A 115,343-nucleotide genomic window follows, 5' to 3' on the forward strand; every position below is an offset into this window, starting at 1 on the left:
GCAATTACCATGACACGGGTAAACGGCGTGTATGAAAAAGACCTGGCTATCACGATGGTGTTCGTTGCCAATAACGACCAAATCATTTACCTTGATGCCGCTACCGACCCCTGGACGACGGAGTTCAACACCATGACGGCCCAGACCATCGATTCAGTGATCGGCGTTGCCAATTACGATATCGGGCACAATTTCAACACGACCGGCGGCGGTAATGCCGGTTGTATCGGATGCGTCTGCTCGGCTACCAACCAGACGAGTTTCCATAAAGGACGTGGCTACACCGGTCGTTCCAACCCCACGGGCGATGCTTTCGATATCGATTATGTGGCGCACGAAATGGGGCATCAGTTTGGTGGCTACCACACGCAGAGCAACAACTCCTGCCGTTCGGGCAATAATACAGAAGTCGAAACCGGAAGTGGCTCGAGTATCATGGGCTATGCCGGCATCTGCGCCGCCAACGTACAAAGCAACTCCGATGACTATTTCGCCTATGTCAATATCCGCGACATCTCCGCCAATGTGCAGTCGGGGGTGTCATCGTCTTGTGCGCAGATTACCAACTTCACCAATAACCCGCCGACTGCCAATGCCGGTGCGGATTATACCATCCCGAAATCAACGCCCTTCTTGCTGACCGCTACCGGATCGGATCCGGATGGCAACGCGATTACCTTTTGTTGGGAGCAGCGGGATCCCGAGGCTGTATTGCCGACCTCGCAGAACAACGCGGCTCCGACAGCAACGAGAACTGCCGGACCGATGTTCCGTACGTTGCCCGGCACCACCAGTCCGACGCGCTACTTCCCGTCCCTTTCCACTATATTGACCGGAGCGACCTCCAACACCTGGGAAGTACTGCCTTCTATCGCACGCACCTTTAATTTCTCGGTAACCGTTCGTGACAACGTTGCCGGCGGTGGTCAAACCGCTTCCGACCTGATGGTGGTGAATGTCAACGGCACCGCGGGTCCCTTTCTCGTAACCGCACCCAACACCGCCGTGTCGTGGGCGGGCGCCTCGAACCAGACCGTCACCTGGGATGTGGCGGGCACCACGGCGAACAACATCAACTGTGCGTATGTCGATATTTACCTGTCGACCGACGGAGGCCTGACATTCCCAACATTACTGGCCGCGAAAGTACCGAATGACGGGTCCGAACTCGTTACCCTTCCGGCCGCGACCGGCACCACCAACCGCATCATGGTAAGGGGCAACGGCAACATTTTCTTTGACATTTCCAACACCCCTTTTACGACCACAGCGCCGGGCTCGACGTTTGCGTTGTCGTTTGCGGGCGGCGCTGGCGGGCAGAACAAAGCTGCTTGTCAGGGAGTGGATACGTCGTTCAGCTTCGACTATTCTACTACCAGCGGGTTTTCCGGAACCACCACGCTTGCCGTAGCCGGCGTACCGACACCCGCCGTTGTGAATTTGTCGCAGTCGTCTGTTTCAACTTCCGGAAACGTCATTCTTACCGTAACAAACACCGGAGGCTGCACACCCGGAATCTACCCTATTACGGTCACGGGCACATCGGGAGCCGTTACCAAATCGGTACGCTTTTACATCGAGATCCTCAATGCCAATTTTGCTACACCAACCGTTGTCTCCCCTGCTAACGAGGCGTTCGGCCTGTCGCCGGCGCCCACATTGAGTTGGGCGTCCGACGCGGCTGCAACCTCCTACCTGATTACCCTGGCGACCGACGCCGACCTTTCGCAAAACGTGCAGGCGTTTGAGACGACCACCAACAGCTTGGCTTTATCCGGACTGGCAAACCACACCAACTACTTCTGGACGATACAACCCAAAAACAGCGGCTGTCAGGGAAGTGTCGGTGCCGTTAGCCGATTCACAACCGGCACCGTAAGCTGTACGACGACTGCTTCCGCAAATGTTCCAATCGCCATTAGTGCGGGTGCGGGATCTACCGTGAACTCGACACTGAATGTGACGTCTACCAGCCCCATCAGCGATGTGAACGTATCGGTGCAGCTCACGCATACGTGGGTCGCCGACCTTACGCTAACACTCATAAGTCCGACCGGCACACAAATACAATTAGTCTCCGGAAAATGCAGCTCGAACGACGACATCAACGCCGTTTTCGACGATGCAGGGGTCACGTTGGTCTGCGGGGCTACGCCCACCATTTCCGGATCCGTCAAACCCGCGCAATTGCTATCCGCATTGAACGGACAGTCTCCGGCGGGCACCTGGACGCTTCGGGTAGCGGATACCGCCAGTGGCGACGGGGGTTCCCTCAACGCCTGGAGCCTGAACATCTGCAGCCAGACCACCACGCAGGTAGCATGTGGGGAGATTACCACCAACTGGAACGGCGCTTCCTGGGACAACGGCGTTCCGCAAGACAACGTCGCTGCTACCATTTCCGGCGATTTCGTTTCCTCCAAAGACGTAAAGGCCTGCTCGCTGGATGTGGCAGGTACTTCCGCTGTTACCATACAATCCGGACATGACCTTATCATCGATGGGGCGGTTTCGGTGGCGCCTACGGCCAATTTGACGCTTGAAAACAATGCGAACCTGTTGCAGGTGAAAGATGTCGCCAATACCGGAAACATTAAAGTCAAACGCGATGCGACGATGCGACGCCTGGATTATGTATTCTGGAGTGCACCTGTCGGCGGCCAGGACCTGAAGGTGTTTTCACCCAAGACGGTGTCCCCTTCCGGTGGGCCGTATATCGGAGGATCACGGTTTTACGTACTCAATGAACCAACTAACAGTTTCGTGGCAATCGAACCGGTGGGCACTCCATTCGTCGAAGCAAAAGGATATATGATCCGGGCCCCCAATGATTTCCCGGCCAATGGCACCCAGCAAGTGTTCAACGGACTCTTTTCCGGCGTTCCGAACAACGGTACCGCCACTATTGCGACAACCCGAACACCCGGAACCGGCTATGGTTACAACCTCATCGGGAATCCGTATCCGTCAACGCTGAATGCCTCGTTGTTTCTCGCGCAAAACCCCGGATCGCTGTATTTCTGGACGCATGCGAGCCAGAATCCGGCTATGGGATCGAACTATGCCTCGTATACCAGCTTTGGCGTCGCTGCTGCGGCGGGAGGCGCCGTCCCCGACGGTACCATTGCCGTGGGGCAAGGCTTTATTCTGGAAACGGCTGCGTCAGGCACCGCCACGTTCACCAATGCTATGCGAACGTCGGCAAACCAGGCGATCTTCTTCAGGGAAGCCAACACCGATCGAAGCCGTTTGTGGCTGAACCTGTCGAACCAAGACGGTCTGCAGAACCAGATTTTGGTGGGATATGCCGACGGTGCCACAATGGACGTGGATGTATCCATGGATGCGCCGAGTATGGAAGAGAACATCAACTGCATCGCGTCGTTGATTAACGGGAAACGCTACAGCATCCAGGCGCGGCCTACACCTTTTGATACCAACGACGAAATTCCGTTAGGCTTCAGGGCAACGGCGGCGGGCACGTTCACGATTTCCCTTTTCGAAGCGGATGGTGTTTTTGCCGATGGGGAAGTCCTGGGCCAGGCCGTCTACCTAAAAGATACCGCAACCGGAACCGTGCATGAACTTACCGAAACGCCGTATACCTTCGGTTCGGCAGCGGGTGATTACGCTGATCGCTTTTCGATCGTATACCAGAATACAGCGCTCCCACTACCCGATCCCACGGCTACGCCGCGCGCAGTGGTGTTCAAACAGGAACAGCATCTACAGATCGAGACATCCGGACACATCGAGCACGTGATCGTTTATGACATACTGGGAAGGCGACTGTATGAAACCAGAGCGGATCACACGAATCGATTCGCAACAGACGATCTACGCATCGCGAACCAACCGATTGTGGTCAGGGTGACGATTGATGGGCGAACGCTTGTCAAGAAGATAGTGTTCTAAAAAAAAATCCGCCCCAAGAGGCGGATTCTTTTTTAAGGTCGTGACACTTACAGTGCCAGTACGCTGTTTTCAGCACCGGCAAACGCGTTGAATTGGAACGCATCGGCTTCTGCTTCGTTTACGTAAGCACCGTCGATCAGGTACTTGAACTCGTAAGAAGCACCGGTCGGAACTTCGAACGTACCTTTGAAGGTACCGTTTTTCAGTTTGCCCAGTTCACCTGCTTTCGGATCCCAGTTGTTGAAATCACCGATAACCGAAGCAACAGTGGCTTCTTTAGCTTCGAATGAAAACGTTACTTTCGCTACTGGCTTTGTTTTTATGAATTGTTTCTTGAGTGCCATAACTTATTAGTTTATAGATTTCTACGGGGCAAAGTAAAGGCGTTTTAGTTAAACTTCCACAGCATCTGTTTAGTTTTGAGGCTCTTGCATTTTCCTCCTTAAATTTTCAAGATATCCGTAACCGATAACGATGTATTATTTTGGATTTACAGACATACAACGTTTGCCCTTTGCCGGATTATCAGACACGAATTGTTAATTTCCGAAATTAATTTTACTTTTAAATGCCAAAAAACCGCCCGAAATGGCACAAATGAACCACGAACTTTACGAAAATGCCCGAAAACGCATCCGGCAGAAAAAAGTGCTGTGCTACCACTTCGTTCTCTTCCTCGTCGGCAGCCTGTTTATGTACGTGGCGAACGAACTCCTGGAAACAGCCGATGATCGGGTCGTTTGGTATCCGTGGACCATTACCATCTGGTTCTTCCTCATGATCCTCCACTTTATTAAGGTGTATATCATCGACCGCTTCATGAACAAGGAATGGGAGCGCGACCAGATCGAACGCCTCATCGCCCGGCAGGAAAAGAAAATCGAGCAACTGGAGGCAAGATTGAAACGGGAACAACAGGCTTAGGTGGTAAGGGTTGGGTGCGTACCGCTCCCCATCAACCATCAACCATCAACCATGAACTACGAACCATCAACTATCACCTCTCAACCCTCAACTCTCCTTCACCGTTTTGGGTTGTCACACGGCTTTACTACCTTAGTGCCCCACCAACTACCAACTACCAACTACCAACTACCAACTACCAACCACCAACCACCAACCACCGACTACTGACCACTGACCACTGACTACTGACTACTGACCACCACCTACTCCATGACCATCCTCATCGCCGCCGCCGCCGAAAACAACGCACTCGGAAAAGACAATCAACTGGTCTGGCACCTTCCGGATGATTTCAAACGGTTCAAGCAATTGACGCGCCACCATTATATTATTATGGGACGGAAGACCTTCGAAAGCTTCCCCCAACCCCTTCCCGACCGCCATCATATTATCATTACCCGGCAGGCATTTTATGAAGCACCTGGCTGCACTGTCGTCAAAAGTATCGAAGAGGCTTTGGAAGCCGCACCGAAAAACGAAGACGTATATGTCATCGGCGGCGGTGAAATCTACCATCTGGCGTTGCCCTTAGCCGACGCCATCGAACTGACCCGCGTGCACGGCACGTTCGAGGCCGACGCGTATTTCCCGAACATCGATCCCGATGAATGGCAACTCGTAACGTCCGAGTATCATCCGAAAGACGAAAAACACCGGGTCGACTTCACCTACGAAACCTACCACCGAAAAAGGTAAACGCCCCCTGACGGGCTTCCGCATCGAATCTTTCCCCCAAAACCAAATTTCCGTTACCTTTGCGCCACGGATGTCAGGAAGATGCCGTAGTGAAAAGAAGATGACATGTCAAAAACCGTAACACCGTATAAAGATTCGGGCCTCGGCAAGAAAGAACAGGTGACCCAGATGTTCGATACCATCTCAGGCAACTATGATGGATTGAACCGGGTGATCTCGTTTGGTGCCGACGTCAAATGGCGCCAGAAGATGTTGCGGATGGTAAGCGACATCCAACCGGATGCGATATTGGACGTGGCGACAGGCACCGGCGACATTGCGATCCTCATGGCGAAAACCGGGGCATCGAAGATCGTCGGACTCGACATTTCGACCGGTATGCTTGAGATTGGAAAACAGAAAGTAGATGTGAAAGGACTGTCGGGACAAATCCGGATGGTCGTCGGCGATTCAGAAAACCTGCCGTTCGAAGACGGAACCTTTGACGCCGTCACCGTGGGATTTGGCATCCGGAATTTTGAAACCCTTGAAAAAGGACTTTCCGAAATCCTCCGCGTGCTGCGCCCGGGCGGGTTGCTCGTCATCCTGGAAACATCGGTACCGGAAAAATTTCCGTGGAAACAAGGTTATCGCTTCCACTCGAAATACATACTGCCGCTGATCGGACGCCTCTTTTCAAAAGACAATTCTGCCTATCGTTACCTGTCAGAATCGGCTTCTGTCTTCCCGTATGGCGAGGCGCTTAACAATATTTTGCGAAAAACGGGGTTTATAGACGTCAAGGCGATGCCACAGACATTTGGTGTTGCAACCCTTTATTCCGCTACGAAGAAACGTCCGGACACGCTATGATGAAACGACTTGCGTTCGCTTTTTTGCTACTGGCCTCCTTTGCTGGAAAGGCGCAGGGCGGCATGTTTTCAAAAGACCCGATCATCAACCTCGAGAATTTTGACAAACAGCGCGTGCACTGGGGCTACTTCCTCGGCTTCAACTCCTATCATTTTAAATTCGACTATAAAACGGTCGGTCCCGATGTGCAGGTAGAAAATACCATCGGCTTCAACGTAGGCCTCGTCGGGAACCTACGCCTGCACGAATCCTTCGACCTTCGCTTCGAGCCGGGCCTTTACTTCAACCAGCGAAACCTGACGTTTCCGGGCTTTTCAAATGAGTTCGACGCGCTTCGCGAGGTCAAGTCCACCTATATCCATTTCCCGCTGTTGTTGAAGTTCTCGGCGAACCGTACCGGTAACGTACGTCCGTATCTCGTAGGGGGTGTGGGTACCGCGCTCAACCTCTCGAGTAATGAAAAGTCTAGAGACGACAACGCCAACAACCGTTTCCGGATGACGAAATGGACGAACTTTTATGAGATTGGATTTGGCGTGGACCTCTACCTGCAGTATTTCAAATTCTCGCCTTCGATTCGCGGTGTGTTCAGTTTAAACAACGAACTGGTGCCTGACAACGACCCGAATAGTCCGTGGACCTCCAACATCGGCAGCATGAAGACACGCGCACTCTTCATCAACTTTACCTTCCACTAAGAACCTCTGCGGAATTCACTCAGGAAAATCGCGGCGGCCATCGCCACGTTCAGGCTTTCTGTTTTCTGTTCGGCACCAAACCTGGGTATCGCAAGACGGTTTTGGCAATAGGATACTACCGCGTCTGAAATGCCGTTGGCTTCGTTCCCCAAAACCAAAATGCCTTCTTTCGGCAGCGCGGTGTGGTAGACATTCGCTCCATCCATAAACGTCCCAAAAACCGGAACCGAACGTGTCGTAAGTACCTCCTGTAAGGGCAGGTAGTGCACATTTACGCGTGCCAGCGACCCCATGGTAGCCTGCACGACCTTCGGATTATACACATCCGCCGATTCGGGTGAGCAGACCAGGTGTTTTACCCCAAACCAGTCGCACAGCCGGATGATCGTTCCAAGATTCCCCGGGTCGCGCACATCGTCGAGGGCCAGGATGAGTCCGGACAGCTCTAACCCCGCCACTTGTTTCATTTCGAAAACCGCCAGGCAATCGCTCGGGTTGGTGAGCGCCGTCATACGTGCCATTATATCTTCGGATACCGCCTGGCGAAGGGCAGGCGATACCTCGTTGAAGAGATCGGAAGTCACGTATAGCGCATCGAGTGCGAAGCCCGCCTCCAGCAGTTCGGAAATGACTTTTCGTCCTTCTGCGATGAAATAGCCCGACGACTTACGGAATTTTTTATGGTGCAGTGACGTTATTCGTTTTATTTGGTTTTTCCCAACCATCGAAATGATGTATTTTTGATTCAAATCCGCGTGCCCTTGGCAGCTTCCCGTACAAAAATAGCGTTATTTACCGTGATCACCCTGCTACTGGTCGCGTGTAATGCCATACAGAAGGTACCCGAGAACCGGACACTGCTAACCAAAAACACCATTGTGGTCGACGGCGAGAAGCAGGGGGACGATGTGCTCGAGAACCTGCTCTACCAAAAGCCGAACACTGCCTTCCTCGGATATAAACTGCGGTTGAACCTCTACAACCTGGCCAAGGAAAACCCCGATTCCGCCTACAAAGCCAAATTCAGGGACAATCCCCGTAAACTCGCACGCCAAAGCCGCTTGTTGTCAGCCAAACAAGTCGAACGCAAGGGGCAGTCGTTTCTCTACTCCGGCATCCATGCCTTCCTGAAAAAAGTAGGCGAACCACCTGCCATCATCGATACCAACCGGACCCGTCGTTCGGTGGCGCGGTTGGAATCGTGGTTCTTCAACAACGGCTATTTCAAGGCCAAAGGAAGTTATGCCATCGACTCGACCGGACGTCGACGGGCAGGCGTGACGTATTCCATCACCAAAGGCAACCTCTATCGTATCGATTCGATTACACGAAAGATCCGGACGCCGGCACTTGATTCGTTGTTTCGGACATCGAAGACCGCCTCTTTCCTGCAACCCGGCGCCCCGTTCAAAAGCGAGAACTTCGATGCGGAGCGGGCCCGGATTACGACCGATTTCCGGAACCGTGGGGCTTTTTATTTCCAACCGAGCAACATCCTCTTTACCATCGATACCGTCGGAACCGGCACACGGCCGAATGTTGAAATGGAAATCAGCGACCAGTCGGTTCGCGAAGGCGACTCCACCAGCACGCGTCCGTTCCGCCTGTACACCATCAGCCGGGTTGACATTTACACCGGTTCGCTTTCCGAAGACGCGCCACAGACCGTCACCGACAGCACTAGTTACAACGGCTTCACTATTTTCAGTTACGGACCACTGCGTTACAAACCGCGCGCCATCACCGATGCGGTATTCGTGGCGAAAGGCACCGTATATTCGGATCAGGCCGGCACCTTCACCAGTCGCGCCCTTAGCAACCTGAAGGTCTTCAACTATCCGACGATACAGTACCAGGTCGATCCGAAAAACCCGGATGCCCTTATTGCAAAAGTCCTGCTGACGCCCCGGAAGAAATACAACTTTGGGGCTTCCATCGACTTTACCCATTCGAATATCCAGGATTTTGGTATCGAAGCAACCGCCTCGGTGACGATCCGAAACGTATTCCGGCGGGCGGAAATACTGGAGATTGCGGCGCGTGGCAATATCGGTTCCTCGCGTACGTTCGCCGAACCCGACGGCCGCTTTTTCAATTTGTTGGAATACGGTATCGATACGCGCCTGGCCTTCCCGCGCATCCTGTTCCCATTGGGTACCGACCGCATCATCCCGAAACGGATGATTCCGTCGACCGTATTCAGTACGGGTTTCGCGAAGCAACAGAACATCGGACTTGACAAAGAGAACCTGACGGGCTCGTTTACGTATAACTGGACCCCGAAGCGGAACCATACCGCACGCTTTGACCTCATCAACATCCAGTATATCAACAACCTGCGAACCGACCGCTATTTCAACGTCTACCGTTCGTCGTTTTCGCGACTCAACGAGCTGGCGCAAGTGTACAACACCGACCAGACAAACTGGGAAGATGCCACGGGCGGTGACCTGCGTCTTCGCATTCCGGAAGGCACCTCGAACTTCATCAACCAGGTACTGTCGGGACAAACCTCGTTGAGCCCGCAGGACCCCGACTACAAACGCGTGGCCAGCATTGAAGAGCGTAGACAACGTCTGACGGAAAACAACCTCATCGTCGCGTCGAGTTTCAGTTTTTCAAAGACCACCAAGCAAGGCCTGACCGACAACAACTTCTATGTCTTCCGCACCAAACTGGAATCAGCCGGCAACCTGCTCTCGCTGTTTGCCTCGGCTTCACAGACGGCAGGTGCACAGAACAGTGCCAAGCAAATATTGGGCATTGCGTTTTCACAATACGCCAAAACAGAACTCGAGTACATTAAACACTGGGACCTGAACCACGAACGCGTCGTCGCTATCCGGGGGTTTGTGGGCATCGCGATTCCGTATGGTAATTCCGAAAGCGTGCCGTTCTCGCGCAGCTACTTTGCGGGCGGTTCGAACGACATTCGGGCGTGGCAACCCTATAGTCTCGGCCCGGGCCGCTCAGGTTCGGTGAACGACTTCAACGAAGCCAACCTGAAACTGACCCTCAACGCCGAATACCGCTTCAAGATCCTGAACAGTTTCAAAGGCGCCTTTTTTGTGGATGCGGGCAATATCTGGAACGTACTCGACAATGTCACCACCCCCGAAAACCAGTTTACCGGCCTGCGGTCACTCGACGATATTGCAGTGGGCTCGGGCTTTGGTTTCCGTTATGACCTGAGTTTCTTTGTAGTGCGTATCGACATGGGATTCAAAACATTTAACCCGGCTGTCGGGTACGGCCGCAAATGGTTCCGTGACTACAATTTCTCGAACGCCGTGCTTAACATTGGCATTAATTATCCGTTCTAAAATAATTCGTATTTTTACGCCCTTAATCCTAAACCTGAATACATGTCACACAACATAAAACCGGGCGTCGCAACAGGCGATGACGTACAGGCAATCTTCCGTTATGCAAAGGAAAAAGGATTCGCCCTTCCTGCCGTCAATGTCACGGGATCGAGCACTATCAACGGCACACTGGAAACGGCTGCGAAACTCAAAGCCCCTGTCATCATACAGTTTTCAAACGGAGGTTCGGCCTTCAACGCAGGTAAGGGATTGTCGAACGACAACCAACGTGCTTCCATTGCCGGAGCCATTGCCGGAGCCAAACATATCCACACCCTTGCGGAACTCTATGGTGCGACGGTGATCCTTCATACCGACCACTGCGCGAAAAACCTTCTTCCATGGATCGACGGTTTGCTGGATGCGTCGGAAAAACACTTCGCCGAAACAGGCAAACCGCTGTTTAGCTCGCACATGCTCGACCTGTCGGAAGAGCCGATGCACGAAAACATCGAAATCTGTAAAACCTATCTTGAGCGCATGAGCAAGATGGGAATGACACTCGAAATCGAACTTGGCATTACCGGTGGTGAAGAAGACGGTGTAGACAATTCAGGCGTTGACCATTCGGAACTCTATTCGACTCCGGAAGATGTCGACTACGCCTACAGCGAATTGTTGAAAGTGAGTCCGCGTTTCACCATCGCCGCTGCTTTTGGCAACGTACACGGTGTTTACAAACCCGGAAACGTGAAACTGACCCCGACCATCCTGCGCGATTCGCAAGAGTATATCCAGGCGAAGCACCAAACGGGGAAAAACCCGGTTGATTTCGTCTTCCACGGTGGTTCAGGATCGACAGTAGAAGAAATCAGGGAAGCGATCAGCTACGGCGTTATCAAGATGAACATCGACACCGACCTGCAGTTTGCGTTTACAGAAGGTATTCGTGATTATATGACGAAAAATATCGATTACCTCCGAACACAAATTGGAAATCCGGACGGACCAGACGCCCCGAACAAAAAGCACTATGATCCACGTAAGTGGGTACGCGAAGGCGAACTGACCTTCAACAAACGCCTCGAAGCGGCTTTTGCAGACCTTAACAACGTCAACACTTTATAAAAAAAACCATCAAAATTGCCGGTGATTCATGTCATCGGCATTTTTTATATACCTGATACAAAATGGCTTGGTTTAAAAGAACGCAAAAAGGAATCACGACGGCTACGGAAGACAAGAAAGATGTTCCGAAAGGCCTTTGGTACAAATCGCCTACGGGCAAAATCGTGGATGCCGATGAACTGGCCCGAAATCTGTATGTAAGTCCGGAAGACGGTTTCCACGTCCGCATCGGAAGCAAAGAGTATTTTGAAATTCTGTTCGACAACAACGAGTTTACCGAACTCGATGCCAAGATGACGGCGAAAGACCCCCTTCACTTCGTCGATACCAAAAAATATTCCGACCGTCTTAAAGAGGCGCAGGAAAAAACCAAACTGAAAGACGCCGTGCGCACCGCGGTGGGCAAATCAAAAGGAAAAGACCTGGTAGTGTGCTGTATGGACTTCGCCTTCATCGGCGGGTCAATGGGTGCGGTGGTCGGCGAGAAGATTGCGCGTGGCATAGACCATTCGATCAAAAACCGCATTCCGTTTGTGATGATTTCGAAATCAGGAGGCGCCCGTATGATGGAAGCCGCTTACTCCCTGATGCAGCTCGCCAAGACCTCGGCTAAATTGGCACAATTGGCGGATGCGAAAATCCCGTATATTTCACTTTGTACCGACCCCACCACAGGCGGAACAACGGCGTCGTATGCGATGCTGGGAGACGTAAACATTTCCGAACCCGGCGCGCTTATCGGTTTTGCCGGACCACGGGTTGTGAAGGATACGACAGGTAAAGAACTGCCGGAAGGATTCCAAACGGCAGAGTTTCTTCTCGAGCATGGTTTCCTGGATTTCATTGCCCAACGGAAAGAGTTGAAAGACAAAATCAACCTGTTCCTGGACTTGATCCAGAACCAACCGTTACGATAAAAGTAAAACGATTTAAATCCCGGGCTTCCGGGATTTTTTTTGACCTATATTCCCGTCCGGATGGCTTCTACCGGATCCAGACGCGAGGCCATCAACGCGGGCACAATACCCGATATAAGGCCGATGACAACCGCAAGGAAGGTACCGAAGAAGACATTGTAGAGACTAAGGATAAACTCGAATTCGAGCGCATCCGTCAGGATCACCGTCGTACCCCATACCATCAGCAAGCCAATCGCTCCACCGAAAAGACAGAGGACCACCGATTCGAAAAGAAACTGCATGAGGATGAACTTATTCTTGGCTCCAAGTGATTTCTGTATACCAATAAGGTGCGTACGTTCCTTAACCGATACGAACATGATGTTGGCAATGCCGAAGCCACCTACCAACAGGGAGAATCCGGCAATGATCCAACCTACCAAATTCAGCACCCCAATGACCTGGTCAAGTGCTTCGGTGAACCCCGCCAGGATATTGACGAAAAAATTGTCGACGTCGCCGGGTTTGATGCCCCGGTACAGCCGCATTTTCTGGCTCACTTCGCCTTTAAATTCCTGGGCTTCCACATCCGGCTTCGGCTTCATTAGGATCACAGGCGTGAACGAAGCGGCATTATCACCATAGCGGTGGCGGATGTAATTCACGGGAAGAAACGCAGACGTGTCGTTCGAATCACCGAACAGCCCCTTTCCTTGTTTCTTCAATACGCCGATGACCGTAAAACGCTGACCATACATACGGACTTGCTTTCCAATCGGACTGCTGCCCCCGAAGAGTTTCTGTACCACTTCGTACCCGAGTACCACAACGGGTGAACCCGAATTCGACTCAGCCTCATTGTAGAAACGTCCCTCTTCAAAATCGAGCTTTTGGATATTGGCAAACTCATACGAAATCGGAACCGTATTGATTTCCTTCGCCGTCTCCCCCTCGTATTTGATGGATTCGTGCGGCGCCCAAACCTGGAATGCCACGTCTTCCACAGTATTCAGCGACGATTTCAGGTAGACATATTCATCGTATTTCACGTCCGGAAACTGCTCAAGCTTCCATTGTGGGATGTCACTTGGCCCAAACGGGAAACGCAACAGGAACGCCGTGTTTTTGTCGAGCGCACTTAAGTCCTTCTTGAACTTCGCGTCAAGTGAGTCGACCGCCGAAAGCACGGCAATGATCGAGAAAATACCGATCGTGACCCCGAGAAGGGACAGGAACGTTCGAAGTTTGTTGTTTTTCAGCGCCTGAAGCGCGAAGTGGAAACTTTCCGATAAAAGCCTTAGGTATACCAGCATCCCGCCCTTTTTTGCGTTGGATAAAAGTCCGACATTTTCGCGACAAAACCTAATCATGCGGATCCTCTGGTTTAGTGTCGGTAATGGCAAAATTGTTACAGCCCTATCGTGCATCTTTGGTCGTAATCAAGTACTTTTGCAGCCTGGTTGCCCGTTCAGGGTTACTACTTTACCAAACACAACTACTTCATGAGCACGACAAAACCCATCCGGTCGGCGCTGGTTTCCGTTTTCTATAAAGACGGTCTCGAGCCGATCGCGCGCCTGTTGCACGAGCAGGGCGTCACATTTTATTCAACCGGAGGAACAGAAGAATTCCTTCGAAATCTGGGCATCCCGGTCATCCCGGTAGAAGATGTCACCTCCTACCCTTCGATTCTGGGCGGACGCGTCAAAACCCTGCACCCCAAGATTTTCGGCGGGATCCTGAACCGCCAGAACCATGAGGGTGACGTCGCACAGATGCAGGAATATGATATTCCCCAAATCGACCTCGTGATTGTCGACTTGTATCCGTTCGAACAAACGGTCGCGTCCGGCGCACCAGAGGCCGACATCATCGAAAAGATCGACATCGGCGGGATTTCCCTCATCCGCGCGGCAGCGAAGAACTTCAAAGACACCGTCATCATTGCGTCGGTAAACCAATACCCTGAATTTCTTGACATCCTGAAAAAGAACGGTGCCGCCACCAGTTGGGACGAGCGCAAGGACTTTGCCACCAAAGCCTTTCAGGTATCGTCACACTATGACACCGCTATTTTCAACTATTTCAACACGGACGAAACGGTGTATAAAGCCAGCATTTCAAACGGGGAAACCCTTCGGTATGGCGAAAACCCACACCAACGCGGCTGGTTTTTCGGCGACCTCTCCCGGATGTTCGACAAATTGCACGGAAAGGAACTCTCCTACAACAACCTCCTTGACGTAGACGCCGCCGTCAACCTCATTCTCGAGTTCAAAGGCGATGCCCCTACGTTTGCGATCCTGAAACACAACAATGCCTGCGGAATAGCTACACGCATGACTATGAAAGAAGCGTATTTGGCTGCTTTGGACGGCGATCCGACCTCGGCTTTCGGCGGTGTATTGATTGCTAATGGCCCGATCGATGCCGACACCGCCTCGGAAATCAACCAACTGTTCTGCGAAGTGGTGATTGCCCCTTCATTTGACGACGCAGCAGTTGCCATACTGAAAGAGAAAAAGAACCGTATCCTGTTGGTACAGAAAGACGTCGAGCTTCCGAAAAAGCAGGTCCGCACCGCCTTGAACGGCTTGCTCATACAAGACCGCAATGACGTTACGGACCGTGCCGACGGACTGACCACCGTCACGGCAAAAGCGCCGACCCAACAGGAAATCGACGACCTGCTTTTCGCGTCGAAAATTTGCAAAAACACCAAGTCGAATACCATCGTACTGGCGAAAAATAGCACCCTGCTCGCCTCCGGAACCGGACAAACCTCACGGGTCGATGCCCTGCGCCAGGCAATCGAAAAAGCCCAGGGATTTGGCTTTTCACTCGAGGGTGCGGTAATGGCAAGTGACGCCTTCTTTCCGTTTCCCGATTGCGTCGAAATTGCGCACCACGCAGGCATCACGGCGGTCATCCAGCCGGGTGGTTCGATCAAAGACGAATTGAGCATCACGTACTGCAATGAAAACGGGATGGCGATGGTGTTCACCGGCACCCGTCATTTCAAGCATTGACGCGGGTTACGACGCCCTTTCGGAAGCCTTTTCCAACGTTCGGCGGGGAAGGCTTCCGCGTTTTTAAAAATCTCCCTGAAAATAAAATAGCAGGGCGCGTTGGTACGCGAAATTATATACCTTTGCAAGGACTAAAACCGTAACCACAAACCCCCGCAGATTGTATGGGATTTTTTGATTTCATGACCGAGGATATTGCTATCGACCTCGGAACCGCGAATACGCTCATCATCCACAACGACAAGGTTGTGATCGACAGTCCGTCGATCGTAGCCCGTGACCGGGTTTCCGGCAAGATCATTGCCGTCGGTAAAGAAGCCAACCTGATGCAGGGTAAGACGCACGAGAACATCAAAACGATCCGCCCGCTGAAAGACGGGGTCATCGCCGACTTCGATGCGTCTGAAAAGATGATTAGCATGTTCATCAAGAGCATCCCGGCGCTGAAGAAAAAAATGTTTACACCGGCCCTTCGCATGGTGGTGTGTATCCCTTCAGGTATTACCGAAGTGGAAATGCGCGCGGTGAAGGAAAGCTGTGAGCGCGTGAACGGAAAAGAAGTCTACCTCATCCACGAACCAATGGCCGCTGCAATCGGTATCGGAGTGGATATCATGCAGCCAAAAGGGAACATGATTGTCGACATTGGAGGGGGAACGACGGAAATCGCAGTCATCGCATTGGGTGGCATCGTATGCGACAAATCGGTGAAGATCGCCGGTGACGTGTTTACGAACGACATCGTATATTACATGCGGACACAGCACAACCTCTTCGTTGGGGAAAGTACCGCGGAGAAAATCAAGATTGAAATCGGAGCGGCCATCGAGGAACTCGACACCCCGCCGGATGATATGTCGGTACAGGGACGCGATTTGCTGACCGGCAAACCAAAACAGGTAGAGGTTTCGTACCGCGAAATTGCCAAAGCACTCGACAAGTCGATACAGCGTATCGAAGATGCGGTGATGGAGACGCTGTCGCAGACACCGCCGGAACTCGCCGCCGACATCTACAATACCGGTATTTACCTGGCAGGTGGCGGTTCGATGCTTCGCGGACTCGACAAACGGATTTCCCTGAAGACCGATCTTCCCGTATACATTGCGGAAGACCCGCTTCGCGCCGTTGTTCGGGGTACCGGAATGGCGCTTAAGAACATCAACAAATTCAGAAGTATATTGATAAAATAAATTCCAAGGGACAAATTCCAAATTCCAATAAGGACTTGCGATTTGGAATTTGTTATTTGGGATTTCCAATCTCTCCCGGATGCAGCAGATACTCGCCTTCGTCATTAAAAACAGCCATAAGTTGCTGTTTTTGCTGCTTTTGGGCATATCCATTTCGCTGACCATACAGGCACACTCCTACCACCGCAGCCGGGTCATCAGTTCGGCCAATGCGTTCACGGGCGGAATCTATTCGCAGATGAACGAAATCGACGAATATTTCGGGCTCCGCTCACAGAACGAAGCACTCGCAAAAGAGAACGCACGCCTCAAAGCGTTGCTGTTCAACCGGGTCGATTCGACGGGCAAACCGGTGTTCGACAGCATCCGCGGCGTACGCAAAACGGAAGTTTTAGTGGCGAAAGTGGTACACAATACCTACAACACCCAACACAATTACATCACCATCGATGCCGGAAACCGCAAAGGCATCCGGACCGACATGGGGGTCATCAACGACCTGGGCATCGTCGGCATTGTAGAGACAACCTCGACGAACTACGCCACGGTGCAGAGCGTCCTGAACATCAAATCACAGATCAACGCCAAGATCAAAAAATCGAACCACTTCGGTACCCTTACCTGGAATGGAAAAAATGCCGGTGTCGTGCAGTTGAGAGAAGTGCCGCGCCTGGCTTCTATCCGCAAGGGCGATACCATCGTGACCGGCGGACAATCGCTGATTTTCCCTGAGAACATTGGCATCGGCACCATCGACAAATACTACACCGACGACGAGACGAACTACTACACCATCGACGTACGGTTGTTTAACGATATGACCAATCTCGGTTACGTCTACATCATCAAAAACAAAGACCGGGCAGAGGTACAACGCCTCGAAGCAGAAACAAAGGCCAAAAATGAATAGTACGATCCTATTCAATATCGTCCGTTTTGTGATGCTGCTCGCGGCACAGATCCTTATTTTTGATGCCTTTCATTTTTCGGGCTACCTCAACCCCTTTCCGTATGTGCTGTTCATCATCTTGTATCCGGTGAACGGAAATCGCTACGGACTTTTGTTGGCGGCGTTTCTGATGGGACTCATCATCGACCACTTCCTGAATTCCGGCGGTGTGCATGCCACGGCTTCGATCGTACTGGCCTATTTGCGACCGTCTTTCTTCCGGTTTTCATTCGGAGTCAGCTATGAATACCAGACCATTAAAATCAACGACCGGCTCACACCCGAACGTTTTTCCTTCATCCTGATTTGTGTGGCCATGCACCATTTGGTTCTGTTCGTGCTGGAAGCCTTCCGCGCGAGCCTGTTCCTGAAAGTCCTGGCCCAAACGTTCACCAGCACGATTTTTACCTTATTGATGTGCCTGTTGCTCATCCATTTGTTTAAACCCGCGCGGCGATGAGAAAAGTATTGCTTCCTACCGTTATCATTATCAGCACCCTGTTGATCGTGGTCCGACTGTTTTACCTCCAGATCATTGACCAGGAGCTCAAACTGAAGTCGGAAAATAATGCCCTCCGGATCGTATACGATTACCCCGAACGTGGTTATATCTACGACCGGAACGGCAAGTTACTGGTGGCCAACCAGCCCTCCTACGACATCATGGTGACCCCTAAGGACGTCAAGAATATCGACACCCTCGAATTCTGTCGCCTGCTCAACATCAGCAAAGACGACTTCCTTCGCATCATCAAAAAAGCACGGGATTACAGTCCAAGGCTCCCGTCCGTGTTCCTTTCCCAACTCAACAAAAGCGAATATGCCGCGCTGCAGGAAAAGATGCGGAAATTCGAACCCGGCTTTGAAGTCGTCAAACGTTCCCTCCGCGATTACCAGGTGAAGGTGGGGGCGAATATCTTCGGTTCGATCGCCCAGGTGAGTCCGGCCGAACTGGAAAAAAACCACTACTACCATGCCGGCGACCTCATCGGACGACAGGGCGTCGAGCAGAGTTATGAGAAGATCCTGCGGGGGATAAAAGGTGTGAAATACCGGCAGAAGGACAAATTCAACCGCGACATCGGCCCGTACCAACAAGGACGTTTCGACACCATCGCCAAACAGGGAGAAGACATCACCCTCACTATTGACGCCGTCCTGCAGGAATACGGCGAGAAACTCATGATCAACAAGCGCGGCGGTATCGTGGCCATCGAACCCAAAACGGGGGAAATCCTGGCGTTGGTAACGGCACCTTCCTACGACCCCTCCATTCTCGTGGGCCGTCAGCGTTCGCGGAATTACACCCAACTCTACAACGATTCTATCGCCAAACCGCTTTTTGACCGTGGATTGCTGTCGCAATACCCGCCCGGATCGCCTTTCAAGATCATCACAGGCCTGATCGCTTTGCAGGAAGGCGCCGTTGACGAACAAACCACCGTCATGTGTCACCACGGCTTTAGTTACGCGCCGGGCCGGTTCATGCGCTGTCACGGTTCCGGACCCCACCAACTGCACAACGGCATTTATAACTCGTGTAACGCCTACTTCGGAACGGCTTACATGCGGACCATCAACAAATACCGAAGCCCGGCTTATGCGGTCGACGTGTTCTCGAAACATGCCCGTAGTTTCGGGTTGGGCGAGTTCATGGGATACGACCTACCGACGGGCAAGCGCGGAAAAATTCCAACGTCGAAAACCTACAAACGCATGTATCCGAACGGCGGGTGGAAATCGACCACCATCGTATCGAATGCCATCGGACAGGGCGAAGTATTGGCAACGCCCATCCAATTGGCGAACATGATTTCGGCAGTGGCCAACAAAGGCTACTACTACACGCCCCACATCATCAAGAAAATCAAAGGCGAGAAAATCGATCCGAAGTATACGACCAAACACGTCACCACCATCGATAAAAAGTATTTCGACCCGATGATATCCGGCCTTTTCGACGTGTATAACTTCGGAACCGCGAGCCACCTGAAAGTCGAAGGCATCAACATCTGTGGTAAAACCGGAACGGCTGAGAACTTTACGAAGATTGGCGGCAAACGTATCCAGTTAAAAGACCACTCGATCTTCGTGGCGTTTGCCCCGATGGAGAACCCGAAGATTGCCATCGCCGTATTCGTGGAAAACGGGGGATTTGGCGCGACCATTGCCGGTCCGATTGCGAGTCTCATGATCGAAAAATACCTCCGGGGGAAAATCACCCAGCCGGCGCGCGAGAAATTCATCCTCGAGAAAAGCCTGCAGGCCGAATACGAGCGCTATACCCGAAAAGCCAAAGACACCCTATTGGGGGCCGAGCGCTTCCAGGAAGATTCCGATTCACTCGATCCGAAAAACTAGTGTGACATGAAGAATCAGAGTACGCGCAGCAATATGGACTGGGTTATGGTCACGATTTACATCGTGCTCGTGGTGCTGGGCTGGCTCAATATTTATTCGTCAACGATACCCGAGAGCGGCCAGACCGACCTCACAGATATCTCACAGTTTTACAGCAAGCAGCTCGTCAACATCTTCCTCGCCATTCCGCTCATCATTATTGTACTCTCCGTAGACGGGAAGTTTTATGAGAAGTTCACGAGTATCATTTACGTCGCGGGCCTCTTATTGGTGGCCGGTCTCTTTGTGTTCGGAAAGGAAGTAAAAGGCCAGACGAACTGGTATTCCTTTGGTTCGTTCAGCTTGCAACCGGCCGAATTTGCCAAAATTGCGACCGCTTTGGCGGTGGCGAAATACCTGAGCGACATCCAGATCAACCTAAAGGATACACAACGACAGGTGCAGGTGTTGGGTATCATCTTCCTGCCGATATTGCTCATCGTCCCCCACGACCCGGGAAGTGCGTTGATTTTCATGACGTTTTTCTTCGTGCTGTATCGGGAGGGCCTCCCTTCCTGGTACCTCTGGACAGGCTTTGCGGCCATCCTGCTTTTTGTCATGAGTCTTCTTTTTGAACCGATTTACATCATCGGGGGCGCCGCTTTACTGATCATTCTCAATTACTACCGATCGAAAATCGTCAACCGGAACATCATACTCAGTTCGGTGGTGTTAGTGGCCGTGGCCGTGTTCACACTGTCCGTTAGCTATGTCTTCAACAACGTCTTTGAACAACACCACCGCGATCGCTTCAACGTGTTGTTAGGCGAGGAAGTCGACGTAAAAGGCATCGGGTATAACACCAACCAGTCTAAGATTGCAGTGGGTTCGGGCGGTGTGTTCGGGAAGGGTTTTATGGAAGGAACCCAGACAAAAGGAGGCTTCGTTCCGGAACAGCACACCGATTACGCCTTCACCATCGTAGCAGAAGAATGGGGCTTTACCGGATCGATTGTCGTAATCGCGCTCTTTATGGGACTCATCGCCCGGATCTTGTATTTGGCGGAACGACAGAAAACGAAATTCAGTCGGGTATACGGCTATTGCGTGGCCTCCATCCTCTTCATTCACTTCTTCGTGAATGTGTCGATGGTATTGGGTATTTTCCCAACCGTGGGTGTTCCCCTACCCTTCTTTTCATACGGTGGCTCCGGACTCTGGGCCTTTACCGTCCTACTCTTCATCTTTATCAAGCTCGACGCCAACAAAGTCAACGAGTGGTAAGAATCGTTACAGGTTCTTGATGACGAATTCGCTTCGGCGGTTCAGCTCGTGTTGTTCTTCGTTGCACGCGTCATCGGGCACACAACGGATGATAGGCTGGCTTTCGCCGTATCCTTTAGCCGAAATACGCGTTGCCGGAATACCGTGCTCGATAATGTAATCAAGGGTAGACGCCGCACGCTTCGACGACAATTCCTCATTATAGCGATACGTGCCCCGCACGTCGGTGTGCGAGCCGATCTCGACGACCATCTCGGGGTATTTCTTCATCAGTTCGACGACGCGGTCGAGAATCGGTTTCGAGTCCTTCCGGATATACCACAAATCATAGTCGAAGTAAATCGGGTCGGTTTTGATTACCAGTCGGCCGCGCTCTTCCACCACGTCTTTTTCCTTCGCTTTGATATCGGCCACACGCTGCTGCTTTTCCTGCTCCGCTGCTTTCCGGGCCGCTTCTTCCGCCTGTTTTTTCTCCTGCTCAATAGCGGCATCAGACTTCAGCGCCATCGAGGCGTCGTTGACCTTTCCGCGCTCTTTCTTCAGTTTCAGGGTGCGGCTGTCACTGGAATACGCGGGTTTCGAAGCCGAGACTTTATACGTTGCTTCGCACGCCACGCGAAAGCGAAACGCCCCATCGGCAGCCGTCGTGACCACTTCTTCGCCAGCGGTGCCGCCCACCGTCTCCAACACCACCTTTGCACCTTCGAGCGGCAATTGGGTGTCCTTGTCGGAAATAATCCCTGTTATCTCCTGTTTGCAGCCTTCGACAATCAGCGGCTTGGTCTCGTGGAGGAAATAGATGTCATCGCTTCCCTTCCCGCCCGGACGGTTGCTGGAGAAGTAGCCGTCTTTCGTCGCCGGGTCAATGGAAAAAGCAAAGTCATCATAACCGGAATTCAACGGCAAGCCCACATTATAAACCGTTTTCCCGTCTGAAACATACACATCGAGCGCACCGTAGCCATAGTGGCCGTCGGAGGCGAAATAGAGCTTCCCGTCCTGCGCCACAAAAGGAAACTGCTCACGCTGGTCGGTATTGATTTCCGGACCGACGTTCACCGGCTCGGCATAAGTGCCATTATCGATGGCGACCGACCAGATGTCGAATGACCCGATTCCGCCGGGGCGATCAGACGAAAAATAGAGGGTCTTTTCATCCGGGCTCAACGCCGGGTGCTCGACCGAAAAATCAGGGCTATTGAAAGGAAGCGCCGTCACGCGGGTCCAACCGGCGTCGTATTCGGCTTTATAGAGTTGTACGACCGACACGCGTTTTCCGTTCTTGCCCCGCTTGCCATCCTTGAAATAGTTTCGGGTAAAATACATCGTGCGACCGTCCTTCGTAAAAACCGCACTCGCTTCGTGAAGATCGGTTTCCAGTTCCTTGGCATACGAGGTCGCCACAGAATCCTCGGGCGAGGTCACAGCAAGCAAATCCAGGTAGCGTTCGTCGTTCCATTTGAACTTCTTATCCAAAAGTCCTGACGACCGTTTGACGCCCGCAAATACGACTTTCTTGCCGTCGTTACTGCCGCCGAACTCGCTGAACGGCGTATTGAAGGGAAGGCCCCGGATATCAAACCGTGGCCCAATCGCGGTGATATTCTCGAGGGTCTCAATGTCTTTCTCCAGTCGTTGCAATGCATCGGTCTGCCCTGTCTTCGTCAAAAACTTCCGATAGACATCCGCCGCCAGTTTATAGTCGCCTGCTGTCTTCAAGGTATGGATGTACCGCCAGGTGTAGGAAGCATCCACAGCGTCCGGAAACTTCCACAGCAACTGTCTGTAGAGGGGCTGCGATTTGGCGAAATCACCCGTAAAATAGTACGCATCCGCCAGATTCCGGACCACCTCCAGCGAACCGTCCGTTTCAATCAGACGTTCGTAGATGGGAATAGCCTCCGAATAAAAGGTCCGTTCAAAATACCGCTTCGCCATCATCTTGTCCTGCGACTGTCCGAACACACCCATCGCCAACAGCCAGCAGCCTATCACCATCGTTATCTTCAAACGTCCCATATCAAAAAAATCTAGGTGATTTATCGTAACCACGTCCCATAAAGTTCAGATCAAACAGCAGGAATACTTCGTGGGTGCCCGAATTGAACTGCCCCAGGTTCGACAGCGTATGATCGTAGGCATAGCCAATCCGCACCTGCGGACTTACCTGCCACGCCATCAGTCCGCTAAACGAATCGTCGATCCGGTAGGCCGCGCCCAATTCAAAACGATCCCGCCACAAGGCGTTGAGCGTCACATCCACGGCCGCTGGTGTACCTTCCGCAAAACGGGTCATAAACGCCGGTTTCAGCTTTAGGTTCGGAGACACCGGCCATACATAGCCTCCGGTAAAAAACGTATGCATCTTTTCGCCTCCATACGACTGTATACCGTTTCGTTCGACGATATGGCGAGAGGAAAGGAAATTCGGAACCGATAGACCCACATAATAGCGGTCGGTGAAATAGTAAAGACCGGCCCCGACACCCAGCTTCGACATGTTGACATTCTCAGCGAAGGCCGCGTCGGAAGCGGGGTCGCCACTTTCAAAAACGAACCCATTGAAATTCGTCTGCAACGACGTCAGCCCGGCCTTTAATCCGAGTGACAGGCGGTGCTGCCCACGAAACTGCAACACATACGCAAAATCCGCATAGAGGTTGGTTTCCTTTTTGGCGCCATCGCCTATATCGTCAGAAATCGCCGAAAGACCCAGTTCCACCTGACGGTCGACCGGCATATGGGCAAAAAACGTCATGGTTTTCGGCGCGCCCACTGCCCCCACCCATTGTGAGCGGTAGAGTCCGCCCAGGTTCAGGATATTCGTCGTACCCGTAGCATAGGCCGGGTTTACCACGTTCATATTGTACATATAGTGGGTATACTCCGGATCCTGCTGGGAGAAAGCGGCCAGTGCTGCAAAGAGCGCGATACACGTGTAGAATGACTTCATCGGTTCAGGTATAGCCGCCCTTGTCGTGGGCTTTTGTCGTCACGGTTGAAATACAGAATATAGAAATACACCCCATTCGGCACGACGCCATCGATCACGGCACCCGATTGGGCCTGACCATCCCATTCGGGCTTATTGATGGCGCCTTTGAAAAGCAGATTCCCATAGCGATTATAAATTTCGAGTCGGAAATCAGGGTACAGGAACTCAATTTCCGGAATTCGGAACGTATCGTTGATGCCGTCGCCATTAGGCGAAAATCCGTCGGGCACCATAAAGGCATATTCCGTCGGGTCACAGTCCGTAAGGGTTACCGTTACGGCGATACCGTCGGGCGATACACAACCGGTAGCCGGATCAGAATCGTATCCGTAATAGGTGGCACCTTCCTGTAACAGCGTGGTGTTGGGCAATAAGACGCCATCGACGGCCGCATCGTACCACAACATCTCGCCCGTCGCCCCTACGTTATCCGACAGGCTCGCCAGCGTGGGGTTGTCGACACCACAAAATGCCGAACCACCGGGCAATAACACGGGTGCATCTACCGTAATGACCGTCACATTCGCCTGTGCCCTCGCCGACGTGCAGCCCGTCGCCGGATCGGTGACCGCTACAAAATAAGTCCCGTTGGTAAGAGACGTATCGGCGGGAAGTACATCATCCGACACATCGTCCACATACCAACTAAACGTAGCCCCCGTAGGCGTAAGTTGGCCGACAGTAGGCGTATCGGTGCCACAAAAGACCTGATCCGATGTCACCGGAACAGCGGGTAGCGGCTGGATCGTAAACGTGCGAGAGGCAGAAGCGGTCGCGACACCACAGGCATTAGCGTTGTTCTGGAGTCCGGTGATCGAAAGCGTCGTGGCACCCGTGTTCGTCAATGAAGTGGCCGGTACTACAAACGAAGCGTTGCCGCCGGAGGCCGATACTACAACTTGCTGGTCAGTGGCGGTATTGGCGCCCGAAAGCGAATAGGTTACCGTGACGTTCGAGAGCGAACCCAATCCCGACAAAAGCGCCGTAACGACATCCCCTTCACAGGAATTGGCAATTACGACCTGAAGGGCCGAGGTGTTCGGTTTGGTGTTGACCACGATGGTACGGGTAAACGTAGACGTCGTTTCGCAATCGGTTGCCACACTGCGGATGTAGGTAATCGACAAAACCGTCGCACCGGGATTCGGCAAAAGTGTTGAGGGAAGGATGAAAGTCGCCGATCCGCCCGACAGGGTAAGTTGTAACGCGGTCTCCGGAAGCGTACTGGCACCCGAAAGCGTGTATTTCATATCATAGACCCCATCCGCCAGTGCACTGCCGGATAGCGTCGCGACGGCATCTTCCCCCAAACAAATCGGAGGAATGGCCACGGTAGCCGGATCGATTTCGGGAAGAGGAAAAATGGAGAGTACGTCTGATACATCAATCGGGTTCGGACAATAGCCCGGACTTTCCTTATCCTTTATCTGGACAATCGTGATGGTGTAATCCCCGGCCTCCGGAAAGTTCGAAGGCGGAATCGGAAAGGTCATCACCCCTCCCGCAAAATCGGCTTCCCCCTGAAGGGTAGTATTCGCCGGACCGGAAATGGTATAAGTAAACGTATACGTTCCATCCGGAACCGGAAAAGCGCCCTGGGTCAGGGTTGCCTGATAGGTGGCAGTAGCGATTTCCGACTCACAGATATCCGAATTCACCACCAATGTCGCGCCCGTGAAGTCAATATGCGGTTCGATGACGAAGACAACTGTTGCCGTTTCGGGCGTACATACCGGATTCGCCGGATAAACCGTATAACTGTAGCTATATTTCCCCGGGCCATAGGTTTGGAAGACCTGCTGGAGGTTAATATGTGAGTCGAAGAAGCCGAAAATCTGGCCGGTACCGTCGACGTCGCTCCAGATACCAAAAGGATCTTCACCTGACAATATATCCTGAAGGTTGATATCGGTGTAAGCGGAGAAATCGTCGGTATCACAAAAGCCCTGTTCGGGGGCACTTCCCGGATTCGGCTTCCGGTGTACGGTTACAAATATCGTAGCCGATACCGGCGGACATGAACCGGCGGACGGCACGGTATACGTAAACTGAAAAGTACCCAATCCCGCCTGGGTTGCATCGAGAAAATTCCCGGATAACGCCCCGGTATTGCTGTCATCACTCCAGGTTCCGTTTTGTTGCGGGTCGGGATCAGAACCTTCAAAGAAACTGAAAAGATTCACCGACTCATCATCGCTGCAGGCCGAGCCGTTGGGCGCCGGAACACCTGCCCACGGACCAATGATGACGGTGGCAATAGCAACATTGTCCGCACAGGCGCCTGGTACGGTGTAGGCGAACTGGTAGACGCCGCTTAGGTGCAGTTGCCACGTATCAAGAAGTCCTGTAGAAGTATTCAACGCACCGCTCGGCAGTGGAAACGACCACGTGCCCCCGGGGGAAGGTGAACCACCCAAAACGGAAAACAAATCAAGGAACTGGTTAGACGGATTGGAATAGTCGCAAATTTCAATGGTGCCGTCGTCACCCGCGCACTGCGCATTGCTATGGAAGAGCCCGCCCAGGGTCACGAAAAATACCATCATCCACACCCTTCGCGAGCGCCGGGCAAAACCGTTTTCAATCATGTAGTTGGTTTATGTCGTAAACATAACAGTTGAAAACGGATTTCTCCCCGTCTGAAAACAAAAAAACGCCTCGGTGAGGCGTTTTTTGAGTATGCGAGACGTAGGGCGTTACGATTTCACCACCTTTTCTTTTTTCTTAAGGTTGAGGCCCGACGTACCCGCGCTATTTTGCTGCATATCGGAAAGCACGTTGAGCGCCTCTTCGATATAGGCATCCTTGGTCAGGGCCTCGTGCCAACGATCGCGTTTTTCTTTCAGCGTTTCGTCTTTCTTCACCAACTCATCTTCATACGGCAAAGACGCGAACGTGAGGTGGTTGTCATAATCGCTGATCGATTTGAAACGTTTGGCGTCATTATCGAGATCGTCCTGCTCTTTGCGGAATTTGACGAGGTTCAGGCTATACGTGTTCTCATCACGACGGCCGGCCAGCCATTTGGCGTTCTCATCGATCAGTTTGAACTGCGGATTCTCGGCCACCCGTTTGCGGCTGTTCGTGATGGCTTTTCCTAAATCGCCCCCTTTCCAGGATTGGTACTGAGCCGGATCGATTTTATCCCACGGCATGGCATTGTGAAGGTCGCGTTCGCCGATTTCGATATACGAATACCGATCCGGTACGACGACGTCACTGCTCACACCGCGAAGTTGGGTTGACCCTCCGTCGATACGATAGAATTTCTGTGTAGTGGTCTTAAGCGCACCCAAATCGCCGTAACTGCTGTTTCGGACAAATTGATTGAGGTCGATGATATTCTGCACGGTTCCTTTTCCGAACGACTGCTTGCTTCCGAGGATTACACCACGCTTATAATCTTGGATAGCGGCAGCGAGGATCTCAGACGCCGACGCAGAGAAATTGTTGATCATCACCACCAACGGACCGTCCCACTGCACACGGCTGTCGGTGTCGGCCAATACTTCTTTCTGTTTTCCCACCGTCTTCACCTGTACTACCGGCCCTTGGTCGATAAACATACCGGCAATATCCACTACCGTACGAAGCGAACCGCCGCCATTGTCGCGCAGGTCAAGAGCGATACCCTGCACACCCTGCTCTTTCAGGCGCGCGATTTCCTGTGCGATGTCTTTGGCAGCATCACGGCTGTCTTTATTTTCAAAATCGATGTAGAATTTCGGGAGGTAAATGATGCCATACAGTTTGTCTTTCATCTTGACAATACTGGATTTCGCATACGTCTCATCGATCTCCACGATGTCGCGGATCAGTGAGATAACCTTGATGGTACCGTCTACTTTCTTGACGGTAAGGCGCACTTCCGTGCCCTTTGGCCCTTTAATTTTCTTGACAACGTCGTCGATACGCATCCCAACGACATCCACAGGCTCTTTATCGCCTTGTCCGACTTTCAGCACCACATCACCCGGCTCCAGTTCTTTCTGTTTCCACGCAGGCCCGCCGGAAATCAACTCCGTAATTTCGGTGAAATCGTTCTTTTTCTGCAGACGCGCGCCGATTCCTTCCAATTTACCCGACATACTGATGTCGAACTTATCTTTATCCTCGGGCCCCATATAGGAAGTATGCGGATCAAACCGCTCAGCAATGGCGTTCACAAACACCGAGAACCAGTCGGCACGATCAAGGTCAGCCAGGAAGCTGAATTGCTCATCAAGCGATTTTAGAGCGGTTTCGCGTGTCTCTTTTTCGAGTTCTTCAAAGGTTTTGGGCGTATTATCCTGTTCGGTTTTCAGGCTCGTCTTGATAGGCACTCCGCCTTTTTTCTTATCTTTTTCCTCTTTGTTTTTGCCTTCCTGTATGTCAAGCCGGTCCGCCAGCGATGAAAGCGTCGACAGCTTGATTTGCTTACGCCATGTATCCTTTATCTCTTCTTTGGTTTTGGCATACGGCAGCTTCTCATAGTCGGTATTGATTTCCTCATTTACCGTGTAATCGAATGGCTTGGAGAGGATGTCTTTGTAATACGACTTACTTTCCGCAATACGCTCTTGCAGACGGTCGTAGGTGAGGTCGAAAAACGTAAGGTCCTTGTTCTTGATGGCATCGTCGATCTGGGTTTCATACTTGGAAAACTCGTCGATATCCGATTGCAGGAAGAAACGTTTGGACGGATCCAGCGCATCCAGATAATCCTTGTAGACCCCTTTCGAGAAGTCATCATCGATTTGCTTCGGTTGGTAGTGTCCCCGCTCGATGACAAACGTCAAAAGTTCCAGCAACATCTTGTCTTTTTCCGGATCCCCTTCCTTAGAACCCCTAAATGGAATGAAACTCAAAAGCGCAAGCGATACCAGGCCGACGACGGTCAGCAACTTATAATTCCTTTTCATAAATTGAAAAATAGCGTTCATTGGATTTAAGCGAACTAAATTAAGGAAAAACAAGGCGGAGCGTCCGCACCCCCGCATAATTTTTTGTTAAACGTATAATCGGACGACGTGCGTCCCCGCTCACCTGCAAAATACGTATTTTTGCGGAGCGAAACGTTACACTTATGGCGAAAAAACCTTTGATTCTCGTGACCAATGACGACGGAATTACCGCACCCGGTATCCGGATGCTCATCGCCTGCATGGCCGCCATCGGTGACGTGGTCGTCGTTGCCCCTGACAAACCACAAAGCGCTACAGGCCACGCGATTACCATAAACAATACGCTCTACCTCAACCACATCAGCAAAGAAGGCGATGCGATTCCCGAATACAGTTGTTCGGGCACGCCGGTCGATTGCGTCAAATTTGCCGTAAACGAAATCCTCCATCGCAAACCCGACCTCTGTGTGTCGGGCATCAACCACGGCTCGAATTCGTCGATCAATGTCATTTATTCCGGCACGCTTAGTGCGGCGGTTGAAGCGGGCATTGAAGGAATTCCGGCCATCGGCTTCTCGTTGCGCGACTACGACTGGAATGCCGACTTTTCTCCTACCCGTTCCTTCGTCGACACCATTGCCCGTAATGTGCTCGAAAACGGTTTGCCGCCCGGGGTCATCCTCAACGTCAATTTCCCAAAATTGCCCGAAAGCGCTATTAAAGGGATTCGTATCTGTCGGCAGGCCAAAGCATTCTGGCAGGAGAAATTCGACAAACGCACGAGTCCGATGGGACGTGATTACTACTGGCTGACAGGCGAATTCATCAACCTCGACAAGGGGGAAGACACCGATGAATGGGCGCTCGATAACGGATATGTATCGATCGTGCCGGTGCAGTTCGACCTGACCGCCCACCATGCGATCCAGGAACTCAATACGTGGAAATTCTGATATGAAATACTACATCATTGCAGGCGAAGCATCGGGCGATCTTCACGGATCCAACCTCATCAAGTCCCTCCGGCAGATCGATGCGGAGGCCGACATCCGTTGTTGGGGCGGCGACCTGATGCAGCAGGCAGGCGGCACACTCGTGAAACACTACCGCGACCTGGCCTTCATGGGGTTCGCGGAAGTGGTGTCGAATTTGTCCACCATCCTGAAAAACATCCGCTTCTGCAAAGACGATATCGCCGAATTTGCCCCCGATGCCCTCATCTTCATCGACTACCCGGGCTTCAACATGCGTATCGCTAAGTGGGCGAAAGAAAAAGGCATCCCCACCCATTACTATATTTCGCCCCAGATTTGGGCATGGAAGGAAAATCGTATCAAAGCCATCCGACGCGATGTCGACGAGATGTATGTCATCCTGCCGTTTGAAAAGGATTTTTACGAAGGAAAGCATGGCTATGATGTGACCTTCGTCGGGCATCCGCTGATCGATGCGATAAAAGACCGCCAACCCATCGCGCAGGCGGACTTCCTTGCGATGCATCAACTTGACGACAAGCCCATTGTAGCACTTTTGCCCGGAAGCCGGAAACAGGAGATCACGAAAATGCTCGAAGTGATGCTGTCGGTCGTTCCCGACTTCCCGACCCACCAGTTCGTCATTGCAGGCGCACCCGGCCAGGAACCCGCCTTTTACGAACGCTTCCTCGACGGGAAGAACGTACGGTTCATCTCCAACCGCACCTACGACCTCCTCGAACATGCCGATGCCGCCCTGGTGACCTCCGGCACGGCCACGCTCGAAACCGCGCTGTTCAAAGTGCCGGAAGTCGTATGCTACCGCGGGAGTTGGATCTCCTACCAAATCGCCAAACGCATCATTACCCTCAAGTATATTTCTCTGGTCAACCTCATCATGGACGCCCCCGTCGTAACCGAACTCATCCAGAACGAGCTCACAACTGACAACCTACGTCGGGAATTGGCAAAACTACTCGACCCCACACACCGGAAAAACCTGCTGTCGCAGTATGACGCACTCGAAGAAAAATTAGGCGGCGTCGGCGCCAGTAGCACCACGGCAAAGGCCATTTTTGAGAAGGTCAAAGCGGCGCAAACGAAACGTTAAAGTTTACATTTTTAGGTCCTTTTTTGCTATTTTAGCGACCTCTTTGATACGAAACGTGCTACGCTTCGCGTTTTGTTTTCCTGACACTAAACCCCGGTTCCCTTTTTTGGAAGCCATTTTATTAATAAAGCTAAGGCGTCATTGCCGAAAAATAAAAGATAAAATATGCAGACAAAAAGAACGCTTCGCCTTCTGTTCCTTTTGATACTACTGGTTCCGTTTATCGGACACGCTCAGATTGTGACATCCAAGAAGGAAGCGATCAAAAAGGGTATTTACCAGAAACCGTCTGACAAAAAGGTAGAGGTAGCCGCTGCGGAAAAGCCAAAACCAACGGTAGCGGTCGAGCCGCGTAAAGAGGTGCGCAAAACCCCAAAACCGGCCCCGGCAACCAAGCCCTCTATCCTCAACGACAAAGAGGATACCGACCTTGACCTTACCGACAACGGCGTTCCCTACACAGCCATCCAGATGATCAACAATGCCATGACCTTCATTGGCGTTCCGTATCATGGCGGCGGCACTACACCGGCGGGCATGGATTGCTCCGGAATGGTGACCGCGGTGTTCAGCCTGTTTGATAAGAAATTGCCCCGCAGTTCGTGGGAAATGGCCAAAGTGGGAGCGAAGGTCGACCTGAAAGACGTCCGCAAGGGCGATCTGGTGTTCTTCCGCACCAGCCGTCGAAACGGCATCAGCCACGTCGGAATGGTGGTGGAAGTAAACGGCGATGAAGTCAAGTTCATCCACTCCTCTACAAGCGAAGGCGTTATCATCTCGTCCACCAAAGAGCCCTACTACCAGCGCACCTTTGTGCAGGCCAACCGGGTGCTGTAAGTTTTAACATTTCATGCGGCAAAACCGTACTTTGCCGTCTTCCAATCGTACTACTTTTACCACATCGACCGCAGCGAAGCCCACTGCCAGGATGATTACACGCGCTGTGTGTCGCATATATATCCCAAAAGGAGCGGAGCAATTCGCTCCTTTTCAATTTAATCGATATGTGGCGATTTCCTTTAGTACGGGTACTCCCCTTCTTTATAACCGGTCTGCTCGCCGGACGTTTTCTACCCGACGGACTGCCGGCGCTTGTTGTGTTTCTACTACCCTTCGGACTGGCCCTGCTGTGGCGCCCGTACCGGACCTTGGCGGCGGTTGCCATCTGTGCCATCGTGTTGGGGTGGACCGACGCACGCCTACACGATGAGCGGCGTTTCGCCAGCCATTACCTACACTTCGATCAAAACGCACCGCATGCCTTTACCGCTACGGTAACCGAACGTTTGCGTCCCTCCCACTACTATAGCCGACTGGTCGTTACCGTTTCGGCTATCGACCGTAAGGAAGCCTGCGGCAAGCTATTGGTATGCCTGCCCAAAAAGCGAACGCCCACCCTTTTTCCGGGCGACCAATTGGTCGTACGTGGACGTATGCACCGCGCCCGTCCACCGGCCCAGCCCAGCGACTTTGATTATGGCGACTATCTGGCGAATAAATCAATCTATGCCACTTTGTATCCGAAATCGGGTGATTGGCGAGTCATGCCGTCTGCACCCCCCACCTTCGGACGCGCCATCGCCCTGATGCAACAACGCCTCGAAAATAGCTTCCGCCGTCAGGGGATGGGGGAAACGGAATTGCAGGTGTTGATGGCATTGGCGCTAGGGAAACAACTTGATATTCCGAAGGAAACACTGGCCGATTATCAGTATGCGGGTGCCGTGCACATTCTGAGCGTATCGGGTTTGCACGTCGGACTTCTGCTCGGATTCGTCTTGTTCTGCCTGCGCCCCCTTCCCCAATCGCGTAAATGGAACCTCCTGCGGTTTACGCTCGTACTGCTCTTCCTTTGGGGATTCGCCTGCGTGGCGGGTTTGTCGCCCTCGGTCATACGATCGGCCACCATGTTCAGCTTTGTGGCAGGTGGTACGCTGTTGCGGAAAGACGGCAACCTGCTCCATACGCTCTGTGTGTCAATGTTGGTCATCCTGGCCGTTTCGCCGGGTTTCCTTTACGACGCCGGGTTCCAACTTAGCTACCTGTCGCTGTTTTTCATCGTGTGGCTGCAGCCCTTCTTTGACCGCATCGCCCCCTTCGAAAACCGAATGTTGCGGTATATCTGGGGCCTGTTGACGGTTTCGTTCTCGGCCCAATTGGGGGTGTTACCCTTGAGTTTGTATTACTTCCACCAGTTTCCGGGCCTGTTTTTCCTGACCAACCTATTGATCGTGCCCGTACTCGGTATCATCATGGCAGCGGGCGTACTGTCGATGGTGGGCGCACTGCTGGGGTTTTTGCCTTCATGGTTCGTGTTGATCGTCGACCGGCTTCTGTGGGCGATGAATGAGGTCATACACCGGATAGCCACCATTGACGGAATGGTCATCCGAGACGTGTACTTCCCTTTTTCGATGCTTGTAATGGGATACATGGCCATTATTGCCTTCTCCGGCGCGTTGCGACATCCCTCCTACCGAACGATACGGCTGGCGGCAATCAGCGTGCTGTGCCTGCAAGCCACAGTGTTCTTCCAAAACCAACAGTATACAGGTCGGGATGCGTTTTACGTAATGCAACGGCCCAGAACTACCGAATACCTGTGCATACGCGGACGAGCCGGCTATCTCACCTCCACGGCTGCCCTACACCGTCAGGGCGGACTCAAATCGGCATTAGGATTGGATACGATTGGGGTGCGGCCTTTGCAAAACTGTCTGTATGCGGCCGGGAAACGCATTCTCGTCATCGACAGCAGTGGCTGCTTTGCAGGCAAACCCGACATCGTCATCATGACCGGTTCGCCCAAAATAAACCTCGAGCGAATGCTACGCCAACTTCACCCGCAGGAGGTGGTAGCGGATGGTTCCAATTATAAGAGTTATGTAAACCGATGGCGGACTACTTGCCATAAAATGAAAATCCCTTTTCATGCTACTGCCGAAAAGGGATTCTATTGTAGGGAATAAACCGTTACTTTTTATTGGCCAGGATGGCATTTGCGCCTTCCAGCCATTTTGCCGGTCCGCCTGCCACATAGCCGGTGCTACCCAGACGGTCAAAGCTCACTTTACCATCTTTGTTGGATGGCGTGACCAACCAAATGGTAGGATAGCCGCGGATACCGAACAATTGTTCCATATCGGCGTTCTGCTTCTTAATGTCATCTGGCAGTTGCTTACGGCGCGGGAAATCGAGTTCTACCAGCACGACATTGTCTTTCGCCCATTTGGCGAAATCCGGCGTGGTGAGTACTTCCTTCTGCAAACGCATACACCAGCCGCACCAGTCACTTCCAGTGAAGAACAACAGAAGGGGCTTTTTCGATTTGATCGCTAATTCAGAGGCCTTTGAAAGGTCGTTGTGCCAGGTCAGTTCCTGGGCTTGTGCGCTGTATCCTGCCATCAGGAAAAACGCTATGAGAACCATTTTTTTCATTTCAGAATGCTATTTATAGGATGGGTTACAAAAACAGTGCCTAAGATAGGATATTATCGCACGCCGTGCATCAATTTTTTCACCAACGGCGACAGCGCGATAAGCACCACGCCGAGAATCAGGGCATATAGTGCCAACTGCTCGTATCCTTTGGTGTAGGTCATCAGTTTCTCGTAGTTGTTGGCATTTTCGGATGCCTCGGCGATATTGGCACCCAATAAACCGGCGAAGTATTGCCCGTACGCGCTCGCCAGGAACCACATGCCCATAATCACCGCCTGTGTCTTTTGCGGCGATAAGCGCGTCATGGCCGACATACCGATAGGCGACAAACACAGTTCCCCGAAAGTGATGATAAACCAGCCAAAGGTGAAAAATTCCAATGACGTCACGCCTTCCGCGTTCGCGTAGTTCTTACAGAGGTAGAACACATAGAAACCCGCCGCCAGGAACAGGAAACCAAGGCCGAATTTCACCGTCGTGTCAGGTTCCAGCTTTCGTTTGCCCAGCGCAAGCCATCCCATACCGACCAATGCGGCAAAGAGAATCACGAACAACGAGTTAGCCGAATTGTTTACGCCATTAGGGTCCATTTTGATGCCTACGAAATGATCCGACAAATTGTTAAGTGCAAACAGGCTGAGTGAACCGCCACTTTGCTCGAAAAAGGCCCAGAAGAAAATGGAGAAAATGATGAAAACCAGGGCCGCGAGTAACTTCATATTCTCGGCCTTCGAAAAGCGTAACATCTCGATAAAGAGATAAACCAATGCGGCCGGCCCGATGATAAACATGAAAATATCGGTGTATTCGGTCTTTGACACCATGGTCATGATAAGGGGAATAACCGCCAGTGAACCGATATAGATCAGGCTTTCCCGCAACATCCGTTTGTTTTTCTCGAGATGCAGCAACGGCGACAACCCAATTTCACCCAGGCTTTTTTGTGTTTGGGTAAACGTAAGCAAACTGACAATCATGACGATCGCCGCAAACCCAAAGGCCACGTTCCACCGAAGGGGCTCGGGCACCAAACTTTCCAGCATATTCCCGTTAGCCACGGCAATGCAGAGGTACCCGCCAATCAAGGCGCCAAGGTTTACGCCGGCATAAAAGAGCGAAAATCCGGCATCCACCCGCGGATCGCCTTCCTTATAGAGCTTCCCGACGATGGTAGAGATATTGGGTTTGAAAAAACCAGTTCCGACGATAGTGAAACTGATGCCCACAAAAAAGAACTCAGTGGGGTTGACGGCAAGTATAATACTTCCGACAATCATCAGGAGTCCGCCCCAGAAAAGCGATCGTCGATAGCCCAGAAACTTGTCAGCGAACAAGCCGCCGATGAAGGTAAATGCATAGACGAATGCCTGTGTCGCACCATACTGCAACTGGGCCGTCTGATCGTCCATTAAGAGTTTTTGGGTCATGAATACGACCAGCATCCCCCGCATCCCGTAGAAGCTGAAGCGCTCCCACATCTCGCTGAAGAAGAGGTACCACAACTGTTTGGGATACTTGCCCTTAAAACCTTGGATCGATTCGAGTGTATAGGAATTTTCCATATGGGTAAAAAAAATGCCGCATCAAAAACGACGCGGCATAGTTAGTAATGGGTTATTAGCGCACGCCGTGCATCATTTTCTTCAAGACCGGCGTAAGCAGTGCCAGCAAGAGTGACGCGATACCGCAAAGCACAACGAATACCATGAAAAACTCAAAGAGGTTGTGGATGGTAAAACCTACAAATGTGGGATATTCCGTAGCAATCTGCTTCTCCGCGAACAGCTTTACCTGTTCCACGCTAAGGGTAACCTTTTTATCAAGGACGTCCTGCAGGTTGACCCCCATCTTCTCTGCCATCTCAAATTTGTCGCCCGTGGCAGGAATAAGCGCTCCCAGCGTCCCGGCAAGGGCATATCCCGCGGCATTCGAGATAAAGAACACACCATACAACAACGAAGCGAACCGTTTAGGTGAGAGCTTACCAACCAGCGACAATCCAATTGGTGACAGACACAATTCGCCCAATGTCTGGATAAAATAAAGAAGAATGAGCCATTTAATCGCCAACAATCCGGTGTTCCCTAAGTCCTTTACATTGTGAGCGATGATGAAATAGCTCAGGGCAATAAGTGCCAGACCGATCGCCTGTTTCATAGGAGAAATAGGCTCTTTACCCGATGCCCGAAGTTTATCCCACAACAAACTGAACGGAAGGGCAAGAAATACAACGAACAAGCCATTGAATATCTGCACCATGGAAGCCGGCATCTCGCCGAAAAGGAAGAAACGGTCCGTTTGGTTGGAAGCAATGAACGTCAACGACGAACCCGCCTGTTCAAATGCCGCCCAGAAAAAGATGATGAAGAATGAAATGATGTAAATCACGAGAATACGTTGGATCTCGACCTTGGTAAGGGTAGAATCCAGCAAAATCAAAACGGCCAACGAAATGCCAGAACCATAAATGATTGGATATATGATACCTTTGACGAGCGTTCCAATCTCGAAGTGCGTAAATCCGAATTCTCCCACGTGGAGATAACGGAAGACGAAAAACAGTATAACGAACAGCACACCCACAAGCCCAATCGACTTAGATGAGAATTTCGCCTGCTCCACTACTTCGCCCGAGGCCGCATCCTTGTTCGGACGGGCACCAATCGGAGCGCCCGTCGGTGTTACCACATACTTGTTCTTCAGAAAAAGGAACACGAAGGTTCCGATGATCATTGCCGTACAGGCCATCAGATAGCCCCATTTGAAAACGGTAGGATCTTGTACTTTCCCGACTTTAACATCGGCAAAAAGCGGCACAAAATATTGGCTTAGCAAAGCGCCAATGTTAATGCCCATGTAGAAAATCGTAAACGCGGAATCCAACTTTGTCTTCTCTTGCGGTGGATAGAGGCTGCCTACCATCGAGGAAATATTCGGCTTGAAGAACCCGTTGCCGAAAATGATGATAAACAGTCCAAGCCAGAAAACACTTTTCGACAGATCCAGATCGGTGTCATAGCTCGTGGCGCTGTAAAACAGGAGGAACTGTCCGATTGCCATCAGACTTCCCCCCAACAGTATACAGTTCCTGTTCCCAAGATACTTATCTGAAATAAAACCGCCGAGAAGGGGTGTCAGGTAGCACAAAGCAAGAAATCCGCCATAGATAATCGAAGCATTGGATTCGCCAAGCATCAGGGCATGCACCATGAATAAGGTCAGGATGGCGCGCATTCCATAAAAGTTGAAACGCTCCCACATTTCCGTTCCGAACAATACCCAAAGTCCTTTAGGATGTCCTGTCTTTACCGCTTGTTCACTCATAATATAGTTTTTGGTTGGTTATAGATTAGCCTTAATAAAATCCGTCATTTTGTAATACAATTGCACCCGCGTCATACCGCCGTAGATCCCGTGGTTCTTGTCGGGGTAGATCGCCCAGTCGAACTGCTTGTTGGCCTGCACCAGCGCCTCGATCATCTTCATCGAATTCTGTACGTGCACATTGTCGTCAGCCGACCCGTGAATCAACAGAAACTTGCCTTTCAGCTTCCTAACGTGCGTAATCGGCGAGTTATCGTCATAGCCACCCGGGTTTTCCTGTGGCGTCTGCATATAGCGCTCGGTGTAGATACTGTCGTAATACCGCCAACTCGTCACCGGTGCCACCGCAATGGCCATCTTGAAGGTGTCTGCACCCTGGAAAATACAGTTCGACGCCATGAAACCGCCGTACGACCAGCCAAAAATGCCAATCCGCGTTTTGTCGATATACGGATAGCCTCCCATTACCTGGGCCGCCGCAATCTGGTCTTCCACTTCGTATTTACCCAACTGCTTTTGGGTGATCTTTTTGAACGCCGCCCCTTTGAAGCCTGTTCCACGCCCGTCAACACAGGCTACAATATAACCCTGTTGCGACAGCATCATGAACCAATAATCGTCGTATCCGTTCCAGGTGTTGTCGACCTGCTGCGAACCCGGACCCGAGTATTGGTACATAAAAAGCGGATACTTCTTTGCCGGGTCGAAATCCTTCGGCTTGATCATCCAGGCGTTGAGTTCATCACCTTTCGGGGTTTTCAGCACGAAGTATTCTTTGGTAGGGAGATTGTAGGCTTTTAGTTTTTCAAGCAAGGCCGTATTGTCTTGTATGGCCTGCACCACCTTACCCGTTTTCGCGTCGTTAAGGGTAAAAGTAGGCGGCACCAGCGCACTGGAAAACGTGTTGATGAAGAACTTAAAATCCGTACTGAATTTGCCGTCATTGAAGCCGGTCTGCGACGTGAGCCGCGCTTTACCTTTTCCGTCAATACCGATGCGATAGACATCGCGGTTGATCGATCCGTTCTCGGTCGATTGGTAGAAGATGGTTTTCGTTTTCTCGTCAAGTCCGTAATACGCCGTCACTTCCCAGTTGCCTTTGGTGACCTGGCGCAGCAACTTACCAGATTTGTCGTAATGGTAGATATGGTTGAACCCGTCTTTCTCGCTCGTCCAGATGAAACTGTTGTCGGCGAGGAAGGTGAGGTTATCCGTAATGTCGATATACGCGTTGTCTTTTTCATTCAGGACTACACGAACGGCACCTGTGCGCGCATCCACAAACAACAGGTCGAGATTATCCTGGTGGCGGTTGATGACCTGCACCGACAGTATATTCGGGTCATTCGTCCACTTGATGCGTGGGATATAGAAATCCTGGTAATTGCCCAATTTGATCTCCGTCGTAGTGCCGGACGGATTCCGTACGAAAAGCGATACCACCGCATTCTTCTCACCCGCTTTCGGGTACTTGAACGTTTCGGTGGCTGGGTACAGTTCATTTCCATACACACTCATCGAAAACTCGGGCACTTCCGATTCGTCAAACCGGATCCACGCCAGGTTCTTCCCGTCGGCGCTCCAGTCGAAGGCCCGCACGAAAGCGAATTCCTCCTCATACACCCAGTCGGTGATACCGTTTATAATGCTGTTTTTCTTGCCGTCGGTCGTCACCTGTTGGGTGGCACCGGACGCAATGTCATACACATAGAGGTTGTTTTCCTTTCCGAAGGCGATACGCGTGCCGTCGGGTGAGAAGGTCGGCTCCTGCACCCCCTCCAGTATGCGCGTCAATTTCTTCGACGCAATGTCAAAAAGGAAGTAGTCCGCCGTAAACGAATGACGGAAAATCGGATTGGAATGATTCCCGATCAGGATCTTACGCTCATCCGCACTGAAGGTATACGTGTCGATACCATCGGCCAGTTCCGGATAATCACGGGTATTGATCAGGGTCGCCACCTGCTTCAGCGTCGCAAAATCGTACAGGTCGATGCGGGCCGATTGGGTGCCCCGGTCAAAATTCAGAACCGTATACTGGTTGGTGTTGTGCATGGCGGCGAACTCGTCCATGCCTTTCGTACGGAAGGTGCCTCCGTAAATGTCCTCAATCGTAATTTTCTTCTGCCCGAAGACGGTGGCCGTCATCACGAACAGGCAGAAACAGAGTTTTTTTAGCTGCATTCGAATGTTGTTACCTGAAATAACCTCCAATTTTACTGAAAAAAATGCAATAAACGGCAATTTTGCACGGCTTTCGGTGTTTTTAACGCTCTCGCCCACGCATCGCGGATGCCATCGAAACCCGTATCTTTGTGCCCACAGAACAAAATTGCGATGACACAAGCCGTTTCCGGGTTCTCCGGACTCACGAAAGAGGAAAAAATCGAATGGTTGGCCCAACACTGTTTTGCGAACCCACCCGAGGCGACTGCCCTGCTGAAAAGCTACTGGAATGAGGACGAAAAACTCCAACGGCTTCACGATGAATTCATCGAGAATACGATCTCGAATTTCTACCTGCCGCTGGGCGTAGCACCCAATTTCGTGGTCAACGGCACCTATTACACGCTGCCTATGGTCATCGAGGAAAGTTCCGTAGTGGCCGCGGCCTCACGGGCGGCGAAGTTCTGGTCAACACGCGGCGGATTCAAAGCCTCCGTCATCGATACCGAGAAAATCGGCCAGGTGCACTTCCTGTTCAAAGGCGATCCGGCTGCCCTGCACGCCTTCTTTTCACTCGTGAAACCACGATTGGTGGCGGCCACCGACCTCATCACCCAAAATATGCAAAAACGCGGGGGTGGCATCCGGAATATCGAACTCCGTGACCGAACCGCCCTCATCCCGGGCTATTACCAACTGCACGCGACCTTCGAAACCGTCGATTCGATGGGCGCCAACTTCATCAATTCCTGCCTCGAGCATTTTGCCCGGACGCTATTGGCGGAGGCGCAGACCTATCCCGACTTCCAGACGGAAACGCCCGACGTCGTGATGAGCATCCTTTCGAATTATGTGCCGAACTGCCTGGTGCGCGCGGAAGTGGCCTGCCCGGTAGAAGACCTGGCGGATAAAACCATTCCAGACCCGGCTACCTTCGCTGAAAAATTCCTGACGGCCGTGCGCATAGCGGAAGTAGAACCCTTCCGTGCCGTCACACACAATAAAGGCATCATGAACGGCATCGACGCCGTCGTGCTGGCCACCGGCAACGACTTTCGCGCGGTGGAAGCCGGCATTCACGCCTACGCTGCCCGCTCCGGACGCTACGGCAGCCTGTCGCACGCCGAGATCAAAGACGGCATCTTCCGGTTCTGGATCGAGATTCCGTTGGCACTGGGTACGATTGGCGGACTCACCTCGCTCCATCCCCTCGTGAAACTCTCTTTGGAAATGTTGGGAAAACCGTCGGCACGCGACCTGATGCAATTGGTAGCCGTGGCCGGATTGGCGCAGAACTTCGCCGCGGTGAGTTCCCTTACCACGACGGGCATCCAAAAAGGACACATGAAAATGCACCTCAATAACATCCTCAACCAAGTCAACGCTTCGGAAGAGGAACGCCAAAAGGCCCAGGCCCATTTCTCGAAAGCCGAGGTTACGCACGCGGCGGTGCACGCCTTCATTTCGCAACTACGCAACTAGTGGAACAGCGCATCTATGGCAATGGCAAATTACTCCTGACAGGCGAATACCTCGTGTTGGACGGAGCCACGGCCCTGGCGCTTCCCACTCGCTTCGGCCAGGAATTCATCATAACACCCCATGCGGAACGGGTAGTCAGATGGCGAAGCCGGGATGCCGACCATGGCATTTGGTTCGAAGCCACCTTTACCTGGGAGGAAATCGCAAGCGGACAGGCCGAAACAGACGATCCGGTTGCGCTGACGTTGGCACGCATCCTGCATGCAGCCCATACGATGCATCGTGGGGCGCTGGAGGCCTCTGGATATGATGTAGTGGCGACCCTGACGTTCCCACGCCTTTGGGGACTCGGCTCGTCTTCTACCCTGCTCTATGCCGTGGCGAAATGGTTCGATATCGATCCGTATGAATTATCGCGTCGGACCCTGGGTGGAAGCGGATATGATATTGCCTGTGCCGGATCGGCGCATCCTATTTTTTACCAGCTTCAGGACGGACAACCTGTTGTGACAACCGCACCGTTCCAACCGGTGTTTGCCGAACACCTCTATTTCGTGTACCTCAACCAAAAACAAGACAGCCGGGCGTCTATCGCGCACTACCGCAACCGGCGACAGGCGACGGCGCGCGAATTACAGATGATAACCGATATCAGTCATGCCCTGGTGCACACGGGTAAACTCGATAACTTCATGTCGCTGCTGGTGGAACATGAGGAACTACTTAGTGGTGTATTAGGTTGGGATCCTATCCAGAAACGGCAGTTCCGCGACTTTAAGGGCGTGATAAAAAGCCTGGGCGGATGGGGCGGCGACTTTATCCTCGCGGCTACCCAAGAAGATCCACATGCCTATTTCCAGGATAGAGGCTTCGAGACCATCGTCCCCTACCGCGACATGATCCTGTAACCATCCACAAATAAAAAATCCCGGTGTTACAACCGGGATTTTTGTTGGGAAACGAGAAGCCTCTTAGTAGAACAAGGCCCTGTTATCTTCGATATCGGCATTATCGCGAAGCGACTGGATAGCACGGTTCGGAGCCGATGCATTCATACCGTTCAGTTTCGCAGCGAACTCTTTGTACTCTTTACGGGCCGGAGCTTCCGTAACCGCTTTTGTTACGACTACATACACACCGCTGTTACCTTCGATTGGAGCCGACATTTTGCCTACTTTGGTAACGCTGGCTACAGCACCTACCTTCTGCTCCATACCCACACCGGCCAGCATCGTCGTTTCGATAGTCACGTCGGTTGCGGTCTGAACCGTAGTATTGTTGGCTTTCGCGATGGCATCCAGTGAGCCACCTTTCATTTTCGCTTTGATCAATTCCGCTTTCTTCTTGTTTTTAAGAAGTGGTTCGATAGCCGGACGTGCGTCTTCCACTGCCATCAGGCCTTCCGGATTGATTTTTTTCAGTTTCGCGATGACACTTCCCTGGTTCGGGATGTCGAAACGCTTCACGTCACCTACCACGGTAGCTTTGTCAAACGCCCACTTCACGATCTGGCGCTGGCTTCCTACAACACCAAAGTTGTCGTCAACCGGCTTCACTTTTACCGGAGGGTTAACGGTAAGTTTGAACGACTTCGCTGTCGCGGTAAAGTCTTTTGTTTTCGCAGCATCTTCGAATTTCTGTGCGTCGGCATATGCCTTGTCGCTGGTTTCTTTCGAAGCCTCGATTTTCTTGGCGATGGTAGCCAGACGAACGCCGTCCTGCTTCTCTGTTGCTTTTACGATATGGTAACCGAATTCGGTTTCCACCAAACCGATTTTACCAACCGGATTGTTGAAGATATAATCCGCATACTTCTTGGTAAGTGGACCGCCTTTTTGTTGGAATCCGATGTCACCACCCTGTTGCTTGGATGTATCGTCAGAATTCGTCATCGCCTGCAGCATGAAGCTGTCAGGATTGGCCGTTACGGCGGCAAAAACTTCTTTTGCTTTTGCTTCTGCTTCTTCTTTCGTGCGGGTAATCGCTGGGTTGTTTTGGGCAACCGGCGTTCCTTTATACGAAATCAGGATGTGGCTTGAACGTACTTTCGCACCGGCATCTTTCGCTACCATACGGCTGGCTTTGTAGTACTCGCCATCTTTGTAAGGACCGAATACGCCACCAACAGGAAGGTTGTACAACTGCTCAACGAATTGCGCAGGCAGGTCTTGCTTCGCTACGAAGGTAGAATCATACGGAAGTTCCGAATGGGTGGTTACGAAATCGGCAATGTCTTTTGCGTTCGCGAGTCCGGCAACCGAATCGTTTGCTCCGATGGAGGCCTCGAGTTCTTTTTTCACCGCTTCTTCGTCAGCCGGCGATGCTTTATCTGAAACAAGTACGTATTCAAGTTCGCGAACTTCGTCTGATTTGAAACGCTTCTCGTCTTTTTTCATATAGGCGATGATTTCATCGTCAGAGACTTTCACATCGCTGTCTTTGATAGAAGAAAAAGGTACACCCACGTAATCGAACGTGATTTTCTTCGTCTCCATCTCATACTTCATTTTGCCTTCGGTTGAAGTCGTATACATCGCGCCTTTGATAAGGGCGGCATACTGCATGTATTTAGCCGTAAGGGCAGCCTGCTCAAGTTGGGTATCAAGGAAGGCTTGTTGCTCTTTGTTCGAACGGTAAAACTCATCGAACTTGGCACGGGTGAATTTGCCTGCCTGGTTCAGGAAGAGCGGATTCTGGCCGATTTGCGACTGCTCGAGTGCTTTGTTGATAGCGGCGTCGGTAGCGCGGATACCCAGTTTTTCGAACTCGGCGTTCACCAATGAAATAGTGACTTCCTGCTCCCAGATATTATTGACGGCGTTAAGGCCGGCCTGACCGTTTTGGCTCATGGCACCCACCTTCTTGTTGAATGCTTCATACGTGATATCCTCACCATTGACGCTTCCTACGTTGCGGGTATCCGAGAAGATGCCTCCCTGGAACAGATCCTGTACGATAAACGCCAGGAGACAGAAACCGATTACAAGGATCAGGAGCGCGCCACGCTGCCGGATTTTTGATAAAACTGCCATTGCTTTGTTTCGTGTTTAAAAATTCAGTTTGCGAAAATACAATTATCTGTGTAATAAACACAACCATCCTTTACATTTTCGCTATTTTTTAGGCAGGGGCGTTACCGTTGTGGCACATGCAGGGTAACCCGCACGGTTTCGATGCGATGGGCCGTGGAGTCTTCGATCGCCAAAGCATAATCGCCGACCTGCAACACATCACCCCGACCGGGAAGCGAACCGGTATGATACGCCACCAATCCCCCCAGGGTAGTGTAGGCGTCGTGTTGCGGCAAATGAAGTGCGTAGGTATCATTGAGATACCGCACCTCCAGCCGGGCCGAGAACAGCCATTCGTGTGGTCCTACCTCCTCTTCCACCCGGCGGCCCTGGTCGTGCTCGTCTTCGATTTCCCCAAATAGTTCCTCCACAATGTCTTCGGTGGTGACCATTCCCGCCGTGCCACCGTGCTCGTCCAACACAAGGGCCACACTGCGCCGTTTCCGGGTGAGTTGGTTGAGCAGGTCGCGGATGGGCGTCACACCCGGTGCGAATTCGGCTGAAATCACAACCGACGCAATATCGGCAGGCTGTCGGAACATATCAAACGAGTGCACGTATCCGACCACATCGTCGAGCGATTCACGGAAGACCAGAATCTTGGAATAACCCGTCGCGATAAACAGGTTTCGAAGATCCTCCAGCGAACTGTCGATCGACACCGCCGTGATCTCGGTGCGGGGCGTCATGATGTCGCGCGCCCGGATACCCGAGAATTCAAGGGCATTCCGGAAAATCTGCACTTCCATATCCACCGCCTTTTCACCCTCGGCGTCAAGTTGTTCGGAAATATAGGCCCCGAGATCGGCCCGGCTGAAAAGCGGAAAGTCGGTGCGGTTGCGCGAACGGAATACCCGAACCAGGATAAAGTCGGCCAAATGCAGCAACGCCCCCGCCAGCGGCGAAACCATCCAATAAAAGACACCCGCCGGAAGTGCCAGGGCCTTCAATGCCTGGTTGGCATAACTGCGGAAAAAGACCTTCGGCAGAAACTCCGATGCCAGCAAAATCGGCAGCGTGGTCAGGGCTAATTGCACCAACAGTGCCGTGACACCGCTGCGCCCCAGTCCCCAGCCCTCGGTCAAGGCCGGCAGATAGGGCAGCATACAATAGACGTAGGCCACCAGGGCCACCGTGTTTCCCAGCAACAGGGCCACGATGAAACGGGCGGGATACGCTGAAATGCGCGCCAGCATGCGTCCGGACGGCGAGTCCTGCAACTTTTCGATGCCGATAAAGATTTTATTGGAGGAGACGAAAGCAATTTCCATCCCCGAAAAAAATGCCGACAGAAACAGGCAGACGAGGATGGCAAAGACGTCCATGGTTATTTCTGTTGACGGTCCCTCAGCCGTTTGATGAAGCGGTAACGTACGAAAAACAACACCGTACACATAACGCCCAACGCCAGCATCAACCATTTTTCGTCGGTGTCAAGCGACCACTTTTCGTAGGCCATGTAGAAGAGCACGAACGCCAATACTACATATACATATTGGGTGATGGATAGGTATTTCATGTTATTCGCTTTCGTTTATGAGTCCGGAGACACGCTGGAAATTGACACGTTTGAAATCTTTGCTGAAATCAATCCCCTGTCCGCGGGTCGAGCCACTCTTAGGATTCTTAAAGGTAAACGGTTTTTCCGTATAAAACCAATCGTTTTTCTGGTCAAAATACAACTGTTCCGTATTCATCACGCTGCCGTTTTCCGACGTGATGGTCACGTTTCCGCGAAGGTCGATCAATTCAGTGCCTTTGAACTGCACGGCATAGTCCGAACGGATGAAGGTTTTCTGTCCCTTTTTGTCATACAAGGTAACGTTGACCCCTTTCGGGAACTCGGTAAAGGGATAATCGACGGTCGCGTAGTCGAGCATTTTCGGACTCACCAGCACCGCACCGATGCGGCCCGAGTCGGTATACTTTACGTCGATGTCATCGGCCTCGCCCGTAGGTGAGAACTCCGAGAAGTAAATTTTGCGTACGTCGTTCAGGCTGTTCCCGCATCCGATAGCCGTCAGCGAAAGTGCCAACACACCAAAGGGGATGAAAAGCAAACGACGGCGCATCGTATTAGTCGTATTTCGGCTTGATGAACCACAGGTCGCTGAACGAGAACGCCAGGCTGATCTTGGTGTAGTTCTCGTGGATAAGTCCACCGGCCCGGGTGCCACGGTGGCCGAGTTCGAAGCCCAGGTTGATATTGGTAAACGTGCCGCGCATCGGCAGGCCAAAACCAAACGTCACGGCCAGGTCTTCGATTTTGTTCCCTTCGATATTCAATCCGGTATCTTCATAGCGGACACCGGCACGGTACACGATCCGTTTGAAATACCCTTTATAGGCATCATAGCGCGGGATGAAGTAACCACCCAGGCTGTAACGTGCCGATTTGTTGTAGCCGATCAGCGAATTGCCGCTGCCATCGGTGATATCGAAGCGTCCGCCCGAACCCGAAGACGCGATGGACGCTTCTGCGGCGACCAGCCATTTGCGGGCGCGTCCGAAGCCAGAGCCAAAGGTGAAACGCGCCGGCAATGTAACCGTTTCGAAAGCACCACTCGCGATTTCCTCCGTGTCGACTACCGTTTGGTCGTCATTGGCCGAAATCGAAACCGTGGATACCGTTCGGGTGGCCGTATGTCGAAGATTGGTTTCAAACACATATACGCCACTGACGTAAAAATCATATTTCTTGGCAAACTGTCTTTTGTAATGCGCCCCGACCGTCAGCGTATTGCCCTGTAGGTCGGAATTGACGTTTTCACGCTTTGCCAGTTGCACGCCATACGGACGCTCAAGGCTGATATTTTCGATCTGTCCGAAATTAAAGTCGTATTGCAACCCCACGTTAAAGTTGTTGTTGAGGGCGTAAGAGCCGGCAAAGAAGACACGGTTGACGCCTCCGGAACCCGAATACTGTCTAAGATCGTATTGGTCACTGTCGATAGAAGACACCGTTTTCGAAGCCAGGCGGTACCCGACCGATGAATAGGGCATAAGTCCGAAGCCGAAGCCCCATTTTTTATACGGTATGGCAACGGCGATGTAGTTCAGGTTGGTGCTGGTGGCGCGGTCGCTATCGGCGTTGGTGGTCAGCAGCAGACGGTTGTGCATCCCTCCGACCCCAAGGGTCGTACGGCGAAGCACCGAATAACCGGCCGGATTGAGAAGGTTGATGTGGATACTGTCGGATACAACACCGATGCCTCCCATGGCCCGGGCGTCGGCAGTACCTCCTGCAACGATTTCACCTATACCATAAAAAGAGTAAGGCGATGACGACCCGTTTTGGGCAAAAAGGCCGGCGGATACAAAGAGGAGCAGGCCGGCAAAGAACTTATTGGTCATGTTGGGCATATTGAAACGTGCGCACCAGGCTTTCCAGCAGGAAATTTGGATGGGCAAATATGGTATTTTTTAATCGTTTAGCCAAAATTTCGGTGTCGCCGCCCGTTAAAATAATGGTAAAGTTTGGCCGTTCCTGCACCAGCGAGGCGATAAAACCGTCGATTTCAAGCGCAAGTCCGTTGACTACTCCCGAGTGGATGGAAGCCGCCGTCGAATCGCCGATCAGGCCCGTCGGCTCCCCCGTGTGCAGCAGCGGCAGTTTGGCCGTATAGCGGTGCAACGCCTCGTAGCGAAGGCGGAGCCCCGGTGAGATGGCGCCCCCGTGGTAGCGGTCGTCGGCATCTACAAAATCATAGGTGACGCAGGTGCCGGCATCGATCACCAACCGGTGTTGCTTCGGATAGGCCAGCGTAGCGCCCGACGCCAACACCATGCGGTCGATGCCGAGGGTGTCGGGCGTGCCGTAGGCATTGAAAAAAGGAAGCGGCGACTGGCGATTGACGGCGTATACCGGAAGTCCGAACGACTGCCATTCTTCGGCGCCGACGGCCGTGACCGAAGCCAGGACAATCTGCCGCACCGCGTACTTCGAAAGAAGGGGTGCGATGTCGGATACGGGCGACTGTCGGTCGAGGACCCACACCTCTAAAAGCGCACCTTCCTGAAAGACAGCGGCCTTGGTGCGGGTATTTCCGATATCGACGGCAAGGATCATTTTGGCAGGGTTTCGGGGCGAAGGTACAAAGAGATTTTTTTATGTTTTTTCTTTTGGAACAATTAAAAATCCTTCTATATTTGCAGCCGCATTAGCGAGGTACCTTAGCTCAGCTGGTAGAGCAACGGACTGAAAATCCGTGTGTCCCTGGTTCGATTCCTGGAGGTACCACTTAAACCCGAGTTCACGCTCGGGTTTTTTGTTTCATTTACACACCGTTCCCGCACTCCTTAGTACTCACCTCACCCGGGACCCACCATTTTTAAGACCGCTCCGCTTTCCTCTTTCTTCTTGCGTCTTGCTTCTTTCCTCTCTCCCCTCTCCTCTCTCCCCCCTCCAACCATGATACTGCCTAGATACTGCCTGGATAAAGCGTATATAAAGCGTATATAAAGCGTCTATGGTGACAAATTCGTAACGTCCCCCCTACGCGCTTTTATGTAAGTAACGGGCCGATGGCCGCTGCCCTTTCCTTCCATTTTACAACCCCAGTTCCCGCGGCCCGCGTTAGGGGGCGACGCGGAAAGCCCACAGCGAGGCACGAGCGAGGACTTGCAGCATAGCACCCGACGGCGCTTTTCCAGTTGGCAGTGGGCAGTTGGAAGTAGGCAGTTGGAAGTAGACCGCCGCGGGCACTAGTGGGCAGACGCCGGAACGCCCTAAAAAAACTTGAAATATTTTTCTATTTGTAATTTGTCTAAATAAAATTAGCCTATTTTTGCGGGCGAAAAATAACGCTTTCGCATGAAATACCTACTCGCCCTCGGCCTGGCCGTCACCGCATCGACCTACGCCCAACGCCTGCCACAGTCACAAGATTCATTGGTGGCGCTCGACACGATCCGCATCAGCCCCAAACCCCAAAGTCCGGAACGCCTGCCCGAAATCAAAAACAACGTATTGTTTTCAGGCAAGAAGAACGAAGTGCTGAAACTCGGCAACATCAACGGCAACTTCGCCACCAACAAAGCACGCGAGATCTTTTCGCGGGTGCCGGGCGTGACGATCTGGGAAAACGAAGCCTCGGGCATACAGGTGAACGTGGCCGTACGCGGGTTGAGTCCGAACCGCAGTTGGGAATTCAACACCCGCCAGAACGGGTATGATATTTCATCCGACGTATTCGGCTATCCGGAAGCGTACTACAACCCCCCGATGGAGGCCGTGGAAAGCATCCAGATCGTGCGGGGCGGCGCTTCGCTGCAGTTTGGCCCACAGTTCGGCGGCATGCTCAACTATATCCTGAAACGCGAGCGCAAACAGGCGTTCACCTTCGAAACCCAAAACACCGTTGGCAGTTACCAATTGCTGAGTTCGTATAACGCCATCGGCGGCACCTATAAAAAGTGGTCGTATTATGTGTATAACGACTCGCGCAGCGGACAGGGCTGGCGCCAGAACAACCGCTATAACGTGCGCAATACGTATGCTTTCGTGGGGTATCGGTTCGGCTCAAAAACGGAGCTTTCCGCCGAGTACACCAATATGGATTACGAAATGCAGCAACCGGGTGGCCTCACCGACGCGCAGTTCAAAGACGACCCGCGCAAGTCGTACCGTGAGCGCAACTGGTTCGGCACGCCGTGGAACGTCTTCTCGTTGCAACTCGACACCCAGTTCAGCGACCGCCTGAGCTTCAACGCCAAACTCTTCGGACTCATCAGCGCGCGCAACAGCGTCGGGTTTACGGGTGCGGCGAACGTGGCCGATGCCATTGACCCGGCTACGAACGCCTATGCCCACCGCCGTGTCGACCGCGACGATTATGAGAACTTTGGACTTGAAACCCGCAGTATCTTCAAATATGCCCTGGGCAAGGTGAAGAGCAACCTGGCGTTCGGCGTGCGCGTCTACCAGGCGAAAACACAACGCAGACAGGAAGGCCGGGGCAGCACAGGCTCGAACTTCGACCTGAACATCGAAGGCGACTTCGCCCGCGACCTCGACTTCAGAACGCGCAACGTGGCGTTCTTCGCGGAAAACCAGTTCAAGGTGACCGACAACTTCAGCGTTACACCCGGAGTCCGCTACGAAAACATCCAGTCAGAAGCGGGTGGCCGTTTCGGTATCAGCGGCGGCAACCCGGTGATGCTTGAAAATGAAACTATTGACCGAAGCAAGCCGTTGTTCGGCCTCGGACTTGAATACCGCCTCGGATCGACGAATTTCTATGCGAATATCTCGCAGGCCTACCGTCCGGTATTGTTCTCTGACCTGACGCCGCCGGCCGTAACCGACGTGATCGATCCCGACCTGAAAGACGCGGATGGGTTCAACGCCGACTTCGGCTACCGTGGTAAATACCGTGACATCCTGAACTTTGACGTCGGCCTGTTCTACCTGAAATACAACAACCGCATCGGGGGTGTTCGCCAGTTCGTCAACAACGACCCGTCGCAGGGCACCTACCTCTACCGCACCAACCTGGGCGAGTCGGTCAACAAAGGGATCGAAAGCTTCATGAACGTCAACCTCACGGCTTTGTTTGGCTGCAAGAACACCTACGGCAGCCTCGACGCCTTTGCCTCAATGAGTTTTATCGACGCACGCTATACCGATTTCAGGACCTATACCACGACTGGCACCGCGCCGAATGTGGTGATCACCGAAGGCAACCTGTCGGGTAACCGCGTAGAGAATGCACCGCGCTACATCCACAGTTTCGGCCTGTCATGGAGCACTTCGCAGTTCTCCTGCACCTTACAACACCGCCGTTCAGGGCGCATTTTCACCGATGCGAACAACACCTACGAACCGTCGGCCAACGGCACGACCGGCCTGCTCGACGGGTACCACCTGTATGACCTGTCAGCTGAATACAAATTCCTCGAGCATTACAACATCAAGGCAGGCATCAACAACCTGACAGACGAGTCGTATGCTACACGCCGTTCGGGTGGCTACCCGGGTCCGGGCATTTTGCCAGGCGAAGGACGTACGGTGTATATGTCGGTGGGATTCAAAATATAGTGATAAGTGGTTAGTAGTTAGTAGTCAGTGGTCGGTGGTTAGTTACCAATGAGACTGCGACCGCGACTGTCACTGCCACTGCGACGGCGACTGCGACTGCGACTGCGACTGTGACTGCGACTGATCAAGGCGTTCCGGCGCCACTAATTACTACTCACTGACCACCGACTACCGACCACTGACTACTAACCACTAACTCCTCAAAAGCGCCGTCGCGCTCTCCGCACTCGCTTTTTGCCGCTCCCTAACGGTCGGTCGCGGCAAAAGAGCTCAAACAATGCTGCGATCGCTAACGCGAAAGGCTTCAAAGAACATTGCCTTTTCAAAGAACAGGACGCCTCTTGTATCGATGGCGCGGATGTAGGATCCGTTGCATCTCGTAAAGAAACGTCCCCATTCTACCGAAAGTTACCGTTCTTTGAAGCCTGTTGCGTTAGGGATAGCAGTGGAAAGCCCGCAGCGAGGCACGAGCGAGGACTTGGAACGAATAGCCCGACGGCGCCGACTGCGACCGCGACTGGGTGGTACTAATGCCCACTGCGACTGCCTACTGCCTACTAAGCAAGCGCCGGAACGCCCAGCCATCCTACTCCATGAGGGGCGTACTTTCCGCGATGCCATACTTTATCTTCAAAAACCTCGTTATGCTGGCAGGACCCAGCGATAAAAAATCGCTATTTTTGTCGATAACCCTTCACACCAAACCGATTTAGCATGATTTCTTTCTTATCGTTACAATCAGAAGTCGTAAACGACACCCTTGCCAGCGCTACCGAGACCGCTGCGAAAACGGCGCCTGCGGGCGACATCTCGTATTTCTCGTTCCTGATGAAAGGGGGTATCCTGATCATCCCGATTATCCTGTTGTTGTTCTTCTGCGTGTATGTCATCATCGAGCGGTACCTGTCGATCAAAAAGGCCACGAAACAAGACGCCACACTGGTCAGCGATGTCAAGTCGCAACTCCGTGCCGGTAAAATCGAAACCGCGTTGATGCTGTGCCACCGTACGCCGGCGGCCACGGGTAACATCCTGCATGCGGGCATTTCGATCATCGGGCGGCCGATCAGCGAGATTGAGTCGGCGATGGAGAAGCAAACCAACATCGAAGTGGCCCAAATGGAAAAAGGACTGGGGTATCTGGGGTTGATCTCGGGTATTGCGCCTATCCTTGGGTTTATCGGAACGATTTCGGGTGTTATCCGGATCTTCTATGAGATTTCGAAGACCTCCGACGTGAGTATCGGAAACATCTCAGAAGGTCTGTATGAGAAGATGATCAGTTCGGGCTCCGGACTCGTCGTCGGTGTGGTCGCGTATTCCGCCTACCATTTGTTCAACATGATGATCGACAGCTTCGTGCTTAAGGTGCAGAAGCAGTCGTTTGAGATCGTCAACGTAATCCAGCAACCACATGGCCATTAAGCGAACACGGCGTTTCCACGCTGAGATCCCGACGGCATCACTGAGCGACATCATGTTCTTCCTGTTGTTGTTCTTTTTGATCATTTCGACCTTGGCGAATCCGAATGTGATCCGGTTGATGCTTCCGAAAGCGAAGACGACCGAACACACGAACAAGAACCACCTGACGTTGTCGGTGACCGACGACAAACTCTATTACCTCGACAAGCAACAGGTCGATTTCACGCAATTGCGCGACGAGTTGCAGCGCCTGACGACCGAGCGGGGTGATAAAACCGTAATTGTGCGTATTCCGAAGGATTTGCAGGTGCAAGACTTAGTCGACGTGCTTCAGATTGGTTCGGAACTGAAACTGAATTTCTCGATCGCCACGGCCAAATAATCGTTGCGACGCGTCAAAATAAAAAAGCCTCCTGGAAATCCGGGAGGCTTTTTCTTTATAACTAACTCACATTACTGCCGAACAAGTCGCACCGTTTTCTGGCGACTGCCCTGGCTGATTTTTACAAGGTATACCCCGTTTGGAAGGTCTCCTATCTGATAGGTATCACCCATAGCCGTGCGCGGGAACGATTTCACGCGTTGGCCGGTGATGCTGAACACTTCTACGCCGTCGGCATCCGTATTGATTTGGAATGACCCGGACGATGGGTTGGGATACAGCATGACGTTCTCCATGGTATCGAACTCTTCCTGGCCCAATGTCGCGAGCTGGTTACCGTAGATACGGAACTCACCTGCCGGCACTGAAATCGTGGCGGTGGTATTGGTGACGTTCATAGACGTGTTGTCCATCAGGTTGTACCAGGTGCCGGCATACGGGAAACTCGGGTTGATGTTCTGGGCGGCTACCGAGAAGTTTGCGATAATCACGACATTTTTCAACTGGTTGGCCGGCAATGCATTATTATAGACGTAGATGCGCTGACGAATGTTGTTACCATCAGGGCTTATAGCATAATCCCCTTCGAACACCGGCTCGTTGATCTTCATATTGATCATCTTTGACCAGTTATTGTATACCGCGAGACGGGCCGGAACACCTAACCAGTTGTTGGTCCATTGCTCCTGTGGCTTGGTCGACAGTTTACAGTCACCCGCGGTTGGATCCGATTCGGTATTCACCGTACCGTTCGTACAGGTGTAGATGGAATCGTCATATCCAAGCTCGGCAAAGTGCCAGATCATTTTAGGTCCGGGAACCAAAAGTGATACCGCGCCCAGTGTTGACATCCGCGTAAGCGAATTGTTCAGGTTGTTGAGCGGTGACACACCATTTGAGTTACCAAAGGTCATCGCGCCATAGACCATACGGTCTTTGTCGTGGCTCTCTGGATATCCGATAAGACGCTTAGCGGTAAAACCGCGCGATACGTTGCCCATACGCGAGATATCGCCGTCTTGCGAATAGCCTTTCATCAACTGCGAATATTGGTAAGTCATTTCACCCCACATCATTACCCCTTTGCTTGGCGTCTCGTTAAGGCGGTAGTTCGCCCACTGCTGCTCTTCGTTATCGGTACCGAGGTGTTCGAAAATCGCGAAGTGCGTCGGGTCAAGCTGCCACGAATAGTCAGCATACTCTTTCAACACCGCAACACGATCAGCCTGATAGGCGTTGGTACACGTGTCATCGCCTCCGGAACAGTTCTGGGTGAAGCCTTTCGTAAGGTCCCAACGGAAGCCGTCGATATGAAATTCTTCGATCCATTGTTTGATGACGCGTTTGACGTAGGTCTTGGTCAAGGCAGACGAGTGGTTGAAGTCAGACCCTACGCTGTAAGAGTGTTTCGCAAACTCGTTGAAATACGGGTTGTCGGCCGCAGGGTCTCCCCATCCGTCGCCATCGGGATCTTTCATCCACATACGTACCATTGGGTTACGTCCAAAGGCGTGGTTGAGCGCAACGTCAAGGATGACTGCGATACCGTTTTGGTGACAGAGGTCGATGAACTCTTTGAATTTTGTCGCAGAGCCATAGAACTTATCGAGTGCCATGTGGAACGAAGTGTTGTATCCCCAGCTTTCGTTGCCTTCGAACTCCATTACCGGCATCAACTGAATTGCATTGATTTTCAAGTTCTTAAAGTACTCGATACGATCAATCAGGTTTTGGTAGGAACGATCTGCATCAAAATCGCGCACCAACACTTCATATACAATCAGGTCGTCTTTCTTCGGTTTTGTGAAGTTGGTTACCTGCCAGTTATATGGCGTTTGTCCGGTTTGCAGAACGGTCACATCGCGGCTTTGTCCGGCCGGCATAACCGGCATATTCGGATAATTGGCTGCCGGGATATACGGATCATCATACGGATTTACGACCAATGTCGAGTAGGGATCGGCGGTTTTCACCAACGCCGGTGAATTGGTCGTTGGTGTGGTATCCACCACCCAATACTGGTAATAATTGTAGGCATTGGGGGTAAGTCCGTTCAACTCGATCCAGAACTTCTGGGTCGACGGATCGCGTTTCATCGCATAGGACGTGTCAGGCTGCCAGTTGTTAAAATTTCCGGCTACATAAACGAAATCCTTTCCCGGAGCGGTAAGCACCAACCAGGCTTTCGTGTTGTCGACATCGCTGTAGGTGATTCCATCTTCCATAGCGGTCGGCATTGCCTGCGACACGGTTCCCGGGTTCACGACCACCGCGAACTGACGGGAGAACGTGGTAACGCCCTGCGTAATTTGGAGGTCGTAGTTTTTATTGGTGGTAATGTTGGAATCGGTATAACTGAAGGTAGCGCCGTTTGACGTATAAATACTGGTTCCGTTGGCCAACAGGTTATACGATGCGTTTCCGTTAGTGTTGTTCGCCGTAATAGCGAGGCTTCCACCTGAATTCACAATGGTCGTGCTGTTAAGTGCCGGAGCCGTTAAAGTTGCCTGGAACGCACCTATGTTGACGAAATAGTCTGTGGTTTGCTGGCCACCTGTATCCGAGCGGAACACGACACAAATCTGTGTAAGAGCCGCAGAGTTGGATACACCAAAATAGGTGTAAAGATCCGGAGTGATAGTCAGACTGTAGGTCGTACCGGACACCAATGTAAGGGCCGGTTGTGTGGTATTATTCCCCCAGCTCCCCTTTACGTTCTGCCAGGTAGCATTATTGACGGTCACACCCATGTGTGCATAGATGGTGCCGTTATAGGTCGCCAAACCCGTACCCGCCTTATTGAAGAATAGGGTAACTGCCTGGTTGGCCTCAGGCGGAGAGGGAGTGGTAGTGATTTGCGCCGAAACACAAAAGCCAAACATAATTGCAAACAGCAATACAACTTTTTTCATAGCCTGGATTAATGGAAAAAAAGGGCTTTGCAAGCAAAGCCCTTCCTTATGTTTAAAATGTTTCTTAGTTCGCAGTCAGCGTGTACGAATACTTGCGTGGGTTACTAAGGTCAAGAACGACATGGTAAGAACCACCTGCACCTACTGAGAGGTTTGGACCGTCATAGTTCATAGAACCATCTTCATCCGGATCGCCGCCGAGGTTGATAGTCCAAGCATTGTTCGCACGGAACTTGAACTCGCCTGCAGAAAGCGTAACGTCACCCTCCCAGGTTTTGTTAGTGGAGTTGTACGTCAACGCTGTACTGGCATCCCATCCACCTGGTGTAGCGGCACCTACGATGCCCCAGGTTGTTGGCTCAACAGAATACACGAGGGTCGTGGTGTTGGCACGTACGCGGTAGTAACCGGCAGCAGCGCTACAATCAGACTCACCTGATTCAACGAGTGCATTAGAGAACGAACCGTCATCACCCCAATCCGTGTTACCCCAGTTGAAGTTTCCAGCTGGATCAGGCGCTACGAATTTGAAACCACCGTCAAGCCAGATATAACCTTCGTAATCGGTTTCACCGAAAGCAGAAGCAGCGATACGTGGTGCTGTTGGCGGATTCCATCCCTGGTGGTTACCCGGAACGGCCAGCTTAGGAAGATCCGTAGAGTAAGGTGTCACCAGATAGGTGATTACATTTGAATAGTGCGGCATTTCGTCGTTACTTCCGATAGACGATTTGATACGTACTTCAAGACCGCCTTGGGTAAATGGTGTCAAACCTGCACCTACGGCTGCGCCATTCAGAGCATCAGACGTTACAGTAGCGTAGGTATTGGTTGTTTGGGTCAATACGAGTGGCGTATCGAACTCATCCCCACTTTTGTCTACTTCGATGGTGTAGGTAACTTCGGTAGGAGTACCATAGTTCATGTCTTCCCATGTCAGGGAGAGACCTGGGTTCAACGGTGTCTCAGGGCTCAATACAGCGCCCTCACCTGACACAGGAGAGAGAATCTGGAATTCTCCTTCCGGTTCAACATATTTGAAATTGTCTTCACCTTCACAGCCAACCAGACTGGTGAAAAGGGCAGCAAAAGCAATCGATTTTACTATATTTTTCATCTTTTAATTCGTTTATTTCTGATTAATAACCTGTGTTTTGTGTCAAATTTGGATTTGAAGCGATTGACAACGCCGGAATAGGGAATACCTTGAAATTGTTGGAAATCGCAATACCGTTCTGCCCATTCCCTTTCCAAGCCCAGTTGTAGCTGCCTCCGGTATATTTACCGAAACGGATAAGGTCCTGACGACGGTGGGCTTCCCAGTGAAGTTCGCGTGCACGCTCATCGAGGATGAAGTCGAGTGTCAACTCACCATCCGCGATGTTGGCAGCAGTAGAGCCATTATTGGCACGCTGACGCAGTTGGTTCACATAGTTGGTACCGGTTGCAATGGAAGCACCGGCAGCACCACGAACCGCGCACTCCGCATACATCAGGTAGGCATCTGCCAAGCGGAATACAGGGAAGTCAGTGTCAACGAAAGTACCACTTGTTCCTGGAACGCCGGTCGAGGAAATATTGCTGAATTTCGCCAGAATATAACCTTGGTCGCGATTGGCAATATCCGTAATCTCTACATCGCGAGAACCCGAAATAATCGTATTGCGCTCGTCATTAACGAAATCGTCTCCCTCAAACTTCTGCACCATCTGTTTGCGCAGACGAAGGGCGCCGCCCCATCCACCAACGCCAAACTGGCTTCCGTTCCCTTCGATAGAACCCACCTGACCATTGATGATGACCGTTGTAGCACCGTAGTTTTGCGTCACCTGACCGTCAGCCTGTAGTCCGAAAATCACTTCAGTCGACGTGTTGTTGTCGGCCTTAAAGTTATCGAGGTAGTTCGCCTCAAGAGCGTAGGCAGAGCCCAAAATGCTGTTTAGTTGCGTAACGCAATCAGCATAACGATTCTCTCCGATATACACTTCAGCGTTGAGATACATCTTGGCCAGAATCATTTGTGCCATGGTTTGGTCAACACGACCATATTCATTGGCACGACCTGGTTTCAGGTCCGGGATGACCGCATTCAGTTCGCTTTCAATATACGCAAACAGGGCCGCACGATCATACTCAGGACCACGAATGTTAAGGGGGTCGGTTTCCGAGACGAACGGTGCTTTTCCAAACAGGTCCATCATTACATAGTACGCATAGGCACGCAACACACGCGCTTCGTTACGATAGTCCTCGATCTCGGCTAGAAGAGCTGGGTCGTTGTGACCGCGACCGCTCACTTTCTCTGGAGTCGTTTGACGAAGGTACTCGTTTGCGATGGCCACTTCCGCCATGGTACGGCTGAACATTCCAATTAGGATTGGATTCTGATCGGTCCAAATGTTACGCTGAAGCTCGCGAACACCACCATCATTCTCATAACTCCAGATTACCTCATCCGTGGTGAGGTCTTCCAGATACCATAAACATCGACCGAACTGCGAGGTACCCGCGTCTACCCCCTGCAAGAAGGAGGAGCCGGCGCCGGTTGTTCCGGTCAATGACAAGTTCCCATACACACCCGCCAAGCCTTGTTTATAGGCCGAGGGCGACGCGTAAAACGAGTCAGCAAGTGACGCATCGTCGTCTTTCGGCGACTGATCTAGGTCACTTGTACATGCCTGTAACGATAAAAGAGCCGTTGCAAGCAGAGTGATACTTAATTTCCAATTTTTCATAATAACTTTTTTTTAGAATTTCACGTTTACTCCGAAAAGGAATGTACGCTGGCGCGGATACGTTGTTTTATCAACGCCATTGTTTGTGATCTCCGGGTCCAGACCGCTGTACTTGGTAAGCAAAAACGCATTTTGCACACCGGCTGAAAGTCGGAGAGAAGCTTTTTTATCGAGCCATTCAGGGAATGTATACCCAACGGTAATGTTATCCATCCTCAGGAAGGATCCGTCTTCGATCCAAATATCCGAAAGCACTACGTTTGAGGTATTGATAAAGCCATATTGCGGCGTTACTGAAGGCACATTCACCGCCGCAGTTCCCGAATCAATCAGAGACAACTGGGCATTACCCGCCTGATAGGCGTTGAACACATGCGATCCAAGACTTGCACGCATGTTAAACGAGAAGTCGAGGTTACCCCAATTGATGGTAGATGCCAAACCAAGTGTCAAGTCCGGATCAGGGTTGTGGTAAATGTAGCGGTCTTGGTCGTTGATAACATTATCTCCATTCAGGTCAGCATAAGCACCCTCGATTGGCTTGTTGTTGTTGTCATACAATTGCTTGAAAACGTAGTAAGAGAAAGGCGCAAAACCTTCGCTGTGCAGGTTAAGTTGTGTTCCTGTACCTGCGATATTCTCACCGATACGGATGTCTGTGTTATAGATGAGTTCATCGATTTTACGATCGAAGGAAGTGGCGTTGAAATTCACGTTCCAGTTAAACTTCTCTTTTCTAATTACGTCGGCACTTACCTGTAGTTCGAGACCTCTCGTGGTGAAGCTACCCACATTCTGGAAGATCCGGTTTGAAAAGTTACCCCCGTCTGCAACAGCCGCCTCAACGAGTAGGTCACTACTTTTCTTGTAGAAACCTTCAATACTTCCCGAAATACGGTTGTCGTAAAAACCGAAATCGATACCTACGTTGGCGGTAGCCGTTTCCTCCCATTTGAGGTTCGGGTTGTAGGCAGAAGGAATCACGATTGGAAGCGCTGTATCTCCCATGATGTATTGTGAATAGGTATCACCGGTATTGATAAAAAGGATCGCTTTGTCAGCCGGGATGTCCTGTTGCCCTGAAATACCATAGCCTACCCGAAGTTTTAGTTCTGACAGCGTATTGTTGTCTTTAAAGAACTCATTCTTCAGTCTCCATGCTAATGAAGCCGCCGGAAAGAAACCCCATTGATTGGCACCTGCGAAACGGGAAGATCCATCGTAACGACCGGTGAAGGTTAGTAGGTACTTATCTTTATAGTTAAGGTTGGCACGTCCGAAGAAACCAATCAACACCTGATCAGTGTCAGTAGCGGTATCCGGCGTCGTCAGTGGATCATATGTCGGCGACAGTTCATTGCCAGAGGTGAATTTAGATCTCTGGAATTTCTGGTAGGAATAACCAGCCGTAAGATCGAGATTCAGGTCGCCGATACCTTTGACATAGTTAAAATACATGTCAAGCAATTTGTTGCGGCGCATTTCCTCTTCCCTTGAACGGTTACCAACTGGAATGTTTCCATTATTGTCAGCGCTCGCAGCAGTCAGAGGAAGTCTGAGTCTGCGCTCACCGTTGGCCTCATCGAAACCGATGTTTGCAACGAAACGGAGCTCAGGCAAGAAATGGAATTTATAATCTAACTCAATATTTCCGAGAAAACGGTCATTCGAACCATTGTCATTGCGTTGAAGCAATTGTGCCACAGGGTTACGTGGCGCAAGATTGTCGATTTTGTTGATAAGGCCGTTTGAACCCAGAACCGCATATTCATTGAACCCGTCAAAAAATGAAGTCGGGTCATATACAGGCTGTGTAGGATCAAAGCGAAGCGCATTACCTTCCACCGCTTCAGTAAAACGGTTTCTTTCACGGCTGAACGACGCATTCACGCGCACCTTTAAATGATCATCCAGGAATGTAGGATTCATTGCGATGTTTCCAGACGAACGCTGGAAAACGTTGGTCAGACGAAGACCTTCCTGATACGTGTTGTTTAAGGTCAAACGAGTAGGAATACGCTTGAAAAGTGTGCCTGAAACAGTCAGGTTGTTGTCTACTAAATCCGTATTGCGGTAAATAGCATCCTGCCAATCGGTATTGGCCGTACCCAGTCGATTAAGCACTCCTGTGTTTCCAGCATAGCGCTCATTGACAAGGGCCCGGAACTGATCGGCGTTCAACACATCAACTTTGTCCATTAAGGTACCATATCCGTATTGGAAATTGTATTCCACCCGAACATCTTTACCCCCTTTTTTAGTCGTGATGATGATGACACCGTTAGAGGCACGCGAACCGAAGATCGCTGTTGCTGAAGCATCTTTCAAAACGGTAATGGACTCAACCGTGTTTGGGTTAAGTGATGCCAGGAAAGACGTTGAACCCGTTACAGAGTCATTGGTGATCGGCAATCCGTCTACCACGATCAACGGGTCATTTTTGGCAAAAAGTGACGAACCTCCGCGAATCCGAATCTCGGAGCCAGAGCCCGGAGCACCACTTGTATTGATGGTCAGACCGGCCACCTTACCATTAAGGAGGTTCTCAGTTGTCACGATGGCACCTTTGTTGAAGTCTTTGGCCGTGACGGTCGTAACGGAGCCCGTGACGTCCTTCTTGCGGGTGGTACCGTACCCCACCTGCACCACGACTTCCTGAAGCTGTGATGCCTCTTCAGCCAGCGCAAACGAAAGGGTTTTCTGGCCATTGTAGGTCACGGTTTGTTGTGTGAATCCGATTGATGACACGACGATGACATCGCCTTTTTTCACGCCGTTGAGCGTAAATTTACCGTCGATGTCGGAAGAGGTGCCATTACTGGAACCCTGCACAACGATGCTGGCACCCGGCAACGGCAGGCCACTAGCCTGTTCGGTCACCGTTCCGGAAACCGACTGGGCCAGCATGCTCGCTGGGAGTAACAGCAGAAAAATGAACAACTTAGTGTAAATTGTTTTCATACATCTGTTTAGGTTAAAATTGAGTTAGTTAGCGTGTAATCGCTGCTTCGAACGTGTTAAAAGTATGTAAATAAACGGTTAGCTCGGCGGAGGCCTTTCGAAAACAGAATCGCAAACGTTTTCGTGTTGAAAACTTTCACGCCTACCTACAAATTTAGCCTAATCCTTACGGGATGTAAAAATAAAAAACACTATAATTACGAAATTAAAAATTACATGGTTTTCATCTATGAAAAGAAAGGTCACGCTTAAACAAATTGCAAAAGAACTGGATGTCTCGATTTCTACCGTTTCAAAATCGCTTCGTGACAGCGCGGAAATCAGCGAGGACACCCGCCTGAAGGTGCAGGCCTTCGCCAAACTGTACAATTACAAACCCAATAATATCGCGCTCAGCCTTAAAAATCGCAAGACAAAAACCATCGGCGTCATCATCCCGGAAATCGTCCATCATTTCTTCGCCACGGTCATCAGCGGGATCGAGCAAATGGCAAATGAATCCGGCTACAGCGTCGTGGTGTGTCTTTCCAACGAATCCTTCGATAAGGAAGTCCTTAACATGGAAATGCTCGCCAACGGCAGCACTGACGGTTTCATCATGTCATTGTCAAAGGAAACGCAACTCAAAGGCGACTTCCACCACATCAACGAGGCCATTAGCCAGGGCATGCCGGTCGTAATGTTTGACCGTGTCACGAACGACGTCCTTTGCGATAAAGTCATCATCGACGACAAACTGGCGGCCTACGAAGCCGTCGTCTCCCTGGTGAAGATGGGGAAACGAAAAATCGCGCTCCTTTCCACAGTAGATTACGTAAGTGTCGGAAAGTTGCGTACCGAAGGCTACACCAAAGCGATCCGCGACAACGACCTTCCGCTTGACGAGGCACTGATTGTCCGGATTGGCGATGAGAGCGAGCTGGAATCGAAGGTGTCGGCTTTACTCGAAGACCGCAGTATTGATGCGGTGTTGGCGGTCAATGAACTCTATGCCGTTACGACGATAAAACTGGCGCGGGAAGCCGGACTTCAGGTACCCAATGACCTCTCCGTCATTGCTTTTACGGATGGGATCATTTCCCAATACTCTACCCCCACCATTTCCACTGTGAGCCAGAACGGCATCAAAATGGGCGAGAAAGCCGCCCGTATGCTGATTGAGCGACTCGAGGCCGAAGAACTCGGCGTGGAGGAAGAGGAACAATACCGTACGGAGGTCATTGACACCCAACTCATCGAACGCGAGTCAACGTCCGTAAGCGTATAACGCAGCACCCCGTCGGTCTCTTAAATTTCGGGTCGAACCATCGACTTTGAAATTATTCCGCTATATTTACCGCCTGATTCATCAGAACTTGTAGTCCTGCTTCGAACACAAACTCAAGTTTTGATAAGCAACACGCTTATCGTAACGCCTTTAAATTACGATATGGAAAAGCGTAGATTAAGCTTCTGGGAGATTTGGAACATGAGTTTCGGTTTCCTGGGGATACAAATGGGATTTGCCCTGCAGAACGCCAATGCAAGCCGAATTCTCCAGACCTTTGGTGCCGATGTTCATGAACTCTCCTGGTTTTGGATCATCGCGCCTCTCATGGGGTTGATTGTGCAACCTATCATCGGTCATTACAGTGATAACACCTGGGGACGCTTTGGCAGAAGGAAACCATTCTTTCTGGCAGGTGCGCTATTGGCCTCCATTGGTTTGGTTCTCATGCCTCAGGCTGACATCTTCGTCGCATTCCTACCTGCGCTATGGGTAGGTGCCGGTATGCTGATGATAATGGACGCGTCATTCAACATTGCTATGGAACCCTTCCGTGCATTGGTGGGAGATAATCTCCGCAATGATCAGGCCACCCTGGGATTCAGTGTCCAGACAGCCCTTATCGGCTTTGGCGCCGTAATCGGTTCCTGGCTTCCCTATGCCCTTACCAATTGGTTTGGAGTGTCGAATGAGAGTACGGATGGTATTCCTCCCCATTTGATTTATTCCTTCGTAATCGGGGCTGTTGTATTGGTCGCTTCTATCATGATCACAATTCTTACAACGAAAGAGTACTCTCCCGATGAACTGGCGCAGTTTTCCGACGAAAAAGCGAGTGCGGAAGCTCTGGCACTCGACCATGTGGCGGAGGTCGAACCCCTTAAAGAAGCGCGTCTCGTTGACATTTTTGAAGATTTCCGAAAGATGCCAACGACCATGCGTCAACTAAGTTGGGTACAATTCTTTTCATGGTTTGGACTTTTCGGAATGTGGGTTTTTACCACACCGGCCATTGCGCACCACATCTATGGACTTCCCATCAACGATACCAAAAGCCCGACCTATCAGGCAGCCGGCGACTGGGTGGGTATCCTTTTTGGCGTGTACAATGCCGTATCAGCCGTTTTCGCTTTCGCGTTGCCTCTCATCGCCAAACGAATCGGACGCAAGCTAACCCACTCGTTGTCACTTATCATCGGTGGAATCGGGCTCATCTCAATGTATGTAATGCCCGACGAAAACTGGCTGGTTCTTTCCATGGTGTGTGTGGGAATCGCATGGGCGAGCATCCTGTCAATGCCCTACGCTATTCTTGCCGGCGCGATCTCACCGAGGAAGATGGGCGTTTACATGGGAATCTTCAATTTCTTTATCGTAATTCCACAAATCGTAAATGCCCTGATTGGTGGGCCGCTCGTGAAATACCTTTACCATGACGACGCCATATTTGCATTGATTACAAGTGGTGTATCATTTCTGATTGCGGCTGCATTGGTGTTCAAAGTCAGGGATGTAGCTGGACAAACCCCAAATTAATGAATAAAAAAGCCTTCATTTTCGACCTCGACGGCGTGCTCGTCGATACTGCAAAATACCATTACCTGGCGTGGCAGAAGATTGCGCATGAACTGGGCATCGAATTCACGCCCGAACACAATGAGGAGTTGAAAGGTGTCAGCCGGGTTCGGTCGCTCGACATCATCCTCGGACTCGGAAAGATCGAAGCCACTCAGGAACAAAAAGACAAATGGCTGGTGCAGAAAAACGAAGACTACCTGTCGTACCTCGTCAATATGGACGAAGGTGAAATTCTGCCCGGTGTACTTCCGGTACTGAAGTACCTGAAACAAAAAAACCAATTGGTCGCACTGGGTTCGGCAAGTAAAAATGCACGCCCGATCCTGGAAAAAACCAATACCATGCGTTTCTTCGACGCCATTGTTGACGGAAACGATGTGACGAATGCCAAACCCGACCCTGAGGTTTTCGTGCGGGCCGCTCAACTGGTGGGCGTACCAAACGAAAAGGCCGTGGTCTTTGAAGACTCAGTTGCGGGTGTGCAGGCGGCGAATATCGCACACATGACCAGCGTCGGCATCGGCGATGAAAGTGTCCTGAAAGAGGCCCGTTACCTGTTCAGGGACTTTACCTACATCGACACGGCGTTCATTGACTGTCTCATCAAAAATTAAGCAACTGCCCCTTATTTAATACATTGCAAATGAACCAGGATTATATCAAGCCCGACAACTGGTCGGTTATAGAAGAAGGATTTGATGCCGAGCGGGTAAAATCATCCGAAAGTCTTTTCAGCATCGGCAACGGTGCGATGGGCCAACGGGCCAACTTTGAGGAAAAATACTCCGGCGAAACGTTCCAGGGAAGCTATATAGCGGGCATCTATTATCCCGATAAAACAAAAGTAGGCTGGTGGAAAAACGGGTATCCGGAGTATTTCGCAAAGGTACTCAACGCGCCTAACTGGATTGGAATCAACGTGACTATCAACGGAGAGTCGCTTGACCTACACAACTGCCGTGAGGTGCGCCATTTCCGCCGGGAGCTCAATATGCGCGAAGGATGGTACCACCGCTCTTTCGAAGCCGTACTACAAAACGGCACGGAGATTAAGGCCGACATCCGTCGTTTCCTTTGTATGGACCTGGACGAAGTAGGTGTGATCCGATATGAGATCGCGGCGTTAAATACAGCGGCCACAATAGTTTTCGAACCGTATCTGGATGCGGGCGTGCACAACGAAGACGCCAACTGGGAAGAGAAATTCTGGGAAACACTTGCCGTTGACCATAAGAGAGACAGTGGCTATGTCACAGCCCGTACCTATAAGACGCATTTTGTTGCGACGACGTTCATGCACAACGCGGTAGCACTGGCTGAAACGGAGTTGGACGCCACACCGGAGGTAACCCAAAACGACGATACACTATCAATGGCCTATACCGTTCATGCGGAAAAAGGGGTCAAGGCCTCCCTCACCAAATTCGGTGGCTACGCGGTATCACTCAACCATACCGATACGCTGGCCGGTGCCCAACAGGCAATTTCCCGCGCGCAGGCGATCGGTTATGACGGCTTGCTGGCGCAACAGATAGCGGCGTGGGCTGCCATCTGGGAAATGTCGGATATTACCATTGACGGAGATGTAAAGGCACAACAGGGCATCCGTTTCAACATCTTCCAACTGAACCAGACCTATTCAGGTAAGGATTCACGCCTGAATATTGGGCCTAAAGGCTTCACCGGTGAAAAATACGGCGGATCGACTTACTGGGACACCGAAGCCTACTGCATTCCATTTTATATGGCTACCAAAGACCAACAGGTCGCACGTAACCTCCTCACCTATCGCTACAACCAACTGGATCGCGCGATCGAAAACGCGGGCAAACTGGGCTTCACCAACGGAGCGGCGCTCTACCCGATGGTGACGATGAATGGGGAAGAATGCCATAACGAATGGGAAATAACCTTTGAGGAAATCCACCGAAATGGCGCGATTGCCTTCGCTATTTACAACTATCATCGTTTTACAGGCGACTATTCTTATATCCCTGAAAAAGGCCTGGAAGTGCTGATCGCGATTGCCCGCTTCTGGCAACAACGGGCTACCTGGTCGGACTACCGCCAGAAGTACGTCATACTGGGCGTCACGGGGCCAAACGAATACGAGAACAACGTCAACAATAACTGGTATACCAATTACCTGGCGGCCTGGTGTATCCGATATGCATCGGAACAAGTCGAGCAGGTGCGTGGGGAGTATGGGGATGATTATCTCCGTATTGTACAGAAAACCAAGCTGACGCAGGAAGAACTCGCCACCTGGCAGAAGGTATCGGAGAATATGTACTATCCCAAATCCGATGAATTGGGCGTTTACCTCCAACAGGATGGTTTCCTCGATAAAGAACTCGTGAAAGTAGCCGACCTCGACCGCTCGCAACGTCCGCTGAACCAAAAGTGGTCGTGGGACCGTATCCTGCGTTCGCCTTACATCAAGCAGGCCGATGTGCTGCAGGGGTTCTATTTCTTCGAAGACCATTTTACACGTGAGGAACTGGAGAAGCATTTTGATTTCTACGAGCAGTTTACCGTACACGAAAGCTCGTTATCGCCTTGCGTGCACTCGATCCAGGCGGCGGTATTGGACAAAATGGAGATGGCATATGCCTTCTATCTCCGCACTTCGCGACTCGACCTTGACGATTACAACAAGGAAGTAGAGGAAGGATGCCACATCACTTCCATGGCCGGAACCTGGATGAGTATAGTGGAAGGCTTTGGCGGAATGCGCGTACGCGATGGCGTCCTGCATTTCACACCGCGGATTCCGAAAGAATGGAAAGGGTACTCGTTCAAAATTAACTTCCGTGGGCAAATACTGAAGATTTCCGTACATCCGACCGAGACGAAATTCTCACTGGAAGGTGGAAACGAATTGACCGTGGTGGTCAATGGCAAGGAAGTAACGGTCGAACCAAATGGTTTGGTGACAGTTTAACAAAATATGCGGTTTTCCCGTAACCGACGTTGCGGCGCGCTTCCGAACTTTGGGTCCAGACCTCAAAGGTTTTAAAAACCTTTGAGGTCTGGGCAAAACACCAAAAAATGGAAAAGCGACCTCTTCTTGAAGCCGGAAAAACCTACTGGATCCGACAAACAGGCAACAACAATGAACCGTTGTTCCTTGAAAACCGGAACTTTACGTTCTTTATCCGACTGATGCGTAAGCACCTGCCCGTTGCCTACGACGTGCAGGCCTATGCCCTAATCGAAACCGAGATACAACTCGTTTTGACCGTGAAGGATGGCATGCCGCCGCGATACGCCGAAAAACTCTACCAGCCATTATCCAATTTACTAAACGCCTACGCGAAAGCCATCAACAAACGGTATGGCCGCTCCGGAAGCCTGTTCCGCGTTCGCTACAAACGCCTGCTGATCGGTAGCAACGCAATGCTGGCCGATGTCATCCACCAAACGCACGTATTACCGGCGCGAACGGGCCGAAAGTATACGTTCTATCCGTACTCTTCCTACACAAACCCACTATTTCTATGAAACGACTGCTGCTCTTACTCCTCGCCTCCTCGGCCTTCGCCCAACTTTCAAAGGTCGAGCCGCCCTTTTGGTATGTAGGGATGCAAAACCCCCAACTGCAGATTATGTTCTACGGAAAGAACATCAGCCAGTATACCGTAACGGCTCCTACCAACATCCCCGTGACATCGGTCATCCGTACGGAAAACCCGAACTACCTTTTTGTGACGATCAATACGGCAGGACTTTCCCCGTCTGATGTAGTCTTCTCTTTTTCTCTTAAAGGAAAACAGGCGTTTACGCGGACGTATGAACTTCGGGCGCGAAAGCAAGGATCCCGGATGCGAAAAGGATACGATTCTTCGGATGTAATGTACCTGCTGATGCCGGATCGTTTTGCCAATGGCAACCCCGCAAACGACAACACGGCCGATACCGCCGAAAAAGCAGATCGCACCATCAACAACGGACGACACGGCGGCGACTTACAAGGGATCATCGACCACCTCGATTACATACAACAAACCGGTGCCACGGCCATCTGGAGCACACCGCTTTGTGAAGACAACGACCCAAGGGGCTCGTATCACGGATATGCCGAGTCAGACGTCTACCGCATCGACCCACGGTACGGCACCAACGACGACTACTTGAAGCTTTCATCCGAACTGCACAAGCGGGGCATGAAATTGGTACTGGATTACGTAACCAACCATTGGGGCGCGGAACACTGGATGATAAAAGACCTTCCGACCTACGATTGGATCCACCAGTTCCCGGGTTACGCCCAAAGCAACTACCGGATGACCACCCAATTCGACCCCAACCGGGCCGAGAGCGATAAGCGTTACTGTGTAGACGGCTGGTTCGTAAAATCAATGCCTGACCTTAACCAGTCAAATCCGCTTGTGGTTACCTACCTGACCCAAAACGCGATTTGGTGGATCGAATATGCCGACCTCGACGGTTTCCGGGTCGACACCTACTCCTACAACGACAAAGAAGGTATCGCCAAATGGACCAAAGCCATCACCGACGAATACCCCTATTTCAATATCGTGGGCGAAGTCTGGATGCACGACCAGACGCAAATGGCCTACTGGCAAAAAGACAGCCGAATCGGGGCAATCGATAATTATAACTCGTATTTACCGAGCGTGATGGACTTCACCCTTCACGACGCCATTGGGTCGGTTTTCAACGAAGACCAGCCGTCATGGGACAGAGGAATCGTGAAGTTCTATGAGAACTTTACGAATGACTTTCTCTATCCGAATATCAATAACATGCTGGTATTCGCAGAAAACCACGACACGCAGCGCTTCAACCATCTGTATGGGAATGATATCCGGAAGTATAAACTGGCCATGGCCCTCATCGGCACGATCCGGGGCATTCCACAGGTATACTACGGTTCTGAAATTGGGATGGCGGGCAACAAAGACCAAGGCGACGGCGACATCCGACGCGACTTCCCGGGCGGCTGGCCCGGCGACACACAAAACGCCTTCACCCGTGCCGGACGTACGGCCGAACAGAATGCCTATTTCGATTTCACGTCACGCCTGTTCAACTGGCGGAAAACGGCGTCGGTCATCCATCATGGAAAAACGAAACATTTCCTTCCGGAAAACAACGTATACGTGTATTTCCGATACGATGACAGCCATCTCGTGATGGTCGTCCTGAACAACCACCCTGAACGGCAAACCATCAAGACCGACCGCTTCCGCGAGATCCTGAACGCCTCGAAAGGACGCGACATCCTAACAGAACAAACTGTCGACCTGTCTTCACAAATCACGATCGAAGGAAAAACCCCTATGATCATTGAAATTCGTTGATATGAACTACCGCATCCTCCTACTCCTTTCCTTTCTGGTGAACGCTATGGGCTTTTCGCAACACGCCTCCCCCAAAAAAACGCCTTTCCTGTGGCCATCTGCTAACCTCTATTTTGTGGTAACCGACCGTTTCTGCAACGGCGACACAACCAATGATGTGAACTTCGGACGCACCAAGCCGGCAGCGAAATTCCGCGGTTTCGAGGGAGGTGATATCAAAGGCGTGACAAAGAAGATCAAAGAAGGCTATTTCGACCGATTGGGCGTCAATGCCCTCTGGCTTACACCTATCGTAGAGCAGATTCATGACGGAACGGATGAAGGGACAGGATTATCGTATGGCTTCCATGGCTATTGGACGCGAGACTGGAGCGCCCTCGACCCCAATTTTGGCACCGAGGCCGACTTGCAGGAATTGGTCACAACCGCCCACGCACATGGCATCCGGATCGTATTGGACGCCGTTATCAACCACACCGGGCCCGTAACACACTCCGACCCTGAATGGCCTTCTGACTGGGTACGCACGGGCCCGACTTGCTCGTACAAAAGCTACGAAACCACTACTGCGTGTACCTTGGTGGCCAACTTGCCGGATGTATTGACAGAATCGGATACCCCAGTCGAACTACCTCCTTTCCTGTTGGAAAAATGGAAAAACGAAGGGCGTTACGAACAACAGACGGCAGAATTGGACGCTTTTTTCAAAGCAACGGGTTACCCGCGTGCACCAAAGTACTATATCATCAAATGGCTAACCGACTACGTACGCAAGTTCGGCATTGACGGCTATCGCGCCGATACGGTAAAACACACCAATCCGGAGGTTTGGATGGCACTGAAAACACAGTGTGACGCTGCCTTCGCGGAATGGAAAAAAGCACATCCGGAAAGCGTGCTTGACGACAACCCGTTCTTTATGGTAGCCGAGGTGTATGGATACGGTGTAAGCGGCGGACGCAACTACGATTTCGGCGACCACAAAGTCGACTATTTCGACCACGGATTCGATGCGATGATCAATTTCGAATTCCGTTGGGATGCTGATAAAGACTATGCCTTTCTTTTTGGGAAGTATGCCGAGAAATTCGCCACCACACTAAAGGATGTTACCGTCCTGAACTACACGGCCTCCCACGACGATGGCAACCCTTTTGACGCCAAACGGGTGAAGTCGTTCGAAAACGCGAACAAACTACTGTTGTGTCCGGGTATCTCCCAAACCTATTATGGCGATGAAACCGCTCGGCTTCTTGTCGTTGACGATGCCACGGGTGACGCCAAACTGCGGTCGCCGATGAACTGGGACGCGATCGAAAAGGACGCTTCCACCCAGGCGATTCTGGAACACTGGCAGAAAATAGGACGCTTCCGCGGACGCCACGTCGCGGTAGGAGCCGGTACGCACACCGTATTATCTACAACGCCGTATGTCTGCGCACGACAGTATGCGCAGCACGGCATTTCAGACGCCGTTGTAATCGGACTCGATCTGGCAAAAGGCGCTAAAACAATCGCCGTTACTGGTGTGTTCAAAGAGGGCCAAAAACTGCGGGACGCCTATTCGGGGCAGGAAACGAAAGTGAAGAAGGGCGCGGTAACGATTGATTCACCCTTTACGGTCGTACTACTCGAAGAAGTCCACTAATCCGAATCCGGTTCATTGAAGCAGCCGACCTAATTCTTTCCACACATGCTTCGCATCGCACACCGTGGCGCCAAAGGTTATGCCCCTGAAAATACGCTCGCAGCGTTTGAGAAAGCGATGGCGATGGGTGCCGACGGCATCGAGTTGGACGTACACCTGAGCGCCGACGGAAAGGTAGTCGTCATGCACGACGCTACACTTGACCGGATGACAGGTGCCGCCGGGACGATTGCGGAAATGGAATGGGAGTCTATTCAAACATATCGTGTGGCGGACCACCACCCTATCCCTTTATTGGAAAACGTCCTCAAGCTACTGGGCCCCGGCTTCTTCCTGAACATTGAACTCAAAGTGGCAACGGCGGTGCAACCCGTGTTGGCCATCATAGAAGCGTATGTCGCCAAAGGATTCCAATATACACAATTCGTCATTTCCTCTTTTGACTGGGTGGCCCTGCAGGAAGTGCGCGAGCGACAACCCAAAGTGCCGATTGGAGTGCTTACGCAGACGGACCTCAACCTGGCCATTGCGTTTGCGCGTTCGGTTCGCGCGGAGGCCATACACCCCTATTTCCACCTGCTGTCGGCCCAGCGTGTCCGTGAGATGCAGGAAGAAGGTTTCCGGGTTTATACCTGGACCGTCAACGAGCCTGGCGATATCGCCCTCGTAAAGTCGTATCTTGTCGACGGAATTATAAGCGACTATACCGACAGGTTATGACCCAATCGTATGACATTGTAATCGTGGGCGGCGGTGCGGCCGGTTTCTTCACGGCCCTCAACGCCGCTGAAGCCCAGCCAAAATTGAAAATCGCCATTCTGGAGCGCGGCAGCGATGTGCTTTCGAAGGTACGGGTCTCGGGCGGTGGACGGTGTAACGTGACCCACGCCTGTTTCGATCCGCGCGAATTGGTGAAGCATTACCCACGAGGCGAAAAAGAGCTCCGCGGGCCGTTCCATTCCTTTGCCTGTGGCGATACGATTGAATGGTTCGAACGTCACGGGGTGGTGCTCAAAACAGAGGAAGACGGCCGCATGTTTCCGGTTACGGATAGTTCCCAAACCATCATAGATTGTTTTCTATCCGCAGCTTCGAAATATAAAATTGACGTGCGTACCGGACACAGTGTCCAATCGCTGTTCCGAAATGAAAAAGGCTGGAAGATCGATACCACGAAGGGATCGTTCTCGGCCCGCTTCCTTGTGATGGCGAGCGGCAGTAACCCGAAGATGTGGGAAATGCTCCATGAACTGGGCCATACGATCATACCGCCGGTTCCCTCGCTGTTTACCTTCAACATCAAAGATACGCGCATAAAAGAGTTACCCGGCATCTCCGCACTGGCTACCGTAACCATTCCCGACACAAAGTTAGAGGCCGAAGGCCCATTGCTGATTACGCACTGGGGGCTGAGCGGCCCGGCGATATTGAAACTGTCGGCTTGGGGCGCCCGTATACTGGAAGCCAAAAAATACCTGTTTGAAATCCGGGTGAACTGGCTGCACGACCAGGATAAGGAAGACGTATTGACGGCCTTTGCCTCTTTACGCACCGAGAGCGGAAAAAAACAAGTGATGTCGCGTTCACCGTTCGGGCTCGTAAGTCGTTTATGGGAAAGCCTCTGCTCGGCTGCCGGAATTGGCAAGGAAACCCGCTGGGGTGACCTCTCCGCCAAACAGGCCGCCGCATTAGCTTCGCAATTGACAGAAAGCCGTTTTCAGGTAAATGGAAAAAGTACGTTTAAAGAAGAATTTGTCACCGCAGGAGGCGTGTCATTGAAGGAGGTCGATTTCCGTAGTATGGAAAGCAGGATAGTCCCGCAACTGTATTTCGCCGGTGAAGTACTCGACATTGATGCCATCACAGGTGGATTCAACTTCCAGAACGCCTGGACGGGCGGGTGGTTGGCGGCTAAGGCGATAACGTCGGCAACTGAGGCGGCGCATCCTCTATAACGTTCGCGGATCCAATCACAGTTGGCGCCAACTGGAACCGAGTATTCTCTGCTACTCTGAAACTAAGTTATTAAAAACAAAATGTTCATGGTCCACTTATCCCGCCAATTGCGACTACTACACGCTGTTATGAGCAGTTTTAGTTATTTAAATTCTTGTAATCTGTAATCCATGTTGACATATTTTCAATAATATCACTAAAAGTCAGCGAGTTTATGTCTTTCGGATCATAACCGTTATCATTTAAAATTTGCTCAAAATCGAATTCAAACTCTGCATATGCTAACCAAATTGGTTTGTACCAAGGAACATCTTCAATTGAAATTTTAAACCAGTCTCTTACTGCCTTGATGATTTCTTCAGGTTCGTTTCTATGAGATTTTATATCATTCCCTGAAATATCTGAGATAATGCTCTTGTAACGATAAGGTTCCTTTTCTAAAATCAGAAACTTCTTTCCGCCGTATATTTCAGGATTTGACTTCTTTAAGCCAAAATCAATTCCGCATTCGAAAGGCATATTAAATCTGGGATAATCATTTCTTCTAATTCTCTCCACACGAGATAAATCGTGAATTGAGTACTTTGACGTTTTCATCAACTCAACAATATGATCAATCCTTACTTCACCAGAATCTGCAGTTTCCGAAATTTGAGGTTTTAGATCTAAATAAATAATAGTGAAAAGCAAAGGTTTTAAAAGAGGAAAATACAGATTGTCAAAGGGACAATTGATAAAAACCTTATATTCATCGATCATTTTTTCGCACTATTAGACTGTATTGTCCCGTCTTTTTTATGAATTACAATTCTTTCTGCGGACTTAATATTGTTTGCCGCCTTTACTGCAGCAGCTTTTGTTGGTGAAACTACAGATGCTCTAACGGCCCCTTCTTTCTTAACGGCCCATCCATCCTTGCTTGGGACCACGTGGACTCGTTTCGAATTGGACGTTACTGCTTTCTTAAAGCTCTCTGTCAACTTAGCAGCCGGAGTTTTTTTTCTTGGAGTCGACATAAAATCCCTTTTTGTAAAAGTAACGATTTTGATCATTTTTTATTGAACATCATGTGAAAAATTGCTCATAACCTCTTTACATGTCCGTCAAGGCCAATAGCCGTAGCATCGTTCTTGAGTGAAGTAGTGCGTTAGCGATCGCAGCATTGTCTGAGCTCTTTGCGTACCGACGGCAGGAGGGCGCAAAAGCGAGTGCGGAGAGCGCGACCCGCAGGGGAACGCCCAAAGACCACTCTTCTCCTTTCCTTCAAATAATTAAAAAACAAAAGCCCTGAACGCGTGTCAGGGCTTTGTTTAATATGATTATGAAACTCGTTAGAAAAGATCGGTCAGCAGGCTCGGAAACAAGCCAATCGCGAGGTTCAGCAGCAAGGCAATCACGCCAACTGCGAACACGGCATACGGACGTCCGTTGCGGACTTCGTTCGGTTCTTTGGTATACATCGCGAGGATGAGCTTGAAATAGTAGCCGACGCTGATGATGGAGTTCACCACACCTACGATGACGAGGGCGAGGTGACCCGAGCGAAGGGTGTCGTTGAACAGCATCAGTTTTCCGAAGAAGCCGGAAAATACCGGAATACCGGCCATCGACAGCAGGGCTCCGGTCATGACAGCCGCCATCAGCGGGCTGGTTTTACCCAATCCGTGGAACTGGGTCACATCTTCGTTACCATGGTCGCGGCATACGTAGATAATGACGCTGAACGCGGCGATACCGGCGGTGCCATACGCACAGGCGTAATAGAATAAGGTGGACTCAGATGTCGCCGTATTGAGCAGCGTCATCAGCATAAAGCCGGCATGCGAAATACCCGAGAACGCCAACATCCGCTTGACATTCACCTGGCGAAGCGCCATGATGTTGCCTACCGTCATCGACAGCATCGAAATCGCGATGACAACGTAGAATGCCTTTTCAGGCAGGTTATAGGCCATGACTTTTGCCAACTTAAAGAAGGCTGCCATAGCTGTGATTTTGGCAAGGGTACTCATCAACGCCGTGGTGAGCGCCGGGGCTCCCTGGTATACGTCGGGTGCCCAGAAGTGGAACGGAACCGCCGCAATCTTGAATAAGAGTCCAACCGTGAGGAGGATGATACCGATATAGAACCACGCTTCAACGTCGGCGGACATCGCCGCTTCCCCGATGGTACGCATATCAAACGTGCCCACGGCACCGTATATCAGACAGATGCCAAACAGGATGAACCCTGAGGCAAAGGACCCTAAAAGGAAATACTTGAGTCCGGCTTCATTGCTTCGGATGTTCAAACGGTCACTGGCCGCCAAAACGTACAGTGCAATGGAAAGGATTTCAATGCCCAGGAAGAACATCGCCAGGTTGCCAAACGTCACCATGGCCGTAGCGCCTGCGAGGAGGAATACTTTGATGGAAACGAAATCCGAGAATTTACCCATGTGGGCATGGTAGAAATTCGGAGATAAGGCAATGAGGAAGATCGTCAATACGGTGAACAGACCGGTAAAGGCATATCCGTAGGAATCGGCCACGATCATGTTGTTGTAAAAACTACCTGTCTTGCCAAAACCTTCCGCGACCAGCACCAACACGCCTATAAGGCCAAGGATGACGGCCGGCGCCATGATTTTGCGCAGGTTGAGCATCTCGAGTAAGAGACATAAGACACCAATTCCTGTTATCGTAATGAGTAACTCCATCCCGGTTTAGTTAAAGCGGTTTATTTGTGTAAGTATGTTTTCGAGGGCCGGTGTGATAAGGTCGTTCAGCGGTTTCGGATAGACGCCAAAAGCGAAAATCACGACAACGATCACAACCAATACACCCGACTCGCTCATGCTAAGCCCTGCGAAAGGCTTCTCGTGACGTTCGCCCAACATCACCTGTTGGAACATTTTCAACATGTAGTACGCGCCCAGGATAATGGTAAGTCCACCCACGATGGCATACCACATATTTATTTGAAAAAGGCTATACAGCACCGTGAACTCCCCAATGAAGTTGAAGGTCGACGGCAGTGCCACCGAGGCGAGTACCATGATCATGAACAACGAAGCGAACGACGTAGCCTGCACCCGAATGCCGCCCATTTCGGCGATCGCGCGGGTTTGGTAACGACGGTAGATGATTTCGGCAGCGAAGAAAAGACCGGCTACTACAAAACCGTGGGCGAGCATCTGCAACACCGCGCCACGCAATCCGTCAAGGGTCAAGGTATAAGTTCCTGCAGCGATTAACCCCACGTGCGCCAGGGACGAATACGCCAACAGGCGTTTCAGATCTTTTTGGCGCAATGCTACGATCGAGCCATATACCACACCACCGATTCCCAATACCAGGAACCACGGCATGTGTTCTTTAGCGGCCAGCGGCGCAATCGGCAACTGCCAGCGAATAACGCTATAAAGGCCCATTTTCAGCATGATACCCGAAAGCAGGATCGTACCGGCTGTCGGCGCTTTTTGGTAGACAGTCGCCTGCCAGGTATGAAACGGGATCAACGGAATCTTGATGGCATAGGCCAGGAAGAATCCAAGGAAAATCCACAATTGCTCGTCAGCCGACAAAGTTACCTTGTAGAGGTCATCGAGTAAAAGGCTTCCGGTTTTGGTGTAGAGATACACGAACGCGGTCAGCATGAAGAGTGAACCCGCAAAGGTGTAGATGAAGAACTTCACAACGGCTTTCCGGCGCTGTTCGGCATCGCCATCGCCCCACAACAGGGCAATGAAATAGATCGGGATCAGGGCCAATTCCCAGAAGATGTAATACAGCAGTCCGTCGGATGCCAGGAATGTACCCGCCATCGCGAACGACATGAACAGCAACAACGCATAAAAGGCGCGCGCATTCCGCACTTCATTCCCGAATGTCATCCAGGTAATCAGGGGTGTCAAAGCCGTGTTGAGCAACAACATCGCCACCGCAAGGCCATCGCCTTTCAGGGCAAAGGAAATCTTCGGGCTGGTGATCCAGGCGAACTGGCAGTCAAGCGAGGCACCGCCCGATAAACTGTTCCAGAACGAAAGCGTGAGGGCAAACGAGGCAATACCGAAAAGCAACGCCACCTTCCCTGCCAGGCGATCGCCCGAAAGGTAGGTTAGCAAGGTTCCGGCAAGTAAGAGTAGTAGCAGGTAAGATACGTCCATCGTTTGCAAATTAAGATTGGCTCATAAGGAAAACATAGGTCACGATCAGGAAGGCACCCAATACGAAAGCAAACAGGTAGGTTCCTACACTGCCATTCTGCAGGCGGCGTCCCTGATGGCTCAGTTCAGATGCGGCACGGCCAAATCCGTAGACCACAGCCGAAAGACCGGTTTCAACGTAATCGCGGAAGAAACGGGCCAATGCGTTGATCGGATTGACGATCAGCGCCATGTAGAGTTCATCCACGTAGTATTTTTGGTACAGCACTTTGTGCAGTCCGTTAATCTCAGCATCCGCAGGCGGTACTTCGCCGTTCTTCTTATACTTAGAAAAAGCGATACCAATACCAATTACTGCACCCACAACCGCAATCGCCATCAACATATAGGCGGTTCCGTCAAGGTGGTGCTCACCGTGTGCTTCTTTCGCGATCACCGGTGCCAGGAAATGGTTCAGCCACGAGTTACCCGGTAGACTGATCACACCGCCTACTGCCGCCAATATAGCCAACACAATCAGTGGGAAGGTGATAAGGCCCGGACTTTCATGCAGGTGGTGCTTCTGTTCTTCCGTTCCGCGGAACTCATTGAAGAACGTCAGATACAATAAACGGAACATATAAAAAGCCGTCATGATCGATGCGAGGGACGCCATCACCCAAAGGGTTTTATCTGAATGGAATGCGACCATCAGGATCTCATCCTTCGAAAAGAAACCTGAAAAAAGCGGTATACCGGAAATCGCCAACGACGACACCATGAAGGTGAGGTATGTAATCTTCATCCATTTCTTCAATCCACCCATATTCCGCATGTCCTGTTCACCGTGAAGGGCGTGGATGACGGAACCTGAACCCAGGAACAGACAAGCTTTAAAGAAGGCGTGGGTGACCACGTGGAACACCGCTACTTCATACGCCCCGAGTCCGAGCGCCAGGAACATCAGTCCCAACTGCGACACGGTCGAATAGGCTAATACTTTCTTGATGTCGTTCTGCACCAGGCCAATCGTAGCGGCTACCAGTGCCGTTACCGCACCCACCACCGCAATGATGGTTTGCACGAGGGCCGACTGATCGAAGAGGAAGTTGAGTCGTGTAACCATAAAAATCCCCGCCGTTACCATCGTCGCCGCGTGGATCAGCGCCGACACGGGTGTCGGGCCCGCCATCGCGTCAGGTAACCAGGTATACAGCGGAATCTGGGCTGACTTACCACAAGCTCCGATAAACAACGCCAGGGCCGCAATTGCAATCCAGTAGTCGCTGAATTCGGTAGTGGTGATCGCCGTTTTCAGTCCCAGGAAATCGAGAGTAGAGAAAGAGGCACCCAATATGAAAATACCAATCAGCAACCCGAGGTCACCGATCCGGTTCATTATAAAGGCTTTTTTGGCGGCATCGTTATAGTCCTGGTTCTTATACCAGAACCCGATGAGCAGGTACGAGCAGAGTCCGACGCCCTCCCATCCGATGAACATCACCAACAGGTTGCTGCCCATCACAAGGGTAATCATGAAGAACACGAACAGGTTCAGGTAGGCGAAGAACTTGTGCATGTTCTCATCGTCATGCATATAACTGATCGAATACAGGTGGATCAGCGAGCCGATACCCGTCACGAACATCAGCCATAACAGCGACAACTGATCGAGCAGGAAGCCGAAATCGAGTTTGAAGTTCGAGAGTTGGATCCAGTCGAACAACGCAATCGAAACCGCTTTACCATCCTGATTGATTTGCAGGAAAAACACGAGTGTCACTGCGAACGACGCCACGACAGAAAGCGTACCGAGATACCCCGATCCGTTCTTGCCGAGTGCTTTTCCAAAGAAAATGTTGAGAAGGAATCCGGCGAGCGGAGCCAATAACAATACAAGGGCTAAAGTTGTCTCCATCCGCTATCCTTTTAATTTTTTGAGGTTGTCGATGTCAATCGAGCCAAGGTTCCGGAAAATCGATACCAGGATGGCCAGACCGACCGCTACTTCCGCGGCAGCAACCGCCATCGAGAAAAACACGAAAACCTGGCCCTGGGCGTCCTGGTGGAAGGTCGAAAAGGCCACCAGCAACAGGTTGACGGCGTTCAGCATAATCTCGATCGACATGAATACGATGATGGCGTTGCGGCGGTACAAGACCCCGAACACACCCGTACAGAATAAGATCGTCGACAGGTAGATGTAGTTCTGGATGTCGATCTGTTCTAAAACTGTCTGCATTATTTGGTGGTGGTTTTTTCCTTTTTAGACAATAACACGGCGCCAATCATACCGACCAGCAGCAACACCGACGCGAATTCGAACGGCACCATAAAGCCGTCGTTCTCGCTCAGCAATACATATCCGAGCACTTTAATCGATTGGTAATCCTCGCCTGTGGTCGAATAGACGTCCGACACCGTTTGGTTCTGACTGAAAATCAGCACTAACGAACCCAGCATCAGCGCGAACAGGATGACGGCTACCAAACGCGTCACCCGCGGTTTGTGCACCTCATCTTCTTTGTTCAGGTTCATGAGCATGACCGTAAACAGGAACAGGATCATGATCGCGCCCGAATAAACGATGATATGCACCAGCGCCAGGAACTGCGCGTTCAGCAACAGGTAGTGCCCCGCAATCGAAAAGAAGCAAAGCACCAGCCAGATCGCACTGTGGATCGGGTTACGACTGTAAATCGCCAGAAACGCCGTACCCAGCGTGATGGCCGAAAGGATGTAGAATAAAAGTAAAGCCGTCGGCATATCAGGCGGTTTTAGTATTGGCAATGGCAAGGTCAAGCGGCATCACCAGCTGGTCTTTCCCAAAAATGAAATTCTCGCGGTCGTAGGCGGCTGGCACAAGTTCTCCCGATTTGGTCAGGTAGATGGCCTGTTTCGGGCACGCTTCCTCACACAAACCACAGAAGATACAACGAAGCATGTTGATCTCATAGATCGAGGCATACTTCTCTTCTCGATACAGCATCTCCTCTCCCGGCTTGCGCTCTTCGGCCTTCATCGTGATGGCCTCGGCCGGACACGCCAACGCACACAGGCCACAGGCCGTACAGCGCTCACGTCCCTGGTCGTCCCGCATCAGCATGTGGCGACCCCGCCAAACATCGGCGCGTTTCCGAACCTGCTCGGGGAACTTGATCGTCACTTTACGCGTGAAAAGGTGCCGGATCGTGATCATCAATCCCTTGAAGATCGCTACCAGATACAGGCTCTCCCAAAAAGACATCTTTTTGTTCGAAACCTCTTTTTTCCGTCCCGAAAGGGACATCGTCTGCATTGACATAGTTTTCGTTTTAAACCTATTTGCCATCCCGAATGTCATCCGGGACCTTTCGATTTCTTTTTTTTGAAGCTTCAACCGCTTCCTTCTCATCAACTGACCGACCCGCTCTCCGCGGTGCGCGGCACCTTGCTGCGATCGGGGCTAGAGGAGGCCTCCGTGTCTTTCTGTACGAAGGGCCGTCCGCTCTCTCTTACAACTTATCGTACCATACCAACACCACGGCGGTCACCACGATGTTCGCAATAGCCAACGGGATAAACATCCTCCATCCCAAACGCATGAGCTGGTCATACCGAAACCTCGGGATGGTCCAACGCACCCACATATAGAAAAAGATGAAGAAACAAATCTTGGCGAACAACACCCCAAACCCAATGAGGCTCGCGGCATTGCCACCCCAATTCTCCGCTACCCAGTCCATGCCCGGATAGTTGTACGCACCGAAATACAGCACCGCCAATATCGTAGACGAGATGAACATACTCGCATATTCCGCGAACAGATAGAAGCCCATCCGCATCGACGAATACTCGGTGTGGTAGCCCCCGATAAGCTCGGCCTCACATTCCGCGAGGTCAAAAGGCGTACGGTTGGTCTCGGCGAACGAACACACCAGGAAGATCAGGAACCCTACCGGCTGGTAGAAAACGTTCCAGTTCATTCCGTGCTGGTTCTCAGCAATATGGCGGAGGCTTAACGACCCGTCGATCATGATTAATCCGATGATCGCCAATCCCATTGGCACCTCATAGGAAATCATCTGCGACGAGGCCCGCATGGCACTCATCAGCGAGTATTTGTTGTTCGACGCCCATCCCCCGATCATGATGCCATATACGCCTACCGACAATACGCCGAAGACATACAGCAACGCCACATTGATATCGGTCGCCTGTAACTCCACCGTGTGTCCGCCCACCTGCAAGTTCGTACCCCACGGAATCACCGCCGAGGTCATGAGTGCGATACTCATGGAAATCGCCGGCCCCATGATAAACAGGAACTTGTTAGGGGTGTCCGGCAAAAACTCTTCTTTTGAGAACAGCTTGAGTCCGTCTGCCAACGGTTGCAGGATACCTCCTTTACCAGCCCGGTTCGGGCCTACACGGTCTTGCAACCAGGCCGCGATTTTGCGCTCGGCGAGGGTCGAATACATCGCCATCAGCATCGTAAGTGCGAAGATGACGGTGATGAAAATGCCTTTTTCTATGACGAAATCACTCATGGCTATACGTTTCCTTCGTTAAACGCTTCCTGCTCCCCTGCCTTCAACGGAATGGCCGCCATGGAAATCTTCAAGCGGTCCTGTTCACGTCCTTTCAGGATCGCTTCTTCCGTTTCAATGACCACCGGAGCGATCTTGCGGGTATAATTATTCTGATTGATGACCGAATCTTTCTCGAATTTGCGTGGTCCTTCGATCACCCAATCCTTCACGTCTTTATGGTCAAAACGGCATTCGTTGCAGATGAATTCCTCCACTTCATGGTATTCGTCCTTACGGCCTGTCACCCGTTGGATTTCGTTACCGAACATCCACACCGTCACCTTGCCACAGCATTTGTCGCAGTTGCGGTGTGCGTTGAACGGCTTGTTGAACCAAACACGCGACTTGAAACGGAAGGTTTTGTCGGTCAAGGCACCTACCGGGCACACGTCGATCATGTTTCCGGAGAACTCATTGGTGATGGCCTTCGAGATACAGGTAGAGATGTTCGAGTGGTCACCGCGGTCTACAACTCCATGCACACGCCCGTCGGTCAGTTGGTCAGCGACCATCACGCAACGGTAGCACAGGATGCAACGGTTCATATGCAACTGGATGTTCGGGCCGATATCTTCCGGCGCGAACGTCCTTTTTTCTTCGATATAGCGCGTCTGCGATTTTCCGTGCTTGAAGCTCAGGTTCTGCAGGTCGCACTCGCCCGCCTGGTCACACACCGGGCAATCCAGCGGGTGGTTGATGAGGAGGAACTCCGTCACCGATTTCCGGGCTTCCTGAACGCGCTCCGAAGCCGTACTGTTCACCTCCATGCCGTCCATACAACCTGTTACGCACGATGCCACGAGTTTTGGCATCGGCCGCGGGTCGGCGTCACTTCCTTTCGACACTTCCACGAGGCAGCAACGGCATTTACCACCGCTTCCCTTCAATTTGGAATAGTAGCACATCGCCGGCGGAACGCTTTCGCCCCCGATCATACGGGCCGCTTGCAGGATGGTGGTCCCTGGCTCTACTTCTATCGACTGACCGTCTATTGTTACTTTCATACCTTTATTCGTCTAAAGTCGGAAGTCTAAAGTCTGAAAGTCAATTGTGCTTCTACACTTTCGACTTTCCACTTTCCACTTTCAACTACACAGTGGCTTTCCCCACCAAATGTTTTACTTTTTCAAACGGCTCTTCCACAAAGTGATCGCGGTTCTTGATCTTTTCAGGGAAGCGCACGTGGTATTCGAATTCATCTCGGAAGTGACGGATGGCAGCGGCTACCGGCCATGCGGCGGCGTCACCCAGCGGACAAATCGTATTTCCTTCAATCTTCGCCTGTATGCTCCACAAGAGGTCAATGTCTTCCTCGCGACCGTAACCGGTTTCAATCCGGTGCAGTACCTTCTCCAACCAACCCGTACCTTCACGGCAAGGCGAACATTGCCCGCAGCTTTCGTGGTGGTAGAAACGGGAGAAATTCCAGGTGTTGCGCACGATACAGGCCGTATCGTTATATACGATGAAACCTCCTGAACCCAGCATCGATCCGGTAGCGAAGCCACCGTCCGAAAGCGATTCGTAGGTCATCAAACGGTCTTCACCATTCGCAGTTTTGAAAATCAGGTTGGCCGGCAGGATCGGCACCGAAGAACCTCCGGGAACGAAGGCTTTCAACGGGCGATCGGAACTCATACCACCCAAATATTCATCCGAATTCATGAACTCGTCAACTGAAAGTCCAAGTTCAATTTCATATACTCCCGGGTTCTTGATGTGGCCGGAAGCCGAAATCAACTTGGTTCCGGTTGAGCGACCGATACCGATTTTGGCATACTCCGCTCCTCCGTTGTTCACGATCCATGGCACGGCGGCGATGGTTTCGACGTTGTTGACCACGGTCGGGTTCGCCCAAAGTCCGGAAACAGCCGGAAACGGTGGCTTAATCCGGGGATTACCGCGTTTGCCTTCCAGCGATTCGATCAATGCGGTTTCTTCACCACAGATGTAGGCGCCGGCACCGCAGTGTACGTAAAGGTCAAGGTCGTATCCGGTTCCGAGGATGTTTTTTCCCAACCATCCCGCGGCGCGTGCCTCGTTGATGGCCTTTTCCAGGATTTTGAACACCCACATATATTCCCCGCGGATGTAGATATACGACAGGTTCGCACCCAGCGCATAGCTCGAGGTGATCATCCCTTCGATCAACAGGTGCGGGATGTATTCCATCAGGAAACGATCCTTGAACGTGCCCGGCTCCGATTCATCGGCGTTGCACACCAAATGGCGTGGCTTGCCCGACTTCTTGTCGATGAAGCTCCATTTCATACCGGCAGGGAATCCTGCGCCACCACGTCCGCGAAGGCCTGAGGTCTTCACTTCCTCTACCACCTCATCGGGTGTCAGCGTTTTCAGGGCCTTTTCTACCGAAGCGTACCCGCCATTGGCGCGGTACACCTCATACGACTTAATGCCCGGAACGTTGATTTTGTCTAATAATATCTTACGGCTCATCCTTTATCGTGTAAAGTGATTTTTCCGGCTTTGCAGTCGTCGATCAACTGGTCTACTTTCTCTTTCGTCAGGTGTTCCTGGTAGAAATCACCCAACTGCATCATCGGCGCGTAGCCACATGCACCGAGGCATTCGACACCTTTTACGGTAAACAATCCATCTGGCGTGGTCTCGCCAACGTTTACACCGAGTTTCTCGCAGGTATAATCCATCAGGTTTTCCACACCATTCAGGCAGCACGGCGATGTCTGGCAAAACTCAAACATGAATTTGCCGATAGGCTTGGTGTTATACATCGTGTAAAACGTCACCACTTCGTACACTTCGATCGGCTTGATACCCATGATCTCCGCGACTTTATCCTGAAGTTCGATGCTCAGCCAGTTATCGTGTGCATCCTGTACTTCGTGCAGTACGGGCAACAAGGCCGATTTTCGTTTGTCGGCCGGATAATGGCTGCACAACTCCTCGATCCGGGCCAAAAGCTCGGGCGTGATGTTGATATTTTGTGTGTAATGGACCCTCTCCATTTTCTCTATTTTAAATTTTGAGTTTTGCATTTTGAGTGCGGAAACCAACACCCAAAACCCAACACTTCTATGCGTCTAATTCTCCCGCAATCACGTTCAACGACGACAAAGTCGCGATGGCATCGGAGAGCATCTCACCTTTCACCATTTCATTGAACGCCTGGTAATAAATGAAGCACGGGCGGCGGAAATGCAGTCGGAATGGCGTGCGGCTTCCGTCCGTGACGAGGTAAAAGCCCAATTCGCCGTTTCCGCCTTCCACCGCATGGTACACTTCGGTAACCGGCACCGGAATCTCACCCATCACGATCTTGAAGTGGTAGATGAGGCCTTCCATGGTGTTGTATACGTCTTCTTTTGGCGGCAGGTAATAATCCGGAACATCCGCATGGAACGGCCCTTCTGGCATTTTGTCGAGTGCCTGGCGGATGATTTTCAATGATTCCCAAACCTCTGCATTGCGCACGCAGAAACGGTCATAGGTATCGCCTGATTTCCCAACCGGAATTTCAAAATCGAAATCTTCGTAGGAGGAGTATGGCTGTGCTACCCGGATATCGTAATCGATTCCCGCGGCACGCAGGTTCGGACCGGTAAAGCCGTAGCTCATGGCCTTCTCTGCCGTAATGCTGCCGGCGTTGATCGTACGGTCCATGAAGATCCGGTTACGAACCAACAGCGATTCGAACTCGCCCCATATTTTCGGGAATTCCTCGAGGAATACATTGAGTTTGCGGAATGCTTCCGGACTCCAATCCCTTTCAAAACCGCCGATACGACCCATGTTGGTAGTCAGACGGGCGCCACAGATCTCTTCGTAAATCTCGTAAATCTTCTCGCGGTATTGGAAGACATAGAGGAAGCCGGTAAGGGCTCCGGTATCGACGCCCAACACCGAGTTACAGATGATATGGTCAGCGATGCGGGCCAGTTCCATCACGATGACGCGGAGGTACTGCACACGCTTCGGCACTTCAATGTTCAGCGCTTTCTCGACCGTCATCCACCATCCCATGTTGTTGATGGGCGACGAACAATAGTTCATCCGGTCGGTCAGCGTATTGATTTGATAAAACGGACGGTTTTCAGCGATTTTCTCAAAAGCCCGGTGGATGTAGCCTACCGTTCCTTCCCCTTCGATGATCCGTTCACCGTCCATCAGGAGGATGTTTTGGAAAATACCGTGGGTCGCAGGGTGTGTAGGCCCCAGGTTCAGGATGGCGAGTTCGCTTCCGTCATCGTTCTTGTGTTTGTCGATGATGCCCTGGAAGCGGATTTCCGGTGGTAAAAGAAGATCTGATGCCATAGCTTAACAGTTATCGACCGTCCTTCCGAAGAAACGGTCATCTTTATCGGTGCGTCCGCCGTCTTCCATCGGGAATTCCTTCCGCAAGGGGAACGACACCATCTCGTCCATATTCAAAATCCGTTTCAGTTGCGGGTGTCCTTTAAAGATAATCCCGTAAAAATCATAGGTCTCACGCTCCTGCCAGTTGGCGCTGAGGAACAGCGGCGTCACCGAATCGATTTCCGGTTCTTCGCCCAGGAAGCATTTGATGCGGATGCGTTTGTTGTCGATCCAGTTGTGCATGTGGTAGACCACGGCAAACCGTTTGTCGACGTCTGCATCCGGAAGGTGCATCCCGCAGAGATCGGTGAGGAAGTTGAAACGGAGCGTTTCATCATCCCGCAGAAACTGCATGACCTGTAGAATGGCGTCGGAGTCGACGTGAAAGGTCAGGATGTCGTGAATCTGTACAAAATCGGAAACGAGGTGGTCGAATGTATCGACGAGTTTCGTTTGTATGACGGAGTTTTCCAGTGCCATTACTTGATGTTATAGGATGCGAGGAGTTCCTGGTATTCCGGTGAACTGCGACGGCGTACGGATTCGTTCTTGACCAGTTCCTGCAATTGCATGATACCGTCGAGGATCTGTTCCGGACGCGGCGGACATCCCGGAACGTAAACGTCTACCGGAATGACTTTGTCGATTCCCTGTAAGACCGAATAGGTATCGAAAATACCACCCGAGCAGGCACAGGCCCCTACGGAAATCACCCATTTTGGTTCGGCCATCTGTTCGTATACCTGACGGAGGATCGGCGCCATTTTCTTGGCGATGGTGCCCATCACGAGTAGCATGTCGGCCTGGCGCGGCGAGAAACTCATCCGTTCCGACCCAAAACGCGCCACATCGTAGTGCGAGGCCATCGTCGCCATGAATTCAATACCGCAGCAAGACGTAGCAAACGGCAGCGGCCAAAGGGAATTGGCGCGCGCGAGTCCGACTACATCACTCAGCTTCGTCGCAAAGAAACCCTCCCCTGCATATCCTTCGGGAGCGGCAACTTGGTTTATCTTGGAATCGCTCATTTTTGAAACCTGGATTTTGAAATTTGAATCTTGAATGTGTGTCCGATTGGTTCGTTGTCATTCAAAATATAGCATCCTATCACACAACTTATTCCCACTCAAGGCCTTTCTTCTTGATCACGTAGTAGAAACCTACTACGAGAAGCGCAAGGAAAATGCCCATTTTATAAATGCCATCCATCCCCATATCGCGGAAATTGACCGCCCACGGATACATAAAGATGACTTCGACGTCGAAAAGCACAAAGAGGATGGCGACAAGGAAATATTTCACCGCAAAAGGAATCCGGGCGTTTCCGACCGACTCGATACCACATTCGAAGTTCTTGTCCTTATTCTTTGACTTGCGGCTCGGGCCCAACAATCCGGAGATGAAAATGGTGACCGCCACAAAGCTGACGGCGAGCCCCATTTGCATGAGGATGGGTAGGTAATCGAATTGGTTATTGGACATAAGTCACCTAAACTAAAATTTGCACAAAGATAAAAGCCCCTTAGCGAAAACACAACGCAGGCAGGGGTGATAAAAGTAATTTTTAACGATTATAAATAAGCCGTTAAACACTTGTAAAAATGGGCGTTTGCTAGCGGTTCAGCCACCAAACGGAAGCGTTCAGAACCCCTGCAAAACTTACCCATGCCAAATACGGTACCAAAAGCCATCCGGCGACGCGATCGAGCGCCCGGAATTTGTGCCATGTTTCGTAGATCATCAGCCATAGCAACACCAGTTCTACCAAGGCCAGGAGCGGGTTCCAAAGCACGAAAAAGAGCACCGACCAAAGGGCGTTCAGCGCCAGTTGTATCCAGAAGAACCAAAGTGCCCGGCGCACCTCCGACGGTTCGGCTTCGCTACGCCCCCACACCCGGCCAGCAGCGACACCCATCATGACGTACAACAGCGTCCACACGGGCGCAAAAACCCAGTTGGGCGGATTGAATGACGGTTTTTCGATGGTGGCATACCAGGTCGTGACACCCTCCCTCGTGGCGAGTCCGGAGACAAACCCCACGGCGAGGCAAGTGGCAACGAAAAGTACGATCTTGACGTATCGGTTCATGGTGATTTTTGCCCTAAAGATACGCATTCCGACAGGGTTTGGCCGTCAAGTTTTCGCCAAAAACGTATCTTTGCCCGTAAAATTGACCATGACGCACACCGACGATTTCCTTCCTTCCGGTTCACCAAATGTCCTCGAAACAGGAAAAGTGGGTTACAGTGCCCCCAGTAACATCGCCCTGGTGAAGTATTGGGGCAAGACATCGGGGCAATTACCGGCCAATCCGTCGATCAGTTTTACGTTGCAGCATTGCCAAACACGGACTTGGTTGGAGTTCCATAAGCAGGCATTGGGAACCGTGTCATTTGACCTGTTTTTCGAAGGGAAGCCGAAAGACAGCTTCCGCCCCAAGATCCAGACCTTCCTGGAACGCATCCTGCCCTACCAGCCCTTCCTGAACGACTACCACCTGGCCATCCATACAGAAAACACGTTTCCGCACAGTTCCGGAATCGCCTCATCGGCCTCAGGGATGGCGGCGTTGTCGGCTTGCCTTATGGCATTGGAACAACAATTGTATCCGGACGTTAACGAAGCGTATTTCCGCACCAAGGCCTCCTTCCTGGCCCGGCTGGGTTCGGGAAGCGCCTGCCGCAGCCTGTATGGCAATCCGGTGGTGTGGGGTCGGCATGCCGATGTGCCTGGGAGTTCGGATTTGTTTGGGGTGACATTGCCTTTCGAACTGCATCCGGTTTTTAAAAATTACCAGGACACCATCCTGTTGGTCGATAAAGGAGAAAAGACGGTTTCGAGTACGGCCGGACACAACCTCATGCACGGACATCCGTATGCCGAACGCCGTTTCCAACAGGCACATGAGAACCTGTCGGAACTGCTAAAAGCGCTGGAAACGGGTGACCTGGATAAGTTCATCGCCATTACCGAAAGCGAGGCCCTGACGTTGCATGCGATGATGATGACCTCTATGCCCTACTTCATCCTCATGAAACCGAACACGCTGGCCATTCTCGACCGCATTTGGTCGTTCCGCCGCGAGACGGGTATTCCGGTTTGTTTCACGCTTGACGCCGGCGCGAATGTCCATGTTTTATACCCCGAAAACGTTCGCAAAGCGGTTTTGCAACTGATTACAGGCGAATTGGTTGCGTATTGTGAAAAGGGGCAGTATATTTGTGATGAAGTTGGTGACGGGATGAAACCGCTGTGATGTACAAGTAACGATGTACAATTAACAATGGGGTCTACCGTTAACTTCAAATATATATGCCAACCCGTTTTAGTATGAAGCCGAATTTAGTACGAGAGAAGTCGTTTGACTTTGCTGTTGATATCATTGCCTTGTATGAATTCCTTATTTCACAAAAAGAGTTTGTCTTATCCAGACAACTATTGAGGTCGGGTACTTCAATTGGCGCAAAAATCCGGGAGGCCGAATATGCCGTAAGTAAAGCGGATTTCATCAACAAAATGTCAATTGCACTCAAAGAAGCGAATGAAACGGAGTATTGGCTGGAATTACTCGAACGAACAAGCGTGTCATCGGGCTACAGCCTGGAAGAGAGTAAACGCAAAGTAAAAGAGCTACTCCGTCTTTTGATTCGAATTATACGTTCATCCAAAGAAGCAATAGCGTCTATAAAGTAACACACTGTCAATTATACAACGTAATCCTACATTGTTAATCGTACATTGTTAATCGTTAATTCAAATGAAGGGTCCCCTTTTCTACTCCAAAATCCTCCTTTTCGGCGAGCACGCCATCAACAAAGGCTCGAAAGGGTTGTCGATTCCGTATAATTTCCTGAAAGGCGCGTTGAAAGCCGATCACGTCAATTCGCCGGAAGCGAAGAAATCAAACGAAAGCCTTCGCCGGTTTGCCGTCCATTTGGAACAATTACAGGCGGAACGTCCGGAGTTGGTCACCTTCGATATCGAAGCGTTGAAAACGGATCTCGAAACCGGGATGTATTTCGACTCCAGCATCCCGCAAGGATACGGCGTCGGTTCAAGTGGTGCGCTGGTAGCGGCGATTTATGACCGTTACGCGAACGACAAGATCACGGTATTGGAAAACCTAACCCGTGAAAAGCTCCTAAAGCTGAAGGAAATCCTGGCGGCAATGGAATCGTTTTTCCATGGGAAAAGTTCCGGACTCGACCCGCTCAATTCCTACCTCAGCATTCCGATCCTTATCAATTCAAGCGATAACATCGAAGCCACCGGTATTCCAGCCCAACGCGTGGAAGGAAAAGCGGCCGTCTTCCTTTTGGATTCCGGCATCGCGAAAGAAACCGCCCCGATGGTCCAAATCTTCATGGAAAGCCTGAAAGACAAAGGATTCCGCACGATGGTGAAAGAACAATTCATCAAATATTCAGACGCCTGCATCGACAATTTTCTGCACGGCGAGGTGTCGTCTTTGCTGACGAATACCAAAGAGCTTTCAAAAGTCGTGTTGCAGCACTTCAAACCGATGATTCCGGAGCAATTCCACGGCGTATGGCAGAAGGGTATCGAGACCAACGACTATTACCTGAAACTTTGCGGATCCGGCGGAGGTGGCTATATTTTGGGCTTCACGCATGATATCGATCGTGCCAAAGCCGCCCTCAAAGACTACAAACTGGACGTCGTTTACCAATTCTGACGCACCCGCGTCGAACCTGGATGCTAAGCCGGAAACATAAACTGTTGCTGATGAAGATCGTCAGCCTGTTTTCCGTCGTCCGCGGATACAATATCCCTATCATCGCGCTGGCGCAGTACCTGTCGGCCATCTTTATTTTTGCACACGAACGCCGGGCGTTGCATATCTTGCTTGACGGCAAACTCTTTGTACTGGTACTTTCGACGACGCTGACGATTGCATCCGGCTACATCATCAACAACTTTTACGACAGTCGAAAAGACCTCATCAACCGTCCCCATAAATCGATGCTCGACCGGCTGGTCAGCCAACGCACCAAACTGCATGTCTATTTCAGCCTGAACCTGCTCTCATGCGTGTTGGCATCCATGGTTTCCTGGCGGGCCATCGTCTTTTTCTCATTTTACATCTTCCTGATCTGGTTTTATTCGCATAAAATCAAACGATTCCCGTTGATCGGCAACCTCATGGCGGCGTTTCTGGCCATCCTGCCCTTCTTCGCCATCCTGATGTATTACAAGAACTTTTACCACGTCATTTTCATACATGCGGTATTCCTTTTCCTGCTTTTACTGATACGGGAAATGGTGAAAGACCTTGAAAACCTGACGGGAGACCTTGCTAATGGTTATGAAACCATACCGGTGCGATTTGGAGAGGCGATGTCGAAGCGGATCATCACGCTGTTGGTGTTGCTGACCGTACTTCCGGTGTATGCGTTGACCGATGTATACGACGTGGGATACATGGATTTGTATCTTTACTGTGCCCTGACCACTCTTGTCATCTTTCTTCTGGTGCTATGGCGGGCCACGAGCAAACGGCAGTTCAACCTCTTGCACAACCTGTTGAAGGGCCTTATCGTAGCGGGCGTTTTTTCGATTGTACTGATTGATCCGTCTACGGTTTTGCACGCCCGCGAGATGCTTGACTGACCGCCCGTTAGCGCATCCGGGTTTTACTGCGTATCTTTGCCGAAATTCCTCCAAATGGACAAACGAGAAGGCAAGCGCCCGACCCGCAAGCCGGGCACCGATAAACCCACCCGAAAACCGCCCATGCAGAAACGTGCGGCAGCACCTCGAAAAGAGGCTCCGGTCAAAGCCGCACCCAAAAGTGACGACATCCGTCTCAATAAATACATTGCCAATTCAGGTATGTGCTCGCGACGCGAAGCCGATATCTACATCCAATCCGGAAGCGTACGTGTAAACGGCGTACCGGTGACGGAGATGGGATACAAAGTAAAACCGGGTGACGTCGTGAACTTCGACGGAAAAGACCTTAGCCCGGAAAAGAAAGTGTACGTGCTTCTCAACAAGCCCAAGAATTTCTCGACTTCAAAAGACGAGAGTGCCGATCGAAGCGTACAACAGTTGGTGCGACAGGCCTACAACGGCCTGCTGACTCCGGTGGGAAAAATGGACCGCAATATGACGGGGCTGCTATTGTTGACGAATGACAGTGACATGGTGGCGAAATTCGCGGCGCCCAAACAACGTTCTTCGAAAATCTATCAGGTGTCGCTTGACAAAAACCTGAAATTCGAGGACTTGGAAAAACTACAGGCTGGCCCGTTCATAGACGAACACAAGGTCTTTGTGGAAGAGGCCTCTTATATCGAAAAGGAACCTAAAACCGAGGTAGGCTTACGGCTCCGCACGGCCAATGTCAAAATTGTACGTCGGGTTTTTGAACACCTCGGGTACGATGTACTGCGAATTGACCGGGTATCATTTGCCGGGCTGACGAAGAAAAACCTTCCGCGTGGCAACTGGCGGTTCCTGACCGAACAGGAAATCATCAACCTGAAAAATGCCTGATCATGTCTCTGGAGCACGCCGCGATAGGAAAAGCCTGGCTTGACGCGTTCAACGAACAGGACTTGGAGAAATTACTGGCATTGTATGATGACGAAGCCCGTCATTACAGTCCGAAATTGAAAATCCGCCAGCCGGAAACGCAAGGACTCATCATCGGCAAACCGGCATTGCGTACGTGGTGGAAGGACGCTTTCGAGCGGATGCCTGACTTACGCTACCACGGCACTTCCGTTACCGCGAATGACGAGCGCGTATTTCTGGAATACGAGCGAATTGTGCCTGGAGAAGAAGTACTACTTGTTGCGGAAGCGTATGACATCATAGACGGAAAAATCGTCTACTCGAGGGTGTATCACGGGTAATCAGGATTTACCGGGAAGGAAAAATTCTTTGAGGTAAACCGGCTCAAAATACGCAACATCTACCCACTCCCGGTTTTGGTAACGCGCAAAGGACGCCTTTACCATATTCGTAGCCGATGGATACAGGATTGCCTCGCAAAACTGGAAATCGGCTTCCGGCGCCAGCTCCCGAAACTTCGCCTGTGCATCACCTATCAACCAAATCGGTGCGGGCAAGTCTGCAAATGAGGTGGGCGTCAGTATTTCGGGCTGCGTCTCACGAAGTTGTGTTCCGTCTGCCGAAAAAACGGCGGTGTAGGCTTCCATACGCCGCGCATCGAGCATGGCTACAATTGTTCCTGTCTGGGTGTTAGCGGCTCGTGCGAGGACTTCCAGCGTCGGAACCGCGATCAATGGTTTTCCCAAGGCATAGCAGAGTCCTTTGGCAGCCGACACCCCGATTCGAAGTCCTGTGTAGGAACCCGGCCCTTCACTTACCGCAATTGCATCAAGATCTGAAAAAGCGGCTTCCGCCTCGGCAAGACATTCTTCGATAAAAACGTGAAGGCGCTCGGCATGGGCGTAACCGGCATCGGCGACTTCCCGAAGGGCTACCAGCACTCCGTCGCGCGCCAACGCAACCGAGCAGTTCTTCGTGGCAGTTTCCAGATTGAGGATCAGGGCCATTAGTCCTTCTTAGCCGTATCTTTTTTGTCTTTGTCCTTTGAGTCGCCTTTTATGCGCACCACATCACCCGGATTGAGTTCTTTGCTGACAGTGGTATACGGGCCCGTGATGACGGTATCGCCTTTCTTAAGTCCGGATACGACTTCAATGTTCGTATCGTCCTGTATACCTGTGCGGATGACGCGAAGTTTCGCTTTCTTACCCGCCTTAACAAACACGCATTCCATTTTCTTGTCGACCTTCGGTGCGGCATTTCCTTCGCCCGCCTCGCCCGCTGCGGGAGCGGCACGACGTTCGCGACTACCCGATGTGGTATCCGACTTCATCACAACGGCACTGATCGGAACACCGATGATCCCTACTTTACGTTTTGTAATGATGTCAACCGTAGCCGTCATGCCTGGTCGGAACGGTGAGTACGTTGATGGCTTCCCTTCCAACAAATCCTGATACGATTCTTTCAGGATGCGGACTTTCACTTTGAAGTTCGTTACCTGGTCGGCCGTAAGGTTTGCGTTGGCCGAGTTGGAGATACTCGTCACGAGTCCTTTGAATTCTTTTTTGGGAAACGCATCGACTTCCACATTTGCGGAATCGCCTACGGCTACTTTTACAATATCATTTTCATTGACGTCGACTTCTACCTCCATGTTATTGAGGTTGGCGACGCGCAACAGTTCGGTACCGGTCATCTGTTGTGTACCCAGCACACGCTCGCCCAACTCGACGCCCAATGACGAGATGGTACCGTCGGCAGGGGCATAAATCGTCGTCCGTCCGAGGTTATCACGGGCTTCGTTTACCGTTGCCGATGCACTCTGCACATTATAGTACGCCGACTGTTTGTTGGCCTGGGCCACTTCATAAGACGACACGGTGCGGTCCCATTCGGCTTTTGAAATAATTCCTTTGTCAAACAGGACTTTGTTTCGATCGTAATTCGCCTTTGCTTCCCGATACTGCGCATCGGCCTGGTTCATGCCTGCTTTGGTTTGGGAAAGTCCGGCGATGGTACGGTTGAGTCCGGATGTATACAAATCGGGGTTGATCTTCACCAACAAATCACCCTTTTTTACGAGTTGTCCTTCTTTGATAGGAAGGGCGATGATCTCACCCGATACTTCGGATGATATTTTCACCTCGATTTCCGGCTGGATTTTACCCGTGGCTGAAACCGTTTCAATGATGGTCATCTCGTTGGCCAGCGCCGTCTCGACTTCTTTGCCGGTATCATGATTACCGATGACACCTGACTTAGACAGAATCACCAAAAGAACAATGAGAGCGACAACCGAACCGAGGAGGATGTAAAGCGTTTTCTTAGACATGATATTAGTTTTGGTTCATGATGGGAATGCCGAAGTAGAACTCGACGACCTTCACGCGGAAAATATAATCGAACTTGGTGCGCAATACCTCTGACTGCGCATTGGTATACAGCGTTTGGGCCTGGTTGAGCTCGAATGCGTTCATCAGGCCAACGTTGAATTTCTCTTTGGCATAATTGTAGGCTTCGGTGCGGGCTTCGAGTGCCGCTACCGCCGCTTCATAAGAATTGAGGGCGCCTTTTGCATCGGTAAAAGCCGTATACACGTTGCGCTCCAGGTCGAGTTCCGCCTGTTCATAGGCCACTTTGAAACGCTCGCGGTTGATCTTACTGCGCTCGACGTTGTTCTTGGCTGAGAAACCGTTGAGTACCGGCACAATCAAACGAAGACCGAAGTTGTGTCCTTTGTTGTCACTGAACTGGTTAAATAACGCGGGGTTCGGAAAATCCTGCAGCCATACCGCCCGGGTATCAAAACTGTAAAAGCCCGACAGTTGCGGTTGCAGTCCGCCTTTTGCAATTTTCATATCACGCTCGGCGATTTCGAGGTTCGTACGGGCAATCTTGATTTCGACGCGCTCCTGGCGTGCTTTATCGAAGATCGCCTGGGGTGTTTGCAGCATGGTCGGACTTTCGACGACCGCATAATCCCGGTCTTCGATGTCAAACGATTGAAAATCGTCGAGCTGTAGCAACTGCGCCAGGCTCAGGCGTGATAAGAGCAAGGTGTTCTCTGCAATCAATACCTGTTGTCTGTCGGTTGCCACGGTCGCCTGCATATCCAACAGGTCGCCCCGTGGAATGGAGCCCGCTTTTACCAACTCCTCCGTGCGCGCTGCCTGTTTCTCATCGTTTTGCAACTGCGCGTTACGCACTTTAAGGGTTTCCCGGTTGAATACGATTTGGAGGTAGGCATTTGCCACATTCAGCGACACATCGTCCTGCATCTTCGACAGCTTATATTGCGCGGCCACACCGTTCAGGCGGGCACGGTACAGGCGGTTCAGGTTCTGCAGTCCTTTGTAGATATCCACATTCGAACTGATGCCCGCGGATGTATACTGCGTGGTCTGGTTCTGCAGCAAACCTGTGGTGATGTTCTGGTTCAGACCGATACTCCACGTATGACTGGCCGACAGGTTCGCATCGGGCAGGAAGTTGCCGATTGCGTCTTTTCGGTCGATGGCCGCATCCTGGGCATCAAGCGTACTTTGGAGAATCGAAATGTTATGCTCGCGGGCGTATTCCACACATTCGCGGAGCGTCCACTTTTTTTGCTGGGCGAAGACGCCCTGCAGGGCGACGATACTCAGCAGCAGCGACAAGGCTTTTACTTTCATAGGAAATCGTCAGGAGCCACAAAAGTACGGTTTTTCGCGTTCATGCTCCAATGGTTCGGCCAATTAGTAAGCCGGAGGTACGCCGCGTTACACCCAAGGCGTGAATTTGTTTTTTGGCTACATTTGGCACAAAAAACATGAGCCGTCGTTTTTACCCCGTTGTCATTGCGTTATTCCTACTCACGGGCTGCGCCACTTCCAAGAAAATCGCGGCTTTGCGACCGGAACCCGATGATGCCTCCCCGCTGATTTACGACAACCAGCCCTCTTTCATCAACATGCCGGTGACGATACGGTTGCAGGATATCGAGAACCAGACGAACAAATTCCTGACCGGACTTATATACGAAGACAACAATATCGAGGATGACGATCTGACGATACGCGTCTGGAAAACGGCGCCTATCGAGATTTCAAATCCGGATGGTCGCATACAGACCGTGCTTCCGCTTAAAGCGACGGTGCAATACCGCTACGGAATCAACAAACTGGGTGTCGATTTGCGGGATATGCGCGAAATCCTGCTCAACGGGGTATTGACACTCCAGAGCGAGGCGCATCTTACCAACTGGAAACTCACGACCAAAACGGCATTCAAATCGCTCGACTGGAAAGAAAGTCCGTCGGTGGTGATTGCCGGGAAAAGTGTTCCTATTACCTATATCATCAATCCGGCCATTCGTTTGTTCCGTTCCAAAATCGAAAAGACCATTGACGAGTCGATCGAGAAATCGATGGATTTCAAACCGAACGTCCTCGATGCCCTCGAGAAGGTGTGTACGCCCAATGAAATGAGTCCGGATTACCAAAGCTGGCTGCGCATCGTGCCGTTGGAACTATACACCACGGAAGCCAAACTCAACAAAAATGACATCACCATGGATATGGGGATGAAATGCTATATCGAAACCCTGATCGGTCAGCGTCCCCCTTCCAAATTTGACCGTTCGAAGATCGTACTGAAGCCGGTTTCGAAAATACCGGCCGACATCAAAGCCAATATCGTAGCCGTATCAACGTATAAAGACGCAGCGGCGGTGATGACCCGGAATTTCCAGGGACAGGAATTCGCGCAGGGAAGCCGGAAAGTGACGGTACAGAAAGTCGATTTGTGGCATCGGGAAGGAAAGATCGTGATCGCGCTTGACCTAACCGGAAGTGTGGAAGGGACCATCTACCTCACCGGATTTCCACAATACAATCCCACTACGAAGGAAATTTACTTTGACCAATTGGACTACGCACTCGATACCAAAAGCACATTGTTGCGGGCTGCGAACTGGCTGGCGTCGGGCATCATCCTGAAAAAGATGGAAGCTGCCTGCCGCTACTCTATCCAACCTAACCTGGAAGAAGGCCGCCAGCAAATCCTGAAATACATGAAGAACTTTTCGCCTATGCCGGGGGTTTTCGTAAACGGGACAGCAGGAGAAATACAATTTCGTGAAGTACAGTTGACGAACAAGGCCCTTATTGCCTTCCTTTCAGTAGACGGTCAGATAAGCGTTAAGGTAGACGGACTACAGTGACGCGTCCCGGCGTCGGGATTTTACCCGCGTGCGGTAAATAGCATAGCCGATAACAGCCACTAAAAGATAGGGCCACACCATGAGGTAAACGATACCGTCGTTCACGGCTTCGGCCTGTTTTCCGTTGTCTTCCGTTTCGAGCACGGCACGGCACATGGCGCATTGGCCGAACATAGGGGGCCCCATCAATAGGGCCATTCCCAGAAACAGGACGGTTTTACGCATAATACGGCGAAATCATGAGGTAGACCACCACTCCGGTAACGGCCACATACAGCCACAGCGGAAACGTGATTTTCGCGATTTTCCGATGGCGATCGAATTGCTGGCCGACCGCGCGGACGTAGGAAATCAACACCAGTGGAATGATGCTGATTGACAGCGCGATGTGCGACACCAGGATAAAGAAGTAGACCAGACGCAGACTACCGGCTTCGGCGATTTCACCGGCGGATAACGCCCCGTCGTGATCGAGGTCGCCATAACGAGTGTTGACCGATGTCATGTGATAGGCTACATACATCACTAAAAACGCCAGCGAGCAGGCAATCGCCAGTTTCATGAGTTTTTCGTGGACGATACGATTGCCTTTTCGGATCGCGTTCACGGCTATGACCAACAACACGGCGGTAATTCCATTGATTGTGGCATAGATCGGGGGCAGGAACGTGAGGGGCTTGACATCAAATCCAAGGTCACGTAGTTTGACCGTGAAGAGTATGGCCACCACGACTGGAATCAGGATGGAGACGATGATGATCCAGAGACGGTATTTTTTTTCGAGGGTAGGGGCTTGTTCCATTTTCTATTCTTGTAAAAGCAGACGAATGTCGTGTTGAAGGTCGTTGATTCCGGCGGGCGATAAGCCGTCGTAATACACGACGGGATTGTTGTATTGATCGCGGCGGCAACGGATATTCCCGTCTTTATCGATCAGCGCGAAAAGGCCGGAATGCTCGAAGCCACCATTGGCGCCGTTCGTGCTTTCGCCGGCAAAAAGATTGAATCCTTTGTTGGAAATCGCGAATATCTTGTCGCGATCACCGGTGAGGAAATGCCAGTTCTCCATCGAAATCCCGAGTGCTTTTTTGTGCGCTTTCAGGACGGCAGGCGTATCATTTTCCGGATTGATGGTGATGGACACGATGCCAAAATCCTTACGGGCACCGAAAGCGTCGGCCACTTTTTTCATATTGGCGTTCATCTTCGGGCAAATGGTCGGACAGGTGGTAAAAAAGAACTCGAGTACGTATACCTTTCCTTTATAGGATTCGTTGTTGATGGTACGCCCGTCCTGGTCGGTCAGTTCAAAAAACGGCGCTTTGTTGACGGTATACAACGATCCGGTATCTTCTTCTTTGGTGCCGCTTACGGAATTCAGGCGGTCGCCTTTCACGACATCGTTGTTCCGTATACGGTTTATGATGGTGGGGATGACGAGTATCCCAAACACCAGAATGATGAAGGCAATGCCGATGTAGGACTTATTTTTCATGTCGGGGTTGTTTTTTCACCACGTTATTGGACTTATACGCCCTCTTGTATTCGTACAGCAGGATCTTGAAATCATCCAACATTTCGTTACTCAGTTCGGACGCGTGCATCATGCTGTAGCTCTCTTTGTACTCCTTCTCTACCGGACGGCCGCGGAGGTTCCGTTTCTTGTCGATCAATACCACGTTATCAGAACCCAGGTCGGCATCCAATTGACCACGGAGACGAAGTCCTTTGTAAAAAGCAGCGATCTCATCCTTAGGAGCAAAAACGAAATGCCAGTCTTTCACATCCGAGGTAGCATCCATCGACGCGAGGAGTCGTTTGGCTTCCGGTTCCATACCAAACGGACACAGCACCACGAACTGCAGGCTGCGGAATTCGTGATAGCGTTCGTATATCTTCTGGTTCAGGTTAAAGTAGTCTCCCTGGCGTGAGCGAAGGCTGTCACCACCAAACGCCAATACGGTGATCTTATCCTGCAATTTAACGGGTTTTCCCGAGAGGGATTTCCAATTACCCATCTCCGGAACAGAGCGTGTCAGTATGGGAAGTGTGGTAAAATTATGGACGCCGGTCGCGAAGAAAAGATATACGACAATCGGAACAATGAACAACACAAACAGTACGAGTTTCTTCTTCATTTCCGGGGGGCGATAAGTGTGGTACAAAAATAAAAAAAGGCCCGCAAACACGAGCCTTTTTCAGTGAATTAATATCCTTTTAAAAGTTCCATTTGATGGTGGAGTCGCGGAAGACCCCGAAGATGTAATGTCCTTCCACCAAAAGGATGAAAAGCAGGTACGCTACCAGGAACATCACCGTGGCCACAACCGACCAACGGAGACTGGAACGCTCTCCTTCCATGTGCATGAATGCCCATACGATATAATAGGCTTTGAACAGGGTAAGAATATAGAACACCCAGTTCAACAGGTTCATTCCGAGGAAATGTTTAAAGTAAAGGACATGGGGTTTGTCGATACCCAGGAACACCTCTACTGTTGTTACAATCGAGAGGATGATGAAAACCGTCCAAATCCGTTTTACGTTCGATACGTGACCGCCGTCATGCGCATGTGCCATAATTCGTAGTACTTACTGATTATACAAGATAGAATACGGTGAAGACGAATACCCACACCAAATCCACAAAGTGCCAATAGAGACCCACTTTCTCGACCATTTCGTAGCTGCCGCGTTTTTGGTAGGTACCGAGCAATACGTTCAGGAAGATGATGATATTGATGATGACACCTGAGAATACGTGGAAACCGTGGAAACCGGTGATAAAGAAGAAGAAGTCGGCGAACAATTTGCTTCCGTATTCGTTGCGGATCAAATTAGCGCCTTCTACCACGATGTGGGCATCTTTCATCCGGGCCACTGATGCCTCACGGGTCAGGATTACTTTCTTCTTACGGGCAGTCAACGTTTTGTCGATGGTTGCATCGTTCTTTTGTTCGGCAGTTTCCTCGTAGATGATCTCAGTGCGAACACGCACATCCGGATGGGCTTCGAAACCGGCTTGTACTTCCGCCACCGAATAGCTAGGCAGCGATGATTCGCTCATGAACCAGGTTCCTTTGCTACGGTCGAGTTGCTCGCGGGTTTCCGGCAAGGTTACGGCCACTTCGTCCAGCGTCAGGCGTTTTCCTTTGCTGTCTACGAACTGCAGGATGGAACCACCCTTGGTTTCAATAGCACCATACTCACCTGATATAAAGTTTTTCCACTCCCATGCCTGTGATCCGACGAAAATCAGACCGCCAATGATGGTAAGGAAGAGATACAAGGTTACTTGTTTTTGCTTCATCTGGTGTCCGGCATCCACGGCAAGTACCATGGTAACAGACGAAAAGATGAGGATAAACGTCATGAGGGCAACGTAATACATCGGAGCCGAAACGCCGTGCATGAACGGAAAGTGGGTGAACACTTCGTCAGCGATAGGCCAGGTTTCGATGAATTTAAATCTGGAAAAACCGTATGCGGCAAGGAATCCGGAGAAGGTCAGTGCATCGGAAACGATGAAAAACCACATCATCAATTTCCCATACCCGGCGCCGAGCGGCTCGTTCCCGCCACCCCAGACTTTGGTTTGTGCATTCGTAACAGTTGCCTCCATAAAAACGCATTAGTTAAAAAGTCCCCAAATTTACGCAAATTTCTTATTTGAAGAAATACAAAAATAAAAACAGGTAAAGCCACAGAAAATCGAGAAAGTGCCAGAATAGCGCACCCAGTTCAATCCCAAGTGTTTGACCCGGACCGTATTTCTGTTTAAAATGATTATAAATTATAACCAACAGTGATATCATGCCTCCTGTAAGGTGTGCAAGGTGGGTCAATACCAGCACCCAAAGGAATGAAACGTTGATTGTGGCGTAGTTTCCGGCAGGGAAAAGTCCGTCGCGATACAACTGCTGGAAACCCTGAAATTGAAAGAACACGAAGGCGCACCCGAGGGCAAAAGTCAACCCCAGGAACAGCGACGCCCCACCCCTTTTTCCGGCGACTACCTGTCGCTTAACAAGAAAAAACGTGATGCTGCTCACCAACATAAGGGCCGTACTGATGAAAAAGGAAGACGGCAGGTCAATAGGTTTCCAGTCGCCACGCGAGCTACTCACCACATACGCACTTGTGAGCGCCGCAAACACCATTACCATACTGACCATAGACACCCAAAGCAGCATCTTCTTTGAGCGGTCACTCTTGAATTTATAATCTGTGGAAGTTGCCATTATTGAAGGAATTTATCGGTAATATATACAATTTGCAATAGCGTGATGTAGCTGACGCTGACGAGCATCAGTGTCCGGGCGGCCTTAGACGTTCGGTCGCGGTAGAGTTTTACGGCGTAGACCAGCATCCACATCCCCAGCAAGAAGACGATAACCGCGGCCACTGTCGACAGGCGCAACCTCCCCAACATGAAAAACGCCGGTAATAACGACGCAATCGTCAACCACAAGGTATATAGAATGGTTTGAAGCGCCGTTGTGCGGTCGCGCTTCCCGGAAGGTAACATATAGAATCCGGCCTTTTCGTAGTCTTCATACAAAAACCAACCAATCGCCCAAAAATGGGGAAACTGCCAAAAGAACTGGATCAGGAACAATGTCCCAGCCTCAATACCAAATTCACCGGTTGCGGCTACCCATCCCAACATAAACGGAATGGCGCCCGGAAAAGCCCCCACAAAAACCGACAGCGAGGTCACGGTCTTCAGCGGTGTGTAAACGCACGCGTATAAAAAGATCGAAATCGCGCCGAACATGGCGGTCTTAGGGTTGATAGCGTATAGGATGGCCACACCTGCTATGGTCAGGAGACTCGCGATGACAAAGGCTACGGAAGGCGCCATCCGCCCCGACGCCACCGGACGGTTCCGGGTGCGGTCCATCTTGGCATCAAGGTCTTTTTCGATGATCTGGTTGAAGGCATTTGACGCCCCTACCATACAATATCCCCCTACCGCCAACATCAGCAACGTGAGCAAATCAGATGTAGCGAACTCCCTGATCCCCAACAGATAACCCGCCAATGACGAGAATACCACGCTGATGGCAAGTCCTGCCTTGGTGATCTGCCTGAAATCACCTACTATGGTCCGGAAAGTGGTATGCGGTGCGCCGCTCAAGACGTTGGGTTTTGAAGGTCATAGAAAGACCGCCGCAAAGATACTGCACGGAATTGGTTTAGGGAACCCAGCCGCCGAAATTTTATCCGGTTAATAATCGAAGTACATATTGAACAGTTCTGACCGAACCCCCACCATAAACCAGGTAGTCGTACCGTTTTGCATGACGGGTGTTTCGAGTTCCGGACTCGCATTTCGGACAATCAGGTTGACAAATGCGCGCAGGTTTGTGGTCGGGTTCACGAGATATCCTGCCTGCACATCGCCCATTACCAATGTGGTTTTGTTGCCCTGGCCAATCCGCACGCCGGTATCGTAGGGGCGTCCTTCGGTATAATTCCTGTAGATGTCGCTTCCGTAATTGAAATTGTCGTCGGCCGTATTGAAGTCGAGCCCCCGTATACCATACGTCAACCTGGCATCGGCATAGTAGCGGCCCTTTCGGTAGCGGGCGATGGCGAGCAATTCACGGAAGTTGCCGCCCCACGGGTGCCCCATGCTTTGGTTGTTATGCCCGTAGTTTGTGAGCGGATCACTGTGGGAATAGACGTAGGGGCGCACATGGTTGTACTCTGCCTGCAAGGTCAGGCCCTGAATCGAAAAGGCATTCGTATAGGTCGCACCTACCTGATACCCATATTTATTCAGCCAGCTTTGGTTACCGTCTTTCACCGCACCGAGTGAAAACTCATCAAGGAAGAACTGCCCGTAAAAATGCAGGTTGTTCTGCCATTTATATTTGAACGTCAGTCCCAACGCGGCATTTCCGCTACGTGCCGACGAAGCAAACTCCACGCTTCGATAGAAAATAATCGGGTTGACAAAGTTGATATCGAAACCACGGTCGTTCGTATTGGCCCAAATGACCGACTCGAAAAAACCGAGATTCAATCGATTGGTTACATTGAGGCTCAGGTAATGGTTCGCCATGAATTTTGTGGCATACGTACGGTCGACCGTCACGTCGTCACGCACATCTTTCAGCCACATGTAGGTATTGGTATACCTGATTTTCCAGAAGGTGGAATGGAGCTTCACATACGGATAGGGACTCGCCGCATCGCCCAATATCAGCGAACGGTAACCATCACCGATGAAATTCCGGCCGTAACCCAACTGCAGGTTGAAGTACCGGCTGGGTGAGTACGACAGGTTTGCTTCCGCGGATGGGAAATCGAAGGCGTCTGTTTTGAAATCCTTTGCAATGCCGATACCCGGTATAATAGCCGGATTCCCGCCCGACGGTGCGATTGACCGTGCGTAGTCGTTATAATAATCGGCGAAGCGGCCCTGGCTTTCGTAGATGGTGGTGGTAAAGGTCAGGTTGTCTCCAAGTCCACCCTGCACCTGCAGCGCCCTTGTATTCTGATACGTATAACTGAAATCGGATGGGTCGCTTTTCCCAACCCGCACATCCAGCATCGGGTTGAGCGTGAACCAATAGTCCTTGCCCTGGAACTGGGCCAGGTTCTCATTCCAGATTTTCCGTCCCCACCACGAAGACGTCTTCCGGAAGAGCTTTTCATTCTCACCCTTCATGTCAAAATACCGTTTGACATCACTGTAGAGATACGGCTTATAACCCGTGTGGTTGTTTGCGCCTACGACATTCATCGCCGCCTCAAAAGCGGCATAGCTCACGTGGGTAAACGGCACATTCATATTCGAGCTGTAAAGGCGATGTTCGAACGGAAGGGTACGGATGGTATCCAATTCGTTCAGTATCCGATCATCTTGCACCGATGCATTTCCCTTCGCCCCCGCAGCGACCGGAACCACAGCGTCTTTCTGTAGCGGGATGGCGATGCGATGGGTATATTTCGTATAAACCGGAATCCCATTCCGATAGCCGGGCTTCACTTTGGGCAGCGAGGCAAACACGGAACGGGCTTCCTTCTCGAGGGCGGCCTCGGTCGTATTGACATAAAGCACACGGAACGTACCTTCTTCGGTTACCTCGAACAATACAATTACTTCTCCGCTATACGATTGCAGTTCCGCCGGTACGGTGAAGTGATCGTAGACATAGGCCTGTAGCTTCGTTGCGAAGCAGGCAACACGATCCGTTTCGGATTCACATCCGGGGAACACCGGATCGTTGGACGACTGGGCGTGGGTGGACAGAAAAGCGAAAAAGAGAAAAAGCGAGGCGAGTTGTTTCATAGGAGTTCAATAGGTAGAGGTCGAGACACGGCCTTCGGCGATGGCTTTCGCCGACGAAGTGCCGATACGCGAAACGCCCAGACGGATATACGCTTGTGCGGTTTCAAAATCACGAATGCCACCCGACGCTTTCACGGGTAGCGGACAGGCATTCTCAAGCATCATGACGATAGCTTCAGGTGTGGCGCCATTTCCGGCTCCGCCCGTTACAGGGAAAAATCCGGTTGACGATTTCAAAAACACATGCGGGTAGCGGTCTTCTTTGACCCGTCGGATGACGGTGTTGCGTACGAGGGCCGTCAGACGTACGATTTCGCCATCGGAAAGCGCTGCGGTTTCAAGTATCCACTTGATGGTTTTGTGATGGGAAAGTGCCAGGTCGGTGCAGGCCGCTACTTCCGTGCGTACGCGCTCTTCGTCGCCGTGACGGAAGGCCTGGTAGTCGCATACGACATCTACCTCGTCGGCCCCGTCGTCAAGGGCTTGTTGCAGTTCGGCGAGCTTCTTTTCGACCCCGCCCTTCCCTTCTGGGAAATCGATTACGGTGCCACAGAGCGTTTTGGCCTTTGCTGCACGGATGCGCGCTATAGCACCCGGCACTTGGTCGGGTCGCAGCATGACCGCGCGAAATCCCTCTTTGATGGCCTCGTCAACCGTTGCAAAGGCTGCCTGGCGGAGCTCCTTTTCGGTTAATCCGTCGGCGGTTGTTTTTAGGAAAGTCGAATCGAGGTAATATCGAATGTCATCGCGGTTCATGGCGGTAAAAATACGCAAATCCGCTTAACGGGAGGCAGTACGCCCGCCTTTCCGACGACGGGTCATCCACAAAAGCAAAACGCATAGGGACGCACCTGTAGAATTGGCCACCACGTCCCACACATCCGCCTTTCGGGTATCGGTAAACGTGTATTGCATCAACTCGATGGCGATGCCGTAAAGGAGTGAAAAAACGAACGAATAGCACAATGCCTTTCCGAGACTCCAGTTACAGCGAAAGCGAAAGTTAAGAAACCACAATAGCACAAAGGCAAAATGAAAAATGCCATGGCCCACTTTGTCGTGGCCCATGACACTTTTTGCCGGAAGTGCTTCAAGCTTAATTAGGCACAAAACCGTGAGGAGCACCGTCCAGGCGACGGCTGCCCACAACAAGGTGTTTTTATGCTCCGATAAGGTCTTTGTAAGCCTCACTTGTCATTAGTTCATCGAACGCCGCCGCATCGGAAACCCGCACTTTGATCATCCATCCTTTTCCGTAAGGGTCAGAATTCACCAACTCGGGTGTACGCTCCAACTCTTCATTGAATTCGATGATTTCGCCCGCCAAAGGCAGGAATAGGTCAGAAACCGTTTTTACGGCCTCCACGGTGCCGAACACCTCATCCTGATCAAGGGTTTGGTCGAGGGTTTCGACTTCCACATATACGATATCTCCGAGTTCTTTCTGGGCGAAGTCGGTAATTCCGATGGTGGCAATATCTCCGTCAAGGCTCGCCCATTCGTGGTCTTTGGTGTAGCGTAAGTTGGCTGGTATGTTCATGGTGTCGTTATTTAGTTCGTCAAAGGTATTGTTTCCGTTGGTGATTCGAAAGTCATCAATTGCCGAAATTATAGCGAAGGGTGAAGCCGCTTCGGATGTTGGTAATTGGGAAGGCCGTCGAAATAACCGCTTTCGAAAACGAGTGGTCATAATAGAAAATCGCCGTCAGGTTCTTGCTGAAGGCATAATCAGCCGTCAATTTCAACGACCAGATGTTCTGGCCACCGCCTAACTGGTTGTTGTCGTAATCGAGATAGCGCACAATCGTTTTGTTATCGCGAAGCGTGAAGTCGGCCTTGAAGTTAATATCGCTCTTGATAATGCCTTGCGGGTTGTCAGCCAGAGATGAATTCAACACCACATCCTTGATGCGGTAGCCGAGTCCGATGGTATACTCCATACCCTGCGTCTCGGTCAGGAGGTTGTTATCGAAACTCATCGACAACGAACGGTCTTTCTTGAGCTCGGCCATGATCTTGATCGAATTCTGCATTTCCATATCGACTTTGATCAGCGGGTTGAACTGCTCGACGAGGTTGACATTCGAAATGACCGTTTTGTTGAGGAAGTTTCCTCCGGCGTCAACGGCATTCGGCGTCGACGGATTGTATTCAAGGTTCGAGCGGAACGAATTGACCGTATACGAAGCCCGGTAACCGTGCTGGATCGAGAAGCGCTTGAACCGGTCTTTGAAGAATTGGAAACGCATCAGGCCGCTGTACTTGATCGTCCAGTTCGGGAGCGGGAAGTTGCGGAACGCGCTGAGCGAGATACCGCCGGCGTCTTTGCCCGTGTAGGCGGCCAGGAAGGCTGGTAACAATACCGCCTGGCTGTTGCGCCCGTACCCAATCGGATACCCCTGGTTGGAAACGTAGGTCTGGTAGTTTGGATCGGTCGGAGCCGGAATCGGGTTCGCCGCATCACCATACCGCGGAATCGACGCGCCGTATCGTTCGGCCGCCAATCGGTCTGCCACGACCAATCGGTTGTCACGGAACTCGTCAAATGCTGCCGACCCGTTCACGTCGCTGGCGCTGAACGCCGTGCCGATCATGATGGTCGAGATCGAGAAGTTCCCGTAGCTATAAGGCGAAAGCGATACATACGGATAGTTCGGGTTGGTCGTCGGATCGGATCCCAAGTCTACCTTATACTGTTCCGAATAATTGTCGACATATGTCCGGTTCGACGTCAGGTCAATCCGGAAATCAGGGAAGAGGTCGACGCCCGCCGTCATATCGAGCGTGCGGTTCCGTACTTTCGTAAAGCTCTGGTTGAAGAATCCGTAGTCGGTCAGCCAGCCATTTTCAGCCGACACCTGTCGCACTTCATCCGGCCATCCGAACGCAAACGGGAGCGTCGGACGTGTGGTACCGAAGAATCCCGGACTCGACTGGAAGCCTGGTAATACCGTACCTTCCGTAGACGTATAGTTAATCTGGATATTCTTGACACTGGTCAATACGCCGATCACGCCGTCGAGGAAGACGCTGCGGTTGCTTTGCGGGGTGGCGCGTTGGTTCTGTACTTTCTCACCCGGTTTCGGCGCTGCCGTCGGACGTGCGGGCTGGTTGTTCTTCTTCCCACCTTTGACCAATCCGAGGTATTTATACAGGAGGTCCATGTTCAGGGTCGTATTCAGGCGGTGTGCCCCGTTGTTCTGGATGGTGTTCCCTAAATCCCACGTATTGCCATCAATATCCTGGAAATTACGCATAGCGTCGGAACCCCGTTGCCAGTTGAAGTCTCCCGTATACGTATAGGTTGACTTCACGAACGACAAAAACGGCAGCTTGTTCAACGGCAGTTCGTAATTCGCTGTGACCTGTTGCGTATACTGGTTCGGCTCACCGGTATTCCAATAGTCAGTCCAGATGTTGAAGCTGTTGTCGATTTCCTGTGTCTCGCGGTTGAAATAGCTTCGTACGATGTTGCTGGCCGTTACCGTATAATTGATTTTAAACGCCTTGGTCAGGTTGTAGTTGAAGCCATATTGGTAGTTAAACAGGTAGTTGCGACGGTACAACGGGTCGAGTCCGATACCGGCCACGTCTACCTGACGGAACTGCTGGCGGTTGAACTGGCGGATGACCGAGGCACTGAAGTTGATATTCGATGGCAGGTAGTTGAAGTTGAAATCGCTCAGCATCTTCCAATAGCTACTCTTTTTCAGGAACTTGTTGTTCTTCAACGGCTCAAAAGGCTTATTCTGGAAAGAATAGGTATAGTCGGCCTGCGTGCGTACCTGTTGGTCGAGATAATCCTCGATTTCGTAATCGTGCTTCTTGGTCTCGTTGAATGAATACGTAAGGGTCAGGTTCTCCGGATCGTATACGTGCTGCTTCTGTTCAGGAGCGCGCTCCTTCTTCACACCAATGAAGTTGATACTCTTCGTTTTGGTATACTCGATGGCCCGGTTGCGCAGGTTCTCGCGTTCAGCGGCATCGGTAGTTTCGTCGAGAAGCTGGTCAAGGCGGATATCCTGGTTGAACGGATCGTATTGTGGTGTAATGATCTCCTCTCCCACTCCATAATTGAAGGGAAGGTTGACACCCCACTTCTTCGGAAGCAATTTACCAAGGTTGATATTGGTAACGATGTTATACTGTTTCAGGTCTTCCCGACTCCGTTCGTTCGGACCGTCTTCGAGTCCGCCGAATCCAATCGTACTGATTTTGCCTGTAGCAGAAATCGTGGCGAAATCGGCAAGGTTGGCATCGAGACTGGCGACGGCGGCCATACCTCCTTTATTGTCCATTTGCGCCAAACGCAATTCGTTGAACCACACTTCCCCTTTGATCTTACGGGGTGTGAACGTGTTTCCGTCGGGATTTGTACCGTTTAGTGTGTTGTTCCTGAGGCCGACCATCAGCGTGCGCACGAGTCCGAAGTTCGGATTACCCTTAATCCGCAGTCGCAGTTTGTTTGGTTTATCTGCCAAATCGGGTTGCAGTTCGTCTTCCCATTTGGTCAACACACCCTGCTCGTCCAATTCGCCCGGGTTCTGCATCGCATAGACCTTAAGTTTGGTCAGGAGGGCGAGGCTCAGGTCAAGGTTGTTCTCTTCCGGCCAGACTTTTTCCTCGGTCGACGAATCATCCCATCGGGTAACTTTCAGTGGAAGCTCCACTTCATAATAGTTCTGGGTAAAGTCGTTCCCGAATCGTAAAATAGCGGAAAGCTCGTTATCCTCTAAACGGGTCGCATCGATATCCGACACCAATGACTCCGCGTGAAGGAACATTTTCAGTTTGTTGAACTGACGCATGTCGACGCTTACGTTCTTGAAGACGGCGCGCGCATCGCCCGGTTCGAGTCCGCCGTCCGGATCCGGTCCGGATACCCGCAACGACAGTGACTGTTCGTTTTGGTTGATGACCGTATTATTGTTATACAACTGCTCGCGTACGACCCCCGGAGGCGTTACATACGGGATTGGCGTACGGCTATTGTTTTCCTGTACATTCACCGATAAGACGTCGAAGGAAGTCGGGTCGTCGCTAGGATCTTCCGCTGCACTTCCCACATATTCGAGTGAATTCACATAACGTCTCCACTCCCCGCGTACGAGGTCGAGCGTACCGAAACGCAGGGTGACATCTTCTGTAAATCCGGTGAGGAACATCCGCATGAAACGGATAGAGGCAAAACCTTCGATTGCCCCGTATTTCTCGGTGTTCTCACCCTGGTCGATCGGAATCTTAAACTGGTACCAACGCACCGGAACCGACTGGTTGCCTGGGCCCGGCACCACTGACGTCGTTTCGCGAACATCGGTAATGAAGTTCTGCCCAACGGTCATCTTGGCCGGATCGATGTCGATACTGTATTGGTAGTACGCATCGATAGTGTTCATCGTGTTATCGCGGTTGATATCCTCTACATCCGGATAGGTGGTGCTGCCGCGGCTTGTATCGGTTACCGAAATCGGCGAGTTGCCCTGGAGTCCGTTGTAATTTTTGTATCGCTCCAATACCGTTCCTTCGGCGCTTAGGTAGAACTGGAAGTTATCGGCAGCGGGGTCTTTGATACCACCGAAGAGTGGGTATTTCGTGGCTTCATCTACATCACTGAGACCGTCAAGACCGACATCCTGTACGTTGCGGTTGGCATCGCTCGTGTCGAACGCGTAGATCAGCGATTGGGACGACGGCACCACACCCCATGAACTGGGCGTCGTCAACTGGCCGCCCTGTGCATCCGGAAGGCCGTTTTCATACTGCTTCTTACCGTCGCGTAAGACATCCTCTGAAATCTCACCGAGGTTGAAGAAGAGTTTACCGGTATTGGCCGGATTCTCACGGTCAGGATCAGCCGTGTAATACGGGTCCATCATCCAGAACTGGATATACTCGACATTGCTCTGTTGGAAGTTTGTCGACGTAATGGCGCGCATAATACCCCCGAAGTTACTGCCCGGATTCGGAAGAGTGCCCGTACCGGCGGCAGCGGGATTGAAGTTATACGGACCACGCTCGGTTGGATAATACGTAAGGTCTAAGGTATTGACCACCGTCTGCTGGCCATCGGCGATATCGGTTTCAGGGAATAGTTCCCGGATGTAGACGCGACGGGTGCGGTTCAGCGCCATATCAGCATCGGAAATGTCTCCGGGCCGTTGACTCGTATAGAACAAAGGATCGATGGTATACCACGAGAGTTTCGCCCGTTTGTAGCCATATTGCAGGTCATCAAAGAAATCACCTCCAAAGTTGAAATCATTGACACTGGTGTCTTGTGGTACGCTTGACAGGCTCCAGGACAGCGCCGACTTCATGTCGATCGTCGTTTGTGAACCCTCAAAATCGTCGACGTAGATGGTAGCCTCGCCATCAAAGCGGTCGGCCTTTGGTGTATTGGGTGTCAGGAAAGCCACTTCACCGCGGAAGGAAATGTTCGACATCACGTCGGTATCCATATTGGGAAGCTTGTTCACCAACCGCGTCAGGAAGGGCACTTCACTCGAAAACGTGGTATTGAAACCGTAGATGGTATTGTTGACGGATTCCTGCCCGTAGTTCGATTTCTGCGTAAACGGCCTTTCGGTCATTTTCAGGAAGGTCGCCCCCACGATGAACTTATCCGAGAACTTGTGCTCGACGTTCAACCCCATGAAACGGCGGGTCTGTTGCCCGAACACCGAGTTGTTCTCAAGTGAAATCTGGATCGGCGTATTGGAAGCCTGCAACGACGGATCGAGGATTTGCACGCGTCCTAACTGGTAGTTGACGGTATAATCGACACCTTCCTGCAGGCGACGTCCGCCGGCTGTTACCACTACCGAACCTCGCGGCACGTTGTAGGCACCGATGGCAATACCGTCGCCGGTGGTCGATTTGTAGCGGCCACGGAGTTCGAATTTGTTCTTATCGGAATTCTGGAGGGCGGCTGCCGGGGTGTCGCGGTAGAGGCTGCGGTAGACGTACTTGGCCTGGTTGGCATTATACGTCGCAGGGTCGTTATAATTTTCCGTCGAATTGTCGGTGCGGAGTTTATTAAAGAGGTATTCACCGAAGGGCTCGACACTGGTGAAGATGATACGCCCGTATTGGGTATCAACGGTAAGTCCGGGTACGAAATCGAAGAAACCGTCTCCACGTGGCTGCGGGTCGTTCGTAGCGTTCAGGCGATCGACACCAAACACGCGAAGGAGCGGCGTTTGAGCCACATCCTTGTCGACGCCGTCGGTGGCATCCGTATCGACCGGCAACGGCAGTGGTGGGTTTCCGGCCGCGGTGATGTAGTTCAGCGGTGACGGATCGGAATAGAGGATGTTGAATCGGAAATCTTCCTGCTCCAACTGTCCGCCCGGCGCAATCTGGTAGACGTTCTTCATCATCAGGTTCCAGACCGGAGTCGTGAAACCGGTTACGCTGTTCCGGACGACCGTCAGGTTACTTTTCAGCATTTTCAGGACGAGACTCTGGGTGCTTACACCGGTCACGTCGGGCTGGGTATCGGTGCCGCCATCCACTACGGTCGAGGAAACGCCGTCGTTGGCAAATTCCCCTACCTGGTACACCTGTCCGCCAATGGTATATTGGTACGCCACTGCCAGCACTTCGTCATTGGCGAGTCGCTGCTGAAGGGAAATATAACCGAGTTTCGGATGGTAGGTATATTCGCTCGGCGCGAGTTTCCGCGCATTCTCCAGTTTGGCGTAGTCCTGCCCTTCGCTTACCTGCGCGCTCACGGTTGGGGAGAACGCATTTTCTTTCGGCTGGGTCACGTCGCGGATGGAAGTGGTAAGGTAACCACCTCCGGTCGTGATGAGCGCCGGGTCGTATTTGTTGTTGGAGTTGTCAGACGGATGTTCCGACGACTGGGTGGCCGGCGGTACCGGATCGGTAAAGAAATCGCCCGGCAGTGGTGCCAGGTTGACGATTTCATTGTCGGCGCGGCCTACGAGGCGTGCTTCACCCAAATCCTGTAGGGCGATGATGTTACGAAGGTTGTTTTCAGTAGTACTGACGCGGTTTTGGCGATTAGTCACCCACACTTCGATGCGGGTGATCTGCACCTGAGTATCGAGGTTGGGGTACGTACGCATGGAGGCGTCATACTGATCGCGGAAATACTGTGAAAGGAAGAAGTGGCGATCAGAATCGTACTCGAGACCGAAGATGTCAAAATCCTGTAGGGTGCCGCCTCCCTGGGCCGTTACCGACTTGGTCTGCGACTTCTGTTCGGAATAAATACCGGTTACGGTCGTGCGCCCGAACTGTAGTTGCGCCTTGACGCCAAAGAGACTTTGTGCGCCCCGGATGAGTGAATTCGACAGCGGGAAACTGATGGTACCGACTTCGATTTTCTGGAGGATGTCGTCTTCGGTCGGGGCATACTCCAATTTGATCAGGTTCTGGAACGCAAAGGTCGACTCGGTGTCGTAGTTGGCGTTGACATTCAATCGTGTACCCACCTTACCCATGAGACTGAGGCTGATACGCTGGTCGAAATCGAAGGTCAGCGTCGACTGGTTACGGGTCGAAAAGGAAGGGTTATCCTGTTTGGTATACCGTACACCGAGGTCCATTTCGACGGAGCCGGTTGGTTTGACGTCGATGGTATTCCCTCCGAAAATCGTCTCGAAAAAGCTGCTATTGACGTAATAGCGGGGAAGGAGGTCTTTTTTGCCCTGCTCGTTCTTGCCGTCCATTGCATCGGATTTCGACTTGAAATACTGGCGCATTTTCTCTTTCAGCACCAGTCGGTCGTACTCGGCCGGGGTCAGGATGATGGGATAGTTGATATTGTAGCCGTCGATGCTGTTGGTATAGATATACCGATCCGTCTTCGGATCATACGAATACATCTCGACGATACTGGGCGGGTTGGCCATTTCGACCTTCCCCGTATTAAATCCTTTCAGCGTATCCTGTGCCGCTTCGAGGGAATCGAGCACCGGATCCTGTGCCCACGCATCCTGTGCTGCCACAAGCAACGCGAGAATTGCGAGGAATTTCAGGCAGGTAAACGCAGACTTTATGTAATCAGTTCCCAAATACTTATAAGTTTTTTAATGAAAGTTTAATAATGGCTTCCACTGATGCCCCTGGCTCTGCCTTCAGCACTTTTTCGACCACTTTCTCGGCCAGTTTGCGGTTGAAGCCTAAAACTTCCAATGCAGATAACGCTTCATCTTTGTTTGTATTGTCGCCTGAAATCGAAACTTCGTCCAGGTCGTACAACTTTAACACCTTGTCTTTCAGGTCGAGGATCGCCCGTTGCGCGGTTTTGGCCCCGATACCCTTCACCGATTGGATAACGCCTACATTTCCTGACGCGATCGCCT

At 51.4% G+C, this 115,343-nt stretch carries 94 protein-coding genes and 1 tRNA gene (2 of these 95 running past the window's edge); 40 read left to right on the forward strand and 55 right to left on the reverse strand.

Features of this window, described 5'->3' with window-relative positions:
• A protein-coding gene (locus MKO97_RS00615) for a reprolysin-like metallopeptidase (RefSeq protein ID WP_241104141.1) crosses the window boundary here: on the forward strand, positions 1–3,915 show its 3' portion. 696 nt of this gene lie to the left of the window's left edge; only the last 3,915 of its 4,611 coding nucleotides appear in the window; its start codon lies beyond the left edge, outside the window; it ends in the stop codon at positions 3,913–3,915.
• Between the two features lie 47 nt (positions 3,916–3,962).
• Here the strand turns inward: MKO97_RS00615 and MKO97_RS00620 are convergent, their stop codons facing one another.
• The gene (locus tag MKO97_RS00620) at positions 3,963–4,259 is read right to left on the reverse strand and encodes an isoamylase early set domain-containing protein (RefSeq protein WP_241104142.1); all 297 of its coding nucleotides are present in this window, start codon (positions 4,257–4,259) and stop codon (positions 3,963–3,965) included.
• A 244-nt stretch (positions 4,260–4,503) separates the two neighbouring features.
• Here MKO97_RS00620 and MKO97_RS00625 point away from each other — a divergent pair, with 244 nt between their 5' ends.
• From MKO97_RS00625 to MKO97_RS00640, 4 genes are all read left to right on the forward strand, one after another.
• Complete coding sequence (locus MKO97_RS00625; protein ID WP_241104143.1) at positions 4,504–4,839, forward strand: 2TM domain-containing protein; 336 nt, start codon at positions 4,504–4,506, stop codon at positions 4,837–4,839.
• 252 nt (positions 4,840–5,091) lie between these two features.
• Positions 5,092–5,577 (forward strand): dihydrofolate reductase, encoded by a 486-nt coding sequence (locus MKO97_RS00630; RefSeq protein ID WP_241104144.1) that lies wholly within the window; start codon positions 5,092–5,094, stop codon positions 5,575–5,577.
• Between the two features lie 105 nt (positions 5,578–5,682).
• Complete coding sequence (gene ubiE, locus MKO97_RS00635) at positions 5,683–6,429, forward strand: bifunctional demethylmenaquinone methyltransferase/2-methoxy-6-polyprenyl-1,4-benzoquinol methylase UbiE (RefSeq protein WP_241104145.1); 747 nt, start codon at positions 5,683–5,685, stop codon at positions 6,427–6,429.
• Positions 6,429–7,127, forward strand: coding sequence for a porin family protein (locus MKO97_RS00640; protein ID WP_241105479.1), 699 nt, complete (start codon positions 6,429–6,431; stop codon positions 7,125–7,127). The genes ubiE and MKO97_RS00640 overlap by 1 nt, the downstream gene beginning before the upstream one ends.
• Here the strand turns inward: MKO97_RS00640 and MKO97_RS00645 are convergent.
• A complete protein-coding gene (locus tag MKO97_RS00645; RefSeq protein WP_241104146.1) occupies positions 7,124–7,852 on the reverse strand; it encodes an RNA methyltransferase in 729 nt (242 codons plus the stop codon). The genes MKO97_RS00640 and MKO97_RS00645 overlap by 4 nt on opposite strands.
• A gap of 72 nt (positions 7,853–7,924) precedes the next feature.
• On the opposite strand from MKO97_RS00645, the gene MKO97_RS00650 reads away from it, so the two are divergent.
• The 3 genes from MKO97_RS00650 (at position 7,925) to accD (ending at position 12,477) form a co-directional block, all read left to right on the forward strand.
• Entirely contained in the window at positions 7,925–10,450 is a 2,526-nt protein-coding gene (locus MKO97_RS00650) for a BamA/TamA family outer membrane protein (protein WP_241104147.1), read from the forward strand.
• A gap of 42 nt (positions 10,451–10,492) precedes the next feature.
• Positions 10,493–11,560, forward strand: coding sequence for a class II fructose-bisphosphate aldolase (gene fbaA / locus MKO97_RS00655; RefSeq protein WP_241104148.1), 1,068 nt, complete (start codon positions 10,493–10,495; stop codon positions 11,558–11,560).
• Between the two features lie 62 nt (positions 11,561–11,622).
• Positions 11,623–12,477: an acetyl-CoA carboxylase, carboxyltransferase subunit beta gene (gene accD, locus MKO97_RS00660; protein ID WP_241104149.1), complete on the forward strand. Its 855-nt coding sequence runs from the start codon at positions 11,623–11,625 to the stop codon at positions 12,475–12,477.
• 44 nt (positions 12,478–12,521) lie between these two features.
• Here the strand turns inward: accD and MKO97_RS00665 are convergent, their stop codons facing one another.
• Positions 12,522–13,772, reverse strand: a complete 1,251-nt coding sequence (locus MKO97_RS00665) for an ABC transporter permease (RefSeq protein WP_241104150.1) — start codon at positions 13,770–13,772, stop codon at positions 12,522–12,524.
• 189 nt (positions 13,773–13,961) lie between these two features.
• Here MKO97_RS00665 and purH point away from each other — a divergent pair, with 189 nt between their 5' ends.
• The 6 genes from purH to rodA all read left to right on the forward strand — a co-directional run bounded on the left by purH (position 13,962) and on the right by rodA (position 21,254).
• A complete protein-coding gene (purH, locus tag MKO97_RS00670; protein ID WP_241104151.1) occupies positions 13,962–15,488 on the forward strand; it encodes a bifunctional phosphoribosylaminoimidazolecarboxamide formyltransferase/IMP cyclohydrolase in 1,527 nt (508 codons plus the stop codon).
• Positions 15,489–15,652: 164 nt separating this feature from the next.
• On the forward strand, positions 15,653–16,681 hold the full coding sequence (locus tag MKO97_RS00675; RefSeq protein ID WP_241104152.1) for a rod shape-determining protein: 1,029 nt from the start codon (positions 15,653–15,655) through the stop codon (positions 16,679–16,681).
• Positions 16,682–16,760: 79 nt separating this feature from the next.
• On the forward strand, positions 16,761–17,591 hold the full coding sequence (mreC, locus tag MKO97_RS00680; protein ID WP_241104153.1) for a rod shape-determining protein MreC: 831 nt from the start codon (positions 16,761–16,763) through the stop codon (positions 17,589–17,591).
• A complete protein-coding gene (locus MKO97_RS00685; protein WP_241104154.1) occupies positions 17,584–18,090 on the forward strand; it encodes a rod shape-determining protein MreD in 507 nt (168 codons plus the stop codon). The genes mreC and MKO97_RS00685 overlap by 8 nt, the downstream gene beginning before the upstream one ends.
• Positions 18,087–19,991 (forward strand): penicillin-binding protein 2, encoded by a 1,905-nt coding sequence (gene mrdA, locus MKO97_RS00690; RefSeq protein ID WP_241104155.1) that lies wholly within the window; start codon positions 18,087–18,089, stop codon positions 19,989–19,991. Before MKO97_RS00685 ends, mrdA begins: the two co-directional genes overlap by 4 nt.
• A 6-nt stretch (positions 19,992–19,997) precedes the next feature.
• Complete coding sequence (gene rodA, locus MKO97_RS00695) at positions 19,998–21,254, forward strand: rod shape-determining protein RodA (RefSeq protein WP_241104156.1); 1,257 nt, start codon at positions 19,998–20,000, stop codon at positions 21,252–21,254.
• A 6-nt stretch (positions 21,255–21,260) separates the two neighbouring features.
• Here rodA and MKO97_RS00700 read toward each other — a convergent pair whose 3' ends face one another.
• The 4 genes from MKO97_RS00700 to MKO97_RS00715 form a co-directional block, all read right to left on the reverse strand.
• Positions 21,261–23,273: an OmpA family protein gene (locus MKO97_RS00700; protein WP_241104157.1), complete on the reverse strand. Its 2,013-nt coding sequence runs from the start codon at positions 23,271–23,273 to the stop codon at positions 21,261–21,263.
• Between the two features lies 1 nt (position 23,274).
• Positions 23,275–24,207, reverse strand: coding sequence for a type IX secretion system membrane protein PorP/SprF (locus tag MKO97_RS00705; RefSeq protein ID WP_241104158.1), 933 nt, complete (start codon positions 24,205–24,207; stop codon positions 23,275–23,277).
• A complete protein-coding gene (locus MKO97_RS00710) occupies positions 24,204–26,837 on the reverse strand; it encodes a gliding motility-associated C-terminal domain-containing protein (protein WP_241104159.1) in 2,634 nt (877 codons plus the stop codon). The genes MKO97_RS00705 and MKO97_RS00710 overlap by 4 nt, the downstream gene beginning before the upstream one ends.
• A 108-nt stretch (positions 26,838–26,945) precedes the next feature.
• Positions 26,946–29,171, reverse strand: a complete 2,226-nt coding sequence (locus tag MKO97_RS00715; protein ID WP_241104160.1) for a carboxy terminal-processing peptidase — start codon at positions 29,169–29,171, stop codon at positions 26,946–26,948.
• 143 nt (positions 29,172–29,314) lie between these two features.
• On the opposite strand from MKO97_RS00715, the gene surE reads away from it, so the two are divergent.
• The 4 genes from surE to MKO97_RS00735 all read left to right on the forward strand — a co-directional run bounded on the left by surE (position 29,315) and on the right by MKO97_RS00735 (position 34,186).
• Positions 29,315–30,085 carry a 5'/3'-nucleotidase SurE gene (gene surE, locus MKO97_RS00720; RefSeq protein ID WP_241104161.1) on the forward strand — a complete coding sequence of 257 codons (771 nt, stop codon included), beginning with the start codon at positions 29,315–29,317 and terminating at the stop codon, positions 30,083–30,085.
• Position 30,086: 1 nt separating this feature from the next.
• Positions 30,087–31,217, forward strand: a complete 1,131-nt coding sequence (lpxB, locus tag MKO97_RS00725) for a lipid-A-disaccharide synthase (protein ID WP_241104162.1) — start codon at positions 30,087–30,089, stop codon at positions 31,215–31,217.
• A gap of 165 nt (positions 31,218–31,382) precedes the next feature.
• Entirely contained in the window at positions 31,383–32,054 is a 672-nt protein-coding gene (locus tag MKO97_RS00730; protein WP_241104163.1) for a C40 family peptidase, read from the forward strand.
• Positions 32,055–32,221: 167 nt separating this feature from the next.
• Positions 32,222–34,186: a ComEC/Rec2 family competence protein gene (locus MKO97_RS00735; protein ID WP_241104164.1), complete on the forward strand. Its 1,965-nt coding sequence runs from the start codon at positions 32,222–32,224 to the stop codon at positions 34,184–34,186.
• Positions 34,187–34,190: 4 nt separating this feature from the next.
• Here the strand turns inward: MKO97_RS00735 and MKO97_RS00740 are convergent, their stop codons facing one another.
• Genes MKO97_RS00740 through MKO97_RS00755 form a run of 4 tightly spaced genes read right to left on the reverse strand, consistent with a single transcriptional unit; the run spans position 34,191 to position 40,166 of the window.
• Complete coding sequence (locus tag MKO97_RS00740) at positions 34,191–34,655, reverse strand: thioredoxin family protein (protein WP_241104165.1); 465 nt, start codon at positions 34,653–34,655, stop codon at positions 34,191–34,193.
• A gap of 53 nt (positions 34,656–34,708) precedes the next feature.
• Positions 34,709–36,220 carry a peptide MFS transporter gene (locus MKO97_RS00745; protein ID WP_241104166.1) on the reverse strand — a complete coding sequence of 504 codons (1,512 nt, stop codon included), beginning with the start codon at positions 36,218–36,220 and terminating at the stop codon, positions 34,709–34,711.
• A gap of 55 nt (positions 36,221–36,275) precedes the next feature.
• Positions 36,276–37,982, reverse strand: coding sequence for a peptide MFS transporter (locus tag MKO97_RS00750; RefSeq protein WP_241104167.1), 1,707 nt, complete (start codon positions 37,980–37,982; stop codon positions 36,276–36,278).
• A gap of 18 nt (positions 37,983–38,000) precedes the next feature.
• The gene (locus tag MKO97_RS00755; RefSeq protein WP_241104168.1) at positions 38,001–40,166 is read right to left on the reverse strand and encodes a S9 family peptidase; all 2,166 of its coding nucleotides are present in this window, start codon (positions 40,164–40,166) and stop codon (positions 38,001–38,003) included.
• 153 nt (positions 40,167–40,319) lie between these two features.
• On the opposite strand from MKO97_RS00755, the gene MKO97_RS00760 reads away from it, so the two are divergent.
• Together MKO97_RS00760 and MKO97_RS00765 are read left to right on the forward strand one after the other, a co-directional pair.
• The gene (locus tag MKO97_RS00760) at positions 40,320–41,630 is read left to right on the forward strand and encodes a hydroxymethylglutaryl-CoA reductase, degradative (protein WP_241104169.1); all 1,311 of its coding nucleotides are present in this window, start codon (positions 40,320–40,322) and stop codon (positions 41,628–41,630) included.
• Complete coding sequence (locus tag MKO97_RS00765; protein ID WP_241104170.1) at positions 41,630–42,538, forward strand: GYDIA family GHMP kinase; 909 nt, start codon at positions 41,630–41,632, stop codon at positions 42,536–42,538. The genes MKO97_RS00760 and MKO97_RS00765 overlap by 1 nt, the downstream gene beginning before the upstream one ends.
• A 63-nt stretch (positions 42,539–42,601) precedes the next feature.
• Here MKO97_RS00765 and MKO97_RS00770 read toward each other — a convergent pair whose 3' ends face one another.
• The 6 genes from MKO97_RS00770 to MKO97_RS00795 form a co-directional block, all read right to left on the reverse strand.
• Positions 42,602–44,662, reverse strand: coding sequence for a peptidylprolyl isomerase (locus MKO97_RS00770; RefSeq protein ID WP_241104171.1), 2,061 nt, complete (start codon positions 44,660–44,662; stop codon positions 42,602–42,604).
• A 101-nt stretch (positions 44,663–44,763) separates the two neighbouring features.
• The gene (locus MKO97_RS00775; RefSeq protein WP_241104172.1) at positions 44,764–46,026 is read right to left on the reverse strand and encodes a hemolysin family protein; all 1,263 of its coding nucleotides are present in this window, start codon (positions 46,024–46,026) and stop codon (positions 44,764–44,766) included.
• Between the two features lie 2 nt (positions 46,027–46,028).
• Positions 46,029–46,220, reverse strand: coding sequence for a hypothetical protein (locus MKO97_RS00780; protein WP_241104173.1), 192 nt, complete (start codon positions 46,218–46,220; stop codon positions 46,029–46,031).
• Position 46,221: 1 nt separating this feature from the next.
• Positions 46,222–46,773 carry an LPS export ABC transporter periplasmic protein LptC gene (lptC, locus tag MKO97_RS00785; protein WP_241104174.1) on the reverse strand — a complete coding sequence of 184 codons (552 nt, stop codon included), beginning with the start codon at positions 46,771–46,773 and terminating at the stop codon, positions 46,222–46,224.
• Positions 46,774–46,777: 4 nt separating this feature from the next.
• Positions 46,778–48,055, reverse strand: a complete 1,278-nt coding sequence (locus tag MKO97_RS00790; protein WP_241104175.1) for a hypothetical protein — start codon at positions 48,053–48,055, stop codon at positions 46,778–46,780.
• Positions 48,045–48,770, reverse strand: coding sequence for a type III pantothenate kinase (locus tag MKO97_RS00795; RefSeq protein WP_241104176.1), 726 nt, complete (start codon positions 48,768–48,770; stop codon positions 48,045–48,047). The genes MKO97_RS00790 and MKO97_RS00795 overlap by 11 nt, the downstream gene beginning before the upstream one ends.
• A 98-nt stretch (positions 48,771–48,868) precedes the next feature.
• Here MKO97_RS00795 and MKO97_RS00800 point away from each other — a divergent pair.
• The 4 genes from MKO97_RS00800 (at position 48,869) to MKO97_RS00815 (ending at position 53,547) form a co-directional block, all read left to right on the forward strand.
• Positions 48,869–48,941: transfer RNA gene (locus tag MKO97_RS00800), tRNA-Phe, on the forward strand.
• Positions 48,942–49,514: 573 nt separating this feature from the next.
• Positions 49,515–51,740 carry a TonB-dependent receptor gene (locus MKO97_RS00805; protein ID WP_241104177.1) on the forward strand — a complete coding sequence of 742 codons (2,226 nt, stop codon included), beginning with the start codon at positions 49,515–49,517 and terminating at the stop codon, positions 51,738–51,740.
• A gap of 714 nt (positions 51,741–52,454) precedes the next feature.
• Positions 52,455–53,165 carry a MotA/TolQ/ExbB proton channel family protein gene (locus MKO97_RS00810; protein ID WP_241104178.1) on the forward strand — a complete coding sequence of 237 codons (711 nt, stop codon included), beginning with the start codon at positions 52,455–52,457 and terminating at the stop codon, positions 53,163–53,165.
• Complete coding sequence (locus MKO97_RS00815; RefSeq protein ID WP_241104179.1) at positions 53,155–53,547, forward strand: biopolymer transporter ExbD; 393 nt, start codon at positions 53,155–53,157, stop codon at positions 53,545–53,547. Before MKO97_RS00810 ends, MKO97_RS00815 begins: the two co-directional genes overlap by 11 nt.
• Before the next feature lie 71 nt (positions 53,548–53,618).
• Here the strand turns inward: MKO97_RS00815 and MKO97_RS00820 are convergent, their stop codons facing one another.
• The 4 genes from MKO97_RS00820 to MKO97_RS00835 all read right to left on the reverse strand — a co-directional run bounded on the left by MKO97_RS00820 (position 53,619) and on the right by MKO97_RS00835 (position 62,155).
• Complete coding sequence (locus MKO97_RS00820; protein WP_241104180.1) at positions 53,619–56,459, reverse strand: alpha-amylase family glycosyl hydrolase; 2,841 nt, start codon at positions 56,457–56,459, stop codon at positions 53,619–53,621.
• 64 nt (positions 56,460–56,523) lie between these two features.
• Positions 56,524–57,576 carry a SusE domain-containing protein gene (locus MKO97_RS00825; RefSeq protein ID WP_241104181.1) on the reverse strand — a complete coding sequence of 351 codons (1,053 nt, stop codon included), beginning with the start codon at positions 57,574–57,576 and terminating at the stop codon, positions 56,524–56,526.
• A 22-nt stretch (positions 57,577–57,598) separates the two neighbouring features.
• Positions 57,599–59,194 (reverse strand): RagB/SusD family nutrient uptake outer membrane protein, encoded by a 1,596-nt coding sequence (locus tag MKO97_RS00830; RefSeq protein WP_241104182.1) that lies wholly within the window; start codon positions 59,192–59,194, stop codon positions 57,599–57,601.
• A gap of 12 nt (positions 59,195–59,206) precedes the next feature.
• Entirely contained in the window at positions 59,207–62,155 is a 2,949-nt protein-coding gene (locus MKO97_RS00835) for a TonB-dependent receptor (protein WP_241104183.1), read from the reverse strand.
• Positions 62,156–62,384: 229 nt separating this feature from the next.
• Between MKO97_RS00835 and MKO97_RS00840 the strand changes: the two genes are divergently transcribed.
• The 9 genes from MKO97_RS00840 to MKO97_RS00880 all read left to right on the forward strand — a co-directional run bounded on the left by MKO97_RS00840 (position 62,385) and on the right by MKO97_RS00880 (position 73,930).
• Positions 62,385–63,422: a LacI family DNA-binding transcriptional regulator gene (locus MKO97_RS00840; protein WP_241104184.1), complete on the forward strand. Its 1,038-nt coding sequence runs from the start codon at positions 62,385–62,387 to the stop codon at positions 63,420–63,422.
• A gap of 162 nt (positions 63,423–63,584) precedes the next feature.
• On the forward strand, positions 63,585–64,958 hold the full coding sequence (locus MKO97_RS00845; RefSeq protein WP_241104185.1) for an MFS transporter: 1,374 nt from the start codon (positions 63,585–63,587) through the stop codon (positions 64,956–64,958).
• On the forward strand, positions 64,958–65,614 hold the full coding sequence (gene pgmB, locus MKO97_RS00850; RefSeq protein ID WP_241104186.1) for a beta-phosphoglucomutase: 657 nt from the start codon (positions 64,958–64,960) through the stop codon (positions 65,612–65,614). The genes MKO97_RS00845 and pgmB overlap by 1 nt, the downstream gene beginning before the upstream one ends.
• Positions 65,615–65,643: 29 nt before the next feature.
• Positions 65,644–67,944, forward strand: coding sequence for a glycoside hydrolase family 65 protein (locus tag MKO97_RS00855; RefSeq protein WP_241104187.1), 2,301 nt, complete (start codon positions 65,644–65,646; stop codon positions 67,942–67,944).
• Between the two features lie 107 nt (positions 67,945–68,051).
• Positions 68,052–68,504, forward strand: a complete 453-nt coding sequence (locus MKO97_RS00860) for a transposase (protein ID WP_241104188.1) — start codon at positions 68,052–68,054, stop codon at positions 68,502–68,504.
• Positions 68,501–70,327 carry a glycoside hydrolase family 13 protein gene (locus MKO97_RS00865; protein ID WP_241104189.1) on the forward strand — a complete coding sequence of 609 codons (1,827 nt, stop codon included), beginning with the start codon at positions 68,501–68,503 and terminating at the stop codon, positions 70,325–70,327. Before MKO97_RS00860 ends, MKO97_RS00865 begins: the two co-directional genes overlap by 4 nt.
• 1 nt (position 70,328) lies before the next feature.
• Complete coding sequence (locus tag MKO97_RS00870; protein ID WP_241104190.1) at positions 70,329–71,975, forward strand: alpha-amylase family glycosyl hydrolase; 1,647 nt, start codon at positions 70,329–70,331, stop codon at positions 71,973–71,975.
• A gap of 45 nt (positions 71,976–72,020) precedes the next feature.
• A complete protein-coding gene (locus MKO97_RS00875; RefSeq protein ID WP_241104191.1) occupies positions 72,021–72,695 on the forward strand; it encodes a glycerophosphodiester phosphodiesterase family protein in 675 nt (224 codons plus the stop codon).
• The gene (locus tag MKO97_RS00880; RefSeq protein WP_241104192.1) at positions 72,692–73,930 is read left to right on the forward strand and encodes an NAD(P)/FAD-dependent oxidoreductase; all 1,239 of its coding nucleotides are present in this window, start codon (positions 72,692–72,694) and stop codon (positions 73,928–73,930) included. Before MKO97_RS00875 ends, MKO97_RS00880 begins: the two co-directional genes overlap by 4 nt.
• A 139-nt stretch (positions 73,931–74,069) precedes the next feature.
• On the opposite strand, the gene MKO97_RS00885 is transcribed toward MKO97_RS00880, so the two are convergent.
• From MKO97_RS00885 to MKO97_RS00965, 17 genes are all read right to left on the reverse strand, one after another.
• The gene (locus MKO97_RS00885) at positions 74,070–74,690 is read right to left on the reverse strand and encodes a hypothetical protein (RefSeq protein ID WP_241104193.1); all 621 of its coding nucleotides are present in this window, start codon (positions 74,688–74,690) and stop codon (positions 74,070–74,072) included.
• On the reverse strand, positions 74,687–74,983 hold the full coding sequence (locus tag MKO97_RS00890; RefSeq protein WP_241104194.1) for a DUF2188 domain-containing protein: 297 nt from the start codon (positions 74,981–74,983) through the stop codon (positions 74,687–74,689). The genes MKO97_RS00885 and MKO97_RS00890 overlap by 4 nt, the downstream gene beginning before the upstream one ends.
• Before the next feature lie 279 nt (positions 74,984–75,262).
• Complete coding sequence (locus MKO97_RS00895) at positions 75,263–76,630, reverse strand: NADH-quinone oxidoreductase subunit N (RefSeq protein WP_241104195.1); 1,368 nt, start codon at positions 76,628–76,630, stop codon at positions 75,263–75,265.
• A gap of 6 nt (positions 76,631–76,636) precedes the next feature.
• Positions 76,637–78,079 (reverse strand): NuoM family protein, encoded by a 1,443-nt coding sequence (locus MKO97_RS00900; RefSeq protein ID WP_241104196.1) that lies wholly within the window; start codon positions 78,077–78,079, stop codon positions 76,637–76,639.
• 10 nt (positions 78,080–78,089) lie between these two features.
• Positions 78,090–79,976: an NADH-quinone oxidoreductase subunit L gene (gene nuoL, locus MKO97_RS00905; protein WP_241104197.1), complete on the reverse strand. Its 1,887-nt coding sequence runs from the start codon at positions 79,974–79,976 to the stop codon at positions 78,090–78,092.
• Between the two features lie 3 nt (positions 79,977–79,979).
• Positions 79,980–80,300: an NADH-quinone oxidoreductase subunit NuoK gene (gene nuoK, locus MKO97_RS00910; RefSeq protein WP_241104198.1), complete on the reverse strand. Its 321-nt coding sequence runs from the start codon at positions 80,298–80,300 to the stop codon at positions 79,980–79,982.
• Positions 80,300–80,824, reverse strand: coding sequence for an NADH-quinone oxidoreductase subunit J (locus tag MKO97_RS00915; RefSeq protein WP_241104199.1), 525 nt, complete (start codon positions 80,822–80,824; stop codon positions 80,300–80,302). Before MKO97_RS00915 ends, nuoK begins: the two co-directional genes overlap by 1 nt.
• A gap of 1 nt (position 80,825) precedes the next feature.
• Complete coding sequence (locus MKO97_RS00920) at positions 80,826–81,362, reverse strand: NADH-quinone oxidoreductase subunit I (protein WP_241104200.1); 537 nt, start codon at positions 81,360–81,362, stop codon at positions 80,826–80,828.
• A 190-nt stretch (positions 81,363–81,552) separates the two neighbouring features.
• Positions 81,553–82,587 (reverse strand): NADH-quinone oxidoreductase subunit NuoH, encoded by a 1,035-nt coding sequence (gene nuoH, locus MKO97_RS00925; RefSeq protein ID WP_241104201.1) that lies wholly within the window; start codon positions 82,585–82,587, stop codon positions 81,553–81,555.
• Between the two features lie 2 nt (positions 82,588–82,589).
• Complete coding sequence (locus MKO97_RS00930) at positions 82,590–83,633, reverse strand: 2Fe-2S iron-sulfur cluster-binding protein (protein WP_241104202.1); 1,044 nt, start codon at positions 83,631–83,633, stop codon at positions 82,590–82,592.
• Positions 83,634–83,718: 85 nt separating this feature from the next.
• On the reverse strand, positions 83,719–85,086 hold the full coding sequence (gene nuoF / locus MKO97_RS00935) for an NADH-quinone oxidoreductase subunit NuoF (protein WP_241104203.1): 1,368 nt from the start codon (positions 85,084–85,086) through the stop codon (positions 83,719–83,721).
• Positions 85,083–85,616, reverse strand: coding sequence for an NAD(P)H-dependent oxidoreductase subunit E (gene nuoE / locus MKO97_RS00940; RefSeq protein WP_241104204.1), 534 nt, complete (start codon positions 85,614–85,616; stop codon positions 85,083–85,085). The genes nuoF and nuoE overlap by 4 nt, the downstream gene beginning before the upstream one ends.
• A 67-nt stretch (positions 85,617–85,683) precedes the next feature.
• A complete protein-coding gene (locus tag MKO97_RS00945) occupies positions 85,684–86,922 on the reverse strand; it encodes an NADH-quinone oxidoreductase subunit D (protein ID WP_241104205.1) in 1,239 nt (412 codons plus the stop codon).
• Positions 86,923–86,925: 3 nt separating this feature from the next.
• Positions 86,926–87,444, reverse strand: coding sequence for an NADH-quinone oxidoreductase subunit C (locus MKO97_RS00950; RefSeq protein ID WP_241104206.1), 519 nt, complete (start codon positions 87,442–87,444; stop codon positions 86,926–86,928).
• A complete protein-coding gene (locus MKO97_RS00955) occupies positions 87,444–87,992 on the reverse strand; it encodes an NADH-quinone oxidoreductase subunit B (RefSeq protein WP_241104207.1) in 549 nt (182 codons plus the stop codon). The genes MKO97_RS00950 and MKO97_RS00955 overlap by 1 nt, the downstream gene beginning before the upstream one ends.
• An 88-nt stretch (positions 87,993–88,080) precedes the next feature.
• On the reverse strand, positions 88,081–88,446 hold the full coding sequence (locus MKO97_RS00960) for an NADH-quinone oxidoreductase subunit A (protein WP_241104208.1): 366 nt from the start codon (positions 88,444–88,446) through the stop codon (positions 88,081–88,083).
• 130 nt (positions 88,447–88,576) lie between these two features.
• A complete protein-coding gene (locus MKO97_RS00965; protein WP_241104209.1) occupies positions 88,577–89,080 on the reverse strand; it encodes a TspO/MBR family protein in 504 nt (167 codons plus the stop codon).
• Between the two features lie 61 nt (positions 89,081–89,141).
• Here MKO97_RS00965 and MKO97_RS00970 point away from each other — a divergent pair, with 61 nt between their 5' ends.
• From MKO97_RS00970 to MKO97_RS00995, 6 genes are all read left to right on the forward strand, one after another.
• Positions 89,142–90,221, forward strand: coding sequence for a diphosphomevalonate/mevalonate 3,5-bisphosphate decarboxylase family protein (locus MKO97_RS00970; protein ID WP_241104210.1), 1,080 nt, complete (start codon positions 89,142–89,144; stop codon positions 90,219–90,221).
• 74 nt (positions 90,222–90,295) lie between these two features.
• The gene (locus MKO97_RS00975) at positions 90,296–90,658 is read left to right on the forward strand and encodes a four helix bundle protein (RefSeq protein ID WP_241104211.1); all 363 of its coding nucleotides are present in this window, start codon (positions 90,296–90,298) and stop codon (positions 90,656–90,658) included.
• Positions 90,659–90,722: 64 nt separating this feature from the next.
• The gene (locus tag MKO97_RS00980) at positions 90,723–91,661 is read left to right on the forward strand and encodes a mevalonate kinase (protein WP_241104212.1); all 939 of its coding nucleotides are present in this window, start codon (positions 90,723–90,725) and stop codon (positions 91,659–91,661) included.
• 20 nt (positions 91,662–91,681) lie between these two features.
• Positions 91,682–92,596: a geranylgeranylglycerol-phosphate geranylgeranyltransferase gene (locus tag MKO97_RS00985; RefSeq protein WP_241104213.1), complete on the forward strand. Its 915-nt coding sequence runs from the start codon at positions 91,682–91,684 to the stop codon at positions 92,594–92,596.
• Positions 92,597–92,650: 54 nt separating this feature from the next.
• Complete coding sequence (locus MKO97_RS00990; protein ID WP_241104214.1) at positions 92,651–93,484, forward strand: pseudouridine synthase; 834 nt, start codon at positions 92,651–92,653, stop codon at positions 93,482–93,484.
• A 2-nt stretch (positions 93,485–93,486) separates the two neighbouring features.
• On the forward strand, positions 93,487–93,846 hold the full coding sequence (locus MKO97_RS00995; RefSeq protein ID WP_241104215.1) for a nuclear transport factor 2 family protein: 360 nt from the start codon (positions 93,487–93,489) through the stop codon (positions 93,844–93,846).
• Here MKO97_RS00995 and tsaB read toward each other — a convergent pair whose 3' ends face one another.
• The 3 genes from tsaB to MKO97_RS01010 are packed head-to-tail and all read right to left on the reverse strand — an operon-like array spanning position 93,847 to position 97,179.
• A complete protein-coding gene (gene tsaB / locus MKO97_RS01000) occupies positions 93,847–94,512 on the reverse strand; it encodes a tRNA (adenosine(37)-N6)-threonylcarbamoyltransferase complex dimerization subunit type 1 TsaB (protein WP_241104216.1) in 666 nt (221 codons plus the stop codon). It abuts the gene before it with no gap.
• A complete protein-coding gene (locus MKO97_RS01005; RefSeq protein ID WP_241104217.1) occupies positions 94,512–95,840 on the reverse strand; it encodes an efflux RND transporter periplasmic adaptor subunit in 1,329 nt (442 codons plus the stop codon). The genes tsaB and MKO97_RS01005 overlap by 1 nt, the downstream gene beginning before the upstream one ends.
• A gap of 4 nt (positions 95,841–95,844) precedes the next feature.
• The gene (locus MKO97_RS01010) at positions 95,845–97,179 is read right to left on the reverse strand and encodes a TolC family protein (RefSeq protein ID WP_241104218.1); all 1,335 of its coding nucleotides are present in this window, start codon (positions 97,177–97,179) and stop codon (positions 95,845–95,847) included.
• A 137-nt stretch (positions 97,180–97,316) separates the two neighbouring features.
• Between MKO97_RS01010 and MKO97_RS01015 the strand changes: the two genes are divergently transcribed.
• Complete coding sequence (locus MKO97_RS01015) at positions 97,317–98,708, forward strand: DUF4403 family protein (RefSeq protein ID WP_241104219.1); 1,392 nt, start codon at positions 97,317–97,319, stop codon at positions 98,706–98,708.
• On the opposite strand, the gene MKO97_RS01020 is transcribed toward MKO97_RS01015, so the two are convergent.
• From MKO97_RS01020 to ruvA, 14 genes are all read right to left on the reverse strand, one after another.
• A complete protein-coding gene (locus MKO97_RS01020; RefSeq protein ID WP_241104220.1) occupies positions 98,700–98,933 on the reverse strand; it encodes a hypothetical protein in 234 nt (77 codons plus the stop codon). The genes MKO97_RS01015 and MKO97_RS01020 overlap by 9 nt on opposite strands.
• On the reverse strand, positions 98,926–99,510 hold the full coding sequence (locus MKO97_RS01025) for a DUF420 domain-containing protein (RefSeq protein ID WP_241104221.1): 585 nt from the start codon (positions 99,508–99,510) through the stop codon (positions 98,926–98,928). The genes MKO97_RS01020 and MKO97_RS01025 overlap by 8 nt, the downstream gene beginning before the upstream one ends.
• 3 nt (positions 99,511–99,513) lie before the next feature.
• Positions 99,514–100,203, reverse strand: coding sequence for an SCO family protein (locus tag MKO97_RS01030; RefSeq protein ID WP_241104222.1), 690 nt, complete (start codon positions 100,201–100,203; stop codon positions 99,514–99,516).
• On the reverse strand, positions 100,193–100,846 hold the full coding sequence (locus MKO97_RS01035) for a hypothetical protein (protein ID WP_241104223.1): 654 nt from the start codon (positions 100,844–100,846) through the stop codon (positions 100,193–100,195). The genes MKO97_RS01030 and MKO97_RS01035 overlap by 11 nt, the downstream gene beginning before the upstream one ends.
• A 79-nt stretch (positions 100,847–100,925) precedes the next feature.
• A complete protein-coding gene (locus MKO97_RS01040; protein WP_241104224.1) occupies positions 100,926–101,288 on the reverse strand; it encodes a cytochrome C oxidase subunit IV family protein in 363 nt (120 codons plus the stop codon).
• A 19-nt stretch (positions 101,289–101,307) separates the two neighbouring features.
• Positions 101,308–102,330: a cytochrome c oxidase subunit 3 gene (locus tag MKO97_RS01045; RefSeq protein WP_241104225.1), complete on the reverse strand. Its 1,023-nt coding sequence runs from the start codon at positions 102,328–102,330 to the stop codon at positions 101,308–101,310.
• Between the two features lie 43 nt (positions 102,331–102,373).
• Positions 102,374–102,949 (reverse strand): cytochrome c oxidase subunit 3, encoded by a 576-nt coding sequence (locus MKO97_RS01050; RefSeq protein WP_241104226.1) that lies wholly within the window; start codon positions 102,947–102,949, stop codon positions 102,374–102,376.
• Positions 102,949–103,848 (reverse strand): heme o synthase, encoded by a 900-nt coding sequence (gene cyoE / locus MKO97_RS01055; RefSeq protein ID WP_241104227.1) that lies wholly within the window; start codon positions 103,846–103,848, stop codon positions 102,949–102,951. Before cyoE ends, MKO97_RS01050 begins: the two co-directional genes overlap by 1 nt.
• A gap of 90 nt (positions 103,849–103,938) precedes the next feature.
• Positions 103,939–106,011, reverse strand: a complete 2,073-nt coding sequence (locus MKO97_RS01060) for a capsule assembly Wzi family protein (RefSeq protein ID WP_241104228.1) — start codon at positions 106,009–106,011, stop codon at positions 103,939–103,941.
• 6 nt (positions 106,012–106,017) lie between these two features.
• Positions 106,018–106,767: a deoxyribose-phosphate aldolase gene (gene deoC / locus MKO97_RS01065; RefSeq protein ID WP_241104229.1), complete on the reverse strand. Its 750-nt coding sequence runs from the start codon at positions 106,765–106,767 to the stop codon at positions 106,018–106,020.
• Positions 106,768–106,791: 24 nt separating this feature from the next.
• Positions 106,792–107,202, reverse strand: a complete 411-nt coding sequence (locus MKO97_RS01070; RefSeq protein WP_241104230.1) for a VanZ family protein — start codon at positions 107,200–107,202, stop codon at positions 106,792–106,794.
• Positions 107,171–107,551, reverse strand: a complete 381-nt coding sequence (gene gcvH / locus MKO97_RS01075) for a glycine cleavage system protein GcvH (protein ID WP_241104231.1) — start codon at positions 107,549–107,551, stop codon at positions 107,171–107,173. Before gcvH ends, MKO97_RS01070 begins: the two co-directional genes overlap by 32 nt.
• Before the next feature lie 55 nt (positions 107,552–107,606).
• Positions 107,607–114,986 (reverse strand): cell surface protein SprA, encoded by a 7,380-nt coding sequence (sprA, locus tag MKO97_RS01080; RefSeq protein ID WP_241105480.1) that lies wholly within the window; start codon positions 114,984–114,986, stop codon positions 107,607–107,609.
• A 70-nt stretch (positions 114,987–115,056) separates the two neighbouring features.
• Positions 115,057–115,343 carry the final stretch of a Holliday junction branch migration protein RuvA gene (gene ruvA / locus MKO97_RS01085; RefSeq protein ID WP_241104232.1) on the reverse strand. 295 nt of this gene lie beyond the right edge of the window, so only the last 287 of its 582 coding nucleotides appear in the window; its start codon lies off the right edge, out of view; its stop codon occupies positions 115,057–115,059.

Origin of the sequence: Flavobacterium sp. HJ-32-4, assembly GCF_022532105.1 — a bacterium.
GTDB lineage: Bacteria > Bacteroidota > Bacteroidia > Flavobacteriales > Flavobacteriaceae > Flavobacterium.

What these genes read in the sequence shown, in the direction of transcription:
- MKO97_RS00620 (WP_241104142.1), bottom strand. Translation starts at nt 4,259, where the DNA reads ATGGCACTCAAGAAACAATTCATAAAAACAAAGCCAGTAGCGAAAGTA.
- MKO97_RS00625 (WP_241104143.1), top strand. Translation starts at nt 4,504, where the DNA reads ATGGCACAAATGAACCACGAACTTTACGAAAATGCCCGAAAACGCATC.
- MKO97_RS00630 (WP_241104144.1), top strand. Translation starts at nt 5,092, where the DNA reads ATGACCATCCTCATCGCCGCCGCCGCCGAAAACAACGCACTCGGAAAA.
- ubiE (WP_241104145.1), top strand. Translation starts at nt 5,683, where the DNA reads ATGTCAAAAACCGTAACACCGTATAAAGATTCGGGCCTCGGCAAGAAA.
- MKO97_RS00640 (WP_241105479.1), top strand. Translation starts at nt 6,429, where the DNA reads ATGAAACGACTTGCGTTCGCTTTTTTGCTACTGGCCTCCTTTGCTGGA.
- MKO97_RS00645 (WP_241104146.1), bottom strand. Translation starts at nt 7,852, where the DNA reads ATGGTTGGGAAAAACCAAATAAAACGAATAACGTCACTGCACCATAAA.
- fbaA (WP_241104148.1), top strand. Translation starts at nt 10,493, where the DNA reads ATGTCACACAACATAAAACCGGGCGTCGCAACAGGCGATGACGTACAG.
- accD (WP_241104149.1), top strand. Translation starts at nt 11,623, where the DNA reads ATGGCTTGGTTTAAAAGAACGCAAAAAGGAATCACGACGGCTACGGAA.
- MKO97_RS00665 (WP_241104150.1), bottom strand. Translation starts at nt 13,772, where the DNA reads ATGCTGGTATACCTAAGGCTTTTATCGGAAAGTTTCCACTTCGCGCTT.
- purH (WP_241104151.1), top strand. Translation starts at nt 13,962, where the DNA reads ATGAGCACGACAAAACCCATCCGGTCGGCGCTGGTTTCCGTTTTCTAT.
- MKO97_RS00675 (WP_241104152.1), top strand. Translation starts at nt 15,653, where the DNA reads ATGGGATTTTTTGATTTCATGACCGAGGATATTGCTATCGACCTCGGA.
- mreC (WP_241104153.1), top strand. Translation starts at nt 16,761, where the DNA reads ATGCAGCAGATACTCGCCTTCGTCATTAAAAACAGCCATAAGTTGCTG.
- MKO97_RS00685 (WP_241104154.1), top strand. Translation starts at nt 17,584, where the DNA reads ATGAATAGTACGATCCTATTCAATATCGTCCGTTTTGTGATGCTGCTC.
- mrdA (WP_241104155.1), top strand. Translation starts at nt 18,087, where the DNA reads ATGAGAAAAGTATTGCTTCCTACCGTTATCATTATCAGCACCCTGTTG.
- rodA (WP_241104156.1), top strand. Translation starts at nt 19,998, where the DNA reads ATGAAGAATCAGAGTACGCGCAGCAATATGGACTGGGTTATGGTCACG.
- MKO97_RS00700 (WP_241104157.1), bottom strand. Translation starts at nt 23,273, where the DNA reads ATGGGACGTTTGAAGATAACGATGGTGATAGGCTGCTGGCTGTTGGCG.
- MKO97_RS00705 (WP_241104158.1), bottom strand. Translation starts at nt 24,207, where the DNA reads ATGAAGTCATTCTACACGTGTATCGCGCTCTTTGCAGCACTGGCCGCT.
- MKO97_RS00710 (WP_241104159.1), bottom strand. Translation starts at nt 26,837, where the DNA reads ATGATTGAAAACGGTTTTGCCCGGCGCTCGCGAAGGGTGTGGATGATG.
- MKO97_RS00715 (WP_241104160.1), bottom strand. Translation starts at nt 29,171, where the DNA reads ATGAACGCTATTTTTCAATTTATGAAAAGGAATTATAAGTTGCTGACC.
- surE (WP_241104161.1), top strand. Translation starts at nt 29,315, where the DNA reads ATGGCGAAAAAACCTTTGATTCTCGTGACCAATGACGACGGAATTACC.
- lpxB (WP_241104162.1), top strand. Translation starts at nt 30,087, where the DNA reads ATGAAATACTACATCATTGCAGGCGAAGCATCGGGCGATCTTCACGGA.
- MKO97_RS00730 (WP_241104163.1), top strand. Translation starts at nt 31,383, where the DNA reads ATGCAGACAAAAAGAACGCTTCGCCTTCTGTTCCTTTTGATACTACTG.
- MKO97_RS00735 (WP_241104164.1), top strand. Translation starts at nt 32,222, where the DNA reads ATGTGGCGATTTCCTTTAGTACGGGTACTCCCCTTCTTTATAACCGGT.
- MKO97_RS00740 (WP_241104165.1), bottom strand. Translation starts at nt 34,655, where the DNA reads ATGAAAAAAATGGTTCTCATAGCGTTTTTCCTGATGGCAGGATACAGC.
- MKO97_RS00745 (WP_241104166.1), bottom strand. Translation starts at nt 36,220, where the DNA reads ATGGAAAATTCCTATACACTCGAATCGATCCAAGGTTTTAAGGGCAAG.
- MKO97_RS00750 (WP_241104167.1), bottom strand. Translation starts at nt 37,982, where the DNA reads ATGAGTGAACAAGCGGTAAAGACAGGACATCCTAAAGGACTTTGGGTA.
- MKO97_RS00755 (WP_241104168.1), bottom strand. Translation starts at nt 40,166, where the DNA reads ATGCAGCTAAAAAAACTCTGTTTCTGCCTGTTCGTGATGACGGCCACC.
- MKO97_RS00760 (WP_241104169.1), top strand. Translation starts at nt 40,320, where the DNA reads ATGACACAAGCCGTTTCCGGGTTCTCCGGACTCACGAAAGAGGAAAAA.
- MKO97_RS00770 (WP_241104171.1), bottom strand. Translation starts at nt 44,662, where the DNA reads ATGGCAGTTTTATCAAAAATCCGGCAGCGTGGCGCGCTCCTGATCCTT.
- MKO97_RS00775 (WP_241104172.1), bottom strand. Translation starts at nt 46,026, where the DNA reads ATGGACGTCTTTGCCATCCTCGTCTGCCTGTTTCTGTCGGCATTTTTT.
- MKO97_RS00780 (WP_241104173.1), bottom strand. Translation starts at nt 46,220, where the DNA reads ATGAAATACCTATCCATCACCCAATATGTATATGTAGTATTGGCGTTC.
- lptC (WP_241104174.1), bottom strand. Translation starts at nt 46,773, where the DNA reads ATGCGCCGTCGTTTGCTTTTCATCCCCTTTGGTGTGTTGGCACTTTCG.
- MKO97_RS00790 (WP_241104175.1), bottom strand. Translation starts at nt 48,055, where the DNA reads ATGACCAATAAGTTCTTTGCCGGCCTGCTCCTCTTTGTATCCGCCGGC.
- MKO97_RS00795 (WP_241104176.1), bottom strand. Translation starts at nt 48,770, where the DNA reads ATGATCCTTGCCGTCGATATCGGAAATACCCGCACCAAGGCCGCTGTC.
- MKO97_RS00805 (WP_241104177.1), top strand. Translation starts at nt 49,515, where the DNA reads ATGAAATACCTACTCGCCCTCGGCCTGGCCGTCACCGCATCGACCTAC.
- MKO97_RS00810 (WP_241104178.1), top strand. Translation starts at nt 52,455, where the DNA reads ATGATTTCTTTCTTATCGTTACAATCAGAAGTCGTAAACGACACCCTT.
- MKO97_RS00815 (WP_241104179.1), top strand. Translation starts at nt 53,155, where the DNA reads ATGGCCATTAAGCGAACACGGCGTTTCCACGCTGAGATCCCGACGGCA.
- MKO97_RS00820 (WP_241104180.1), bottom strand. Translation starts at nt 56,459, where the DNA reads ATGAAAAAAGTTGTATTGCTGTTTGCAATTATGTTTGGCTTTTGTGTT.
- MKO97_RS00825 (WP_241104181.1), bottom strand. Translation starts at nt 57,576, where the DNA reads ATGAAAAATATAGTAAAATCGATTGCTTTTGCTGCCCTTTTCACCAGT.
- MKO97_RS00830 (WP_241104182.1), bottom strand. Translation starts at nt 59,194, where the DNA reads ATGAAAAATTGGAAATTAAGTATCACTCTGCTTGCAACGGCTCTTTTA.
- MKO97_RS00835 (WP_241104183.1), bottom strand. Translation starts at nt 62,155, where the DNA reads ATGAAAACAATTTACACTAAGTTGTTCATTTTTCTGCTGTTACTCCCA.
- MKO97_RS00840 (WP_241104184.1), top strand. Translation starts at nt 62,385, where the DNA reads ATGAAAAGAAAGGTCACGCTTAAACAAATTGCAAAAGAACTGGATGTC.
- MKO97_RS00845 (WP_241104185.1), top strand. Translation starts at nt 63,585, where the DNA reads ATGGAAAAGCGTAGATTAAGCTTCTGGGAGATTTGGAACATGAGTTTC.
- pgmB (WP_241104186.1), top strand. Translation starts at nt 64,958, where the DNA reads ATGAATAAAAAAGCCTTCATTTTCGACCTCGACGGCGTGCTCGTCGAT.
- MKO97_RS00855 (WP_241104187.1), top strand. Translation starts at nt 65,644, where the DNA reads ATGAACCAGGATTATATCAAGCCCGACAACTGGTCGGTTATAGAAGAA.
- MKO97_RS00860 (WP_241104188.1), top strand. Translation starts at nt 68,052, where the DNA reads ATGGAAAAGCGACCTCTTCTTGAAGCCGGAAAAACCTACTGGATCCGA.
- MKO97_RS00865 (WP_241104189.1), top strand. Translation starts at nt 68,501, where the DNA reads ATGAAACGACTGCTGCTCTTACTCCTCGCCTCCTCGGCCTTCGCCCAA.
- MKO97_RS00870 (WP_241104190.1), top strand. Translation starts at nt 70,329, where the DNA reads ATGAACTACCGCATCCTCCTACTCCTTTCCTTTCTGGTGAACGCTATG.
- MKO97_RS00875 (WP_241104191.1), top strand. Translation starts at nt 72,021, where the DNA reads ATGCTTCGCATCGCACACCGTGGCGCCAAAGGTTATGCCCCTGAAAAT.
- MKO97_RS00880 (WP_241104192.1), top strand. Translation starts at nt 72,692, where the DNA reads ATGACCCAATCGTATGACATTGTAATCGTGGGCGGCGGTGCGGCCGGT.
- MKO97_RS00885 (WP_241104193.1), bottom strand. Translation starts at nt 74,690, where the DNA reads ATGATCGATGAATATAAGGTTTTTATCAATTGTCCCTTTGACAATCTG.
- MKO97_RS00890 (WP_241104194.1), bottom strand. Translation starts at nt 74,983, where the DNA reads ATGATCAAAATCGTTACTTTTACAAAAAGGGATTTTATGTCGACTCCA.
- MKO97_RS00895 (WP_241104195.1), bottom strand. Translation starts at nt 76,630, where the DNA reads ATGGAGTTACTCATTACGATAACAGGAATTGGTGTCTTATGTCTCTTA.
- MKO97_RS00900 (WP_241104196.1), bottom strand. Translation starts at nt 78,079, where the DNA reads ATGGACGTATCTTACCTGCTACTACTCTTACTTGCCGGAACCTTGCTA.
- nuoL (WP_241104197.1), bottom strand. Translation starts at nt 79,976, where the DNA reads ATGGAGACAACTTTAGCCCTTGTATTGTTATTGGCTCCGCTCGCCGGA.
- nuoK (WP_241104198.1), bottom strand. Translation starts at nt 80,300, where the DNA reads ATGCAGACAGTTTTAGAACAGATCGACATCCAGAACTACATCTACCTG.
- MKO97_RS00915 (WP_241104199.1), bottom strand. Translation starts at nt 80,824, where the DNA reads ATGCCGACGGCTTTACTTTTATTCTACATCCTTTCGGCCATCACGCTG.
- MKO97_RS00920 (WP_241104200.1), bottom strand. Translation starts at nt 81,362, where the DNA reads ATGTCAATGCAGACGATGTCCCTTTCGGGACGGAAAAAAGAGGTTTCG.
- nuoH (WP_241104201.1), bottom strand. Translation starts at nt 82,587, where the DNA reads ATGAGTGATTTCGTCATAGAAAAAGGCATTTTCATCACCGTCATCTTC.
- MKO97_RS00930 (WP_241104202.1), bottom strand. Translation starts at nt 83,633, where the DNA reads ATGAAAGTAACAATAGACGGTCAGTCGATAGAAGTAGAGCCAGGGACC.
- nuoF (WP_241104203.1), bottom strand. Translation starts at nt 85,086, where the DNA reads ATGAGCCGTAAGATATTATTAGACAAAATCAACGTTCCGGGCATTAAG.
- nuoE (WP_241104204.1), bottom strand. Translation starts at nt 85,616, where the DNA reads ATGGAGAGGGTCCATTACACACAAAATATCAACATCACGCCCGAGCTT.
- MKO97_RS00945 (WP_241104205.1), bottom strand. Translation starts at nt 86,922, where the DNA reads ATGGCATCAGATCTTCTTTTACCACCGGAAATCCGCTTCCAGGGCATC.
- MKO97_RS00950 (WP_241104206.1), bottom strand. Translation starts at nt 87,444, where the DNA reads ATGGCACTGGAAAACTCCGTCATACAAACGAAACTCGTCGATACATTC.
- MKO97_RS00955 (WP_241104207.1), bottom strand. Translation starts at nt 87,992, where the DNA reads ATGAGCGATTCCAAGATAAACCAAGTTGCCGCTCCCGAAGGATATGCA.
- MKO97_RS00960 (WP_241104208.1), bottom strand. Translation starts at nt 88,446, where the DNA reads ATGTCCAATAACCAATTCGATTACCTACCCATCCTCATGCAAATGGGG.
- MKO97_RS00965 (WP_241104209.1), bottom strand. Translation starts at nt 89,080, where the DNA reads ATGCGTATCTTTAGGGCAAAAATCACCATGAACCGATACGTCAAGATC.
- MKO97_RS00970 (WP_241104210.1), top strand. Translation starts at nt 89,142, where the DNA reads ATGACGCACACCGACGATTTCCTTCCTTCCGGTTCACCAAATGTCCTC.
- MKO97_RS00975 (WP_241104211.1), top strand. Translation starts at nt 90,296, where the DNA reads ATGAAGCCGAATTTAGTACGAGAGAAGTCGTTTGACTTTGCTGTTGAT.
- MKO97_RS00980 (WP_241104212.1), top strand. Translation starts at nt 90,723, where the DNA reads ATGAAGGGTCCCCTTTTCTACTCCAAAATCCTCCTTTTCGGCGAGCAC.
- MKO97_RS00985 (WP_241104213.1), top strand. Translation starts at nt 91,682, where the DNA reads ATGCTAAGCCGGAAACATAAACTGTTGCTGATGAAGATCGTCAGCCTG.
- MKO97_RS00990 (WP_241104214.1), top strand. Translation starts at nt 92,651, where the DNA reads ATGGACAAACGAGAAGGCAAGCGCCCGACCCGCAAGCCGGGCACCGAT.
- MKO97_RS00995 (WP_241104215.1), top strand. Translation starts at nt 93,487, where the DNA reads ATGTCTCTGGAGCACGCCGCGATAGGAAAAGCCTGGCTTGACGCGTTC.
- tsaB (WP_241104216.1), bottom strand. Translation starts at nt 94,512, where the DNA reads ATGGCCCTGATCCTCAATCTGGAAACTGCCACGAAGAACTGCTCGGTT.
- MKO97_RS01005 (WP_241104217.1), bottom strand. Translation starts at nt 95,840, where the DNA reads ATGTCTAAGAAAACGCTTTACATCCTCCTCGGTTCGGTTGTCGCTCTC.
- MKO97_RS01010 (WP_241104218.1), bottom strand. Translation starts at nt 97,179, where the DNA reads ATGAAAGTAAAAGCCTTGTCGCTGCTGCTGAGTATCGTCGCCCTGCAG.
- MKO97_RS01015 (WP_241104219.1), top strand. Translation starts at nt 97,317, where the DNA reads ATGAGCCGTCGTTTTTACCCCGTTGTCATTGCGTTATTCCTACTCACG.
- MKO97_RS01020 (WP_241104220.1), bottom strand. Translation starts at nt 98,933, where the DNA reads ATGCGTAAAACCGTCCTGTTTCTGGGAATGGCCCTATTGATGGGGCCC.
- MKO97_RS01025 (WP_241104221.1), bottom strand. Translation starts at nt 99,510, where the DNA reads ATGGAACAAGCCCCTACCCTCGAAAAAAAATACCGTCTCTGGATCATC.
- MKO97_RS01030 (WP_241104222.1), bottom strand. Translation starts at nt 100,203, where the DNA reads ATGAAAAATAAGTCCTACATCGGCATTGCCTTCATCATTCTGGTGTTT.
- MKO97_RS01035 (WP_241104223.1), bottom strand. Translation starts at nt 100,846, where the DNA reads ATGAAGAAGAAACTCGTACTGTTTGTGTTGTTCATTGTTCCGATTGTC.
- MKO97_RS01040 (WP_241104224.1), bottom strand. Translation starts at nt 101,288, where the DNA reads ATGGCACATGCGCATGACGGCGGTCACGTATCGAACGTAAAACGGATT.
- MKO97_RS01045 (WP_241104225.1), bottom strand. Translation starts at nt 102,330, where the DNA reads ATGGAGGCAACTGTTACGAATGCACAAACCAAAGTCTGGGGTGGCGGG.
- MKO97_RS01050 (WP_241104226.1), bottom strand. Translation starts at nt 102,949, where the DNA reads ATGGCAACTTCCACAGATTATAAATTCAAGAGTGACCGCTCAAAGAAG.
- MKO97_RS01060 (WP_241104228.1), bottom strand. Translation starts at nt 106,011, where the DNA reads ATGAAACAACTCGCCTCGCTTTTTCTCTTTTTCGCTTTTCTGTCCACC.
- deoC (WP_241104229.1), bottom strand. Translation starts at nt 106,767, where the DNA reads ATGAACCGCGATGACATTCGATATTACCTCGATTCGACTTTCCTAAAA.
- gcvH (WP_241104231.1), bottom strand. Translation starts at nt 107,551, where the DNA reads ATGAACATACCAGCCAACTTACGCTACACCAAAGACCACGAATGGGCG.